This window comes from Clostridium sp. 1001283B150210_160208_E6, from assembly GCF_015669365.1.
GTDB lineage: Bacteria > Bacillota > Clostridia > Clostridiales > Clostridiaceae > Clostridium > Clostridium paraputrificum.
On record NZ_JADPAA010000003.1, the window covers coordinates 66,998 to 182,340 of the forward strand.

Annotated in this window: 110 protein-coding genes, 1 riboswitch and 1 other annotated feature (2 of these 112 running past the window's edge); of the genes, 76 read left to right on the forward strand and 34 right to left on the reverse strand. The window is 29.7% G+C overall.

Annotated features, from left to right (window positions below; genetic code table 11):
- From I4V16_RS05090 to I4V16_RS05105, 4 genes are all read left to right on the forward strand, one after another.
- Window positions 1-135 carry the end of an HAD family hydrolase gene (locus I4V16_RS05090; RefSeq protein WP_049177730.1) on the forward strand. The gene continues 516 nt to the left of window position 1, outside the view, so 135 of the gene's 651 nt are visible here — the last part of the coding sequence; its start codon lies off the left edge, out of view; the stop codon is at window positions 133-135.
- Window positions 136-153: 18 nt separating this feature from the next.
- Entirely contained in the window at window positions 154-681 is a 528-nt protein-coding gene (locus tag I4V16_RS05095) for a putative immunity protein (protein ID WP_049177729.1), read from the forward strand.
- Window positions 682-990: 309 nt separating this feature from the next.
- Window positions 991-2,916, forward strand: coding sequence for an oligopeptide transporter, OPT family (locus tag I4V16_RS05100; RefSeq protein ID WP_049177728.1), 1,926 nt, complete (start codon window positions 991-993; stop codon window positions 2,914-2,916).
- Window positions 2,917-3,057: 141 nt separating this feature from the next.
- On the forward strand, window positions 3,058-3,612 hold the full coding sequence (locus tag I4V16_RS05105; protein WP_049177727.1) for a GNAT family N-acetyltransferase: 555 nt from the start codon (window positions 3,058-3,060) through the stop codon (window positions 3,610-3,612).
- Between the two features lie 86 nt (window positions 3,613-3,698).
- Here the strand turns inward: I4V16_RS05105 and I4V16_RS05110 are convergent, their stop codons facing one another.
- A complete protein-coding gene (locus tag I4V16_RS05110) occupies window positions 3,699-4,124 on the reverse strand; it encodes a hypothetical protein (protein ID WP_053089713.1) in 426 nt (141 codons plus the stop codon).
- Window positions 4,125-4,301: 177 nt separating this feature from the next.
- On the opposite strand from I4V16_RS05110, the gene I4V16_RS05115 reads away from it, so the two are divergent.
- The 15 genes from I4V16_RS05115 to I4V16_RS05185 all read left to right on the forward strand — a co-directional run bounded on the left by I4V16_RS05115 (window position 4,302) and on the right by I4V16_RS05185 (window position 17,683).
- On the forward strand, window positions 4,302-5,069 hold the full coding sequence (locus I4V16_RS05115; RefSeq protein WP_027098410.1) for a GNAT family N-acetyltransferase: 768 nt from the start codon (window positions 4,302-4,304) through the stop codon (window positions 5,067-5,069).
- A gap of 19 nt (window positions 5,070-5,088) precedes the next feature.
- Window positions 5,089-5,484 carry a DUF2809 domain-containing protein gene (locus I4V16_RS05120; protein WP_049177725.1) on the forward strand — a complete coding sequence of 132 codons (396 nt, stop codon included), beginning with the start codon at window positions 5,089-5,091 and terminating at the stop codon, window positions 5,482-5,484.
- A gap of 69 nt (window positions 5,485-5,553) precedes the next feature.
- Window positions 5,554-5,724 carry a hypothetical protein gene (locus I4V16_RS05125; protein ID WP_153246611.1) on the forward strand — a complete coding sequence of 57 codons (171 nt, stop codon included), beginning with the start codon at window positions 5,554-5,556 and terminating at the stop codon, window positions 5,722-5,724.
- 269 nt (window positions 5,725-5,993) lie between these two features.
- Window positions 5,994-7,187, forward strand: coding sequence for a M20 family metallopeptidase (locus tag I4V16_RS05130; protein WP_027098412.1), 1,194 nt, complete (start codon window positions 5,994-5,996; stop codon window positions 7,185-7,187).
- A gap of 368 nt (window positions 7,188-7,555) precedes the next feature.
- Entirely contained in the window at window positions 7,556-8,617 is a 1,062-nt protein-coding gene (locus tag I4V16_RS05135) for a histidine kinase (protein WP_027098413.1), read from the forward strand.
- Window positions 8,617-9,252, forward strand: a complete 636-nt coding sequence (locus I4V16_RS05140) for a response regulator transcription factor (RefSeq protein ID WP_027098414.1) — start codon at window positions 8,617-8,619, stop codon at window positions 9,250-9,252. Before I4V16_RS05135 ends, I4V16_RS05140 begins: the two co-directional genes overlap by 1 nt.
- 91 nt (window positions 9,253-9,343) lie before the next feature.
- Complete coding sequence (locus I4V16_RS05145) at window positions 9,344-10,279, forward strand: ABC transporter ATP-binding protein (protein ID WP_027098415.1); 936 nt, start codon at window positions 9,344-9,346, stop codon at window positions 10,277-10,279.
- Window positions 10,280-10,289: 10 nt separating this feature from the next.
- A complete protein-coding gene (locus I4V16_RS05150) occupies window positions 10,290-11,411 on the forward strand; it encodes an ABC transporter permease (RefSeq protein WP_027098416.1) in 1,122 nt (373 codons plus the stop codon).
- Complete coding sequence (locus I4V16_RS05155) at window positions 11,408-12,556, forward strand: ABC transporter permease (RefSeq protein WP_027098417.1); 1,149 nt, start codon at window positions 11,408-11,410, stop codon at window positions 12,554-12,556. The genes I4V16_RS05150 and I4V16_RS05155 overlap by 4 nt, the downstream gene beginning before the upstream one ends.
- A gap of 165 nt (window positions 12,557-12,721) precedes the next feature.
- On the forward strand, window positions 12,722-14,188 hold the full coding sequence (locus tag I4V16_RS05160) for a protein adenylyltransferase SelO (protein ID WP_027098418.1): 1,467 nt from the start codon (window positions 12,722-12,724) through the stop codon (window positions 14,186-14,188).
- Between the two features lie 213 nt (window positions 14,189-14,401).
- The gene (locus tag I4V16_RS05165) at window positions 14,402-14,614 is read left to right on the forward strand and encodes a FeoA family protein (RefSeq protein WP_027098419.1); all 213 of its coding nucleotides are present in this window, start codon (window positions 14,402-14,404) and stop codon (window positions 14,612-14,614) included.
- 22 nt (window positions 14,615-14,636) lie between these two features.
- Window positions 14,637-14,858, forward strand: coding sequence for a FeoA family protein (locus tag I4V16_RS05170; protein WP_099330229.1), 222 nt, complete (start codon window positions 14,637-14,639; stop codon window positions 14,856-14,858).
- 12 nt (window positions 14,859-14,870) lie between these two features.
- The gene (feoB, locus tag I4V16_RS05175) at window positions 14,871-17,066 is read left to right on the forward strand and encodes a ferrous iron transport protein B (RefSeq protein ID WP_111938248.1); all 2,196 of its coding nucleotides are present in this window, start codon (window positions 14,871-14,873) and stop codon (window positions 17,064-17,066) included.
- A 3-nt stretch (window positions 17,067-17,069) separates the two neighbouring features.
- Window positions 17,070-17,537, forward strand: a complete 468-nt coding sequence (locus tag I4V16_RS05180; RefSeq protein WP_099330227.1) for a transcriptional repressor — start codon at window positions 17,070-17,072, stop codon at window positions 17,535-17,537.
- A complete protein-coding gene (locus tag I4V16_RS05185) occupies window positions 17,534-17,683 on the forward strand; it encodes a FeoB-associated Cys-rich membrane protein (RefSeq protein WP_242974288.1) in 150 nt (49 codons plus the stop codon). Before I4V16_RS05180 ends, I4V16_RS05185 begins: the two co-directional genes overlap by 4 nt.
- Before the next feature lie 121 nt (window positions 17,684-17,804).
- Here I4V16_RS05185 and I4V16_RS05190 read toward each other — a convergent pair whose 3' ends face one another.
- Entirely contained in the window at window positions 17,805-18,257 is a 453-nt protein-coding gene (locus I4V16_RS05190; protein WP_195966551.1) for a hypothetical protein, read from the reverse strand.
- A gap of 251 nt (window positions 18,258-18,508) precedes the next feature.
- Between I4V16_RS05190 and I4V16_RS05195 the strand changes: the two genes are divergently transcribed.
- The 3 genes from I4V16_RS05195 (at window position 18,509) to I4V16_RS05205 (ending at window position 21,837) form a co-directional block, all read left to right on the forward strand.
- Window positions 18,509-19,315, forward strand: a complete 807-nt coding sequence (locus tag I4V16_RS05195; RefSeq protein ID WP_099330226.1) for a hypothetical protein — start codon at window positions 18,509-18,511, stop codon at window positions 19,313-19,315.
- Between the two features lie 52 nt (window positions 19,316-19,367).
- Window positions 19,368-19,597, forward strand: a binding site (T-box leader).
- A gap of 48 nt (window positions 19,598-19,645) precedes the next feature.
- The gene (gene thrS / locus I4V16_RS05200) at window positions 19,646-21,556 is read left to right on the forward strand and encodes a threonine--tRNA ligase (protein WP_099330225.1); all 1,911 of its coding nucleotides are present in this window, start codon (window positions 19,646-19,648) and stop codon (window positions 21,554-21,556) included.
- Window positions 21,557-21,615: 59 nt separating this feature from the next.
- On the forward strand, window positions 21,616-21,837 hold the full coding sequence (locus I4V16_RS05205) for a DUF3892 domain-containing protein (protein WP_049177715.1): 222 nt from the start codon (window positions 21,616-21,618) through the stop codon (window positions 21,835-21,837).
- A 33-nt stretch (window positions 21,838-21,870) separates the two neighbouring features.
- Here the strand turns inward: I4V16_RS05205 and I4V16_RS05210 are convergent, their stop codons facing one another.
- Window positions 21,871-22,065, reverse strand: a complete 195-nt coding sequence (locus I4V16_RS05210; RefSeq protein ID WP_049177714.1) for a hypothetical protein — start codon at window positions 22,063-22,065, stop codon at window positions 21,871-21,873.
- 122 nt (window positions 22,066-22,187) lie between these two features.
- Here I4V16_RS05210 and I4V16_RS05215 point away from each other — a divergent pair, with 122 nt between their 5' ends.
- The 4 genes from I4V16_RS05215 (at window position 22,188) to I4V16_RS05230 (ending at window position 25,210) form a co-directional block, all read left to right on the forward strand.
- Complete coding sequence (locus tag I4V16_RS05215) at window positions 22,188-22,598, forward strand: hypothetical protein (protein ID WP_049177713.1); 411 nt, start codon at window positions 22,188-22,190, stop codon at window positions 22,596-22,598.
- A gap of 31 nt (window positions 22,599-22,629) precedes the next feature.
- On the forward strand, window positions 22,630-23,634 hold the full coding sequence (locus tag I4V16_RS05220; protein WP_049177712.1) for a phosphotransferase: 1,005 nt from the start codon (window positions 22,630-22,632) through the stop codon (window positions 23,632-23,634).
- 39 nt (window positions 23,635-23,673) lie between these two features.
- On the forward strand, window positions 23,674-24,231 hold the full coding sequence (locus I4V16_RS05225; protein ID WP_207738447.1) for a sugar O-acetyltransferase: 558 nt from the start codon (window positions 23,674-23,676) through the stop codon (window positions 24,229-24,231).
- 214 nt (window positions 24,232-24,445) lie between these two features.
- Entirely contained in the window at window positions 24,446-25,210 is a 765-nt protein-coding gene (locus I4V16_RS05230) for an EFR1 family ferrodoxin (RefSeq protein ID WP_195616982.1), read from the forward strand.
- A gap of 118 nt (window positions 25,211-25,328) precedes the next feature.
- On the opposite strand, the gene I4V16_RS05235 is transcribed toward I4V16_RS05230, so the two are convergent.
- From I4V16_RS05235 to I4V16_RS05250, 4 genes are all read right to left on the reverse strand, one after another.
- Window positions 25,329-25,610 carry a hypothetical protein gene (locus I4V16_RS05235; RefSeq protein ID WP_049177709.1) on the reverse strand — a complete coding sequence of 94 codons (282 nt, stop codon included), beginning with the start codon at window positions 25,608-25,610 and terminating at the stop codon, window positions 25,329-25,331.
- A 105-nt stretch (window positions 25,611-25,715) separates the two neighbouring features.
- Window positions 25,716-27,599: an ABC transporter ATP-binding protein gene (locus tag I4V16_RS05240; protein WP_049177708.1), complete on the reverse strand. Its 1,884-nt coding sequence runs from the start codon at window positions 27,597-27,599 to the stop codon at window positions 25,716-25,718.
- Window positions 27,592-29,343: an ABC transporter ATP-binding protein gene (locus tag I4V16_RS05245; protein WP_049177707.1), complete on the reverse strand. Its 1,752-nt coding sequence runs from the start codon at window positions 29,341-29,343 to the stop codon at window positions 27,592-27,594. The genes I4V16_RS05240 and I4V16_RS05245 overlap by 8 nt, the downstream gene beginning before the upstream one ends.
- A 104-nt stretch (window positions 29,344-29,447) precedes the next feature.
- Window positions 29,448-29,879, reverse strand: a complete 432-nt coding sequence (locus tag I4V16_RS05250; RefSeq protein WP_053089712.1) for a MarR family transcriptional regulator — start codon at window positions 29,877-29,879, stop codon at window positions 29,448-29,450.
- 284 nt (window positions 29,880-30,163) lie between these two features.
- Here I4V16_RS05250 and I4V16_RS05255 point away from each other — a divergent pair, with 284 nt between their 5' ends.
- Window positions 30,164-31,468 (forward strand): DUF3488 domain-containing protein, encoded by a 1,305-nt coding sequence (locus I4V16_RS05255; protein WP_180269569.1) that lies wholly within the window; start codon window positions 30,164-30,166, stop codon window positions 31,466-31,468.
- 93 nt (window positions 31,469-31,561) lie between these two features.
- Window positions 31,562-32,380, forward strand: coding sequence for a GNAT family N-acetyltransferase (locus I4V16_RS05260; RefSeq protein WP_049177703.1), 819 nt, complete (start codon window positions 31,562-31,564; stop codon window positions 32,378-32,380).
- Between the two features lie 123 nt (window positions 32,381-32,503).
- Here the strand turns inward: I4V16_RS05260 and I4V16_RS05265 are convergent, their stop codons facing one another.
- Entirely contained in the window at window positions 32,504-33,466 is a 963-nt protein-coding gene (locus tag I4V16_RS05265; protein ID WP_099330095.1) for an alpha/beta hydrolase, read from the reverse strand.
- 801 nt (window positions 33,467-34,267) lie between these two features.
- Between I4V16_RS05265 and I4V16_RS05270 the strand changes: the two genes are divergently transcribed.
- The 4 genes from I4V16_RS05270 to I4V16_RS05285 all read left to right on the forward strand — a co-directional run bounded on the left by I4V16_RS05270 (window position 34,268) and on the right by I4V16_RS05285 (window position 37,864).
- Window positions 34,268-34,783, forward strand: a complete 516-nt coding sequence (locus I4V16_RS05270; protein ID WP_049177700.1) for a GNAT family protein — start codon at window positions 34,268-34,270, stop codon at window positions 34,781-34,783.
- Between the two features lie 84 nt (window positions 34,784-34,867).
- On the forward strand, window positions 34,868-36,217 hold the full coding sequence (locus I4V16_RS17645; protein ID WP_049177698.1) for a radical SAM protein: 1,350 nt from the start codon (window positions 34,868-34,870) through the stop codon (window positions 36,215-36,217).
- Between the two features lie 24 nt (window positions 36,218-36,241).
- Window positions 36,242-36,871, forward strand: coding sequence for an HAD-IA family hydrolase (locus tag I4V16_RS05280; protein WP_049177697.1), 630 nt, complete (start codon window positions 36,242-36,244; stop codon window positions 36,869-36,871).
- Window positions 36,872-36,940: 69 nt separating this feature from the next.
- A complete protein-coding gene (locus I4V16_RS05285; RefSeq protein WP_049177694.1) occupies window positions 36,941-37,864 on the forward strand; it encodes a MerR family transcriptional regulator in 924 nt (307 codons plus the stop codon).
- Between the two features lie 73 nt (window positions 37,865-37,937).
- On the opposite strand, the gene I4V16_RS05290 is transcribed toward I4V16_RS05285, so the two are convergent.
- Window positions 37,938-39,287 carry a [Fe-Fe] hydrogenase large subunit C-terminal domain-containing protein gene (locus I4V16_RS05290; RefSeq protein WP_195616981.1) on the reverse strand — a complete coding sequence of 450 codons (1,350 nt, stop codon included), beginning with the start codon at window positions 39,285-39,287 and terminating at the stop codon, window positions 37,938-37,940.
- Window positions 39,288-39,389: 102 nt separating this feature from the next.
- Complete coding sequence (locus I4V16_RS05295; protein WP_065254440.1) at window positions 39,390-39,554, reverse strand: rubredoxin; 165 nt, start codon at window positions 39,552-39,554, stop codon at window positions 39,390-39,392.
- Window positions 39,555-39,702: 148 nt separating this feature from the next.
- Window positions 39,703-39,815: riboswitch (TPP riboswitch) on the forward strand.
- A gap of 57 nt (window positions 39,816-39,872) precedes the next feature.
- Here I4V16_RS05295 and thiD point away from each other — a divergent pair.
- From thiD to I4V16_RS05335, 8 genes are all read left to right on the forward strand, one after another.
- Entirely contained in the window at window positions 39,873-40,694 is an 822-nt protein-coding gene (thiD, locus tag I4V16_RS05300; RefSeq protein WP_049177691.1) for a bifunctional hydroxymethylpyrimidine kinase/phosphomethylpyrimidine kinase, read from the forward strand.
- Window positions 40,694-41,527: a hydroxyethylthiazole kinase gene (gene thiM / locus I4V16_RS05305; protein ID WP_195966552.1), complete on the forward strand. Its 834-nt coding sequence runs from the start codon at window positions 40,694-40,696 to the stop codon at window positions 41,525-41,527. Before thiD ends, thiM begins: the two co-directional genes overlap by 1 nt.
- Complete coding sequence (gene thiE / locus I4V16_RS05310; protein ID WP_049177688.1) at window positions 41,514-42,137, forward strand: thiamine phosphate synthase; 624 nt, start codon at window positions 41,514-41,516, stop codon at window positions 42,135-42,137. The genes thiM and thiE overlap by 14 nt, the downstream gene beginning before the upstream one ends.
- A gap of 330 nt (window positions 42,138-42,467) precedes the next feature.
- Window positions 42,468-42,791: a PTS sugar transporter subunit IIB gene (locus tag I4V16_RS05315; RefSeq protein WP_049177687.1), complete on the forward strand. Its 324-nt coding sequence runs from the start codon at window positions 42,468-42,470 to the stop codon at window positions 42,789-42,791.
- A gap of 36 nt (window positions 42,792-42,827) precedes the next feature.
- Window positions 42,828-44,177 carry a PTS cellobiose transporter subunit IIC gene (gene celB, locus I4V16_RS05320; protein ID WP_049177686.1) on the forward strand — a complete coding sequence of 450 codons (1,350 nt, stop codon included), beginning with the start codon at window positions 42,828-42,830 and terminating at the stop codon, window positions 44,175-44,177.
- 18 nt (window positions 44,178-44,195) lie between these two features.
- Complete coding sequence (locus I4V16_RS05325; RefSeq protein WP_049177685.1) at window positions 44,196-44,717, forward strand: GrdB-related putative oxidoreductase; 522 nt, start codon at window positions 44,196-44,198, stop codon at window positions 44,715-44,717.
- 25 nt (window positions 44,718-44,742) lie between these two features.
- Entirely contained in the window at window positions 44,743-46,035 is a 1,293-nt protein-coding gene (locus I4V16_RS05330) for a Sapep family Mn(2+)-dependent dipeptidase (RefSeq protein WP_049177684.1), read from the forward strand.
- A 285-nt stretch (window positions 46,036-46,320) separates the two neighbouring features.
- Complete coding sequence (locus I4V16_RS05335) at window positions 46,321-47,715, forward strand: aspartate ammonia-lyase (protein ID WP_049179365.1); 1,395 nt, start codon at window positions 46,321-46,323, stop codon at window positions 47,713-47,715.
- Window positions 47,716-47,777: 62 nt separating this feature from the next.
- On the opposite strand, the gene I4V16_RS05340 is transcribed toward I4V16_RS05335, so the two are convergent.
- Window positions 47,778-49,361 (reverse strand): sigma 54-interacting transcriptional regulator, encoded by a 1,584-nt coding sequence (locus tag I4V16_RS05340; RefSeq protein WP_049179364.1) that lies wholly within the window; start codon window positions 49,359-49,361, stop codon window positions 47,778-47,780.
- Window positions 49,362-49,610: 249 nt separating this feature from the next.
- On the opposite strand from I4V16_RS05340, the gene I4V16_RS05345 reads away from it, so the two are divergent.
- From I4V16_RS05345 to I4V16_RS05370, 6 genes are all read left to right on the forward strand, one after another.
- Window positions 49,611-50,570, forward strand: a complete 960-nt coding sequence (locus I4V16_RS05345; protein ID WP_099330097.1) for a N(4)-(beta-N-acetylglucosaminyl)-L-asparaginase — start codon at window positions 49,611-49,613, stop codon at window positions 50,568-50,570.
- A 15-nt stretch (window positions 50,571-50,585) separates the two neighbouring features.
- Window positions 50,586-51,188 carry a copper homeostasis protein CutC gene (locus tag I4V16_RS05350; RefSeq protein ID WP_099330098.1) on the forward strand — a complete coding sequence of 201 codons (603 nt, stop codon included), beginning with the start codon at window positions 50,586-50,588 and terminating at the stop codon, window positions 51,186-51,188.
- 16 nt (window positions 51,189-51,204) lie between these two features.
- On the forward strand, window positions 51,205-52,356 hold the full coding sequence (locus I4V16_RS05355; protein ID WP_099330099.1) for a malic enzyme-like NAD(P)-binding protein: 1,152 nt from the start codon (window positions 51,205-51,207) through the stop codon (window positions 52,354-52,356).
- Between the two features lie 220 nt (window positions 52,357-52,576).
- Window positions 52,577-53,779, forward strand: coding sequence for an alkaline phosphatase family protein (locus I4V16_RS05360; protein ID WP_099330100.1), 1,203 nt, complete (start codon window positions 52,577-52,579; stop codon window positions 53,777-53,779).
- Complete coding sequence (locus tag I4V16_RS05365; protein ID WP_049179359.1) at window positions 53,779-54,222, forward strand: NUDIX hydrolase; 444 nt, start codon at window positions 53,779-53,781, stop codon at window positions 54,220-54,222. Before I4V16_RS05360 ends, I4V16_RS05365 begins: the two co-directional genes overlap by 1 nt.
- Window positions 54,223-54,262: 40 nt before the next feature.
- The gene (locus tag I4V16_RS05370; RefSeq protein WP_099330101.1) at window positions 54,263-54,784 is read left to right on the forward strand and encodes a hypothetical protein; all 522 of its coding nucleotides are present in this window, start codon (window positions 54,263-54,265) and stop codon (window positions 54,782-54,784) included.
- A 42-nt stretch (window positions 54,785-54,826) separates the two neighbouring features.
- On the opposite strand, the gene I4V16_RS05375 is transcribed toward I4V16_RS05370, so the two are convergent.
- A complete protein-coding gene (locus tag I4V16_RS05375) occupies window positions 54,827-55,006 on the reverse strand; it encodes a hypothetical protein (RefSeq protein WP_049179357.1) in 180 nt (59 codons plus the stop codon).
- Window positions 55,007-55,155: 149 nt separating this feature from the next.
- On the opposite strand from I4V16_RS05375, the gene I4V16_RS05380 reads away from it, so the two are divergent.
- Both I4V16_RS05380 and I4V16_RS05385 read left to right on the forward strand, forming a co-directional pair.
- On the forward strand, window positions 55,156-55,770 hold the full coding sequence (locus tag I4V16_RS05380) for a hypothetical protein (RefSeq protein ID WP_099330102.1): 615 nt from the start codon (window positions 55,156-55,158) through the stop codon (window positions 55,768-55,770).
- A gap of 1 nt (window position 55,771) precedes the next feature.
- A complete protein-coding gene (locus tag I4V16_RS05385) occupies window positions 55,772-56,317 on the forward strand; it encodes a hemerythrin domain-containing protein (RefSeq protein WP_027098463.1) in 546 nt (181 codons plus the stop codon).
- A 13-nt stretch (window positions 56,318-56,330) separates the two neighbouring features.
- Here I4V16_RS05385 and I4V16_RS05390 read toward each other — a convergent pair whose 3' ends face one another.
- Window positions 56,331-56,756 carry a ferritin family protein gene (locus I4V16_RS05390; RefSeq protein WP_099330103.1) on the reverse strand — a complete coding sequence of 142 codons (426 nt, stop codon included), beginning with the start codon at window positions 56,754-56,756 and terminating at the stop codon, window positions 56,331-56,333.
- Between the two features lie 72 nt (window positions 56,757-56,828).
- Complete coding sequence (locus I4V16_RS05395) at window positions 56,829-57,008, reverse strand: hypothetical protein (RefSeq protein WP_049179353.1); 180 nt, start codon at window positions 57,006-57,008, stop codon at window positions 56,829-56,831.
- A gap of 181 nt (window positions 57,009-57,189) precedes the next feature.
- On the opposite strand from I4V16_RS05395, the gene I4V16_RS05400 reads away from it, so the two are divergent.
- Window positions 57,190-57,750: an ATP-binding protein gene (locus tag I4V16_RS05400; protein WP_049179352.1), complete on the forward strand. Its 561-nt coding sequence runs from the start codon at window positions 57,190-57,192 to the stop codon at window positions 57,748-57,750.
- Window positions 57,751-57,799: 49 nt separating this feature from the next.
- Here I4V16_RS05400 and I4V16_RS05405 read toward each other — a convergent pair whose 3' ends face one another.
- Window positions 57,800-58,117 (reverse strand): DUF5661 family protein, encoded by a 318-nt coding sequence (locus tag I4V16_RS05405; protein ID WP_049179351.1) that lies wholly within the window; start codon window positions 58,115-58,117, stop codon window positions 57,800-57,802.
- Window positions 58,118-58,239: 122 nt separating this feature from the next.
- Between I4V16_RS05405 and I4V16_RS05410 the strand changes: the two genes are divergently transcribed.
- The 5 genes from I4V16_RS05410 to I4V16_RS05430 all read left to right on the forward strand — a co-directional run bounded on the left by I4V16_RS05410 (window position 58,240) and on the right by I4V16_RS05430 (window position 64,900).
- The gene (locus I4V16_RS05410; protein ID WP_049179350.1) at window positions 58,240-59,958 is read left to right on the forward strand and encodes an oleate hydratase; all 1,719 of its coding nucleotides are present in this window, start codon (window positions 58,240-58,242) and stop codon (window positions 59,956-59,958) included.
- Between the two features lie 196 nt (window positions 59,959-60,154).
- On the forward strand, window positions 60,155-60,430 hold the full coding sequence (locus tag I4V16_RS05415; RefSeq protein WP_049177035.1) for a metalloregulator ArsR/SmtB family transcription factor: 276 nt from the start codon (window positions 60,155-60,157) through the stop codon (window positions 60,428-60,430).
- A 12-nt stretch (window positions 60,431-60,442) separates the two neighbouring features.
- Window positions 60,443-61,762 (forward strand): MATE family efflux transporter, encoded by a 1,320-nt coding sequence (locus I4V16_RS05420; RefSeq protein ID WP_099330136.1) that lies wholly within the window; start codon window positions 60,443-60,445, stop codon window positions 61,760-61,762.
- On the forward strand, window positions 61,755-64,073 hold the full coding sequence (gene gshAB / locus I4V16_RS05425) for a bifunctional glutamate--cysteine ligase GshA/glutathione synthetase GshB (RefSeq protein WP_195542362.1): 2,319 nt from the start codon (window positions 61,755-61,757) through the stop codon (window positions 64,071-64,073). The genes I4V16_RS05420 and gshAB overlap by 8 nt, the downstream gene beginning before the upstream one ends.
- Window positions 64,074-64,435: 362 nt before the next feature.
- Complete coding sequence (locus tag I4V16_RS05430; protein ID WP_099330134.1) at window positions 64,436-64,900, forward strand: YbaK/EbsC family protein; 465 nt, start codon at window positions 64,436-64,438, stop codon at window positions 64,898-64,900.
- Between the two features lie 58 nt (window positions 64,901-64,958).
- Here the strand turns inward: I4V16_RS05430 and I4V16_RS05435 are convergent, their stop codons facing one another.
- Window positions 64,959-65,411, reverse strand: a complete 453-nt coding sequence (locus tag I4V16_RS05435) for a GNAT family N-acetyltransferase (RefSeq protein ID WP_049177031.1) — start codon at window positions 65,409-65,411, stop codon at window positions 64,959-64,961.
- Between the two features lie 140 nt (window positions 65,412-65,551).
- Between I4V16_RS05435 and I4V16_RS05440 the strand changes: the two genes are divergently transcribed.
- From I4V16_RS05440 to I4V16_RS05470, 8 genes are all read left to right on the forward strand, one after another.
- Complete coding sequence (locus I4V16_RS05440) at window positions 65,552-65,866, forward strand: DUF1648 domain-containing protein (protein WP_049177030.1); 315 nt, start codon at window positions 65,552-65,554, stop codon at window positions 65,864-65,866.
- Between the two features lie 96 nt (window positions 65,867-65,962).
- Entirely contained in the window at window positions 65,963-66,097 is a 135-nt protein-coding gene (locus I4V16_RS17580) for a hypothetical protein (protein WP_271805723.1), read from the forward strand.
- A 79-nt stretch (window positions 66,098-66,176) separates the two neighbouring features.
- Window positions 66,177-66,845: a DNA-3-methyladenine glycosylase gene (locus I4V16_RS05445; RefSeq protein ID WP_099330133.1), complete on the forward strand. Its 669-nt coding sequence runs from the start codon at window positions 66,177-66,179 to the stop codon at window positions 66,843-66,845.
- 44 nt (window positions 66,846-66,889) lie between these two features.
- Window positions 66,890-67,834, forward strand: a complete 945-nt coding sequence (locus I4V16_RS05450; RefSeq protein WP_049177028.1) for a hypothetical protein — start codon at window positions 66,890-66,892, stop codon at window positions 67,832-67,834.
- Between the two features lie 161 nt (window positions 67,835-67,995).
- Window positions 67,996-68,976 (forward strand): diaminopimelate dehydrogenase, encoded by a 981-nt coding sequence (locus tag I4V16_RS05455; RefSeq protein WP_049177027.1) that lies wholly within the window; start codon window positions 67,996-67,998, stop codon window positions 68,974-68,976.
- 18 nt (window positions 68,977-68,994) lie between these two features.
- Window positions 68,995-69,264 carry an ACT domain-containing protein gene (locus I4V16_RS05460; protein ID WP_049177026.1) on the forward strand — a complete coding sequence of 90 codons (270 nt, stop codon included), beginning with the start codon at window positions 68,995-68,997 and terminating at the stop codon, window positions 69,262-69,264.
- A gap of 27 nt (window positions 69,265-69,291) precedes the next feature.
- The gene (locus tag I4V16_RS05465) at window positions 69,292-70,647 is read left to right on the forward strand and encodes a PFL family protein (protein WP_099330137.1); all 1,356 of its coding nucleotides are present in this window, start codon (window positions 69,292-69,294) and stop codon (window positions 70,645-70,647) included.
- Window positions 70,648-70,945: 298 nt separating this feature from the next.
- Window positions 70,946-71,701 (forward strand): exodeoxyribonuclease III, encoded by a 756-nt coding sequence (locus tag I4V16_RS05470; RefSeq protein WP_049177025.1) that lies wholly within the window; start codon window positions 70,946-70,948, stop codon window positions 71,699-71,701.
- 357 nt (window positions 71,702-72,058) lie between these two features.
- Here the strand turns inward: I4V16_RS05470 and I4V16_RS05475 are convergent, their stop codons facing one another.
- Window positions 72,059-73,480: a spore germination protein gene (locus tag I4V16_RS05475; RefSeq protein WP_099330131.1), complete on the reverse strand. Its 1,422-nt coding sequence runs from the start codon at window positions 73,478-73,480 to the stop codon at window positions 72,059-72,061.
- A 93-nt stretch (window positions 73,481-73,573) separates the two neighbouring features.
- Between I4V16_RS05475 and I4V16_RS05480 the strand changes: the two genes are divergently transcribed.
- The 4 genes from I4V16_RS05480 (at window position 73,574) to I4V16_RS05495 (ending at window position 78,329) form a co-directional block, all read left to right on the forward strand.
- Window positions 73,574-73,993, forward strand: coding sequence for a hypothetical protein (locus I4V16_RS05480; RefSeq protein WP_049177023.1), 420 nt, complete (start codon window positions 73,574-73,576; stop codon window positions 73,991-73,993).
- 56 nt (window positions 73,994-74,049) lie between these two features.
- On the forward strand, window positions 74,050-74,790 hold the full coding sequence (locus I4V16_RS05485) for a CDC27 family protein (RefSeq protein ID WP_049177022.1): 741 nt from the start codon (window positions 74,050-74,052) through the stop codon (window positions 74,788-74,790).
- 107 nt (window positions 74,791-74,897) lie between these two features.
- Window positions 74,898-76,823: an ABC-F family ATP-binding cassette domain-containing protein gene (locus I4V16_RS05490; protein ID WP_195966553.1), complete on the forward strand. Its 1,926-nt coding sequence runs from the start codon at window positions 74,898-74,900 to the stop codon at window positions 76,821-76,823.
- 78 nt (window positions 76,824-76,901) lie between these two features.
- On the forward strand, window positions 76,902-78,329 hold the full coding sequence (locus I4V16_RS05495; RefSeq protein WP_207745410.1) for a hypothetical protein: 1,428 nt from the start codon (window positions 76,902-76,904) through the stop codon (window positions 78,327-78,329).
- 111 nt (window positions 78,330-78,440) lie between these two features.
- Here I4V16_RS05495 and I4V16_RS05500 read toward each other — a convergent pair whose 3' ends face one another.
- Window positions 78,441-80,189, reverse strand: coding sequence for an ABC transporter ATP-binding protein (locus tag I4V16_RS05500; protein ID WP_195616977.1), 1,749 nt, complete (start codon window positions 80,187-80,189; stop codon window positions 78,441-78,443).
- A 5-nt stretch (window positions 80,190-80,194) separates the two neighbouring features.
- On the reverse strand, window positions 80,195-81,934 hold the full coding sequence (locus I4V16_RS05505) for an ABC transporter ATP-binding protein (RefSeq protein WP_195631401.1): 1,740 nt from the start codon (window positions 81,932-81,934) through the stop codon (window positions 80,195-80,197).
- A gap of 163 nt (window positions 81,935-82,097) precedes the next feature.
- Between I4V16_RS05505 and I4V16_RS05510 the strand changes: the two genes are divergently transcribed.
- The 6 genes from I4V16_RS05510 (at window position 82,098) to I4V16_RS05535 (ending at window position 90,456) form a co-directional block, all read left to right on the forward strand.
- On the forward strand, window positions 82,098-82,742 hold the full coding sequence (locus tag I4V16_RS05510; protein WP_049177017.1) for a restriction endonuclease: 645 nt from the start codon (window positions 82,098-82,100) through the stop codon (window positions 82,740-82,742).
- 12 nt (window positions 82,743-82,754) lie between these two features.
- Window positions 82,755-82,946, forward strand: a complete 192-nt coding sequence (locus I4V16_RS05515; RefSeq protein ID WP_099330127.1) for a hypothetical protein — start codon at window positions 82,755-82,757, stop codon at window positions 82,944-82,946.
- A 179-nt stretch (window positions 82,947-83,125) separates the two neighbouring features.
- Window positions 83,126-84,649, forward strand: a complete 1,524-nt coding sequence (locus tag I4V16_RS05520) for a DUF2828 family protein (protein ID WP_049177015.1) — start codon at window positions 83,126-83,128, stop codon at window positions 84,647-84,649.
- A 187-nt stretch (window positions 84,650-84,836) separates the two neighbouring features.
- Window positions 84,837-87,011, forward strand: a complete 2,175-nt coding sequence (locus tag I4V16_RS05525) for a DNA topoisomerase III (RefSeq protein ID WP_111937678.1) — start codon at window positions 84,837-84,839, stop codon at window positions 87,009-87,011.
- 131 nt (window positions 87,012-87,142) lie between these two features.
- A complete protein-coding gene (locus tag I4V16_RS05530; RefSeq protein WP_143759164.1) occupies window positions 87,143-88,348 on the forward strand; it encodes a S8/S53 family peptidase in 1,206 nt (401 codons plus the stop codon).
- A 1,112-nt stretch (window positions 88,349-89,460) separates the two neighbouring features.
- Window positions 89,461-90,456 (forward strand): tyrosine recombinase XerC, encoded by a 996-nt coding sequence (locus I4V16_RS05535; RefSeq protein ID WP_242974259.1) that lies wholly within the window; start codon window positions 89,461-89,463, stop codon window positions 90,454-90,456.
- Window positions 90,457-90,489: 33 nt separating this feature from the next.
- Here I4V16_RS05535 and I4V16_RS05540 read toward each other — a convergent pair whose 3' ends face one another.
- From I4V16_RS05540 to I4V16_RS05550, 3 genes are all read right to left on the reverse strand, one after another.
- Window positions 90,490-90,753: a hypothetical protein gene (locus tag I4V16_RS05540; protein ID WP_099329740.1), complete on the reverse strand. Its 264-nt coding sequence runs from the start codon at window positions 90,751-90,753 to the stop codon at window positions 90,490-90,492.
- Window positions 90,754-90,929: 176 nt separating this feature from the next.
- Entirely contained in the window at window positions 90,930-91,499 is a 570-nt protein-coding gene (locus I4V16_RS05545) for a hypothetical protein (RefSeq protein WP_099329739.1), read from the reverse strand.
- A gap of 68 nt (window positions 91,500-91,567) precedes the next feature.
- Window positions 91,568-91,987 (reverse strand): hypothetical protein, encoded by a 420-nt coding sequence (locus I4V16_RS05550; RefSeq protein WP_099329738.1) that lies wholly within the window; start codon window positions 91,985-91,987, stop codon window positions 91,568-91,570.
- Window positions 91,988-92,139: 152 nt separating this feature from the next.
- On the opposite strand from I4V16_RS05550, the gene lexA reads away from it, so the two are divergent.
- Both lexA and I4V16_RS05560 read left to right on the forward strand, forming a co-directional pair.
- Entirely contained in the window at window positions 92,140-92,751 is a 612-nt protein-coding gene (gene lexA / locus I4V16_RS05555) for a transcriptional repressor LexA (protein WP_211134953.1), read from the forward strand.
- A gap of 61 nt (window positions 92,752-92,812) precedes the next feature.
- Window positions 92,813-93,394 carry a metalloprotease family protein gene (locus tag I4V16_RS05560; protein ID WP_099329737.1) on the forward strand — a complete coding sequence of 194 codons (582 nt, stop codon included), beginning with the start codon at window positions 92,813-92,815 and terminating at the stop codon, window positions 93,392-93,394.
- A gap of 84 nt (window positions 93,395-93,478) precedes the next feature.
- Here I4V16_RS05560 and I4V16_RS05565 read toward each other — a convergent pair whose 3' ends face one another.
- From I4V16_RS05565 to mutS, 5 genes are all read right to left on the reverse strand, one after another.
- Window positions 93,479-94,762, reverse strand: a complete 1,284-nt coding sequence (locus I4V16_RS05565) for a methionine gamma-lyase family protein (protein ID WP_099329736.1) — start codon at window positions 94,760-94,762, stop codon at window positions 93,479-93,481.
- A gap of 76 nt (window positions 94,763-94,838) precedes the next feature.
- Complete coding sequence (gene hfq / locus I4V16_RS05570) at window positions 94,839-95,084, reverse strand: RNA chaperone Hfq (protein ID WP_099329745.1); 246 nt, start codon at window positions 95,082-95,084, stop codon at window positions 94,839-94,841.
- A gap of 43 nt (window positions 95,085-95,127) precedes the next feature.
- Window positions 95,128-96,057 carry a tRNA (adenosine(37)-N6)-dimethylallyltransferase MiaA gene (gene miaA, locus I4V16_RS05575; RefSeq protein WP_099329735.1) on the reverse strand — a complete coding sequence of 310 codons (930 nt, stop codon included), beginning with the start codon at window positions 96,055-96,057 and terminating at the stop codon, window positions 95,128-95,130.
- A gap of 15 nt (window positions 96,058-96,072) precedes the next feature.
- On the reverse strand, window positions 96,073-97,926 hold the full coding sequence (mutL, locus tag I4V16_RS05580; RefSeq protein ID WP_099329734.1) for a DNA mismatch repair endonuclease MutL: 1,854 nt from the start codon (window positions 97,924-97,926) through the stop codon (window positions 96,073-96,075).
- A gap of 13 nt (window positions 97,927-97,939) precedes the next feature.
- Window positions 97,940-100,642 (reverse strand): DNA mismatch repair protein MutS, encoded by a 2,703-nt coding sequence (gene mutS, locus I4V16_RS05585; protein WP_099329733.1) that lies wholly within the window; start codon window positions 100,640-100,642, stop codon window positions 97,940-97,942.
- Between the two features lie 315 nt (window positions 100,643-100,957).
- Here mutS and I4V16_RS05590 point away from each other — a divergent pair, with 315 nt between their 5' ends.
- Window positions 100,958-101,302 (forward strand): phenylpyruvate tautomerase MIF-related protein, encoded by a 345-nt coding sequence (locus I4V16_RS05590; protein ID WP_049177006.1) that lies wholly within the window; start codon window positions 100,958-100,960, stop codon window positions 101,300-101,302.
- A gap of 74 nt (window positions 101,303-101,376) precedes the next feature.
- Here I4V16_RS05590 and I4V16_RS05595 read toward each other — a convergent pair whose 3' ends face one another.
- Together I4V16_RS05595 and I4V16_RS05600 are read right to left on the reverse strand one after the other, a co-directional pair.
- Window positions 101,377-104,583 (reverse strand): sensor histidine kinase, encoded by a 3,207-nt coding sequence (locus I4V16_RS05595; RefSeq protein ID WP_195631403.1) that lies wholly within the window; start codon window positions 104,581-104,583, stop codon window positions 101,377-101,379.
- 277 nt (window positions 104,584-104,860) lie between these two features.
- On the reverse strand, window positions 104,861-108,112 hold the full coding sequence (locus I4V16_RS05600; protein WP_195966554.1) for an SNF2 helicase associated domain-containing protein: 3,252 nt from the start codon (window positions 108,110-108,112) through the stop codon (window positions 104,861-104,863).
- A gap of 238 nt (window positions 108,113-108,350) precedes the next feature.
- Between I4V16_RS05600 and I4V16_RS05605 the strand changes: the two genes are divergently transcribed.
- Entirely contained in the window at window positions 108,351-108,719 is a 369-nt protein-coding gene (locus I4V16_RS05605) for a SatD family protein (RefSeq protein ID WP_049177003.1), read from the forward strand.
- 10 nt (window positions 108,720-108,729) lie between these two features.
- On the opposite strand, the gene I4V16_RS05610 is transcribed toward I4V16_RS05605, so the two are convergent.
- The 5 genes from I4V16_RS05610 to I4V16_RS05630 all read right to left on the reverse strand — a co-directional run.
- Window positions 108,730-109,530, reverse strand: a complete 801-nt coding sequence (locus I4V16_RS05610) for a DUF3307 domain-containing protein (RefSeq protein ID WP_195260569.1) — start codon at window positions 109,528-109,530, stop codon at window positions 108,730-108,732.
- A 2-nt stretch (window positions 109,531-109,532) separates the two neighbouring features.
- A complete protein-coding gene (locus I4V16_RS05615) occupies window positions 109,533-110,246 on the reverse strand; it encodes a SatD family protein (RefSeq protein ID WP_049177001.1) in 714 nt (237 codons plus the stop codon).
- A 65-nt stretch (window positions 110,247-110,311) separates the two neighbouring features.
- Window positions 110,312-111,379, reverse strand: coding sequence for a hypothetical protein (locus tag I4V16_RS05620; RefSeq protein ID WP_195616967.1), 1,068 nt, complete (start codon window positions 111,377-111,379; stop codon window positions 110,312-110,314).
- A gap of 99 nt (window positions 111,380-111,478) precedes the next feature.
- The gene (miaB, locus tag I4V16_RS05625; protein ID WP_195966555.1) at window positions 111,479-112,813 is read right to left on the reverse strand and encodes a tRNA (N6-isopentenyl adenosine(37)-C2)-methylthiotransferase MiaB; all 1,335 of its coding nucleotides are present in this window, start codon (window positions 112,811-112,813) and stop codon (window positions 111,479-111,481) included.
- A 242-nt stretch (window positions 112,814-113,055) separates the two neighbouring features.
- Window positions 113,056-115,343 carry the 3' end of a discoidin domain-containing protein gene (locus tag I4V16_RS05630; protein ID WP_195966556.1) on the reverse strand. 2,776 nt of this gene lie beyond the right edge of the window, so 2,288 of the gene's 5,064 nt are visible here — the last part of the coding sequence; its start codon lies beyond the right edge, outside the window; it ends in the stop codon at window positions 113,056-113,058.

Genomic DNA, 115,343 nt, shown 5'->3' on the forward strand with positions numbered 1-115,343 from the left:
AGAACTGCAAGAAATGCTGGAGTTAAATCTATAGGTGTTTCATGGGGATTTAGAGGAGGAGAAGAGTTACTTAAAGAAGGTGCAGACTATCTAGTAAATAATGTAGAGGAACTAAAAGAAATAATAATTAGTTAAAAGAAAGTAGGAATAAATATGGCAAAACTAAGGAAGATGTTAGGAAGCTTGGAAGATCCCAATATAGTATCATTAATGAGTTTAATAGAAACACAAAGCAAAACAACATTAGCCAATTGGGCAATTACATATGCAGAGGACAATTTTCTTAAAATATACGAAAAAAACTATAGTGATGATTTAAGACTTCGTAATATATTGTCAGCTTCAAAGGAATATTTAAATGGAACTAAAAAGTTAAATGAGGTTAAACCACTTATAAAGGAAGGAAATGTAGTTGCAAAAAGTCTAGAAGAAAACCCTGTTGCTCAGGCAGCTTGTCGTGCTATAGTAACAGCTTGTGGAACAATTAATACACCAACAAATGCTCTTGGTTTTACTTTTTATGGAGCAGCAGCAATTGTCTATGATAAGTGTGGTTTATCAGAGAGTTCAAAAATATATGATGAATTAGCTAGTAAAGAATTAGAAAAAATGTTAGAGTCACTTGAAAAGGTTGCTATACCTAACGAAGAAAACCCTGCGAAAATTAAGTGGAATTGCTAAATTTAATAGTAATATATAAAAATATTAAAATAGTATTTATATATAGGTGATTTCATAATTCTTTTTAAAAATCATTATAATAAAATTTATACTTTTTCAAATCATAAGTTAAATTATTAATACTTTATAATTAGAAGTTAAAGGTAATACAAATTATGGTTTGTATTGTTAAAAAAAACATGATAATATTTATCATGTTTTTTTGTTTTATCAGACTAAAGTGATAAAACAGGAGGTAATTATTATATTAGGAAAAATGGATATACTAAATATAAATTTATAAATAAACAAAAGAAAAGGGGACAAAAGATGAAAAAGAAATTACCTAAAGAGGCCTATGGTGGTGTTCATGGTAAGGATTATGTTCCATACATAACTGACAAGTCTAAAAGTGGAACAAATCTTGCAGTAATCATAATAGGTTCAATTTTAGCTGCTGTGTTTGCAGCATCTACAGCTTATTCTGGAATGAAATCTGGATTAACTGTTGCAGCAGGGATTCCTGGTGCTATTATAGGTTCAATGCTTATTGGAGCTTTTGCCAAAAGTAAAGGTATCCTTGGGAAAAATATAACTCAAGGTATGTCAAGTGGTGGAGAATCTATAGCAAGTGGAATGATTTATGTTTTACCTGCAATTATTCTTATAGGAAGTGATATTACTCTTATAGAAGGAATTACTGTTGGAGTAGGAGGCACACTATTTGGTATTGGATGTCTTTCATTAGTTTATAAATTCTTAATAGTAGAGGAACATGGAACTCTTATGTATCCAGAATCAATGGCTATCTCTGAAACTTTAGTTGCATCTGAAGCAGGTGGAGATGCTATAAAATACATGGGTATTGGATTTGGAATAAGTGGTATTATTAATGTGTTGACAGGATCATTTTTGAATCTAATTAACAATACTATTACTTTTGTAGGCAGTAAGTTTTATAAATGGAAGTTCTCAACTGAAGTAAATCCACTTTTATTAGGTATTGGATTTATAGTTGGTCTTGAAGTATCTTTAATGATGTTTGCAGGTTCAGTTTTAGCTAACTTTGGTATTACTCCATTAATAGGTTACTTTACTGATTTTGCAGAACATGGTGCTCAATCATGGAATGATGCTTCTGTGTTACTTCATCAAATGGATGTAAATACAATAGCAGGAAGCTATGTTAAGTATATTGGTGCTGGAATGATGCTTTGTGGTGGTATTATTGGTGCAATTAAGCTTATACCAACAATTGTTGTTTCTCTTAAGGAAACATTTAAAGCAAAATCAAGCAAAGATGAAAGCAATGAAAAGAATTCAGGTGGAATTCTTATGCTATTTGGTGGAATTATAGTAGCCTTTGTTGCAGCCTTTATAATTTCTCAAAATATAAAGATGGCAATAATAGGTGCAATAGTTTCTATGATATTATCATTATTATTTGTTATAGTAGCAGGACGTTTAACTGGTACAATAGGTACATCAAACCTACCAGTATCAGGTATGACAATTGCATCTTTAGTAATATTAACTTTAGTTTTCGTTATAATGGGATGGACTTCTCCAGCTGATAATAAATCATTACTTTTATTTGCAGCCTTTATGGTAGTTGCAATAGCAGTAGCTGGTGGATACAGCCAATCTCAAAAGGTAAGTTACATAATAGGTGGTAGCAGAAGTGAAATGAGAAATTCATTTGCTATATCAAGTGTTATTGGTGTTATAGTAGTAACAGGAACAATCCTTGTTCTATCAAGCCAGTTAAGAATTACTGGAGCAGAAGCACCATTTGCACTTCCACAAGCTAATTTAATGTCAACCTTAACATCAGGTATAATGTCTGGCGATTTACCATGGCCAATGATTATAGTTGGTATTGTAATGGCACTTTTCTTATTCTTATTAGATTTACCTATAATGACTATTGCTATAGGGTTCTATTTACCTATATCAACAACTTCTATAATATTAGTAGGTGCTTTAATAAGAGTATTTGTAGAAAAAATGAGTAAAGATGAGCAGGAAAAAGAAGTAAAAGTTTCAAATGGAATAAGCCTTTCTTCAGGGCTTGTTGCTGGTGGCTCTATAATTGGACTATTAGGAATAATACTTCAGGTTACAGGAGTAATAACTCCAAAAACTCCTACTGGATTTGCAGCAAGTAATGGTATGGGAATAATACTATTAATAGCCTTAGTAGTAGCAACAACCATTCCTATAATGATGTCTAAAATAAAACTAAAAAATGAGTAGCTTAGGAAGAGGAATCGCAAATTATGGTTCCTCTTCTTTTATTTGTAAGTATTTTGCTTTACAATATATGTATGTAGAAAAGTGTGATTATAGATTTCTTGAAAATTATAATAGTTTACGGGGATATAAAAGGAGGGGGCAATGAAAGAAATAATTACAGATAGACTAATAATAAGACCTTGGAAATTAAGCGATAGCAGTGATTTGTATGAATATGCTCAAAGTGAATTAGTTGGGCCCAATGCAGGGTGGAGGCCACATAAATCAGAAGAAGAAAGCAAAGAAATAATAAATATGTTTATAAAGAGTAATGACTCCTATGCAATTGTTTTAAAGGAAGAAGATAAGGTTATTGGGGGAATAGGATTACATATAAGCAGACCAGATAGTTCATTAAAAGATTTAAAACAAAGGGAGATTGGATATGTGCTAAATCCAAAATATTGGGGAAGAGAATATATTCCTGAAGCTGTAAAAAGTTTAATAAATTATGGATTTAATGAAATGGATTTAGACTTAATCTGGTGTGGACATTTCCATTTTAATAATAGATCTAAAAGGGTAAATGAAAAGTGCGGTTTTAACTATAAGTTTAAAAGAGATGTAAAGTTAAAGTTCTTAGATGATAAAGAGGTTACAATTTTATACTATAATATTTCAAAAAAAGAATATGATGTGCAAGCATTATTAGATTAGGGGGAAGCTTGGGTAATAGCTATGATTATGAATTTGATTCATAGATCAAATATTTAATAGAAAGTTGAGAGCACAAGCTCTCAACTTTATTTCATAGCACTATTATAGTAAGAACATATAGCATCATCAATTATAGTGCTAATATAAATATTAAAGTCAGGATTATTAGCTTTAAGTTTATTAAGTTTTATTAAAGTAGACTTTCTAAAGCAATAGGTTCTAACAAATTCAAATTTTTCTCCGTCTACAGGAGGAGTTATACCATTAGGGTGTCCTTTACCTTTTTTATTTTGATGAGATTGGGGAGTAAACTTTGTTTCAGTGAAAGGTTTAGCTTCTTCTTTTCTATTATCAAAACTTAATTTTTCTTCTGTAGCTTCATCGCTAAAACAAAAACTAGCAACAGCATCTTTTGATGGTGGTACATAATCTGTAAAACATATTTCATCCATTGGTTCTTCGTAACATAAATCATCCTTAGATATTACAAATTCTTTTTTTCTTCTTGCCATAACAAACCTCCAATTTTATTTCTAAAAGTTATATATGCAAAAATAAAAAAATAAATATTGTTTTAAACATATAAATACATAAATATATAAATATGCATAATTATGAGCACCTGTAAATATGTTAAAATAAATTTAAGATTATAATTAAGAATATCAGAGAACAGAATGGAGCGTTATATGATTTATAAGCTAAAGGATACAGAAAAGGCTAAAGATTTATTTGGTAATTGGGAAGAAACAATTATATGGTCATGTCTTCAAAACATAATGGGAAGTATTTATGTAGATGATGAAGAGAATCCCAAATCTGCAATGGCTGTACTTGGAGACTTTTGTTTCTTCGGGGGAGTAGCTAATAAAGAGCTAGTAGAATATAAACCAGATTACTATAAAGAGAATTTTATAATAATGGTACCTCAAAGTAATGAGTGGTCAGTATTAATTAAAGAGTGTTACGGAAATAATGCAAAAAAAATTACTAGATATGCCATAAAAAAAGAAGAGCATATTTTTGGTAAGGATAAATTGATGGCTATTGTAAACTCTTTACCGAAAGAGTATGCACTAAGAATGATAGATGAAGAGATTTTTAATTTCTGTAGGTTAAATGATTGGAGTAAAAGTTTTGTAGCTCAATATTCTGATTATGAAATGTTTAAGAATCTAGGATTAGGCGTTGTTGTTATGAAAGATAATGAACCTATTTCAGGTGCAGCTGCTTATTCAAGGTATAGAGATGGAATTGAAGTAGAAATTGATACTAAAGAGCAATACAGAAGAAAAGGTCTTGCATATTGTTGTGGTGCAAAATTAATTTTAGAATGCCTTAAGAGAGGTTTATATCCAAGTTGGGATGCTCATAATAAAGCCTCTGTTGCATTAGCTGAAAAATTAGGTTATAACTATCATCATGGTTATTTAGCTTTTGAAGTGTGGGATTACTAATATTATAGGGAGTAGAAAGATGAAAAGAAAAAGAATTATATATATGGGGCTTGTGATCATAGTTATGATTTTAGGCATTGCTTCAAGAAGGTATGGAAGCTACTTACCCAATATAATAAGCAAATATGCAGGAGATACCTTGTGGGCTTTAATGGTGTATTTGGGATTTGGTTTTCTATTTAATAAAGCTAAAATAAGAAATGTGGCTTTGGCTTCAATGACATTTTCTTATTTAATAGAAATATCACAACTTTACCAAGGGGAATGGATAAATTCAATAAGAGATACAACCCTAGGAGCATTAATTTTAGGTCATGGATTTTTATTTAGTGACTTAATATGTTATACAATTGGTATTTTAATTGGAGTAGTTATTGAATATTTATATTTTTATAAAAAAGATTGTAGTTTATAGAAAAAAGCAATCTATTTTACTCTATATAGGGCTTAGGTAACTAATAAGCTAATTACATAATAAGGTATAATGAACTCATCAAATGTATTTGCTGCATGGAATGAAAGGGAGCTATTAGGTTTAGCTAGAATATTAGATGATAGTGAAATGGTTGCCTTTATTTATTATGTTTTAGTTAACCTAAAGAGATTCCAAAGCAAATTTGTAATGAAAGAAATAAAAATTATTATGGATGGTTAAAAATTTAATTCTCAATTTTCGTAAAATGAATGAAGCAATAACAATGTTTAAGAGGCTTAAAGAAATTTATTGCTCTAAGCATAATTATGATTTTGAGTTTATATGGATAATTATTTAATATGAAAAAGTTAGAAAATATAAGCATAATAGGTTATATTATATAAAAATGAGTGAGAAAGATAACAGCTTATTTGATTTAATAGTTTAATGAATATATTATAAAAAAGTAATTAAAATAAATATGAGATAAAGGAAAGTGAGGTATACATATGAATAAAATTATGAGTCAAGCAAAGTTAATATATGATGATTTAATTACTATTAGGAGGACTATTCATAGTAACCCTGAAGTTGGTGCAAAGTTACCTAAAACAAAAGCTTATGTAATTGATAAGTTAAAGGAATTTGGGTATGAACCACAAGAAATATGTGAAAGTGGTGTAGTTGCTACAATTAGTGGTAAAAATCCAGGCAAAACGTTTTTGTTAAGAGCTGATATGGATGCATTACCAGTAGTTGAGGCAACTGAATGTGATTTTAAGTCAACTAATGGGAGTATGCATGCATGTGGACATGATATGCACACTGCAATGCTATTAGGTGCAGCAAAACTACTTAGGGAAAATCAAGATGATATAGAAGGAACTGTTAAGTTAGTGTTTCAACCAGACGAAGAAGGCTTTACTGGAGCTAAAAAAATGTTAGCAGCAGGTGTATTAGAAAATCCGCATGTAGATGCTGCAATGGCTATGCATGTTCATTCAGGAACTCCTTCTAATATGGTATTATGCGGCTTAGGTACTAGTATAGCAGGATGTAATAGATTTAGAATAGTCGTAAAAGGAACTGGATGTCATGGAGCTATGCCAGAGCTTGGAGTAGATCCTATTAATATAGCAGCACATATATATATATCTTTACAAGAACTAATTGCTAGAGAAATACCAGCTACTAAAGCTGCAGTTGTAACTATTGGTAAGTTTGTAGGGGGAGAAGCTCCAAATATAATTCCTAGAGAAGTAATTATGGAGGGAACAATAAGAAGTTTAGATAAAGAAATAGGAGAATTCATATTTAATAGAATAAATGATATAACAGTAAATACTGCTAAAATGTTTAGAGGTGAAGCAGAATTAATAGAATTATCATCTGTACCACCATTAACTAATAATACTGATTTAGCTAAAGAAATTACATCATATGTAAAAGATTTGATCGGAGAGAATTTAGTTAATTTATTTGAAGGAGGAGGAATGGGATCGGAAGATTTTGCTTCCTATTCATATGAAGTTCCAAGTGTCTATATGATGTTAGGTGCTGGAACAAAGCAAGAAAATTTACTATATGGTGAACCAATGCATAACGAAAAAGTAGTATTTAATGAAGAAATATTAGCTACAGGTTCTGCTATACATGCATATAGTGCTATAATGTGGTTGAAAAATAACAAGGATAAAAATTAAGAATACTAAATAAAGTATATTAAGAAAGTTTGATTTAAAAATCCCTATATTTATAATTAAATATAGGGATTTTTGTTACTAATATGAATTACAAGTTAATCATATTTAATGTTATTGGTAAAGTATAGTTTGTTACATAGTGAATTTATCTATAAGGTTTCTATATAGAATAAAGTGGTATAATTGACTTGTAATATTGTTTGTACTTAATAATATAAAATCATGATATTTAAGTTATACATATAAACTAGGATAGTCACTTTTAATGGAACAGTTAATATTAGAAGTGGTAATGAAAAATTGGGGGGATTTTTATAGTAAAAGATTTTAATATTGTAATTAAAGCTATTTTAGTTGGCTATGTTGCAATGAATTCATTAAATAATATGGATAAGCCATGGCTAAATGTTTCTATCATTTTATCTATAATTATATTATCAATGTTAAGCTATTTACTTCCAAAAAGATTAAGAAAGAAGATATACTTTATAAATATAATCTTTTCAGCAGTAGTAACAATATATATAAATAAAATTATTATAATTCTATTTGCTTTTACATTAGCAGAGTATTTATCTATAGAAAAAAAGGTTTATTATAATTGCCTATTTATTATTCCAACAAGTATTCTGTTTACATATAAAAATAATCTATGTGTAGAATTAACCTCAATCATTGCACTTTCAGTATATGCATTAATTTACGGAAAAAAACAAGAAGAAAGATTAGAATTCTTAGAAAAAGAGTGGGATCAAAATAGAAGAATTAATTCAGAATTAAGTTTAAAAATGAAATCTAGGGAGAAGTTTATAGAGCAAGAAAAAATATCTGCAAAGTTACAAGAAAGAAATGAAATTTCTGGTGCTATGCATGATAAGATAGGACATACTTTAGCAGGAGCGTTACTTCAACTTGAAGCTTTAGGAATTATTTTGAAAAATGATGGAAATGAAAAAGCAGTAGGTATTATAAAAAATGTAACCAATTTGCTTAGAAATGGAATGGATGATATAAGAGCAACATTAAGAAGTATAAAACCTCCAATAGAAGAACTTGGAGTTAATAAAATTAAGCTGTTACTTCAAAATAAGTTAAAGGACACTTCATTTAAATACATACTAACAAGTGAAGGAAATCTAGATTTAATATCCAGGAGACAGTGGGAAATAATTATTGAAGGAATAAGAGAATTATCAACTAATTCTCTAAAATATTCTAAAGGTAATAAAATTAAGGTTAATATAGAGGTGTTAAATAAATATATAAAAGTGGAAGTTAGTGATGATGGTATTGGTTCTAACAAAATTATAAAAGGAATGGGATTACAATCATTAGAAGAAAGAATGCTAAATTTACAAGGAAATTTAATTCTAGATGGAAGTAGAGGGTTTACGGCAATTATGATATTTAAAGAAGAGGGGGAATTATAATGTGCATTAAAGTTGCTATTGTAGATGATGATGATTTAATTAGGGAGAGTTTAAAAATAATTGTTGGGTCTAATGAGGACATTGATGTTAAGGGAACATTTAAAAATGGACAAGAACTATTAAAATATTTAGAAGGAAACTACTTGGATGTAGTTCTTATGGATATAAGAATGCCAATTTTAAATGGTGTAGAGACATTGGCAGAAATAAGAAGAAGGGATTTGAAGACAAAGGTCATTGTGTTAACAACCTTTGATGAGGATGAATATATAGAAAAATCATTAAACCAAGGAGCAATTGGATATTTGTTAAAGAATACTACGCCAGATAAAATTATAGATACTATAAAAATGGTTTACAATGGTATATCAGTAATTCAGGAAGATATATTAAAGAGATATAAGGAGATTGGACAAAATACTCCTAAGGGGAAAATAGATAAATCACTTTTTACGGATAGAGAATATGAGGTGGTTGTAGGGATTTCCCAAGGGTTAAGTAATAAGGAAATAAGCAAAAAACTATTTATCTCAGAAGGAACAGTTAAAAACTATATTACCTCTATACTAAATAAAACAGGTTTAAAGCATAGAACTCAAATAGCTGTTTATTATTATACAGGAGAGAGGATATGACTTTTGTCATATAGAGAATATGACCTTTTCTACAGTTTGTAGAAGGTCTTTTTTTATATACTAAAATTAGAAAGTAAAGGGGGAAATAATAATGAAAGTAATAGAAATAGATAAGTTAGTTAAAAAATTTGATGATTTTGTTGCCATTGATAATATTTCATTATCCATAGATGAAGGAGAGATATATGGACTTCTTGGCCCAAATGGAGCTGGTAAAAGTACAACTATTAGCACTATATGCGGCTTAGTAAGACCTTATTCAGGTGATATAAAAATAATGGGAACTAGTATTAAGAAAAATGATGTAAATATCAAACGACAAATTGGACTAGTTCCGCAAAAAATAGCTATATATGAGGATTTTACTGCTAAAGAAAATATTAGTTTCTTTGGTGAACTATATGGACTAAGGGGAAAAGAATTGAAAGAGGCAGTAGAGAAGTCATTAGAATTTGTAGGGCTTAAAGAAGTTAAGAATAAAAAGGCCAAAGAGTATTCTGGTGGAATGCTTAGAAGGTTAAATATAGCTTGTGCTATTGTTCATAATCCCAAGATAATTATTATGGATGAACCCACTGTAGGAATAGATGCTCAATCTAGAAATCATATTTTAGATTCCATTAAGAAATTAAATGAAGGGGGTACTACAATAATTTATACTTCACATTATATGGAGGAGGTAGAGTCAATATGCACCAAAATAGCTATTATAGACCATGGTAAAGTTATAGTAGAGGGAACAAAGGATGAACTAAAAAGTATAGTAGATGATAAGAAAACCCTATCTCTTACCCTTAATTCCTATGAAGAAATTAATATTGAAGAAATTAAATCTATCAAAGGAGTTTTATCAGTATATCAAAATGATAATTTAGTAACTATAAACACTTCTAAGAATGTAAATAACCTAGATAAAATAATTAATTATTTTACAAGAAATGAAATTAGTATTGGTGATATTGGATATAGAGAAGTTACCTTAGAAACAGTTTTTCTGACATTAACCGGCAGAAGCTTGAGGGAGTAGGTGAGATTTTATGTTTCATGTTATTGTTGAAGGACTTAAGTTTAATCTTAGGCAAAGAAAATGGGTGATATTTAATGCATTATTTCCAATTTTTCTTATGGTACTCCTTGGAGTAATGTTATCTAATACTAACTCTATAAATAGTGAAAATGAAGTTATTAATATATGTTACTACAATGAATCAGGAAAAGAAGAAATTATAAATGAAATAAAAGATAATGTATTCAATTATGAGGATTTTAGTATAAAAGAAGTATCATCTGTTGAAGAAGGAAAGGCTAAGGTTGAAAATGAAAGAGAAATATTTCTTTTGCTTAAGGATGAATCTATAGAAACTTATTATTCGGAGAAAAAAGTCTCAGAAGGTGCAACTGTCCTATCTTATTTAAAATCATTTAGTGATACCTATGCAAGTATAAATGAATTATATATGGTGGATGTAGATAAGGCATCTGAAATTATTAGTAGTGAAGAATTTATGAATGATAGTATAGATGTAAAGTTTATTAAAGAAGAGGATGCTCCTAATTCTTATCAGTATTATGGAATAGTTGAAGTAACTATGATGATGCTTTATGTAACATTATTTCCAATAGGATTACTTGGATTAGAAAAATCATCTGGAATAAAGGATAGAATAATTTTAACAGGATTATCTGATTTCAAATATTTTGTTGGAAGAATTATTTCAAGTTTAATTCTAAGCATAATTATAATTACACCAGGATTTCTATTTTCACTCTTTAAATTAAAGTCAAATTGGGGAGACAATCCACTCATAACTTTTATGTATTTAATAGCTGCTGCTTTAATGATGGTTACCTTAGGAACTTTTGTTGGTTACGCAGTAAAGCAAAGAGATAGAGCAGCATTGTTCTTACAAGGACTTATTATTCCAGTCTTTTCTTTCCTAGGGGGATCTTATATATCACTGCCTCTTGAAATGGACGGAATATTCAATTTAGTAACAAATATTTCTCCTTTAAGATGGTTAAATAAGGGAATATTTAAAGCTGCCTATGAAGGAAGCTTTTATTGTCTAAATGTAAGCTTAGTAATAAGTATTACAGCAACTATAATTTTATTTTGTTGTCTTTATATATGTATTAGAAGGGAGAAGAGAGAAGTATGAGAAGTGTATATGCCTTAGTAAAGAATAATTTAAAGATAATGATATTAAAGAAACCTGCGTATACAATACTAACAGTAGTTTTTCCTTTGATTATATTTCTATTTGCCCCAAAGATTATAGATCAATCTATTACTGAAATAAATGTGGGAATATGTGATGAAAGTAAATCTTTTTCTTCTAATAAATTAGATGAGTATTTGTCTGATATTGATATGATTAATCTAGTTGAAGTTAATAGCGAAGATGATTTAAAACAAAAATTTAATACTAGAGATATTTATTTAGGTATAATGATTGAGAAAAATATTGAGGAAAAAATATTAAAGGGTGATAATTCAGGTGTGATTTTATATGGGATAGAAGGGGAAAGTCTTCATGAAATCTTAGATAAAGGACTATCTATTGAATTATCCAATATGATAAATTTAGCAAAAGTAAATGATGGTGACCTTGAAAAATATAAGTTGTCAGTTGAAAGAAAAGAAAAGGAAAAGATTGAAGTTTCATATAAAGATTTAAATGATGTAAAAAAGGACCATAGTGTAAGTCAAAGCTTAATAGGATTTATAATCATGTTTGCTTTTTATAGAGCTATGAGTGGATCGGGATTAATTAGCGAAGATAAGGAACAAAATATGTATACACGAATTCTTACGACTAGTGTAAGGCCATGGCAATATTATTTAAGCAATATTATTAGTACAACCATTTTGCTATCTATTTTATTTACAATAAGTGTTATAGAAATAAATTTTGTTTCAACCATAGAAATTGGAGTTAGTAACCTTATGCTTATAGTAATATTACTAATATTAGGAATAGTTTCAGTATCTGTAGGAACATTTTGTATGACCATAACTAATGATAGAGATTTATCAAGCATAATAAGTAACTTTGTTACAATATCATTTCTAGCACTGGGTGGGTGCTTTGTGCCTTTATCCTACTTAAGTGGTACAATAAATAAAATATCATATTTTACGCCTATAAGATGGGCAATGGAAGCTATTAATAATGCACAGCAAGGAGCAGATATAGGTGTAATTGTAATGAATTTATTAGTGTTGAGTTTATTTGGAGTTGTATTCTTTATTATTTCAGTTTATTGTATAAATAAGCGTGATAAGGTGGACAATGTAAGATAGATATTTAGCTGTAATTTTTAGGATTCAAGAATATAAAATAACAGAATTCAATTAGAGCTGTTGAGAAATATTTTTCAACAGCTTTTATTTTATAAACATATAAAATATAAATGTGTAAAAACTAACAATGAATTGTAATAAAACTATAAAAACAAAGGAGAAAAGATGGATAGAATTTTAAAAGATAAGACAATAAAGCTAGAAAATACATATATTAAATTACCAAGTAAATTTTTCACAACTCAATATCCTGAAAAGGTAAGAGAACCAAAGGTTGTTGCGCTAAATAAAACATTAGCCAAAAGCATAGGAATAGATGTAAGCTTCCTGGAAAGTGAAGAGGGAGCAAATTTTTTAAGTGGTAATAAAATTTTAGATGGGTCAACACCAATTGCGCAAGCCTATGCAGGACATCAGTTTGGATACTTTACTATTTTAGGTGATGGAAGAGCAGTACTTCTTGGGGAATACTTAACAAAAGATGGAGAAAGAGTAGATATACAGCTTAAAGGATCAGGTAGAACTCTTTATTCTAGAGGTGGAGATGGAAAGGCATCCTTAGGGCCAATGCTTAGAGAATACATCATAAGTGAAGGAATGTATGCTTTAGGGATACCAACTACCAGAAGTTTGGCTGTATTAACAACAGGAGAAGATATTTTTAGAGAGGATTTCTTACCTGGAGCAATACTGACAAGAATTGCAAAAAGTCATATACGTGTAGGAACATTTGAGTATGCTGCAAGACTTGGAGATAAAAAATATTTGAAGGAATTAGCAGATTATACTTTAAAGAGACATTTTGATGGCAATTATAATGGGAACCCTTATGAATATCTTTTAAATCAAGTTGTAAAAAAGCAAGCTGAATTAATTTCAAAGTGGCAACTTGTGGGGTTTATTCATGGAGTGATGAATACAGACAATATGTCTATAGCAGGAGAAACTATTGATTATGGTCCTTGTGCTTTTATGGATATATATGATCCAAGTACTGTATTTAGTTCAATAGATTTAAATGGTAGATATGCCTATGAAAATCAGCCTAGAATTGGTGGGTGGAATCTAGCAAGGTTTGCAGAAGCTATGTTACCATTATTAGATGATGATAAGGATAAAGCAATTGAGGTAGCAAATGGATCTTTAGATAAATATAACCAATTATATTTAAATAATTGGTATTTAGGCATGAGAAAAAAGCTTGGGCTATTTAATGAAGAGGAAGTAGATAAGGATTTAATAGAAGGGCTTCTAAGTATAATGCTAAAATATAAAGCAGACTATACAAATACTTTCTATAACTTAACTATTGGAAAGTTTACTAGCATGGATATTTTCTATATGGATGAGTTTAAAAGGTGGTATACTTTATGGAGTGAAAGATTAAGTAGACAAGAACAATCCAAAGATGAAGTCAAAAAACTTATGGAAGAAAATAATCCAACTGTAATACCAAGAAATCATAGGGTAGAGGAAGCACTAGAAGCAGCAGTAAATAGAAATGACTATAGTGTAATGGAAAATCTTATAGCAGTTTTAAAAAATCCATATGATTACTTAAGTGTTAATGAAGAATATACAAAGTTGCCTAAAAATATAGATAAAGGATATAAAACCTACTGTGGTACATAAAATAGTATAGAAGATTGATAAATTAAGGATGGAAATAGTTAAGAGACACCTGTTAAATTACAGGTGTCTTATTATTTTGAGCAAAAAATACTTATCTTTTATGTTATTGATAAATTTTATCAATAACATTATTGATTAGAAATTTTTTCTAGTATATACTAATTAATGAAAAGACAATGAGAATCATATTCAACTGAAAGAGGGGGATTAGTTATGTCATTATCAATGATGTCTGTTGGTGAAAGTGGAAGAATTATTGAGTTTAGAGGAAAAGATAGTATGAAGCGTCATCTTCAAGATCTTGGTTTTATAAAAGGAGAAAAAATTGAAGTTGTTGGAGAGAATCAAAGTGGTTTAATTCTTTTAGTTAAAGGCGTAAAAATTGCTTTGAATCGTGGACTTGCTTCACTTATAGTGGTTAATTAAGTTTTGAAAGGAGTTTTTGATTATGACTTTAAAAGAATTAAAACCAGGTGAATCTGGTACAGTCAAGTCAATTGGGGAAAAGGGAGTTATGAGAAGAAGACTTATGGATATGGGAGTAACTCAAGGTGTTAGTATAAAAGTAATTAAGATTGCACCATTAGGTGATCCTATAGAAGTTAATATAAGGGGATATGCACTTAGTTTAAGAAAAAGTGATGCTGAACAAATTATAGTAATCAAATAAGGGGGAGATTAAATGTCATTAAGAATTGCACTGGCAGGTAATCCTAACTGTGGTAAGACTACTCTTTTTAATGAGTTAACAGGTTCAAAACAACATGTAGGAAACTGGCCAGGAGTTACAGTTGATAAAAAAGAAGGTAAGTATAAAAAGGATAATTCTATAGAAATTGTAGATTTACCTGGAACATATTCCTTATCGCCATATTCTGCTGAAGAGATAATAGCAAGAGATTATATTGTTGTTAATAAACCAGATGTGGTAATAGATATAGTAGATGGTACTAACATAGAGAGAAATCTTTATCTTTCACTTCAAATTTTAGAAACTAGAGTTCCAACTGTTATAGCTATAAATATGATGGATGAAGTTGAATCAAATGGGGACAAGATAGATACTAATAAGCTATCAAAATATCTAGGTGTGCCTGTAGTTCCAATAATAGCTAGAAGCGGAAAAGGTATTAGTGAATTAATGAATATAGCTACTAAAGTAGGAAAAGAAAAGAGTGTATTAGAATGTTTAGATATTTTCGATAATAATATACTTGAAGCTAGAGATAAAATTAAAGATATAATATCTTGTGAAGATGAATTAGAAAAGGAATGGAGAGCTTTAAAATTAGTTGAGGGAGATGAAATTGTAACAGATCTTCTAAGTGAAGAAGAAAAATCTAAAGTACTTAAATTTGTAGAAGTAGCAGAAAATAATGCTGATGGTGATACTGAGGCTAGAATAGCAGATCTAAGGTATCAATTTATAGGTAAGATAGTTAGAGCATCTGTTAAGAAGGGAGAAAGAAAAGTTAAAGAAACTAAATCAGATAAAATAGATAGGGTTCTTACTAATAGATTTTTGGCTCTACCCATATTTGCAGTAGTTATGTACTTGCTATTTGCTTGTACTTTCAGTGAGAATTTTTTGTTTATTAAAGGATTTCCAAGCCCAGGTGTATGGTTAGCAGGCTTGGTAGAAAAAGGGTGGGAAATCTTTAGTAATTTAATTGAAGGACTTATAGTAAATTCATCTCCATGGGTTTATTCGCTAGTTATGGATGGGATTTTAAACGGTATTGGTGCTGTAATTGGATTTATACCATTAGTATTGATATTATATATACTTATTTCATTTCTTGAAGATAGTGGTTATATGGCTCGAGTAGCCTTTGTTATGGATAGAATTTTCCGTAGATTTGGTTTGTCAGGGCGTTCCTTTATTCCTTTACTTATGGGATTTGGTTGTGGGGTGCCAGCGATAATGGCAACTAGAACTTTAGATTCAGAGAAAGACAGAAAAATTACCACTATTATAACAGGTTTTATGCCATGTGGGGCTAAATTACCTATCTTTGCAATGTTTGTTTCAATATTCTTTAAAGATGGAAATAAGACTTTAGTAACCTATTCTATATATATGTTAAGTATTGCTATAGCAATTATTGTTTCTTTATTATTAAATAAGTTTGTTTATAAATCAGAAGTATCTAATTTTGTAATGGAATTACCTCAATATAGAATTCCTACTGCTAAATCTATAGGTATTCACGGATGGGAAAAAGTAAAGGATTTTGCAGTAAAGGCAGGTACAGTAATTTTTATTTCTACTATCTTAATTTGGGGACTTTCAAACTTTAATGTAAATTCATTTAATGGAGTGAATAAAGAGAATAATGAAGATGGAAGTATAATGTGTGATATGGAAGAGAGTTTTCTTGCATCTGCTGGTAACATAATTTCGCCAGTATTTAAACCTTTAGGATTTGGAGAGTGGAAACCAGCAGTAGGTGTAGTTACTGGGTGGGTTGCTAAAGAAAATGTTGTTGTTACATTTGCACAATTATATGATGATGTAACTGATGAATACTTAGAAGAGTTTTTTAGTAAGTACACACAGGGAGAACTTGAGGAGCTTGGATTTGAATGTGGTATATATGACTATGAAGCAGCAAGAGATGTATACTCTGAAGGAATTTTGTTTGAAGGAGAGGATGAAAATGCACTTTCATCTATGAAAGAAGACATTTCATCTAAAGCAGCAGCTTATGCATATATGGCATTTAATCTATTATGTATGCCATGCTTTGCAGCAGTTGGTGCTATGAAGAGAGAGTTAAAGTCTTGGAAGTTAACAGGTATGGCGATTAGTGTTCAAATGGTGACAGCCTATATTGTAGCATTATTAATAAATATATTTGGAAGTTTAATAGGTTAGAAAATGAATAGAAAAGAGAGTGACTACTTACTAGTTAAAAAGGTCAACATAGAGAAGGAAGCTATCTTTTTAAAATTAAGAGAAAATGGTTTTAGAATTACTAATCAGAGAAAACTTATAATTGATATTATTTTCAACAAAGAATGTACAAGCTGTAAGGAAATATATTGGGAGGCATCTAAGAAGGATTCATCCATAGGAATAGCAACTGTATATAGAATAATAAAAAGTCTTGAAGAAATAGGAGCTATAAATAGAAAGAATCTTTATAAAATATCAAGTGAAGAAATTGATATTTTAAATGGTGAAGGTATTGTAGTTCTTAAGAATAAAAAAACATTTAAACTTTCTGAGGAAGATTGGAAGAGAATAATTAGAATAGGGCTTTATGAGGCAGAGGGGTTAAATATTAATGACATTGACTCCATAGTTATAAAGAAGGTTAATGATGGAGAGGAGGAGATAATGTGATTGATTTTATTGTTGTTGGCATTGTCTTAATTTTAGTTGTGTCAGCTATGGCTTATAGGCATAAATCAAAAAAGTCTGGTAAATCTTCCTGTGGTTGTAGTTGTGAAAACTGTAAGTCATCTTGTAGTAATTTAAAATATAAATAACTCTAAAAAACCTAGTCTTACTTTGACTAGGTTTTTATTACAAGGTATGTAAAAAGATATTATCATCACTGTTCCACTAATTACAGTAGATAATTAGTGGAACAAAAATAATATTGTTAGATTATAAACTTTGACGTAAGCAGTTTGTGTCGTCAGCTATATCTCTAACATCGTCTTGTAAGTCACAAATATCGCTTTGAATAGATCTTAGGATATTCTTTATTCTATTACTTACGCAGCAACGATTTTCAAATAAAACATCATCTAAGTTATTAAAGCATTTATTTAAGCAGTTAATAGCATTATTAGTGTTTCTTAATTGATTTTCAAAAGCTCTTAATGCTCTTTCTGTTCTTTCATCCATTGGATTATTATTAAATCTTCTTCCGCAACAAAGACGTTCATCATCTCTATCCCTATCACGATCTCTATCTCTATCCCTGTCACGATCCCTATCACAATCTCTATTGCATTCACATTCGCTACTTAAGAAAGAGGTATTGTTATAAAAATTATCTCTATAGTTACGGTAAGCTTCTGCTATTTCAGAATAATTATTATTATTTTCACACATAGTAAATCCACCTTTTCATCTTTTTGTTATTTATTTTTTATCCATTCGTATAATTTATCTTATGTAGATAATAGGTAAATGGTGATAAAAAAATAAAAAGTGTACAATATTATTTTTTTGTAGATATCCTTTTATTTTAAAGACAGTCTTTATTATCTATTTAAAGTTATATAAAGTATATTTATAGACAAATATTATAAAAATTAGGTATACTAAGGAAGAAGCAATAAAGATGAATAGGGGGAGCACTAATGAGTATAGGAAAGGTGCAAGAAAAAATAAGAAGTTTAAATAATGTAAGAAATAATCCGAAGGAATATCTTGATAAATGTGATGAAATAATTAGAATATTATTAGATTCTAATGAAATATACACTTTAGTTAGTAAGGATTCAAGTGAAGAATTTATAAAAAGTGGTAGGGGGGATATAAGATATGGTATCCATGAAAATATTCCTACAATGTGGCTTTTTTCTGAAGAAAAGATAGCAAAGGAGTATGCTGATTATTATAATTTAAAGCTTGACGGGGAATATTTAATTAAAAAAATACCATTTGAAGAGCTATCATTAGAATCTTATAGAGCTATGTTTTCAGGTGTTGGGAAGCTTATTGTAGACGAAGGAAGAGAATATTTAGCCTGTAGCTTATATGATTTGGTAAATCAATGTTTAATAAAAAATGGACAAGATCCTATACTAGAAAGAAAAGAGTATCTTGTTATGAATATACTAAATAGCATTAAGTATGGTAATGCAAAGTTATGGGTAGTTCCAAAGGTAGGGACAACAGTTAATGATATAATATTTAATAATTTTGCTCCTGCAATAGAAGGGGGATCTGTAAGATTTTTTATAAACAAGAATGAAAGTAGTACTTATTCAAAGAAATTAGGACATACTAATGGTATTTCTATAGATTTAGATATGACGAGTTTTAATACTACCATAGAGAACTTATTAAAAGGTGAAGCTAAGGGAGTAAAATTTATTATAAATAATATAGAATTAGATATAACTATAGAAAAGCTAAATTCTTTGTTAAGCAAGATGAATTAGTAGGTATTGACAAAGTATTATCAATGGAATATAATTCAAGTTAAACAAAATATTATAGGCTACGATAGGGAAAAGTATTATAGAATACAGTTTTAAGAGAGAAAATGTCACCGGCTGCAAGCATTTTTAAATATGACTATAAGAAAAACTACCCAGGAGCTATGATTTAGTAACTTATTTAAAGCGAAATGTCATCGGTGAAAATCGATAAAATGTAAGAGAAGAATTGAATTATTAATTCAATTTGGGTGGAACCACGGATAATTAGCATTCGTCCCAAGCAGGGATGAGTGCTTTTTTTTTTATATAATATTAAGAGGAGGTAGAAAAATGAGTATTAAAGTAAAGTTAAATGATGGGTCAATAAGAGAAGTAGAAGAAAGCTTAACTCTTTTAGACTTAGCAGAAAGCATTAACAGAAATCTTGCTAAAAAGGCAATTGTAGGTGAAGTAAATAACACCCTAGTAGATTTAAATTATATACTAAAAGATAATGATGAGGTAAACATTCTAACAGCAGATAATGATAAAGCAATTGAGGTTATTAGACATTCTACCTCCCATATAATGGCACAAGCAGTAAAAAGGTTGTATAATGATGTAAAACTAGCAATAGGGCCATCAATAGAAAATGGTTTTTACTATGATTTCGATATAGAGGAGCCTTTAACTAATGAAGATTTACAAAAGATAGAAAATGAAATGAATAATATAATTAATGAAAATTTACAATTTGAAAGGTTTGAGGTTTCAAGAGAAGAAGCTCTTAAGATTATGGAGGAAAACAATGAATCCTACAAAATAGAGCTTATTAATGACTTGCCTCAAGGAGAAAAAATATCTCTTTATAGACAAGGAGAATATGTAGACCTTTGTAGAGGACCACACATACCTTCAACTAAATATGTAAAAGCTTATAAATTAACAAGTGTTAATGGTGCATATTGGAGAGGGAATGAAAAGAATAAAATGCTTCAAAGAATTTATGGGGTAGCATTCAAAAATAAGGAATTATTAGAGAAGCATTTATCCAATATTGAAGAAGCTAAGAAAAGAGATCATAGAAAACTAGGTAAGGAATTGAAGTTGTTTACTTTTGTTCCAGAAGGACCAGGTTTCCCATTTTTCCTTCCAAAGGGTGTAGTTTTAAAAAATACTCTTATAGAGTTTTGGAGAGAGCTTCACAGAAAAGCAGGATATGTGGAAGTTGAAACACCTATTATGTTAAATAAGCAGTTATGGGAAACTTCAGGACATTGGTATCATTACAAAGAAAATATGTACACTTCAATGATAGATGAAGAAGAGTTTGCACTTAAGCCAATGAATTGTCCAGGTGGAATGTTAATTTACAAATCTGAAGCGCATTCTTATAGAGATTTTCCAATTAGGGTTGGTGAGCTTGGAAGAGTTCACAGACATGAACTTTCAGGAGCATTACATGGTCTTATGAGAGTAAGAGCCTTTACACAGGATGATGCTCATATATTTATGTTACCTAATCAAATAAAGTCTGAAATCAAGGGCGTAGTAAAGCTTATAGATGAAGTATACTCTAAATTTGGCTTTAGTTATAAGGTTGAGCTATCTACAAGGCCAGAGGATTCTATGGGTAGTGATGAGGATTGGAATTTAGCAGAAGATTCATTAAAGGGAGCATTAGAAGAGTTAAACCTAGACTATGTAATAAACGAAGGTGATGGGGCCTTTTATGGTCCTAAAATTGACTTCCATTTAGAAGATAGCCTAGGAAGAACATGGCAATGTGGAACAATACAATTAGATTTCCAACTTCCTCAAAGATTTAGTCTAGATTATATAGGTCAAGATGGAGAAAAGCATAGACCTATTGTAATTCATAGAGTTATTTTTGGAAGTATTGAAAGATTTATAGGAATTTTAATTGAGCATTTTGCAGGAAAATTCCCAACTTGGCTTGCTCCAGTTCAAGTTAAGGTATTACCTATATCAAATAAGTTTGAGGACTATTCAAAGAAAGTAAGGGATACATTAAATGAAGCTGGAATAAGAGTTGAGTTGGATGGTAGAGATGAAAAGATAGGTTATAAAATAAGGGAAGCAAGAAATGAAAGAGTACCATACATGATTGTAATAGGTGAAAAGGAAGAAAACTTAAATAAGATATCCCTTCGTAGTAGAAAAAATGGTGATGAGGGAATAGTCAATTTAGATGAATTAATTTTAAGGATAAATGAGGAAGTAGAAAATAAATCTTTATAGGTTCAAAATTAAGAAATATTTTTTGTGAAATTGCAAATGCTATTCTTGAGGTGATATATATGGCAAATAGAATAGTTGAAACAGTAAAAAAAAGCGGCGAAATTTCAGATTATGTTTTAAGCAATGGTGAAACTATTTCAAAAGAGGTAGGAGTAGAAAGAGCTAAAAATGGAGAAATTGAAGGAGTTATTATAGCTCATTCAAGAAACGGTGAAGAATATTTAAGAACTAAGCCTGATGGAGAAGAAGGCAACAATCTTTCTTCAATGAATAAAGAATAAAAGAAATACTCTGCAAATAATTGCAGAGTATTTTTAATTATCTTTTTTGTTATTATTGTCCTCTTTTAAGTTGTTTATTGCATTTACTATTGCACCTGTGCAAGCAGCCATAGTAGTACAAATACATATTACAGCTATTATGAAAAAATCTTCATAAAATGAAGGAAAAGAAATTAAGAAGAAAAGAGACAAAAAGAAACCAATTAAACCATAAACTAAAGCACGCATAAATTTACCCCCTTATGTATAGTTATATTTTACCATGTAGGAATTAAAGGAGTAAATATTAAATTGTTATAATATGGATTGTGGTGTAAAATTAAACTATAATTTGATTTTGAGGGGAGAGTATGATTAATAGAAAGTATTTTTCAATAAATAACAAGAAGGATATAGAAAAATTAATGGAGGAATACAGTTATTTTCATGATAGTTGTATAATTAAAATTAGTTATGAAAGTGGAGCATATGTTAATGAAGATTTAAGTATGAATCTCATTAATGATAAGAGAATTTTAAAGGTGGTTTTTCAAAGGCAAGAAAATCCAAGAAATTTAGAGATTAAGTTTAATAAATTAATTAAATTAAATCTTGCACCTGAATCAGAAGATTATGATTGTATAATTTTGGGGGCAACCATGGAAATTAAAGATGGAAATATATATTGGATAAATGAAGAAAATGTTCCTATTGATAGAATAGATAGCTATAGGCATTATACCTGGGTTATAGCTAAAGAGGGAGAGTATAGCTTTTATTAATATAAAAGAAAAAGTTTAGAGGTGGGGGGAAATGGTTAAGAAACCATGGAGTATAAATGAGGTAAAACGTATTTTACACATATTTTATAATATTAAATCATTTGATATTGAAGAGATTATTCCTTTAAAATCAGGTGCTTCTTCTGAGTGCTTTCACATTATAGCAAAAAATAATGAATATATACTAAAAGATATAGAAATGGATTTTATGAATCATCCAGATATAGAACCTCTTATTAATAATGAATTGTCCTTAATAGGGATACCTGTATCAAACTTTTATGTAACCTGTGATGGGTTTTATGTAGGGGAATATAATGGACATACCTTTCATCTTCAAAGCTTTATTGAAGGAGAAATATTACAAGTAAATACTGCTCCTAACTGGTTTATGAAGGAGAGTGCTAAAATCCTTGGTGAAATTCATAATGGATTAAGTGATTTACATTCCTTAGATAAAGGGATTTCTAAGGGATTTTTTATGCTGGTAAATCCTAAATCTGCTTTAGAATCCTATAAAAAGTCTTTGAAAATTACAAAGGAAAGAAATGAAGTAGTTGCAGTGGATGATTTAACATATAGAATTAAGCTTTTAAATAAGTTGAAAAATATTGATTTGGATATGGAGAAATTCACCTATAAAAATACTCATGGTGATTATTTTATAAGTCAAATTATATGTAAAGGCAATAGGATTAATGGAGTAATAGATTTTACCTCTGCCTGTATTCATCCAGCTTGCTATGAGATAATAAGGTCATATTCCTATGCAGATCCTAAATGCATAAATGGAAATATAGATGTAAAGAATCTTAAAGAATACGTTAATGAATACTTAAAGGTAAGCAATTTAAATGATTATGACATAAAAATGATGCCTTATCTTTATTATTACCAACTTGGTGTAAGTGATTATTATAAGAATTATTTCAATTCTAATGATAAAAATAAAGATACGCTTTTTCACTATGCACATTGGTCCACAGAAGTATGTAGGTGGTTTGAAAATAATATAGATGATATCTTTTTAAGTTGAGGTAAATTGAAAATATTAAACTTTAGATAAAAGGAGATAATGATTATGACAGAAAGAGAAAAAATGATTGCAGGAGAAATTTATAATCCTGCTGATAAGGAACTAAAAGACTTAAGATTTAATGCAAGAATACTAACAGAAGAATATAACAAAACCTCTATTAGAGATAAGGAAAAGAGAAGTGAACTATTAAAGAAATTATTTGGGTCAACAGGTGAAAAAATTTATATTGAACCTACATTTAATTGTGATTATGGATGTAATATACATGTAGGAGAGAATTTTTATGCAAATTATAATTGTGTATTCTTAGATGTTTGCGAAATAAGAATTGGAGATAATTGTTTTATAGCTCCACAGGTTGGAATATATACAGCAACTCATCCTCTAGATGCTCAGGAAAGAATTAGTGGAACAGAATTGGGAAAACCTATAACAATAGGAGACAACTGTTGGATAGGAGGTAGCGCTACAATAGTGCCTGGAGTTACTTTAGGAAATAATGTTGTAGTTGCTGCTGGAGCTGTAGTTACCAAGAGCTTTGGAGACAATGTTGTAATTGGTGGAAATCCAGCTAAAATCATAAAGGAATTGTAGAAGCTATGGAAAGTATAATCTTTCCATAGCTTTTTAATATTTCAAAGATAATTTTAAAAGATAGAATCTATTAAGAATTATAAAAGTAAAATATTTAGAATATAAATCAATAAAATTACTTTTAATCATTTATATGGAAAAATATATGGTATAATTATACATGTGCATATTTATATATTTATATGTTTATTTCTTTATTGGTAGGTGAATAATTATGGTTGGAGTATATTTTAGTGGAACAGGAAATACAAGATACTGTCTTGAGAAATTTTTAAGTGAGTACCAGGGGGAAGGAAAGAGTTTTTCTATTGAAGATTCAAATATAGTAAATGTCATTAGAGAAAATAAAGATATTGTATTTGCATATCCAATATATTTTAGTAATTTACCGAAAATAGTTAGAGATTTTATAGAAATAAACGATAAAGAGTTTAATGGAAAAAATATTTTTATTATATCAACCATGGGATTATTTAGTGGTGATGGATCAGGATGTTCAGCTCGTTTATTTAAAAAATATGGAGCCAATATACTAGGTGGGGTACATTTAAAGATGCCTGATTGTATTGGTGATGAAAAGGTATTGAAAAAATCCTTAGAAGAAAATAAAGCTATAGTAAAAAAAGCTGAAGAAAAGATAAAAGAATGTGCTAATAAATTTAAAACTGGAGTGCCTTTAAAGGAAGGTCTAGGTCTTAAACATCATATAATTGGTTTGTTTGGACAGAGATTATGGTTTTATAATAAAACTAGGAGTTATACAGATAAGTTTAAAATTAAAAGTGAAAGATGTGTTGGATGTGGTAAATGTGCTGCAGTATGTCCAATGAGCAATATTGAATTAGATAATGATAAAGCTAAGTGGAAAGGCAAGTGTACAATGTGTTACCGTTGCTTTAGTAATTGTCCAAAGCAAGCAATTACAATCCTAGGAAAAGAAGTTCAAGAGCAATGTAAGATTGAAAAGTATATAAAATAAGAAATCATGTTATTATATACAATAATCATTACTGGTGGTATAACATATGTAGTTCTGATTTTTTCGCTAATAAAAGAAGGGATTTAGCTTACTTTTTGTGCTAAATCCCTTTTTAATTTTAGTAAAGCCCCATTAGAATTATAAAGCATAGAACACTAAGAATTACTGTTATAGTAATAAAACAATTCTTTATTATATTTATATTATAGGAATTCTTAGCTTTTAAATATAAATTAATATCTTCTATATCTAGATTATTATCATCTATTTTAATATATGAATTAAATAATTCATCATATAAAGTATCATCAGCCTTTAAAGTTTCAGAGTCGGCATCCTTTGGTAGCTTTTCCCCCTTAAGATACTCTAATTTCCATAGATAAAAAGTAGCTTTTCTCATAAATATCCCCCATATGTTTTTATTTAATTATAAAGTTAATAATATAACTTGTAAATAGCTTGGATCAAGCTACTTCTAAGCAAAAAAACTGGCATAAGCCAGTTTTTATTCTAATTCAAAAGCTCCAGTATAAAGTTGATAATACTTTCCTTTTTCCTTAATTAAAGATTCATGACTACCTCGTTCAATAATTCTTCCTTTTTCAAGAACCATAATAACATCTGAATTCTTAACAGTTGAAAGTCTGTGGGCAATAACAAAAACAGTTCTTCCTTCCATAAGTGAATCCATTCCCCTTTGAACTATAGACTCTGTGTGAGTATCAATAGAAGAAGTAGCTTCATCTAGAATCATAACAGGTGGATCAGCAACAGCAGCACGTGCAATTGAAATAAGTTGTCTTTGACCTTGGGATAAATCACTTCCATCTCCAGATATTATAGTGTTATATCCATCAGGTAACATTCTTATAAATCCATCTGCATTAGCTAATTTAGCAGCTTCTATACATTCTTTATCAGTAGCATCAAGTCTACCATAACGAATATTTTCCATAACTGTTCCTGTAAATAGGTTAACATCTTGAAGAACAATACCTAAGGATCTTCTTAAGTCATCCTTTTTAATCTTATTTATATTAATGCCATCATATCTAATTTTACCATCAGCAATATCATAAAATCTATTAATTAAATTAGTTATTGTTGTCTTACCAGCACCTGTTGCACCAACAAAGGCTATTTTTTGCCCAGGTTCTGCATATAGGGAAATATTGTGAAGAACTATCTTTTCTTCATTATATCCAAAGTCTACATCAAAGAATCTAACTTCACCTTTAAGCTCTGTATAAGTAACAGTTCCATCACTATGAGGATGTTTCCAAGCCCAATGATGACTATGATCCTTAGTTTCTATAAGCTCACCATTCACCTTGTTTACATTTACTAAAGTAACGTATCCTTCATCTTCTTCCCATTTTTCATCTATTAGTTCAAATATTCTTCCAGCACCTGCAATTGCCATTACAATTGAACTTAATTGCTGAGAAACTTGGCTAAGAGGCATAATAAAGCTTCTTGAAAGTTGTAAGAATGAAGCAATCATACCTAAAGTTAAAGTTCCAACTCCACTTAGACTTACATTAGTAACACCTAGAATAGCAAGTCCACCTCCAACAATAGCCATAGAAACATAAAGAATATAGCCCATATTATTCATTAAAGGTCCAAGCATATTTGCAAATCTGTTAGCTTCAGTAGCATTTTTACATAGCTCTTCATTCTTTTGGTTAAAGAGTTCTTTTGCATTATCTTCATGGCAAAATACTTTAACAACCTTTTGACCATTTATCATTTCTTCAATATAACCATTAACATCCCCAAGAGATTTTTGTTGGCTTACAAAGTATTTACTAGATTTACTAGTAATATTTCCAACGACCTTAAGAATAATAAAGGTAAATAGAACAACAAAGATAGTTAACCAAAGGCTTAATGTAAGCATTGAAACAAATACAGCTACAATAGTTACAACAGAGGAGAATAGCTGAGGAATAGATTGTGTAAGCATTTGTCTTAAGGTGTCAGTATCATTTGTGTAGTGACTCATAATATCACCATGAGAGTGAGTGTCAAAATACTTTATAGGAAGCTTTTGCATTTTTTCAAACATTTCATCCCTTATTTCTTTAAGTACTCCCTGTGCAATAACAACCATAACTCTGTTATAAAATAGGGTGGCAATAACACCTATTAAATAAATTCCAGCCATTATAAGAATTAACCTAGCTAGTCCAGAAAAGTCAGGCACAGCCTCAAGTAAAAGGGGAGTGATATAGTCATCTATAAGTGTCTTTAGGAATAAAGTAGACATAACACTTGCTACAGCACTTAGTAATATACTAACTAAAACAAAAATAAATTGTATTCTATATTGACTTATATAGGAAAGAAGTCTTTTCAGTGTTTTTGAGTCTGCTTTTTTACTCATTGTCACTTCCTCCCTTCATTTGTGATTCATAAACTTCTTTGTAAATTTCACTTGTTTTTAATAGTTCTTCATGGGTACCAATTGCAGTAACATTACCATCATCCATTACAATAATCTTATCTGCATCTTGTATAGAAGAAATTCTTTGAGCAATTATAACCTTAGTTGTATTTGGTATTTCTTCTTTGAAGGCTTTTCTAATTAAAGCATCTGTCTTAGTATCAACAGCAGAAGTAGAGTCATCTAAAATTAATATTTTAGGTTTCTTTAACAAAGCACGTGCAATACATAGACGTTGCTTTTGACCACCTGACACATTAGTACCACCTTGTTCAATATAAGTATCATATCCATTAGGGAATGTTTCAATAAAGGAATGAGCTTCTGCTAATTTACAAGCACGAATAAGCTCTTCATCTGCAGCATTTTCATTACCCCAACGTAAGTTCTCCTTAATGGTTCCAGAAAACAACACATTTTTTTGGAGTACAACTGCAACTTCATTTCTAAGTGTTTCAATGTCATAATCTCTAACATCAATTCCACCAACCTTAACTGAGCCACTAGTTACATCATAAAGTCTCGGTATAAGTTGAATTAGAGAAGATTTAGAGGAACCTGTTCCACCTAAAATACCAACTGTATCACCGGAATTTATCTTAATGTTTATATTATTTAAACAAAGCTTGTCTGCATTTTTTGAGTAAGAGAAATTAACGTTTTTAAATTCTATATCCCCATTATTTACTGTCATAACAGGTGAAGTTGGGTTCTTTAAATCTACTTCTTCATCTAATACTTCTACAATTCTTTCTGCAGATGCCCTTGATATTGTAATCATAACTATAATCATTGAAAGCATCATAAGGCTTGAAAGAATTTGAGTAGCATAGCTTAATAAGCTCATAAGTTCACCAGTACTTAAACCTAGATTAGCATTACCACCAGAAGCTACAATAGCCCTTGCTCCAAACCATGAAATAAATATGGTAGTAGCATACATGCAAAGTTGCATAAGTGGGGCATTATAAGCCACTGTTTTTTCGGCTTTAGAGAAATCTTTATATATTTCATTAGATACATCTTCAAACTTATCTATTTCAAAATCTTCACGTACAAAGGATTTAACAACTCTTATTCCATGTAGATTTTCTTGTACAATGCTGTTTAACTTATCATAAGTTTTAAAAACTCTTTTAAAAATAGGATGAACCCTTGTCATAACAAACCATAATCCCACACTTAAAACTGGTACAGTTACTAAGAATATTAGTGATAACTTTACATCTATAGTAAATGCAGCAAAAAGTGAAAGTATAAGCATTATTGGTGCTCTAACTGCCGTACGTATTATCATTTGATATGAATTTTGAACATTAGTTACATCTGTTGTAAGTCTTGTTACAATACTTGCAGTAGAGAATTTATCAATATTTGAGAAGGAATAATCCTGTACTTTATAGTACATATCCTTTCTAAGGTTCTTTGCAAATCCAGCTGAAGCAATGGCAGCCTTTTGACCAGACATTATCCCGAAAAATAATGAAATAGCCGCAGAAATAAGTAATGCTATACCCATCTTTAGAATAAATGGCATATTTCCTTTATCTATTCCATAATCAATTAGATTAGCCATAAGGATAGGGATAACAACTTCCATAGTTACTTCAAAGCACATAAAAATTGCAGATAAAATAGAATCTTTTTTAAATTCTCTAATGCTTTGTGCTAACTTTTTTATCATATGATTACCTCCTGTATTAATTAGTTGTTGCATATAGTTTCTAATGGAAACAATGTTTGATATCCAACAATATCTACAAATAAAAAAGTCGATAATTACGACTTTTATTGAAGGTTGTTTTTCATTCTTTCAATATAAGATTGTAGAGTTTCTAGTTCTTCATCTGAAAATCCCTTAGTTAAAAGTTTTTCTATTGTTTCCTTATCTTCATTAATAAGCTCTGATATTTTACTAGCCTTAGGAGTTAATACCAACTTTTTTAATCTAGCATCATAAGGAACAGAATGTCTTTCTACAAGTCCTTTTTGAACCATTAAGTTTACAACTTTAGAAGCAGTAGAACGAGTAACACCAAATTCTTCTTCTAGGTCTTTTTGAAATACATCTCTATCTAAATTGTGTGATAAATAAGTTATAATCCAACCATTAGTACCTGTTATTTGATCCACAACTTTTTTATTTAGATGCTTATCTATATACCTTTTAATCATGTTATTTAAGCCCCTAAGTTCAATTCCAATCTTGCGATCTTTCACTAAAAAAACCTTCTTTCTAAATTGTAGCATATGCAACTGTTTGATATACAACAATTATAATGAAAAAACTTTAAATAATCAATAGAAATTATATATTATTCTATAGAATATTGTTAATACCTTTATGTTATAATTTACCTAAATAGTTAATTGAAGTATGATACAATGAATGTTTTAATTTTAATGACAGCACAATTTTTAGTGAATTAAATTTGAAATGGGACAACTGTAATTTTTATAGAAATTAAATTATTAGTACTTTAATAAAATAAGGGGTAGGGATAATGAATAATGATAATAATTGGCGTATACCTATAAACTGTATAGCCATAGGCTTTGCGTTTACAGTGATTACATTTAATTTCTTTTGGCTCCAGTATATTTTACCTGTTATTGGTGTGGCTCTTTTATATCTTGGTTTTAGAGCTTTGCACAAGGAGAATAAATGGCTTAATGCTGGATGGATTTTTTCTATAATAAATGCATTACTTTATATAGCAAAACTAATATATACATGTACACCACTGAATACAAAATTTGATAATGCTTATATTATTCTATTTGTTTTAACTGGTTTTGAATTATGTTTTATTTTTATATTTAGGCATGGTTTGAAGCTTTTAGCGAAAAAAGGGAATATAAAACTTAAAAGAGATCCTATTTTAGGGTTATTAGTGTGGAAAATTCTAATGATTATCAGCGTAATAACAGGGGCTGGAGGTCTTTGGTGGGTTCTTATTCCTTTAATGATATTTTATTTTTACACAATCTATTCATCAGGAAAATTAGCAGAAGAATTTGGAGAACTTCCATTTGAACCTATGGATGAAACAGGAAAAACCATAAGTAAAAAGATAATCATTGGATATGGACTAGTTTGTGTATTAATAGTTTCTATTTGCTGTGTACCCTTTTATCACATTGAACTTGAGGAAACTGAATTAAAAACTTCAAATACTCAAGAACTGAGGGAAGTACTTGTTGAAAAAGGATTTCCAAAGGATATTATTAAGGACATATCAGATAATGAAATTATGCTATTAAAGAATCCGATATATGTCGATTCTTCAAGTGAAATATTGAATTATGGTTATAATTTAGAAGCTACTAGTATCTATATTGAATTAGAGGATAATAGCATGTATTCAGTTCAATATTTTAATTGGAAAGATGGTAAAGCTTATTGGAGAGATAATTTTTCTGTAAGCTGTAGTGAAGTATTAAAATTAATAAGTGGAAGGTTGTTATATGAAGAAAAAGGGATAGAAAAAATAGCTTTAATACCTAAACTAAAAAATGAATTAATTACATCAAATGATTGGTTTGGTAACCTACTTGAAAGTTGGACAATTACTGGAAGTGTAAATTATCCTTTTGGTTCAACTAAACAACGTGGATATGTTTTTTATAAATTAGATTTAAAAGAAGATGTTTGTTTTGGTGGAAATATATTTAATTATGCACATTATATTCTACCATTTAGAGTTCCCTATTCTGAGACAGAGGGAACTAACAATTTATTTAATGAAAACTTAAGACAACACTATACAAATTTTAAAACTAAAGACTATAGAGAAACTAATGAGTAAGGGTGAAGTGATTATATATGAAAATATGCTATTAGCCTATGAAGATAAATTAATTTGGATTAAAAATGTTAAGGAGTTGAAGGTGATATTATAATGACAGAGGAAATCTTTAATAGAATACAATCAAAACTTAATAAGTTTAAATTTTCTTCCATGAATTATATAGATTATAAGGATATATGTAATTATGAAGTTAAGGTGGAAAATGATAATATAATGTTAATATATGGATTTAATTATGAAGGTAAAATAAATGAATATCACTGGGCAACAAATTCAGTGCAGTATCTAATAGATTGTTTAAAAGATAAAAAGGAGTTTTTAGTAACCTTTATACCTCATGAATGGGTTCAAAATCTAGAGGAGGTAGGGCTAATAGTTAGAAATGCTTGGCGTGACTACTTTAAGTATAACCTTAATGAAATAGAGCCTTTAGATAACTTTGAATTTTTAACTATAGAAGAATGTGAACAAGCCTCAAAAGTAACTATGATGTGCAAAAATCAAAGTAGGGGTTTTACTGGACAAACATCTAAATGGATGAAGGAATGGATTAGTAATACGGAGATATCTGGGAGTAACACAGGAACAAGAAACAATGGAGTAATCATTGAGAGAGGTATTAATAATGAAATAATAGGTGTTATATGTGTGGCCACATATGGACATGAAGTTGAAAAAGATCCAATACTTTGGATTAGAGAGATTGCAGTTATTCCTAAGTTTCAAAATAATGGAATAGGTAGAAAGCTGATACTTAGGGCTCTTGCCTATGGTAAGAAGCATAATGCTGCTAGAGCCTTCCTTGCTGCTGATGAATGTAATTATCCTGGAATTCATTTGTATACAGACATTGGTTTTGTACCTAGTGAAGAAAAAAGTCAAATAGATATGATTAAGAGGGAAAATTAATAAAGAAGATTGGAAAGAGCATAAATAGGATTTATATAGCAAAAAAATAAAATTTATGAGATAGTACAATTATAAAAGGAGGATCCAATTATTATATTGAATCCTCTTTTATAATACTATTTATTAAATATATTTACTTAGGAATTTAGATATACCATTCCAATACATATCAGGGTTCACTTTGATGGATTTAGCATGTCCAGCTCCTTCTATTACAAGTTTTTCTTTTGGTGCAGAACAAGCATCATACACTTGGTCAAGCATTGAAAAAGGTACAAAATCATCCTTATCTCCATGAATAAATAGTGTAGGAGTTTTAGAGTTTTTAACTTGTTCTAATGGGGAAGCATCCTTAAGCCAATAACCAGCTCTAAACTTTCCAATTAAACTAGCTGTATGCATCATTGGAAAAGGTGGTAATCCAAAAAGTTCATCTAATTGGTAAGAGAATTGGTCCCAAGCTGATGTATATCCACAATCTTCAATTATAGCTTTAACATTAGAAGGTAAATCCTCACCAGAAACATTCATTACAGTTGCAGCACCCATAGATACCCCATATAAAACTATTTCTGAATTCTTGTCCACATCTATTATATAATTAATTAGGTCAATTATATCTAACCTTTCATCCCAACCCATTCCAATGTAGTCACCTTCGCTCATTCCATGTCCTCTTAAATCTGGTATAAGAACATTATATCCCATGTCATAAAACTTTTTTCCATAGTTAGACATAAGCTTTCCTTCCGAAGTATAACCATGCACTGTGATAACCCATTTGTTTGAGTTATTCTTTATTAAATAATTATGTAGTTTTAGTCCATCCTTAGATGTCCTATAAAGAGATTCATAACCACTGTCATTAAGTAACCAAGCTTCAGCGTCAATGTTAACTTCACCGCTTGTTTCAGTTTGAGATATAGCTTCGGTACTTTCTTCATCAGATCCAAAAACTATTGATTTATCTGTTGTAGGATCTAAGGCCAAGTTATATAAGTAGTTTCCTCCAAAACCCAGAGCTAACCCAATTATTACTGTAATTATTATTGCAATACAAATTATTATCTTTTTTACTTTACTCATTACTTTTCTCCTTATTAAAATTTATTAAATTATAGCATATTTATTTTGATAGTCAAAGTAAATATTTGCATAGAATAGGATGTGAATCTCAGAATAATAAAAATAATAATTAAGAATAAATTAAGTTATGTCCTGTAATTTTAATGGTAAAATATATATGTAATATGTATAATTTGCGGGGTGTTAAAATTGAAAGATGCTTTAACGATTATAGCAATATTAATAGCTATAGTTGTAATAGTGGAATTTATAAAATTATATTTAATTCATAGGAAAATTAATAAGACTACAATGGGGGAAAGTGGACTTTATAGAAGGTTTATTAAAAATTTTAAACTATTAGTTTTATTTACCATAGTAGGAGTGGTAGTAGTTGTCATTAATTTAATCTCAGAGGGAATCCTCTGAGATTTTAATCTTTTATAGGAAAATTTTATGATAGGTGTTGACATATATCCAAATTTATTATATATTATACTCACAGAATGAAAATCATTCTCAATGAAGTATGAATTATTTATTAGCTTCAAAGTTAAATTAATTACACACATGAATCAACAATATTTATGGTTACACCAATAGCATAAATAGAAGCTATAATAAATTTATACATACAAACAAAATTTTTCATCGCGAATCTTTTCTCTACAAAAATTGAGTACCTTTATAATAAAGGTGCTCTTTTTTTACGTCTAGGAAATTATAAAGATTTTTGAGTGGCGAGGCGTTTTTTTTATTATAGCCAATGATGTTCTATCTATGATAGCATATAGTTATCATAGATAGAACATGGAGAGGGTTATGAATATAAAACTGAGACTTATAGAAAAGAATGATAAAGAAGCGTACTGGAAGGCAGGTTTTGAAAAGCCAGATGAAGAAATGCTTTATTATACAGCTACTACTGAAAAAGTTAACTTTGAAATAATTGATAAGTTTGTAGATAAGCTTGTTGATGATGAGGCAAGGAGACATTTCTTAATTATAGGAGATGATAAGATTATTGGAGAAACTTCATTAATGGACATAGATTTTGAAAGTAGAATATGTGGCTTTAGAATAGCTTTATTTAATAAAGAGTATTTTGGTATGGGGATAGGGTATAGGTCAGTATATGAAACTATAAAATATGCCTTTGAAGAATTAAAGCTTCATAGAATTGAATTAGAAGTATTTGATTATAACAAAAGAGCTAAGAGGACTTACGAGAAGGTTGGTTTTAAAGAGGAAGGGCGTCAAAGGGATGGATTATTCTTTAAAAAGGAATACCATGATGTTATTTTAATGTCTATTTTAGAGGGAGAATTCATAGCTTAAGAAATAAGTAAGAATTAGAATATTAAAAAGTAATTTTTGCATCCTAAAATAGTAATAAATAAATTGGTATAAGGGGTAATAAGTGTGAAAATTAAGTTTATTTTACCTGCACTTGAAGAAGCTAAGAGTCCATACTGGAGGCCAATAAAGTATTCTTTATTTCCTCCACTTGGATTAGCTACGCTTGCTTCTTTTTGCGGTGAAGAAGATGAAATAGAAATAGTTGATGAACATGTTGAAACTCTAAAGTTAGATGATTTTCCAGACCTAGTTTGCATCGAAACATATATTACTAACTCATATAGGGCTTATGAAATAGCAGATCATTATAGAAAGAAAGGGGTAACTGTGGCATTAGGAGGATTACATGCAACTTCCTTGCCAGATGAAGCTAAAAAACATTGTGATGTGATTTTACTAGGACTTGGAGAAAGTAGCTTTCCAAAGTTTTTAAAGGAATTAAAAGAAGGACGTAATAAAAAGATATATAATCAAGGTGATGTATGCTTTGATAGTATTCCTTTACCTAGAAGGGACTTGTTTAAAAATGATAAGTATCTAGTTCCTAATTCTATGGTGTTTTCAAGAGGGTGCCCTAATAAATGTTCTTTTTGTTATGTAAGTTCATTTTATAAAGCTGGTAAATCATATTATTCTTATAAAATAGATAGAATCTTAGAAGAGATAGATAGTATGAAAGGTCGTCATCTTTATTTTTTAGATGATAATATTTTTGCAAATAAGAATTTAGTTAGGCAGTTATTTAAAGAAATGAAGGGCATGAATAGGGTGTTCCAAGGTGCAATAACCGTGGATTCAGTTTTAAATGATGATACTATAGAACTAGCATATGAAGCAGGTTTTAGAAGTGCATTTATTGGTTTTGAAAGCATTAATCAAATAAACTTAAAAAGTGCTAACAAGCTTAGCAATTTGGGACAAGACTATCAAAAAGCTATAAAAAGACTTGATGAAATAGGAATAATGATAAACGGAAGCTTTATATTTGGACTTGATGATGATAGAAATGATGTTTTTAGTAGAACAACAGAATGGGCAATAGATAATGGAATAACAACAGTAACAAATCATATCTTAACTCCATATCCAGGAACTCCAATTTTTGAAGAAATGAAAAAATCTAATAGGATAATTACAGAAGATTGGAGAAAGTATGATACAAGACATTTAACTTTTAATCATCCAAATATAACAAAAGAGGAAATGGAAAAAGGATATAAGGAAGCTTATGAAGAATTCTATAAATGGAGTAACATATTTAAGGATTCAAAAAATCATGAAGAATTAAAAATGAAACTAAAGCATTTTACATATGCAGGAGCATGGAAGAAGTTTGAACCGGTATGGAACTTTTTAATAAAAACAGAGATGTTACCAAAGGCTAGAAGAGTACTTGTTAACACCTTAAAATAATTTTAAATATGAAGGATGAAGTTTATGAAGAGATACAAATGTGTAATATTTGATTTAGATGGTACAGTGTTAAATACAGAACGAATGAATATGATACCTTTGCAAAGGTTAGTAAAAGAAGAGTTAAATATTCTTATTCCTTATAATGAGCTACTTAAATACATGGCTTATCCAGGAAAAAAGACAATTGAAGAATTAGGATTTAAGGATATTGAAAAATCCTATGCTAAATGGGTAGAATATGTAAATAGCTTTGAAGAAGGAGCAACTCTTTATGAAGGTTTTAATGAACTTATTCCTAGATTAAATGAATTAGGAATTAAATGTGCAATTGCAAGTTCAAAAATGAAAAAGCAGTATGAAATAGATTTTTATCCAACAGGTCTTCAAGAATACATTTCTTGTACAGTACTTGCAGAAGATACAGAAAGACATAAACCTTATCCAGATCCAATGCTTAAGGTTTGTGATACATTAGATATTAATGGGGAAGAATGCATATATATGGGGGATACATTATCAGATTATAAAGCAACAAAAGCAGCAAATATGGATTTTGCCCTAGCTAAATGGGGAGCAACATCAATTGAAGAAATTCAAGGGGATTACCTTTTAGATAATCCATTGGATTTATTAAATTATATATTATTATAAAAAGATTAAATAATATGGTTGACTATGCCCTTAGGGAGTACTCTATTATGTATCTTAAGAGGTGAGTATATGTTAATTAATGAGGTATGTAAAAGTACTGGTTTAACTAAAAAAGCTATTTTATATTATGAAAAGGAAAAGTTTATAACCCCAAGTAAGCTTGGTAATGGATATAGGGACTATAGCAATGAAGATGTAAAGATATTACAAGAGATATCATTATACAGAAAGCTAGATATTTCCGTAAAGGATATTATGACTATATTAAAGTCTAATGACAAAAAAGAGATACTAAATAAAATAGTAATAGAGAAAGAACAAAAAGAGATTAGGCTAAAAATAGATAAGATTTATCTGGAAAGATTAATAGAGGGGGATTTGTCAATTAATGAAATATCCAAGTTAAATGATGAAATAATTCAAGAGGAAAAGAAGAGTGGGGAATTTATAAAGCGTGAGCTAAAAAGAGCTTTTCCAAAAGAATTTGGAGAATATATGGCATATCACTTTTCACCATACTTAAATGAACCATTAGATACTATGGAAAAAATTAAAGCATGGCATAATATAGTTGAGTTTCTAGATAATATACCACAATTTAAAATACCAAAGTTCATACAAATAGGGTTAGAAAACTCCAGTGATGAAATTAGAAAGAAAACATACGAAGCTACAAAAAGCAAGATGGAGGCATTATTAGAAGCCCAAGGAGAAGAACTGGAAGAATATAAAAAAGAGCTGTTAGGGTACGTAGATAAACAAAAAGAATGGTCACTTTTACCATATTTGAATCCATTTTTTAATTTCAAGAAAAAACTTATGAACTTCTACAAAGAAAGTGGGTATTATGAAGTATTTATTCCTAATATTAAGGTTTTAAGTAAGGAATATAGAGAATACAGCGAAAAGCTTAACCTTGTAAATGATAAGTTATCTAAAGAACTAGGAATAAAATATGATGAAAACTATAAAATAATTAGAGTTGATGAATAGAAGAAGTAAACACTGATAATTACAGTGTTTACTCCTATTTTATATTATCTTGATTGACTATAAAGTAAACCTACTAAAATTCCCTTTCAAAGAGCTGAATTTTATCTATATCTTCAAAGTCCCTTAAAGACTCTATTCCTAGTTTTCCTAATACATTATCTAAGGTTTCAGAGTGAACAGGAACTTGAATTGCAGATTCTTTAGCAAAATTATCTACAGCTTCCTTTCCTTTAGCAGTAGGAATATTAGCTTTAGGACCACCAACACAGCCACCAACACAGCCCATTCCTTCAAGGAAGCTAGCATTTATTTCTCCATTTAAGGCAGAATTTAAAATCTTCTTACATTCAACAACGCCATTTGCTTGAACAGCTTTAAAATTCTTTATTTGGTCAGGATATAGTTCCTTTAGTACATCATGTACAGCTACTGATACACCACCAGTTCTTGCATATAATCTACCACCCTTAGAGGCATATTCCTTGGTTGGTACTCCTTCTAAATCTCCTGGTCTTATGTCCATAGCGTTAAAAATTTCATCAACCTCTTGGAAAGTAAGTACAAAATCTATGGCACCAGCCACATCCTTTTCTTTAGCTTCAGCTTTTTTAGCAATACAAGGACCAACAAAAATAACCTTTGCATCAGGATTTAATTTCTTAATAACTCTACCTGCTGCAACCATTGGAGAAACAGAAGGAGAAAGGTCATCAATTAATTCATTATATACCTTCTTAAGCATTCCAACCCACATAGGACAACAACAGGATGTAATCATTAAATCATTAGGACTCTTCACATGTTTATTAAATTCAACAGCTTCTTTTATACTTAGAATATCTGCTGCAAAAGCCACCTCAACCATATCGGTAAATCCCATTTGAATAAAGGCGGCTCTTAATTGATCCATTGTTACATCATCACCAAACTGACCACTTATAGCAGGGGCAACAGCCGCAATAACAGTTTTATTATTTTTTATTAAGTCAATTATCGGGATATATTGAACCTTATCTAATATCCTTCCAGATTTACATGAATCTACACAAATGCCACAACCTAAACACTTATCCTCATCTATTTCTGTACTTCCTTTTTCTTCATCAAAATATATTGCATCAAAAGGACAGGCTCTTTGACAGTTATATTTGTTATCATCACCTTTGCAAGAATCGTCACTACAACATTGAAGTTTTTCTACAACTTTTTTTTGAACTGTATAATGGGTAATAGCTTTCTTTAAGTTATATAAATAGTTGTTATCAAATTCTATTTTTACTCCACATAGAGATGTTATAATTTCAAATGTTTCCTGTGGAGATGATTCATGACAAGTAATAATTCTGTTTAAAGTTGTGTCAAAGTCACCTTCATAATAAGATTTAACTAATGTATCAAATAAATCATTATATTTATTATGCATAATATCCTCCTACTGAAAATTTATAAATTAGTATATGTAAAAATACAAAATTTATTCAAAAAAAGAAACCCCTATTGGAGTTTCTTTTATGGAAGGATTTAATTATTCAATTACTTCTTCAAAACTTTCTTTTGTAGCATTACAAATTGGACATGTCCATTCATAAGGTAAATCTTCAAATGGTGTTCCAGATTCAATTCCATTATCTTCATCACCTATTTCGGGGTCATAAATATAGCCACAAATGGAACAAACATATTGTTTCATTTCATTTTCTCCTTTTCCGTTATAAACTTAATAAAAGTATATGCATTTACATTGATTATGTACTATTACTTTAATAAATATATATAAATTATTAAAATATGACTACACTTGAGAAAAATGGTATATTATGATAAAGTTATTTTAGATAATAGAAACACAGGGGTGCTTAAATTGGTAAGCTGAGATTGAAAGCCTTATACTTTCTAACCCTAGGAACCTGTTTGGTTAATACCAGCGTAGGAAGTTGTTAATGTAATTTGATTTTAAGGTACAAGCATCTTTCTGCTTGTACTTTTTTACTTTAAGGAGGAATTTATGATGAAACATTGTTTAACAATTGCAGGGTCTGATAGCTGTGGAGGAGCAGGGATTCAAGCAGATTTAAAAGCTTTTAGTGCAAATTATGTTTATGGAATGAGTGTAATTACTGCAGTAACTGCCCAAAATACTCAAGGAGTATTTAGTGTACAAGATATTGATGATGAAATAATAAAGAATCAAATTGATGCAATATTCACTGATATTCGGGTAGATGGAGTAAAGATTGGTATGGTTTCCAAGATAGAAACTATAAATGCTATTGCAGAAAAACTTAGGCAATATAAACCAACTAATTTAGTAATAGATCCAGTTATGATTTCTAAAAGTGGGTTTTCCCTACTAAAACCTGAGTCTAAGAAGACTTTAATTCAAAACCTATTGCCACTAGCAGATTTAATAACACCAAATATTCCTGAAGCTGAAGAAATTCTTAAAGAAATAGGATCATCAATTATAAATATAAAAACAAAAGAAGATATGTGTGGGGCTTGTAAGGAACTAATTAAATTAGGATGTAAGAATGTTCTACTAAAGGGTGGCCACCTAGATGGTGAAGCTATAGATGTGCTTTTTAATGGAGAAGAATTTAACTATTTTACTTCTGAAAGAATTCATACAAAGAATACTCATGGAACAGGTTGTACTTTATCCTCAACAATAACTGCAAATCTTGCAAGAGGATTATCTATGGAAGAAGCAATAAATGAAGCAAAGAGATATATTACAGTTGCAATTAAACATTCTTTAGATATAGGTAAGGGGGTTGGACCTACAAATCATTTTTATGAACTATATAAGAAAAGTGGTGTGATAGAATAATGGATATAAAAGTTTATATAGGTGATTTATTGGAAAAGGTGAGAGAGGGGTCGCCTTTAGTACATCATATTACTAACTATGTAACTGTGAATGACTGTGCTAATATAACTTTAAGCATTGGTGCATCACCTGTTATGGCAGATGATATACATGAGGTTGACGCTATGACTTCTATAGCATCTTCTCTTGTAATAAATATAGGCACCTTAAATTCTAGAACGGTAGAATGTATGCTTAAGGCTGGAAAGAAGGCTAATGAGCTTGGAATTCCTGTTATTTTAGACCCAGTTGGTGCAGGTGCAACACCATACAGGACAAAAGTAGCAAAAACTATAATGGATAATATTGAATTAGCTGTAATAAGGGGAAATCTATCTGAGATAAAGACTCTATATGGAATTAATACAAAAACTAGGGTTGTAGATTCCTTAGATGATACTTCCATAAAGGATGAACTAGAGAAAGGTAAACTTTTAGCAAAGGAGTTCTCTAAAAGGGTAGGTTCAATAATAGCTATAACAGGAGCAGTTGATATTGTTACAGATGGAAATATAATTTATACAGTAGAAAATGGACATAAGATAATGTCTAAGATCACAGGTACAGGGTGTATGTGCTCCTCTCTTATTGGCTCATATTTAGGGACTCATGAGGACAACCTTCTAGCAGCTTTAAGTGGAGTTGTTTCTATGGGGATTTCTGGAGAATTAGCTTATGAAAGTCTAAAAGAAGGTGAAGGAACAGGTACTTTTAAGGTTAGGCTTATGGATAATATTTATAATTTATCAAAGGAAGTAATTGAGAAAAGAGGTAAAATAAATGAAGAATGTTGATTATACACTTTATCTTGTAACAGATAGAGATGTTTTAAGAGGAAGAGATTTAATAAAATGCATAGAGGATAGCATTTTAGGTGGTGTAACTTTAGTTCAATTAAGAGAAAAGAATGTTACTTCTAGAGAATTCTATGAAATAGCTATTAAGGTTAAAGAAGTAACTTCAAAGTATAATGTACCCCTAATAATTAATGATAGATTAGATATTGCACTAGCCATTGATGCTGATGGTCTTCATATAGGTCAAAAGGATTTACCTGCTTCGGTAGCTAGAAAGATCTTAGGCAAAGATAAAATACTAGGAGTATCTGCTGCTACTTTACAAGAAGCTCTAAAAGCTGAGAAGGATGGTGCAGATTACCTAGGTGTTGGTGCTGTTTTTAGCACATCAACTAAAAAAGATACAAGAGATGTATCTTATGAAACTTTATCTAACATTACTGCATCGGTGAATATCCCTGTTGTAGCTATAGGAGGTATTAATGAAAGCAATGTTACTAAACTTAAGGGAAGTAATATTGATGGAATTGCAGTTGTGTCTTGTATACTAGGAAAAGAAAATGTTAAAGTAGCTGCGGAAAAAATGTTAGATAGGTTCAAAGAATAAATACGCTTTTAGTTACATATTTTAAGCACTGCTTAGCAGTGTTTTTTTCTTTATATATTTAAGAAAGCATTATATAATATTTTTGTAAAGGTTATCGCTAAAAAAGAGTGTTTTATAGAACAAAAAGTGTGTCATTAAATTCCGAAAACGATACACTATGCTTGTTTAACTAATGAAAGAACTATTAAATGTATTGAAAATTTGATACAGATTGTTTTGTGAGTTGAAAAAATACCTTAAAAATTGAATATTGGACGTTGGCATCATTCTTGCTTTATTAAAGGGTATAAGAATTACATTTAAATGTAAAAAGAAAGAGAGGTTATACAAATGAAAAAAATATTTTTATTCTGCGAAGCAGGAATGTCAACTAGTTTAATGGTTTCAAAAATGCAAGAAGTTGCAAATAAGCACAATCTTGATATTCATATTGAGGCTTTTCCAGCTGGAAAATCACATGTGTTAATCACTGAAAAGAGACCAGATTGTGTTTTACTTGGGCCACAAGTTAGATTCTTATTCAAAAAAATTGAAGAGGATTGCATACCATTAAATATTCCAATAGCTCCAATTGAACCAGCATCTTATGGTGCAATGGACGGAGAAAAGGTGCTAAAACAAGCAATAAGATTAATCAAAGGTAATTCAAAGTAAAAATTAATAGTATCTAAAGAACTGGAGGGTAAATCAATGAATTCTATAATGAAAAAGATGGAAAAGGTATTAATGCCACTTGCAGAAGTTATCGGTAAGAATAAGTACCTAATAGCAATTAGAGATGGTTTCTTAATTTCTACACCTTTATTAATAGTAGGGTCACTATTCCTACTTATTGCTAACTTCCCAATACCAGGATGGGATGAAATGATTGCAAGATTTTTAGGTGAAGGTTGGGCAGCAAAGCTTTCAGTTCCCGTTTCAGCAACTTTCGATTTGATGACTATACTAGCAGTTGTTGGTATTGGTTATAGTTTAGGTAGAGAGTTAGATATTGATGCTATACAAGCTTCAGTAACAGGTCTTGTAGCATTCTTTATAGTTACTCCATTCTCAAGAAGCTTTACGCCAAAGGGAAGCGATATAACATATGATGTTTCTTGCGTACCACTAGATTGGGTAGGTTCAAAAGGATTATTCCTTGGTATGATAGTAGCACTTGTTGCTGTTACTATATTTGCTAAGATACTTAAAAAAGGTTGGGTTATAAAACTTCCAGCAGGAGTTCCACCAACAGTTGCTAAGTCTTTTGAGGCTTTAATTCCAGCTGGTATTGTTATTACAGTGTTCTTCTTAATTAACTGGATATTTACATTAACAAGCTATGAAAACTTACACAATTTCATATTTAATATTTTACAAGTTCCATTATTAAAGTTAGGTAATACTTTACCTGCAATGGTAATAGCATATCTATTCTTGCATGGATTCTGGTTCTTTGGTATAAATGGTTCAAGTGTTGTTGGTGCAGTATTTAATCCAATTTTAAAGGCATTATCTGTAGAAAATCTTGATGCATACAAAGCAGGCCAAGAAATACCAAACATAATTACAGGACAATTCCAAGATATGTTTGCAACATTTGGTGGCGCAGGTTCAACTTTATCCTTAATAATAGCTATTTTTATAGTTTGTAGAAGCCAAAGAATTAAACAAATGGGTAAATTATCATTTTTACCAGGTGTATTTGGTATAAATGAACCTATCATATTTGGTCTTCCAATTATGTTAAATCCATTAATGTTAATTCCATTTGCTTTAATACCAACAATTAATATAATTATTACGTATTTCTTAATGACGGCTGGTTTAGTACCTCTTACAAATGGTGTACAAATTCCATGGACAACTCCACCAATAATTTCAGGTTTCTTAGTATCAGGATGGCAAGGTTCAGTATTACAATTACTATTAATAATTTTAGGTGTTATACTTTATATTCCATTTATTAGGATGCTTGATAAGCAATACTTAAAAGAAGAAGCAGTAAATGCAGCAAATGACGAAGATGATGATATAGATTTTGATGATCTAACTTTATAAACTTAGGAGATGTTATAGATGAAGAAAGTATTATTAATTTTAAATCATGTACAAGCAGGTATGGGAAGCGATGAAAACGCTCATATACCACCAGCAGGAAAGAAGACAGCTATTGGCCCTGGTAAAATGATGGAACCATTCCTAACTGATTTAGGTGGGGAAATAATTGCAACATTGTACTGTGGTGATTTATACTATAGAGATAATGAAGAAGAAGTTAAAAAGAAATTTGTAGCAATGGTTAAGAAGCTTAGTCCTGATGTAGTTGTATGTGGACCAGCTCTACATTATCCAAACTTTGGAGAAATGGCAGGAGGATTAGCTGAGGAAATTAATAATAATAGTGGTATTCCTGCATTTGCAGCTATGTCTGTAGAAAATCCAGGAACTGAAAAGTATAAAGATAGAGTAATAGTTGTTAAAACTCCTAAAAAGGGTGGAATCGGCTTAAATGAATCTATTGAAAATATATGTAAAATGGCTATTAAGTTAGCTAACAATGAAAATGTAGATGAATTAAAAAATAAGGTTTGCTTCTAGTAGACCTAGTATAGAGGGGATATTTATGAACAAGATTGATGAAAAAGTCCTTGAGTATAAGGATGAAATGATAAAATCCATTGAGAGACTTGTAAATATTCCTAGCATTGAAGGAGCATCTTGTATAGATGCTCCTTTTGGAGAATTTAGCAAAAAAGCTTTACTTGAAGCCTTAGATATATCTAAGGAGATGGGCTTTAAGACTAAAAATGTCCAAAATGCTATAGGGTATGCAGAGTATGGAGATGGAGAAGATTACGTAGGTATAATTGGACATGTAGATGTTGTACCTGCTAATGAAGAAGGTTGGATAACACCACCTTTTAAAATGGATATAAGAGATGGAAAGCTTTATGGTAGAGGCGTATTAGATAATAAAGGTCCTATAATATCTTGTCTATATGCATTAAAAATAGTAAAAGATCTTAATATTCCACTTTCTAAAAGAGTAAGAATTATATTTGGTTCAAATGAAGAGACAGGTTTTAAAGATATTCCATATTATCTTAGTAATGAAGAACCACCAATTTCAGGTTTTACTCCTGATTGTAAGTTCCCTGCTGTTTATGGCGAAAGGGGAATTTTAGATGTGACTATATGCAGTAAAAAACTAAGTGATTCTGGTATTAAATCAATTAATGGTGAATTTAGAAGTAATGTGGTTCCAGATTTTATTCAAGTTGATTTTAAAGATGGTAAATCTATTACTAATAGGGGTAAAACAGCTCCAGGAAATGCGCCTGAAAGTGGTGTTAATGCTATTACAAGTTTATGTGAAAACTTAAGAGAGGAAACCTCTTTATGCAAAGAAGAAAGAGAGTTTTTAAATTTCATATATAATGTATTTCACAAGAATTATGATTTAAGCAAGATAGGTATAGAATGTAGGGATGAAATATCAGGCAGTCTAGTAACTAACCCTTATTCTTTAAAGCTTGAGGATGGCATGCTTAAGTTATCAGTTGTGTTTAGATATCCAATGTCATATAGCTACAAAAATATAATGGAAATAATAAGTTTATTATCAGAGTATTCTATTATAGAAAATAGAAGAATGGATTCAGTATTTTTTGATAAGACTGCGCCAATGCTAAAGGTTATGAAGGATGCTTATGAAGAGGTAACAGGAGAAGATGGTACCCCTGTTACTACTACAGGTGGAACCTATGCTAAGGTAATGCCTAATATAGTAGCTTTTGGTCCTTCTTTCCCTGGTCAAAAAGGAATTGCTCATAATTCTAATGAATATATGATAATTGAAGATCTTATAAATATTACAAAGATATATGTTAGAGCTATAATAGGACTAGCAAATTAAGAAAACTCCCTATGGGGAGTTTTTTTATGTCTAGACTAGGTATAAAAATTTTTAAGTAGAAAAATCTTATGGGTACAGAGCTTTAGTGGTGAAAAAAAGTGTATTATTTTAATGACTAGTGTGTTTTTATAAAGTCTAAAGTAGAAGTTTTTAATACACTCCTTTATATTACTACAAAAAAATACTTAGAAAATAGGATAAATAGGTATATATAGTGTTTTGGCACAGGTTTTGCTATTTAAATCTTCAGAAAGAAAAATCTTTATTTTCTTAGGAGGAATAGTTATGGAATTTAGAAGAGAGAGAGATTCTATTGGAGAAAAACAAGTACCTAATGAGGCTTATTATGGAGTACAAAGCTTAAGAGGGCATGAAAACTTTAGAATTAGTGGTCAAACAATTAATAAGCAACTTATAAAAAATCTTTCTGTTGTTAAGAAAGCTTGTGCTATTACAAATTGTAGTGTAGGAGAGCTTAAAGAAGAATATAAAGAGGCTATAGTTAAAGCTTGTGAAGAAGTATATAGTGGTAAGTTTGATAATGAATTTATTATAGATCCAATTCAAGGTGGGGCTGGAACATCATTAAATATGAATATAAATGAGGTTATTGCAAATAGGGCAAACGAGATTCTTGGATTTAACAAAGGGGAGTATTATCCAATACACCCAAATGATCATGTAAATATGGGGCAGTCTACAAATGACGTAATTCCTACTGCTGCAAGCCTTACAGCTTATGAACTTTTAAATGGCTGTATTGAAAAACTAATAAAGCTATCCTATGAATTTAATATAAAGGCAGAAGAATTTACAGATGTTATAAAAATGGGTAGAACTGAAATGCAAGATGCAGTACCTATAAGTTTAGGGTCAGAATTTAAGGCTTTTTCAATGGCAATAGGAAGGGATGTTAAAAGATTAGAAAGAGTTAAGGATTCATTACTAGAAGTGAATTTAGGGGGAACAGCTGTTGGTACTGGAATTACAGCAAATGATAAGTATATAGCTTCTGTAGTTTTAGAATTAAGCAATATATTTGATGAACATATAATACAATCATCAAACCTTGTTGATGGAACACAAAATTTAGATAAATATGCTGAGGTATCATCACAATTAAAGGTTTGTGCAGTTAATATAAGCAAGATTGCTGGAGATTTAATTTTAATGTCATCAGGACCAAGGGCAGGCTTTGGAGAAATAAGATTACCTGCAAGGCAAAATGGTTCTTCAATAATGCCAGGTAAGGTTAATCCAGTAATGCCAGAAGTAATGAAAGAAATATCATTCCAGATCATGGGTAATGATTTAACAATTACTATGGCTACACAAAGTGGTCAATTAGAATTAAATGCTTTCTATCCAATAGTAATTCATAATCTTTATGAATCTCTTGTTATTTTAACTAATGGTGTAGAAACATTTATAGAGAACTGTGTTAAAGGCATCGAAGCTAATGAAAAGAGATGCAACAACTTAGTTGATGGAAGTATAGGAATAGTTACAGCCTTAGCACCAATATTAGGTTATGAAAAGTCAGCTGCTATAGCAAAGAAAGCTTTGAAAACAGGAAAGTATGTTAAGGAAGTTGTTCTTGAAGAGTGTGATATAAATGAAACTGAGGTTTCTAAAATACTGAATACAAGAGAAATGGCTAAAATATCTATAAATCATTAATTAAAAAAAAGGAGTTATCGCTAGCGGATTTTTATCTGCTAATGCGACAGCTCCTTTTGTATTTAGCAACACATTATAAATATGATTAAGAAAAGTAGTTCTGTTTCTGATAAATTAACATTATAGTATTTTTCAATTAGTCCCTTTATATTATTGGCTATTGAATAATATTCAGGATAATTCATCTTTAGCTTACTTATAGAGCTGGTAGGAGAGTATTGAATGAAATCAATTCTGTCGTAAATCATATCTACGTGAATACTAAAGAAATTCTTTATGATATCATCTGTAAAGGAAAACTTTAGTTCTGGATTTTCTTTAAAAATACCATTAGTTAAATCTTCATATGCAGATGGATGAAAGTAGAAGTTATAGCTTGTACCATTATCTATAACTGCTTTAAAGTATTTAGTGAAATCTTCACGTATTTGATGAATATCAAGCTCCTTATTATTAGCTATCTTTATGGATATAGCTGTCATAAATTCTTTGTAGCTAAGTAAAATGGTTTGTTTTTGTTTTAAGAATGAATGACTTGTAATTTGCGAGTTCTTATCATATATAAAATAACCATCTGTATCTGCCATTAAATCCACAAGTCTTAGAGCATCTTCTTTTGGTGAAAGAAGAGAGGATTTAATATCCTTTTGCAAGTCAGGACTATTTATTTTAATTTGCTTTTTGTGATGTATAAAATAGTCTGAATAAGCATTAGCTACAGCAAGTTTAATATCGCTTTTTAATTGTCCAACATTATAGGGACAATTATATGATAATAAGGCTATCATGGAGTTTTTTGATACTAATACGGGCTTGTCTAATCTCAAACTTTCATCTTTAATAAACCTTTCAATTAAGGTTAGTCTTTCCTCAATAAATCTATCTTCTAGACTTGGCAGATAAATTTTAACTGGAATTCTTCTGATAAAAGTATCTAAAAGTGAGGCGTTTATATCCTTATTGGTAGCACATATAATTCTTGCAGAAGACTTTATTTTCTTAGAAACCTCTCCAAATCTTCTGAAATACCCTGTATCCATGTATACAAAAAGCATTTCTTGTCCTTCTTTTGGTAAGTTATGTATTTCATCTAGAAATAGTATCCCTCCATCAGCTTCTTCAATTACTCCTTTTCTATCCTCAGTTGCTCCAGTGTATGTCCCTTTTTTAACACCAAATAATTGTGAACTTAAAAGTTGAGGGTTATTAGAATAATCTGAACAGTTAAAATGCACAAATGGAATATCCTTTGTATTATCTAAGGAGTTAAAATACTCATGCATAAGTTTAGCTAACATTGACTTACCTACACCAGTATCACCAATTATAAGGGAATCCATTCCGTTAGGTGGATAAAGGATAGCTGTTTTAGCTAACTTTACAGCATCTGAAAGTGAAGGGGATAAATAGCATAAATTGTCCAAAGAGGATTTGTGAGTAAGGTCATTAGTGTTTGGGTTATTAAAAAAGTATCTTACAGGTCTTGAATTATTTTTAAAGACCATTCCATTTTTAACTAGGTTATTTAAATCTTTAGATACATTAGAACGTTCTAAATTAAGGTATTCACTTAGTTCTATAGTAGAAACACCTTCACCTTTATCTAAATCTTTTAAAGAATTGTAGACTAAATCTATTCTCTTCATAAATTCTTCCCCCTATAATTCTTGTGTTTGTATAATTTATATATAGATATGTATTATAAAATATATGAAAACCAATACAAACTGTATTAAAAAATAACACACTATAATTTATAACATAATTATACAATACACTAATTCATCTTATCAATGAAAATATGAATTTAACTAGTATTTATATGCTTTATAATAGTTGGCATGTTAATTGCTATAAAAATAGACATCAAAATAATATTTTGGAGGATGAGGTTTATGAAATATGCAATGATAGCTACATGGAGAATGGCAGTAGAAGGAATAACAAGCTCTAAGGAAATACTAGAAAAGGGCGGTACAGCAGGTGATGCTATTGAAAATGCAATAAAGATGGTTGAAGATTATCCTTTTTATAAATCAGTAGGTTATGGTGGATTACCTAACGAAGATTGTGAAGTTGAATTAGATGCAGCATATATGGATGGAGATACTTTAGATATTGGGGCAGTTGCTGGTATAAAGGATTATAAAAATCCTATTTCAATTGCAAGAAAGTTAAGCAAGGAGAGATTTAATTGCTTCTTAGTTGGTGCAGGAGCAGAAGCTTATGCTCATAAAGAAGGTTTTGAAAGAGTTAACATGTTAACAGATAGAGCTAAGATGCACTATCAAAAAAGAAGAAAAGAAACAATAGAAAAAGGTTTAAGCCCTTATGATGGACATGACACTGTAGGTATGATAGCCTTAGATAGTGAAAAGAAAATGGTGGCTGGAACATCTACAAGTGGTTTATTTATGAAGAAAAGAGGAAGAGTTGGAGATTCTCCACTTTCAGGTTCTGGTTTCTATGTTGACAGTGAAGTTGGAGGAGCATCAGCTACAGGTCTTGGAGAGGATTTAATGAAGGGATGTATATCTTATGAAATAGTAAGATTAATGAAGGAAGGATATCATCCACAAGAAGCAGCAGATAAGGCAGTGGAAGACTTAAATGCAGAATTAAAGAGAAGAAGAGGTAAAGCTGGAGATTTATCTGTTGTGTGCTTAAATAACAAGGGTGAATTTGGTGTTGCAACTAACATTGATGGCTTCTCATTCTCAGTAGTGACAGAGGATATGGAACCAACAGTATATGTATGTAAAAATGTTGATGGAAAAACTACTTATGAGATTGCAAGTGAGGAATGGTTAGATGCATATCTAAAGAGAATAAAGTCACCTATAACATTTGATTAAAAGAGGTAGAAAAGTATGTATGAAGCTTGTGTAGGAAATTATAATGAGGCAATTAGTGCTTTTAAAAGAGGTGCTAATAGAATTGAACTTTGTGACAATTTAATGGAGGATGGAACAACTCCAAGTGTTGGAACAATTAAAAAGACAATAAAGGATGTAAACATACCTGTTATGGTAATTATAAGACCCAGAGGAGGAAACTTTGAGTATTCAGAAGATGAAGTAGAAATAATGCTTGAAGATATTGAGGTATGTAAAGAAAATGGTGCTTACGGAGTTGTAATAGGCGCGTTAAATGGAAAAGAAATTAATATGGATGTTACTAAAAAGTTAGTGGAAAGAGCTAAGCCTTTAAGCATAACCTTTCATATGGCTTTTGATGAAATAGAAGATAAGTTTAAGGCAATAGATCAATTAGTAGAATTAGGTGTAGATAGAATTCTAACTAAAGGTGGATGTGAAAATGCATTAGCAGGTAGGGAGTCACTTAAAAAGCTAGTAGAATATGCAAATGATAGAATTATTATAATGCCAGGTAAAGGTGTTAACAAAGAAAATAGAGACTATATCTTAGAATATACAGGTGCAAAAGAAATACATGGTACAAAAGTAGTATAGATTTAGAGGTGGTATTTTGAATATATATGAAGAAGCTTTAAAGTTTCATGAAGAAAAGAGAGGTAAGGTAGAAGTAACTTCAAGGGTTAAGATCCAAAATGAAAGGGATTTAAGTTTAGCATACACACCAGGTGTAGCTGAGCCTTGTAGAGAAATACATAAGGATGCAACTAAAGCCAATATCTATACAAGAAAATGGAATACAGTTGCAGTTATATCAGATGGTACAGCAGTATTAGGACTAGGGGATATTGGTCCTTTAGCAAGCTTACCAGTTATGGAAGGTAAGTGCGTACTATTTAAAGAGTTTGGAGATGTAGATGCGGTACCAATAGTGCTAGATACTAAGGATCCTAATGAAATAGTAGAAACAGTTAAAAGAATAGCACCTTCCTTTGGTGGAATTAATCTAGAAGATATATCTGCACCAAGATGTTTTGAAATTGAAAAAAGATTAATTGAGGAATTAGATATTCCAGTATTTCATGATGATCAACATGGTACAGCTATAGTTGTTTTAGCAGGACTTATAAATGCTCTAAAAATAGTTAACAAGAAGCTAGAGGATTTAAAGGTTGTAATTAATGGTTCTGGTTCAGCTGGAATTGCTATAGGGAAGCTTTTATTACATTCAGGTGTGAAAAATCTTGTTATGTGTAATATAAATGGAGCAATTTATAGAGGAATGGATTATGAAAACTCTTCTATAGAAGAAATAGCTAACATAACTAACCCTAACAATGAAAAGGGAAGTCTTTCTAATGTTATTAAAGAAGCAGATGTATTTATTGGAGTTTCTGTAGGAAATATTGTTTCGAAGGATATGATAGAATCTATGAACAAGGATGCTATAGTTTTTGCTATGGCAAATCCTGAACCAGAAATAAATCCAAACCACGCTAAGGAAGCTGGAGCAAGAATTGTAGGTACAGGAAGAAGTGATTATCCTAATCAAATTAATAACGTCCTTGCTTTCCCTGGAATTTTTAGAGGAGCTTTGGACGCAGGAGCTAAGAAGATTACTACTGAAATGAAGCTTGCAGCAGCTTATGCAATAGCAAATGAGATTTCTGATGATGAGTTAAATGAAGAAAATATTATTCCAAAGCCATTTAAAGAAGGCGTAGCTATGAAGGTAGCTGAAGCTGTGTTAAAAGAAGTAAAATAGAATAAAAAAGATAAGAAAGATAAAAAAGATAAGAGAGATAAAGAGATAAAAAAGATAACAAAGATAAGAGATATATAGGGATTATGAGGAGAAATTGCTTGCAATTTCTCTTTTTTAATTATAAAAATACTGATTTAACATCAAAAAAATTATATACTTAATACATTAGTAATATGTAAATTTTGGAGGAGTTATAAATAGTTAAAGGTAGGTATTGAATATGACTAAGGATTTTGTTTTTCCAGATTATAATGGGAAAAATTTTATAAATATAATTAATTCAATTAAACATAATTATGGCATAAATGATGGGATGACTTTAGAAAATAAGAAGATAAAAAAAGTACTTTTAAACAAGGAAAAGGTTGTTTTCATTTTAGTTGATGCTTTTGGATGGAAGTTTTATAAGGGTGTAAGAGAGGACTCCAAGTTCTTTAAGGAAATAAGAAAACATGGAATAGAAGAAAAGATAACATCTCAGTTTCCCTCAACTACTACAGCTCATGTAACATCAGTAGTTACAGGGAAGGATGTTTCTACTCATGGATTTTTTGAGTGGTTTACATATGACTCTAAGATAGATGAGGTTTTTACACCATTTTTGTTTGACTATGAGGGTAAAGAAGAAATTTTGCCAAAGGATAACCTTTTTAAAGAGCTTAAAGAAAATGGGGTATCTAGCACAATTATTACACCAAGTTATATCAATAATAGCTATTATTCTAGAGAGCTTTTTAAAGATGGAAAGGTAAAAGGTTATGAATCAGTAGAAGAGATGTTTAATATACTTCTTCAAGGGATTAAAAAGGATAAGGGTAAAAACTTTTATTATATTTATTATCCCCAAATAGATTCAATTGGTCATGAATATGGAATGAGTTCTTATAAGGCTTATTTTGAAATAAATAATTTTATTAAAGCTTTAGATAATTTTTATAATAATGTTCTAGATGAAGGTGTAAATGAAGGGACTTTTATTTTATCAGCTGATCATGGACAAATGGAGATTAAAGATAAGATTTATTTAAATGAATTAATCCCTAACATAGAAGAATATATGATTAAGGATTCTAAAGGAAAAAGTATTGTTCCTGTTGGGTATAATAGAGATATGTTCCTTTATATAAAGGAGGAATTTGAAACATATGTGTACCAATTCTTAAAAGAAAAGTTAAAAGATAAAGGGGAAATATATTTAGTTAAGGACTTAATAGATAAAGGCATATTTATAAATCCATCAGAAACCTTCTTAAGTAGGGTAGGTAATATTGTTATTATCCCTTATGATGGATATGGAGTATGGTGGTATGAGAAGGGTAAGTATGAGATATCCTTAAAGGGATCCCATGGTGGTCTTACAAAAGATGAGATGGAAATACCATTATTAATTTATAATTTCGAAAACTTAGGATGTGATAAGTAATGAATTATGTTAAATATTTAAGAGAATATATTGGGCATAAGCCTGTAATATTAAACGGTACTTCTGTAATAGTTCTTGATAAAGAAAATAGGGTTTTACTACAAAAAAGAACATATCCTCAAAAGAACTGGGGACTTCCAGGTGGAATAATGGATATGGGAGAAACTATTGAGGAAACAGGTATAAGAGAAGTTTTCGAAGAAACAGGATTAAGGGTTTCTAATTTAAAATTAGTAAATGTATATTCTGGAGAAGATTTTTATATGAAACTTCCAAATGAGGATGAGTTTTATCTTGTTAATGCAGTTTATGTCACAAGAGATTATGAAGGAGAGCTACAAGTAGACAATGAAGAAGGAACTGAATTGAAATTCTTTCCTATTGATGCTTTACCAGAATATATGGTTAAAAGTCATAGAAGATTCATTGAAGAATTAAGCTAAGATAAGAAAAATAACATATAACAAATTGGGGTGAGGGGCAATGAAAAAGAGTATTACGCCACTAGAGTACAAATATTCATTTGGAGGTATGATAACAGGAGGAATTTTGCTATCAATAATGTCTATTTTTATGACTATAGTTAGCATATTTTCTAAATCTGATTTAGATGGTGATTCACCTGCTACATTCATACTTATTACTTTTGTTTCAGCAATTATTTGTTTAATAATAGGAATTAAGAACAACCTTCATATAAGAAGGATGAGGTCTTGGAGAAAGCATATGCTTACTATGCCTTCTGTAGAGGGAAAAATTATAGAGAGCAGAATAGTAAAAAAGGATATCTTAGGTAAGTATAAGAGTCAGCTTAATGTGGTAGATGCTACTGTTAGTTATATACTATTAGTTAAATATTCTAATCCATATACTGGTGAAACATATACAATTGAAAGTGATAGATATGATAAGAATCCTAAGTATTTTTTATCTAATGATAAGTGTAAGGTACATATAGACAAACATACATCAAGAGTTATAGTGGATGTATCAAATCTTAGTTAAGTTATTAAAAAACAAAAAACTTTGCAAGCTTAGCAAAGTTTTTTATTTTTCATCAACTAGTTTTTTAATTCCATAGAATACGAAAGCACCAACGCCTAAGTATAAAACTATTTTTATTATAGTAGCCACTGTTCCTATAAGTGCGCCTAAAACAATACCTATAATTTTAAGTGCTATAAGACCTAGTAAAATCAATCCCGCAATTTTTAAAATATTTGACACCTTAGTTACCTCACCTTCTAGTTTATAATTTTATTATAATAGCTTGTACATTCAATCTCAATAAAAAAGAATGTATTATTGTAACTTTTGTTACAGACACTTATAGTAGTATTATTTATAATAAAAACAAAAACGGAGGAGAAAAGGATATGAGTTTATTTTTAGGAAAAATACATTATTGGTTATTTAATAAAATCAAATGGTTTGAGGGAATAGAAGATGAGCTTTTAAAGCTTGATTCTACATTTAATATAGAAGAATTAGACAAAATTTATGGAGAAAGAACTCCTAATAAACCTTTAGAAGATATAATAGATACAAGTAATATTCATGGATGGTTACAAGAAAGAATTATAATAGCTGAAGGAAGAAATGCCTATATTACAAAGTATTTAGTAGATAAAGGATATTTAAGTTCCATTGAAAAAATATATGAAACCCAAGGAGAGAAGGCTGGAAAGGCAGTAAAATCTAATACTTCTATAAATGATGCGAGAGAAATCTTCACTGAAATGAATAACTATATTCTTGATGGAATGCCTTGTGATAGAGTAAATGAAATTGTAGAAAACTCTGAAAATAAGGTAGTATGGAAAAGAAGAATATGTGTTCATAAGGATATTTTTGATAAAGTTGGATTGGATGTAGGAGTGTTTTATTCATTAAGAGAGAAGTGGATTAAAAGTTTTGTAAGTGAAATAAATTCTGATTTTGAATATATCCACAATGAAGATGATACTATGGAAATCAAAAGGAGAGGATAAAATGACAGCAATAGAAATTATGATGGAAGAGCATGAAAACATATGTAGAATGCTAAAGGTAATAAGAAAAGAGTGCATGGGTATTTTAAAGGGTGATGATATAAATTATGAGCATTTTAATATGATTATAGGATTTATAAGAAATTATGCAGATGGACATCATCACAATAAGGAAGAAATAATACTCTTTAATAGAATGGTTGAACATTTAGGAGCTTTAGGAGAAAAGACTATTAAGAATGGAATGCTTGTGGAGCATGACTTAGGAAGGTTATATGTTAATTCTCTTGAAGAGGCTTTAGTAAAGGTAAAGTCAGGTGATGAAGAGGCTAAGTTAGATGTTATTGCAAATGCTATAGGATATTCAGATTTATTAGAAAGACATAAGACAAAAGAAGATAATGTGATTTATAAATTTGCCGAAAGACAATTATCTAAAGAAATAATGGAGCAAATTGATAAAGAAGCATTAGAATATGAAGAGAAGAACGAAAAAGTAAAAGAAGAGAATTTATTAATATTAAAAAAGTTAGAATGCCTAAATTAGGCATTCTAACTTTTTATAATCTTTTTAATAATCCATTTAACATAGATGCATGTCTTGCTTCATCTCTCGCAGCATGGTCAATAAATGTATATAACTCTTCAAGTCCTGCATCCTTTGCTTTTTCTGCTAAATCTGCCTTATATTTATTTGATCCAACTTCACCATTTATCATTTGAGATATGTTCTTTTCAGTGGAGTCAGAAACCTTCCCCATAAGTTCAGCATATTGAGCTGCATGTTCTGCTTCTTCCCATGCAATAACTTTTAATACTTCAGCAGCTTCAGCATATCCTTCTCTTTGTGCCACTCTTGCCATTGCTAGATATAGCCCAACCTCTGCAGTCTCACCAGTAAATTGACCATTTAAACTAGCTTTAAATTCTTCATTATCTTTAACAAGACCTAATTCATTTACTTTAGCAAATTCAAGTTTATTCATTAAAAAAACCTCCTTTAATAACTACTTACCCTATTAGTATTCTCTATTGAAATAAAATTATATTAGGTAAATTTATATATCATCAACATCAGTTTCTTCACCATATCTTACAGTTCCTTCTGAAGAAAAAGTATCTCTTGGATCCTTTTCAATAAAATATCCATCATTGGGTTCCCTTGATGGTTTTGCATACTTGGTAGAAGACTCCATCTGAACATTAGTTAAATCTTTTATTTTTTTCATTTTAGACATAATAATACCTCCTTTTAATATAAGGTAACCATTTGTAAAAACATATATTAAATAGAATTTAATAATATTTAACAAGTTATTTTGTAAGCTATTATTGTAGGATTCTACAAAAAATGCTATAATTCAATACGTGAGCGCAAAAATTAATGCAATTTAAAATATACTAGAGGTGAAAATTCAAATGAAAAAATTAATCTTAGTAACATCTCCACCAGCATGTGGAAAAACTTTTGTATCAAGAGAAATAGCAAAGGCACTACATAACATTGTTTATTTAGATAAGGATACAGTAATACCTTTATCTAAGCAAATATTTAGAGTAGCTAATGAAGAAATTAATAGAAGTTCAGACTTTTTTGAAGAACATATCAGAAATTATGAATATGAAGTTACTATAGACTTTGCATTAGAAGCATTAGAATATAATGATACAGTTCTAATTAATGCACCTTTTACAAGAGAAGTAAGAGATGCTGAATATATTCAAAATTTAAGAGACATGCTTGCAAAAAAAGATGCTAAACTAGTAATAGTTTGGGTTGAAACTGATAAGGAAGTTTGTCACCAAAGAATGATTGAAAGAAATTCAAGCAGAGATACTTGGAAGCTTGCAAACTGGGATGAATACATTGCAGGATGTAACTTTACAAGACCTGATATTGATGATTTAGTAATATTCAAGAACTCTTCTACAGAAGAATTTAACGAATCAATAAAAACTATAGTTGAAACTTTAGGTTAATATTAAAAAGGTTGTACCAATATGAAATAATGGTACAACCTTTTTATGCTTATTTTTTACTCCAATAAGCTTTTGCTTCATCCTCTAACTTTTGCAGTCTTACATAATAATCAGGAAACTCATATAAATGAGCTAATGCAATTTTACCTGTTAAAATTGGATCATTATTAGTTACATTTGTATTAGGAAATCTTGTTCCATGTTCTAACTCGACATTTATCCCTTGAAAAAAGTCATTTAAAGTAAACTTTTCCTTTGAAAAATCAATATTTAGTTTTTGTGCAATTTTTTTTGCCTCTTCTAAAGTAAATGATGTTTTTTCTTTTTCACCTCTAAAAGACATAAGAACCCATTCTCTATGTTTCATATGAAAAACTCCTCTATTATTTTAAATTATTATATGATTCATTTAAGTTTTAGTGATGTATTTAATAGAAAAAACTGGGCAACATATTATGGAAATACTTATGAAAGGGTGAGAAAATATCCATGAAAAAGAAAAAGAATGAAGTAAATCCTTTAGTTGTTTTTGGTAGTTTAGCTGGTGCTACAGTTTTTGCATATTATATCGCTAAGAAATTTGGAGAGAAATCTTCAATGTGTAGTGTACAAGATTACAAGAATCATTATGGAAAAGAAGTTTATTTTGTAGGTGGAGGGCTAGCATCATTAGCTGGTGCTACTTATTTAATAAGAGACTGCAACATGCCAGGTGAAAATATTCATATACTAGAGGGTATGCATATTTTAGGTGGAAGCAATGATGGAGCTGGAGATGTAAGAAATGGCTTTATAGCACGTGGTGGTAGAATGTTGAATGAAGAAACTTATGAAAATTTCTGGGAACTATTTTCTAATATTCCATCCTTAGATTTGCCAGGTAAAAGTGTAACTGAGGAAATACTTAACTTTGATCATCTTCATCCAACCAATGCGCAAGCTAGACTTGTTGATAAAGATGGCAATATATTAGATGTTACTTCAATGGGATTTAGCACAAAGGATAGACTATTGCTAGGTAAGCTTATGATTACACCAGAAAATACCCTAGATGATTTAACTATAGAGGATTGGTTTAATGACTCTCCTCATTTCTTTACAACAAACTTCTGGTATATGTGGCAGACTACCTTTGCATTCCAAAAGTGGTCTAGTCTATTTGAATTTAAGAGATATATGGAGAGGATGATATTCGAGTTCTCAAGAATAGAAACTCTAGAAGGGGTAACTCGTACACCATATAATCAATACGAATCACTAATTATGCCTATAAAAGATTACTTATCTAAAAATGGAGTAGATTTTTCAATTAATGCAAGAGTTTATGATTTAGATTTTAAAGAAGGTAAGGGTATTACTGTTACTGCTATGTATGTAGAAAATGAAAAAGGTAAGGGTAAAATTCAGTTAAACCCTGGAGATGTATGCATTGTAACAAATGGTTCTATGACAGATAATGCTACCTTAGGTGACCTTAATACTCCGGCTTTATATAAACCTAATAATCCAATGTCAGGTGAACTATGGAAAAACATAGCTAAAAAGAAAAAAGGCCTTGGAAATCCATCGCCATTTTTTGATTATCCAGAGGAAACTAACTGGGAAAGCTTTACTGTAACTATGAGAGGCAATAAGCTTTTAAAAATGATAGAACAATTCTCTGGTAATGTACCTGGTAGTGGTGCATTAATGACTTTTAAAGATTCAAACTGGTTAATGAGCATAGTTGTTGCAGCTCAACCTCACTTTAAAAATCAGCCACTAGATACCACAATTTTCTGGGGATATGGCTTGTTTACTGATGTAGAAGGTGACTATGTAAAGAAAAAGATGAGAGATTGCACTGGAAAAGAAATATTAACAGAACTTCTTCATCATTTACATTTTGAGGATAAAATAGATGAAATAATGGAAACAGTAGTTAATGTAATTCCTTGTATGATGCCATATATAGATTCACAATTTCAACCAAGAAAGATGAGCGATAGACCAAAGGTTGTACCTAAAGGCTCAACAAACTTTGCTATGATTAGTCAATTTGTTGAAATTCCTGAAGATATGGTTTTTACAGAAGAGTATTCTGTAAGAGCTGCAAGAATTGCTGTTTATAAATTATTTGGTGTTAAGAATAAAAAGATAATTCCAGTTACTCCATATAAGAGAAATCTTAAGGTACTAAGGAAAGCTCTTGTGAAAGCATATAGGTAGGTAAGAAGGTACGAGGTACTAGGTAAAAAGATAATAAGTATAATAAAGATAATAAGGATAAGAGAAATAAGGCAGAATTTTAAAATATAATGAATAATATTATAAACATATAGACATTTATCTATATGTAGAATAAAATATAAAACATATAGATGATTTTCTATATGTTTTTCTTTTTAAGTATAGGAGGGATATAGTGAATAATATTTATGGGGAATATGCTTTAATTTTTAAGGCCTTAAGTGATTCAACTCGTCTTGAAATATTAGAAATGATTAAAGATAAGGAGTTGTGTGCATGTCATATATTAAAAAAGTTTAACATAACTCAACCAACTCTTTCTTACCATATGAAAATATTAAAAGATGTTGGCCTTATTAATTGCACAAAGAATGGCTCTTGGATGCATTATTCATTAAACGAGGAAACAATCATTGAATTAGAAAGTTTTTTTAGGTCTTTAAAGAAATAAAAAGGAGTGTATATGCAAAAAATAGATTTAACTAAGGGGAAGGTAACAAAAGTCCTATTAGCTACAGCAATACCTATTATGGGAAGTTCTCTTCTACAGTTTACTTATAATCTTGTAGATATGCTTTTTGTTGGAAGGCTAGGAAGTGATGCAGTGGCAAGTGTTGGATCTTCAAGCTTTTTTATAGGGCTTGGATATTCTATAAATGCTATTGTTGTCATCGGTACAGGGATTAAGGTTGCTCATTCAATAGGAAATAGTGATGAAATTAAAACAAAAGGATATATTAATTCTGGACTTATACTAAATTTTATAATTGGATTAATATATTCCTTGTTTTTAATCTTTCTTGGTAAGGAGTTAATATCCTTTTTAGATTTAGGAAATCTAAGGGTTGAAAGAGATGGATATATATATTTAGCTCTTAGTGCACCAATGCTTTTCTTTGCATTTTTTAATTTGCTGTATACTAGAATATTATCTAGTTATGGTAATAATAAAATTGCACTTAAGATTAATGCTGTTGGGGTTCTAACAAACATTATTTTAGATCCAATCCTAATATATACTTTGGGTTTAGGAGTAAAGGGAGCAGCCATTGCAACCTTAATATCAAATGTATTAATGTTTGCACTTTATAATATAAAATCAAATAAAATTTTATATTATGATTTTAAAATAAAATATAGTTTACGAAAGATAATAGAGATAATAAAGCTTGGTTTTCCTATGTCCTTTCAAAGAGTGCTTTTCACTCTTGTAAATATTTCTCTTGCAAAGATAATAAGTAACTTTGGGTCAGAGGCTATAGCGGCACAGAAGATTGGACTTCAAATAGAATCCATTACCTTCATGGTTATAGGTGGACTAAATGGTGCTATTTCAAGCTTTGCAGGTCAGAATTTTGGTGCAAAAAAATATAAAAGAATCTTAGAAGGATATAATAGTGCATTAAGAATAGGATTAATATATTCCTTGTTTATGGCATTAATTTTTATATTTATCCCAGGTTCTCTAGTTAGTTTATTTATTAAGGAGGATAATACTGCAAGTATTGCATGTGGATATCTACAGATAGTTGGATTATCTCAGTTATTTAGCACTATTGAAATGGTATCAAATGGTTTGTTTACAGGAGTTGGTAGGCCTAAGATACCAGCTACAATAAGCATAATATTTACGGTTTTAAGGATACCAATGGCATTAGTATTTATAAGAAGTATTGGTGTTAATGGGATATGGTTAAGTATTGCACTATCAAGTGTTTTAAAAGGATTAACAGCTTATTTATTATATACAGTTACAGTTAGGAAGGAGTATACAAATGCTTAATACATTTAAAGCTCTTTTCACTTCAGATGAAATCTTAAGAGGAAACTTTGGAGTTGAAAGAGAAGGTCTTAGAGTTGGCGTAAAAGGAGAATTATCAAGAAATAAGCACCCAAAGGTGTTTGGAAATAAAATTATGAACCCATACATTACAACTGATTTTTCAGAAAGTCAATTAGAGCTTATAACCCCAGTGTTTAACACTTCAAAAGAGGTATATGACTTTTTAAATGCTCTTTATGATATAGTTGCCCTTGAAATAGGAGATGAATATATTTGGCCAGAATCTATGCCTTGTGTAATTCCAGATGATAGGGAGATTCCTATAGCAACTTTTTGCAAATGTAAGCAAGGTGAAGAGGCTAGAGCATACAGGGAAGAACTTTTAAGAAAGTATGGTGGAAAAATTCAATTAATATCTGGAATTCACTATAATTTCTCATTAAATGATGATGTTTTAAATAAACTTTATGAAAACTCATCTAAAAAGGAAGATTTTAAAACTTTTAAGGATAATCTTTATCTAAAAATAGTAAGAAATTACTTAAGATATAGATGGCTTCTTATTTATCTTTTAGGTAGCACAGGGGTAGTTCACTCTAGCTATAAGGGTGAGTGCCTAAAGAAATTAGACAATATTTCACAGGGGGCATATTCCTGTGAAGGTATAGTTTCTTATAGAAATAGTGATTGTGGATATGGTAATAGAATAACTTTATTTGCAGATTATACTTCAACAAGAGAGTATGTAAATAGTGTAAAGAGATTTATTAAGGATGGTTTAATTCAAAGCCCTAAAGAATTCTACAATTCAGTTAGACCTAAGGGTAAGAACCCAAATAAAATATTGGATTCTTTATTAGAGGAAGGTATCCAATATCTTGAATACAGAAGTATTGATATTAATCCTTTTAGTAAGGGTGGTATTTCCTTAGAGGATTTAGAGTTTTTAGAATTATTTAATCTTTATCTTTTATTTAAAGAAGAAAGTGATTATAAGGATTGGCAAATAGATGGCCTTGAAAATCAAAAGAATATAGCTAGAAATGGTGGCTTAGATATAGAACTTATACGTGATGGTGAAAAAGTTTCTAAGGTTCAATGGGGATTAGAGATATTAAATGAAATTAGAGATATTAATCATATTCTAAATTTAGGTAAAGGTGAGTTAATAGATGCTCAAATTGAGAAAATAAAGGATTATAAAAAGACAAACACCTATAGATTTATTGAATTAGTTAAAGAAAAAGGATATATTGATTCTCACTTAGATTTATCTAAAAAGTATAAGAAAGAAGCTTATGCTAAAAGATTTAATTTAAAGGGCTTCGAAGATATGGAGCTTTCTACTCAAATATTAATGAAGGAAGCAATTAAAAGAGGTATTAAATTTGAAGTTTTAGATAGAGAAGATAATTTCATATCCTTAGAAAAGAATGGGAAGCTTGAATACATAAAACAAGCTACTAAAACCTCCGTAGATAATTATGCAACAGTACTAGCTATGAATAATAAGGTAGTAACAAAGAAAATTCTAGATAAAAAAGATGTAAGAGTTCCAAAGGGAGAAGAATTTACAAGCATTGATGAAGGTATTAGAAGAATAGAGAAGTATGTAAACCTTCCAGTTGTAATTAAACCTAAATCAACAAACTTTGGTCTTGGAATATCAATATTTCCTGATGGAGGAGGCAAGGAAGACTTAACTAAAGCCTTAGATTTTGCCTTTTCAAAGGACAATACAGTTCTTATAGAGGAATTTATTAAGGGAAAGGAATTTAGATTCTTAGTAATTGGAGATAAGGTTTCAGGTATTCTTCATAGAGTCCCAGCCAATGTTAAGGGTGATGGAAAACATACAATTGAGGAACTTATAGAAATAAAAAATAAGGACTCTTTAAGAGGAAAGGGGTATAAAACTCCACTTGAGAAAATAGAAATTGATACCTCTGCACTTTTATATCTTAAAAACCACAATAGAGATATATACACTGTTTTAAAGGAAGATGAAGTGGTATTTTTAAGAGAAAATTCTAATATAAGTACTGGCGGAGATAGCATAGATTTCACAGATATAATTCCAAATAGGTTTAAAGAAATAGCAATAAAGTCCGCAAAGGCTATAGGGGCAAAAATTTGTGGTGTAGATATGGTAATAGAGGATTATACTGATGAAAGATCTAACTATGGAATTATAGAACTAAACTTTAACCCTGCTATTCATATTCATTCTTATCCATATGAAGGGAAGGAAAGAAATGTAGCAAAGGATATACTTAATCTTTTAGGATTTAAGGAAAGTAAATGTGATTAAAATTATTTAATAGTATTAAATGGTGAAATATAAGTTAAAGGGGAATTTTTTAATAGAACTCCTCTTTAGCTTATTTTGTTATACTTTAATAATAATTACTGGTATTGCATATATAATTGGTAAAGCATACTTAGATGAGGCAGAGTATAGATTTCATCAGCCCTAAGGAAGAACTTTATAATATTTATAAAAGTAACACAACAAATATTATGTAAAGTAAATTGTGAAATTATAAAGAAAACACTGTAGAATGTGTTTTCTTTTTGTTTTATAGAACTTAACTTTATTTGAATTTATTGACATTTATTGGACTTAGAGTTATTATTCCTTATTATTAAGTAACAAGGAAGGAGTTATTTTATATGGCTATAGAAGAGGTAAGAGATTTTTTAAAAAGTTATGGAAAAGATAAATATATAAGGGAGTTTGATACCTCAAGTGCTACTGTAGAACTTGCTGCTGAAGCATTGGATGTTGAACCTGCTAGAATTGCAAAGTCTTTAACTTTTAAAAATAATGAAATGTGTATTATGGTAGTAACTGCTGGTGATAGAAAAGTAGATAATAGAAAATTTAAAGATGAATTTGGAATTAAGGCAAAGATGCTAAGTCCTGATGAGGTATATGAATTTACTGGACATAAAATTGGTGGCGTATGTCCCTTTGGTATAGATTTAGATAAGGTTCAAGTATATTGTGATAAATCAATGGAGAGATTCCAAACAGTTTTTCCTGCCTGTGGAAGTAGTAATTCTGCTATAGAACTTACTTTAGAAGAGTTATTTAAACTATCTAATGCCTTAAAATGGGTAGATGTTTGTAAATAATGCAAAAATAAAGTAGAAAGAAATACTTATATTAATAGTATTTCTTTCTTATATAAGATTAAATATATTCCATTTCAATAAGCTCTAAATCTTCATCCATATATGTCTTTATAGAAGTAAAGCCAACATTTCTATAGCAATTTATAGCTCTTTGATTCCAAGTAGCTACTTGGAGTTTAATAGGTTTATCTCCATATTTAATTTTACACATATCTATTGCCATATTAAGTATTTCTTCTCCTATGCCTTTACCGCATTTATTTGGTTTAACTCCAATTCCTACTACGATATCTGTAGGAAAATTATCTATCCTTGTAAATCCAATTAATTCATCATTAGAATTTAGATATGCATTGTAAAGCTCTTTTCTTAAAGCATCATCGCATAATGCATAGTTATTATTTTTCATCTGTTCCCAACTAGGAAGATTATAAATACTACATTCATCTTCATATTTCCAAGAAGCGATCTCCTTAGCTAAATCTTTACTCATTTGTTCTCTTTTAATCATAATTATATCACCCAACCATAAATGTATTATTATGATTATAACTCCATCTAAAATATAAAACAAATCTTAAAACTACTTTCATATTGATAAACTGTTATAGTAGTAGTAGAATAAAGGTAACAGATTTAGGAGGGGTTATGATGTCTTTTTTGTTAAATGAGAAATTACAAAGTAAAATAAATTATGGAATAATAGGCCTTACTATAATCATTAATGTAATAGCCTTATTTTTTCTACCTAAGGAGATGGGAATACATATAAATACTCAAGGAGAAATAGATTCTTCTATTAGTAAATATATAGGTATATTAATAGTACCAATAGGAATGGCTTTACTATCTTTTTTGCAAAAAAATAAAGCTATAGAATCATCTAGAAAACTTGTGTATTTAATAACAAATATTATATTATTTTTTGTAAATGGATATATGCTGTTTTTTAATCTGACTTTATAATTTAAATCCATTAATATCATAGGTTATATATAGACTTTTGGTACAAACTATTATTGTAAAGAAATTTGCAAAAATAATTTGTAGGAGGTCTTAGTTATGAAAGCTAAAAGAAATATGAAAACTATGATGAAAAAGGCTGCCAGAAAAGCAAATCTTCTTATGGAAATGGGAGAAGATATGATGGATTTAATGATGAAAGCAAGAAGATATAAAAGAATGACAAAAAAATAGATTATGTAAAGAAACTCAAGTTTTAATTTGGGTTTCTTTTTATGTTTAGGTTATACTATAACTTAACGGAGGTGACACTATGATTATTTTAAATGAAAAATTTTATGGGAGAAGAACCTTAGATGTCGCTGTAGATTTACTAGGAAAATATTTAATCCATAATATAAATGGCCAATTAGTTGGAGGTAAAATAGTTGAAACAGAAGCTTATACTGGGGTTACTGATAAAGCTGCTCATGTATATGGTGGAAGAAAGACTGAAAGGGTACTACCTATGTATGGAAGGGCAGGTACTTCCTATGTCTATAGAATATATGGAATGTATAACTGTTTAAATGCAATAACTGAGAGGGAAGGTGAACCTCAAGGAGTGTTAATACGTGCCGTTGAGCCTTTAATAGGATTGGATTACATAGCTAATATGAGATATAAAAAGAATTTTAATGAATTGGATAAAAAGCAAAAATTAAATTTAACCTCAGGACCTTCAAAGCTATGCATGGCTCTTGATATAGATAAAAGGTTAAATAATATATTATTATTTGAAGGTGATTTATTTATTTGTGAACTTGATAATGAATTGAAAGCTTTATTTCAAATAGAAGAAGCAAAAACAGGAGATATAATAAAAAGTAAGAGAATAGGAATAGATTATGCAGAAGAAGCAAAAGATTTTTTATATAGATTTTATTATAATGATAATCCATATGTTTCTAAAAAGGATAAAAATGGCATAAAATTATATTAGTATTAATAGACTAATATGAAACAATCCTTTGAGGACGTGAATTAATGGATGATTTATTAGATTTAGCACTTTTAATGTATTTAGATGAGGACCTTGTTCGTAACATGTCCTCATTTGTACTTAATGGATATATAGAAATTAGAACATCAAGAATTATTCAGGATTTAACCCTATCAGGAAAAGCAGGAATTGATTTAAGAGACCATTGTTTTGATGAAGATAGAAAAAGTAATGATGAAAGAGAAGGATTTAAAGGAAGTAATATAACTTCTGCAGAACATTGTGAAAACACTCGTACTAATAACGCGGGAATTGAGAATAGAGAGTTTGTTAGAAGAGAAGAAGAGTTAAAACGTGTATTTACCACATTTAATCTTCATGGAGAGCTTATAACTCAATTAAAATCTTCAAATAGATTAAAATCATTTTATGATACAACAATAAATGAAGGGGATGTATTTCCCGGAGATTATATACAAATTCATGGTAATTTAACCTCGGAATCAATTAATTCTTATCTTGATTCTGTGTTAACTATTTTCGATTGTTTTGGAAGTGATAATCTTGATAACATGATGCCTAAAAGCTTTAATGGAAACTTGAATTTTAAAAATATGAATCATCTACTTAGCCATTTAAGTGAAATTCTAAATAAAAATTCAACTCAAGATTTAATATTACAGTGTGGAGATACTCCAGTTGTTCTTAATGTTAATAATAATTTCTTTATGAACAATAGTTCCTATATTTATGATAAGGTTGATTGTCCTTGCACAGTATACGGTAAAGTTATAAATGTTGCACCTAATGGTAAATGCATAAGTCTTTTAAGAAAAACTGCACAACATGATTATTATGAGAATTTTTTAAAAAACTGTTGCCCTTTTTGTGATCAATTAACCAGTAATGGTATATTAATGCCTAAAATGCCAAGACTAAAATGTGAAGGCGTTTCTATAATAGTAGTTCCAATAAGTATATGTCTATAAAGGAGAAGTTGAAAAGCATTCAATTTCTCCTTTTTTGATTTGTAAAACTTTACATTTATATATTTATTAAATTCAACATTTTATTTACCAAATGATTTATAATAACCTTAAATTATGGTAAAATAAGCACAAATAAACATTATTTTAAAGGGGCTGTTAAAATGGAAAACAAAATAAGAGTAGGAATAGTTGGATATGGAAACTTAGGAAAGGGTGTTAGGAAGGCTATAAATCAAAATCCAGATATGGAACTTGAAGCGATTTTTACAAGAAGAGAAGTAAGCAAAGTATCAGAAAATGATAATTTAATGGTTCATATCTCTAAAATTGGTGACTTTAAAGATGAGATTGATGTAATGATTCTTTGTGGTGGTTCTGCAACAGATTTAGTAGAACAAGGGCCAATGGTTGCTGAGATGTTCAATACTGTAGATAGCTTTGATACACATGCTAAAATACCAGCTTATTTTGAAAAGATGAATGAAGTTAGTTCTGCTTCTGGAAATTTAAGCATAATATCTGTAGGTTGGGACCCAGGATTATTCTCATTAAATAGACTTTTAGGTAATGCTGTTTTACCTAATGGCAAGGATTATACCTTCTGGGGAAAAGGTGTAAGTCAAGGTCATTCAGATGCAATTAGAAGAATCCAAGGGGTTAAAAATGGAATACAATATACAATTCCGATAGAAGCTGCCCTAGAAAGGGTAAGAAGTGGCGAAAATCCAGACCTTACAACTAGAGAAAAGCATTTAAGAGAATGTTTTGTTGTAGCAGAAGAAGGAGCAGATAAAACAAAAATTGAGGAAGAAATAAAGAATATGCCAAATTACTTCTCTGATTATGATACAACTGTTCACTTTATAACTGAAGAAGAGCTTAAAAGAGACCATTCAGGTATGCCACATGGTGGATTTGTTATAAGAACAGGGGAAACTGGAGAAGGAACTAAGCAAAGAATTGAATTTTCACTAGAGCTAGGAAGTAATCCAGAATTTACTTCAAGTGTTTTAGTTGCATATGCTAGAGCTATATCTAAGATGGCTAAAGAAGGTAAGAAGGGTGCTTTAACTGTATTTGATGTACCATTTGGATATCTTTCATCAAAGACACCTGCAGAACTTAGAAAAGAATTATTATAGAATTTAGGAGCTGATTATATGAAATCAATATTAACAGTAATAGGTAAAGATCAGGTAGGAATTATAGCAGGAATAAGCTGTGAATTACAAAAGTGTAATATGAATATTTTAAATGTTACTCAAACAATAATGGATGGGTATTTTACAATGATAATGATTTTAGATGGATCTAATGCAAATGCTTCCTTTGATGAAGTAAGAAAAAGTCTTCTAAAAAAGGGTGAAGAACTAAAGGTTGATGTAAAGATACAAAGAGAAGAGATCTTTAATTCAATGCATACACTATAATTAGGGGGCTACATAATGAATACAAATATTAATTCTCAAAATATTTTAGAAACAATAAAGATGATAGAAGAGGAAAAACTAGATATTAGAACAATAACTATGGGTATATCTTTATTGGACTGTATTGATCCAGATGGGAATAAAGCTAGGGAAAAGATATATAACAAAATAGTCTCTTCTGCCAAGGATTTAGTAAAGGTAGCAAACCAAATAGAAGAAGAGTTTGGCATTCCAATAGTTAATAAAAGAGTTTCAGTTACTCCTATTTCAATCATTGCAGGAGCTACTGATGAGGAAAACTATGTTGAGTTTGCAAAAACTTTAGATAAAGCAGCAGAAACTCTAGGTATAGATTTTATAGGTGGATTCTCTGCACTTGTTCAAAAGGGATATACTAAAGGTGATAGAATTTTAATTAAGTCGATTCCAGAAGCTTTAGCTGTTACAAAGAAGGTATGTTCATCTGTTAATGTTGGTTCATCAAAGTGTGGTATCAATATGGATGCAGTAAGGGACATGGGAGATGTAATAAAGGAAGCAGCAGAGCTTACTAAGGAAACTAAGGGATTTGGATGTGCTAAATTAGTTGTATTTGCTAATGCAGTTGAAGATAACCCATTTATGGCTGGTGCTTTCCATGGTGTTGGAGAAGCAGATAAGGTTATAAATGTTGGTGTAAGTGGTCCTGGAGTTGTTCAAAGAGCAATTGAAAAGGTTAGAGGAGAATCCTTTGATGTACTTGCAGAAACAATTAAGAAAACAGCATTTAAAATAACAAGAATGGGAGAGTTGGTAGCACAGGAAGCTTCTAAGAGATTAAATGTTCCTTTTGGAATAGTTGACCTTTCTTTAGCACCTACTCCAGCTATCGGTGACTCTGTTGCTCATATATTGGAAGAGATGGGACTTGAAACTGTAGGTACTCATGGTACTACAGCTGCCCTTGCAATGCTTAATGATGCAGTTAAAAAGGGAGGAGTTATGGCATGTAGTCACGTTGGTGGATTAAGTGGTGCTTTCATACCAGTATCGGAAGATGCAGGTATGATAGATGCAGTTGTTAATGGTTCACTAAACTTAGAAAAGCTTGAAGCTATGACATGTGTATGTTCAGTTGGATTAGATATGATTGCAGTTCCAGGTGATACTCCCTCATCTACAATAGCTGCAATGATAGCTGATGAAGCAGCCATTGGTGTTATTAATAATAAAACAACAGCTGTTAGAATAATTCCTGCTCCGGGATGTGAAGTTGGAGATATGGTTGAGTTTGGAGGACTTTTAGGTACTGCTCCAGTAATGAAGGTAAACTCAAATTCTTCAGAAGACTTCATTAAAAGAGGTGGAAGAATACCTGCGCCAATACATTCATTTAAAAACTAAAAGAGATAATAAAGATGAGAAGGAAACGCCACTTTTTGCTGGTGTTTCTTTTTTATTTTGCTTTAGAAAATGGGACAATGGATTAACTTAATGGATATGAGAAAATAAAAATAGCATAAAGATATATTTGTATATTTATATAAATATACAAATATATCTTTAAACCTTTATATATTTATATCTTTATTTAAATATTTATAAAAATTATTTACGAGTTGGCTGTTGGAGATTTCTATTAACCATTAACAATCTTTGTGTTATACTCTTTTTATAATATAAAACCAATGGAGGTAGACGAATGAAAAAAATGATTTCATGGAACGTTAACGGTTTAAGAGCTATTGTCGGCAAAGGGTTCCTAGATATATTTAATGAATTAGATGCAGATATATTCTGTCTTCAAGAAACTAAGTTACAAGCAGGTCAAATAGATTTAGATTTACCTGGATATCATCAATATTGGAACTATGCAGAAAAGAAAGGTTATTCAGGTACTGCAATTTTCACAAAGGAAGAACCTTTAAGTGTAGCCTATGGAATTGGTATAGAAGAGCATGACAAAGAAGGAAGAGTTATAACTCTTGAATTCCCTGATTATTACGTAATTACAGTTTATACTCCAAATTCTCAAACTGAATTAGCAAGACTTGATTACAGAATGACATGGGAAGATGCTTTTAGAGAATACCTAAAAGCATTAGAAAACAATAAACCAGTAATAGTTTGTGGTGATTTAAATGTTGCTCATAAAGAAATCGACTTAAAAAATCCTAAAACTAATAGAAAAAATGCTGGATTTACTGATGAAGAAAGAAATAAGTTTACTGAGTTGTTAAGTTCAGGATTTATAGATACTTTTAGATTCTTCTATCCAGATCAAGAAGGAATATATTCTTGGTGGTCATACAGATTTAAGGCAAGAGAAAAAAATGCAGGATGGAGAATTGACTACTTTGTAACATCAGAATCCTTAAAGGATAGATTAGTTAGTGCTAAGATTCATACAGATATCTTTGGATCAGATCACTGTCCTGTTGAATTAGAAATTAATTAATACAAAATAGTTAAGAGAGATTTTGTAATAACTCAGCTCAGGGAGCTGAGTTATTTTTAATTTTTCCAAGCAACTAAGATTAAAGCTAGAAATTCTGGAAAGGATTTTCTGTATAGATGTTGAATATTATTATCCACTATGGCATATAAACCAATAAAGAAGAGAAATTGCAAAAGCAACTACTCTTCCTCGTTCATATTATCATTCTTATTTATTTTATCTTTTTTCTCTCTCTTATCCTAATTATCTCTTTTACCCCTACTACTCTTACCTAGTACCTTGTACCTTCTTACCACTATTATCTCTCTTATCCCAATTATCCTTCTTATCCTTCTTCTCTCTCTTATCTTTTTTATCCTAAACCTTTCTTTTCGCACTTTTAATGCTAGTTCTAAATAATAAATGCATTAAAGCTCTTCCGTTAAAAGGTATCAAAGGATATAAATATGGTTCTCCTGTAAAAGTTCTTGTAGAAGCTAACATGATAAAGCCTATAATTAAACCTCCACCAAAACCTTTAAGTCCCCAAAAGGAAGTTAATATTAATAGAAGCATTCTAAAAAACTTGATTGCAAACCCCAATTCAACAGATTGCTGGGTAAATGTAGCTAAAGAAACAATAGCCATATAAAGAATAGTTTGTGGTAAAAACCATCCTGTTTTAATTGAAAAATCACCTAGAATTAATGCACCTACAACAGATAAGGACATTCCTAAGGAGTTAGGAGTATTTAATGACGCTAACCTTAATCCATCAATGGCAAATTCCAATAATAAAAACTGCCAAAAGATTGGTATATAATATGGATCGGTAGGTATTAAAAACTTAAGATGCTCTGGCAAGGTTTCAGGATATTCAGTTATCAATAAGTAAAATGGTGTAATAAATAAGGTCATAAGTAAAATAGCATTTCTAAGAAGTCTTAAATAATTACCTGTTAATATTGGAGAATAATAATCATCAACATCCTCTAAGAAATCAAACACACTAGTAGGAAGAAGCATAGCAGAAGGATTATTATCAACTAAAAGTGCTATTTTTCCTTCTAAAATATGGGCGGCAGTTACATCAGGTCTCTCAGTATATCTAACCTTTGGAAAAGGATTATACCAAGACCTTTTGTTAATACATTCAACTAAACTTTGATCACCTAAAGTTAAGGCGTCAACTTCTATTTCAGCTAATTGTTTTTTTACAGTTTCTAATGCCTCCTTTGTTACTCTATCTTCTATAAAGGCAATAGCTACATCTGTTTTAGATTCTCTTCCTACAGAAACCATCTCAAATCTTAATTTAGGATCTCTTATCCTTCTTCTTATTAAGGCACTATTAAATACTATAGTTTCAACAAAACCATCTCTAGCTCCACGTAAAACCTTTTCCTTATCTGGTTCCTCTGGTCCTCTTGCAGGATAAGTTCTAAGATCAATCATTATACACTTATCTAAATTTTCTACAAACATTGCAGTTTGACCAGAAAGGAGAGCTTTAATTACATTTCCAAAATCCTCTTCCTCTGAAACTTCAATGGCACTAATACATGTTGTAATAATTTCTTCTGCAGTCTTTGCTTTTGCTATATTATCTTCTTTATATACACAGAAGCTTTGTATTAAGGCTTGAAGTGATTCATCCTTAACGAATCCATCTAAAAAGAACAAGCTAATATGCCTTCCCTTAAGATTTAATTCCCTATATAAAACATCAAAAGACTTACCAAAGCCTATTTCATCTTTTAAATAATTTACATTTTTATTATAATCAGTACTAATATTCATATTCCCACCTCATAATCTTAGGATACTCATCTTGTAAAATAATATACTTTCTTGTAAAATGCATAGTATGACTTTAAATAGAAGGTGGCACAAATGATAGCAATAAAATTAGAAAAGAATAAAAGAAATGAACCAATTTTAAAACTAAGGGTTACAGAAGAAGATTTAAAGGATAAGTCATTTCTTAAGAGGGCTTTAATGGAAGGTAGATCTCTAAAGGGAGAGTATAACTATAAGGTTCCAATAAGATTTTTTCTACCAATTATAAATAAGTTAGATACTAAGGAGTATGAAATACATAAGGATTCATTAGACTTTTTCTTGGAGTTTTCTGATGATTATGACGAAAAGTATTATTACAGAACTGAAGCTGATGCAAGATATATGAAGCGCTGGAGAGAGGAAGGATGTCCAAATATTTATAAAACTATTATAGATATTAATAATAAGAAAACCTATAAAGAAATTGCATTTAAAAGACTAGGAAATACTTTTTCTTCGGCATTTGAGTAATAGTTCATAGTACTGTATAATTATAGTAAGTTTAAAAGGGATTGGGGGATATAATTTTGGAAAGTAACACATATAAGCTAAAATTACAAAAGGTAAAGGGGACATGGACTACTTATCTTTTCGTATTAGGTATAGGTGCGTTCTTCTTAGATTGGAGGCTTGGAATAGCAATAATCTTAGTTGGAATTGCCTTTACAATTAAATTTAAAAATGACCCTGACAATAATTCAGCATTATTTTATAACTATGCTTTAACTCTTTACTCAAAAGGGGATGCAAAGAAGGCAAAGGATGCCTTAAACAATGCTGTATATTATAGAAAAGATAACAAAGAGGCATACTTTTTCTTAGGGTGCTTATATTTTGATGAAAAGGACTATACTAACGCTTTAACATATTTAAAAAGAGGTGGAGTAGATAAGGTAAAAGATCCAAGCTTAACCTATGTTTTAGGAAGATGCTATTATCATACTGAAAACTATAAAGAAGCTATTAAGTATTTAACTATGATTACATATGAAGGTAATGAGTATCTTGAAAATGAAAGATTAACTACTTTAGGCTATGCAGCCTGTGAAGCTGAGGAATATGAACTTGCATATGATTCACTAAGTAAAGTGAAAATTGACCTAGATGAAATTAAGGGGGATGCCTTAGAGTATTGTTACTACTATGGAGAAGCATGCTATTATACAGATAGGGATGATGAAGCAAAGGAATATTTAGGTAAGGTATATGAAAAGGACCCTTATTATAAATATATAGATGTATTTTCAAAGGAAATAGAATTTAATTAAGTAGAAAGCACTGCTATTACAGTAGTGCTTCTTTTTAATTCTTCATTATTTTTGAAACTTATGCTAGTATATGAATATATAAAGGTTACATAAAGAGGAGAATATATATGAATTTAATTACACTAGAAAATATAAGTAAAAGTTATAGTGAAAAAACATTATTAAACAATGTTTCACTTGGTATAAATGATGGGGATAAGATAGGTATTATAGGTATTAATGGTGCTGGTAAGTCAACACTTTTAAAAATAGTAACAGGAAAAGATGAATTCTTTGATGGAAGTGTTACTAAGGGGAAAAATGTTAGAATAGAGTTTCTTTCTCAAAGCCAAGATTTTCAAGAGGATGCAACTGTATTAGAGCAAATCTTTAAGGGGGAAAGTAAAGAAATGAAGCTTTTAAGAGATTATGAAGAAACCCTTGAAAGCCTAAATTCTTCTCCTTCTAATTTTGATGAACTTAATGAAAGGCTAATAAAGCTTCAAGGTGAAATTGATGGATTAAATCTATGGGAACTTGAAAGCGAAGCTAAAAGCATATTAAATAAACTTGGAATAACTAAATATGAGGAAAAGATAAAAAATCTATCTGGAGGACAAAAGAAGAGGGTTGCCCTTGCTTCTGCTCTTATTACTCCTTGCGATTTGCTGGTATTAGATGAGCCTACAAACCATTTAGATTCAGATTCTATAGAGTGGCTAGAAGAATATTTAAATTCTAGAAAGGGTGCATTAATTATGATTACCCATGATAGGTACTTCCTTGATAGAGTGAGTAATAGGATAGTAGAGCTTGATAGAGGAAATTTATATACATATGAAGGTAACTACACTGCTTTCCTAGAGAAAAAGATGGAAAGAATTGAAATAGAAGAGGCTCAAGAGGAAAAGAGACAATCTCTAATTAAAAAAGAGTTAAAATGGGTAAAAAGAGGTGCTAAGGCTAGAACTACAAAACAAAAAGCAAGATTACAAAGGTTTGATGACTTAGTTAATCAGGAATATGTAAAAAGAGAAACAGATGTAGAAATGTCTTTTGTAGGAACTAGATTAGGTAAGAAGATAATTGAAATTAACCATATAAATAAAGGCTTTGATAATAAAGAACTAATACATGATTTTAGCTATATCTTCACTAAGGAGGATAGAATAGGTATTATAGGTAATAATGGAGCTGGAAAAACTACACTAATTAATATGCTTAAGGGATCTATAAAGCCTGATAGTGGAGAAATAGAAGTTGGAGAAACAGTAAAGATAGGATGCTTTTCTCAGGATGACTCCCATATGGACCCTAATTTAAGAGTAATAGATTATGTTAAAGAAGGGGGAGAGTATATCCCTGTTGCAGATGGAACAAAAATAACTGCATCTACAATGTGTGAAAGATTCCTGTTTGATGGAACTATGCAGTATACAAAAATAGAAAAGTTATCTGGTGGAGAAAGAAGAAGACTTCATCTTTTAAGAGTTTTAATGGAAGCTCCAAATGTTCTTCTACTAGATGAGCCTACAAATGATTTAGATATTAATACACTTAATATATTAGAAGACTTTTTAGATAGCTATATTGGTGTAGTTGTTGTTGTTTCCCATGATAGATACTTCTTAGATAGAGTGTGTAATAAGATATTTGCATATGAAGGAAAAGGGAAGATTGAACCTTATAATGGTAACTACAGCGATTATAGTATTAAAGTCGAATTAAAGAAGGCTAATAAGGGAACAGAAGTTAAAAAAGAAAGAAAAGAAAATGCTCAAAGAGTAAGAGAAAGAGATTCAAGACCAAAATTTAGTTTTAAGGAACAAAAAGAATATGAAGAAATTTCTTCTGTAATAGAAAACCTAGAAAATGAAATAGCAAATGTAGATAAATTAATGCAAGAAAATTCAGCAAGTTACTCAAAGCTACAAGAGCTTATGACAGAAAAGGAGAAATTAGAAGAAGAACTCCTATATAAATATGAAAGATACGAGTATTTGGAGGATCTAGCTCAAAGAATTGAGGAATATAAGAATAATAATAAGTTATAATTATTTCGAAAAAACAATTGGAAATTAATTCTAGATAGGTTATAATTGTAGTAGGAGTTTGGGAATAATTGTTTATTTATGGGGTGTGTAGCGACTATGAAAGAGAATAATGGTATAAATGGGAATATAGAGAGTAGTTCTGAACTTGTTGCAGTAACTACTAATAATAATGTAACGAAGGAATACCTGGATAAAAGCAAGAAGTTATTAGAAGACTTTAAAAAAATGCAAAATGTAATAATGGAAGCTCAAGGACCTGATATTTCTGTACTTATTAAGGTTGCTCAAAATAATCTTACTAAAACTGCCATGGAGCAAGCTAGTGAGATGATTAAAGAGTTTCAAGGAAATTTTAATGAAGATTCTGTTGAAGACTTTATAGAGCATTCAATATCTTTAATTACTTCTATAGAAACGGCAAATTATTTATATGGAAATATTATAGATGTTCAAGATATTAGAAAATATATATCGGTTAAAGTTACCAAGCAAATAGTTATAAGAAGTCGTAAATTATTAGAACTACTTAAAGTTACTAACTTTGAAGATAAGGTAAAGCTATCTATAATAGTAGAACAGCTTAATCTTTGTATTAAAGTATTTGACTATTGCTGGGATATCGATCCTAAGAATATAAAATCCTTAAAAGAAACTAATAATATAATCGAGGTTATGATAACTAATAGAATAAAACTTGGTTTAGATAACTATAATATTGAAGTTTTAAGAATGATGATAGATAGAAATACATCAAAAATTGAGGCCTCAAAGATAAAGAAAGTTAATAAAGATACCATAGTTGGACAAGCGATGAATAATAATTCAACCGTTACTTCAAAAGATATAGAAGGTGATAATATCATTGTTACCAATGATAATTCTTTCTTTGCAAACTTTGACATAGAGGAAGATAATTCTACTACAGCTTTAGTACAAACCAATAATACTATAACTGATAGATTTGTAGATATCACCAATAAGGTTATTAAAGAGGTAACAGAAAGTTCATCAAATGACTTTATGAATATAGCGTTACAGAAGTTTTATTCTATCATAGGTGCTATAGAAACAATGAATTATCTTAAAGGTAATGTAGTTGACAAACATGCTGTTTCGTTAAATATATCTAACCTTTTAACAGAGATGATATTCTCTAACTATACAGCTATTAAGCATAGTTGGGATGAAATGGTTGATAAGAGTCCAGAAGACTATACTGCATATGCTAAAGAAGTTAAGAAGTATTGTGAGATATTAGTTGAAGCTTATGAAATGAGTAAAGATAACATAAATGCATTGAAAAAATGCGTTACTATAGAGAATGATCTATATAACATAAAGAGTGAATTCAACTTTAAGAAATTTGAGGTTGAAAAACTTAATAAATCAATAGAAAAGCATTTAGAAATAATTAAGAAAAAAGATACTTCATTTACAGTTGAAAGAAAGAAGCCAGAGAAGGAAACAAAGAAGAAAAAAGGAATATGGGCTAAGATATTTAGTTAGTTATAAAAACTCTAGCAAAAAAATTGCTAGAGTTTTATTTTAATATTTAGGAAAATATAAAATTTTAATTTGCTATAAATCAGATGTATTATTACAATCTACTTTAGCTTTTTATTCATTTACAATTCCCTTTAATGAGGAGAATTGATTTTGATATAGTTCATTATAGAAACCCTTTAAAGATAGTAAATCTTTATGTGTTCCTTCTTCAACTACCTTACCATCCTTTATTACAACAATCTTGTCAGAATTAATTATAGTTTTTAATCTATGTGCTATGACAAAGGATGTTCTTCCTTCCATCATGGTATTCATGGCCTGTTGAAGCTTTTGTTCTGTAATCATATCTACATTGCTTGTAGCCTCATCTAGTATTAATATATCGGGGTTAGCTAAGATAGTTCTAGCAATGGAAAGAAGTTGCTTTTGTCCTTTGCTAAATACGTTACTATCACTTGTTATTTCTGTATCATATCCTTTAGGTAAACTAATTATGTAATCATGTATATTGGCTTTAATACAAGCAGTTTCAATTTCATTATCAGTAGCATCTTCTTTTCCAAATAGAAGATTTTCTTTAATTGTTCCACTAAAAAGAATAGTATTTTGAAGAACAATACCTATTCTTTTTCTTAAGGAGTAGAAGTTTATATCTTTTATCTTTAAATCATCAAAATATATCTCGCCCTCTTTGGTATCATAAAACCTATTTAAAAGATTAATAATAGTTGTTTTACCTGATCCTGTAGGTCCTACAATTGCAATCTTTTCACCTTTAAAGGCTTCAATATTTATTTTTTTAAGAATAGTTTTATCATCATTATAAGAGAAGGATACATCTTTCATATTTACATATCCATTTAAAACATCTATTTCCTTTGCATCAGGAGTATTTTTTATATCAGGTTCCTCATTAAGAATATCCATAACTCTTTCAGCTCCAGTGAAGGCTAATCCTAATTGATTATAAAGATTAGACATTTGGTTTATTGGTTGAAAGAATAATCTAGCAAAGTTTATAAATGTAACTATAAGTCCAATACTTGCATCACCCTTTAAGGTAAGCATAGAACCAGCTACTATAATTAAAACTAATGTTACATTAGATAATCCATTCATAAGAGGAATCATTAAATAAGAAGTAAACTGCGCTTTTATTGCAGTATCTTTAAAGCTTTTATTCTTTTCATGAAATCTTTTAACAACCTCATTTTCTAGCCCATAAGCTTTAACTACCTTAAGGCCTGAAATCTCTTCTTCTATATAGGCATTAAGATCTCCAAGCTTTCCTTGCTGCTCTCCATATAACCTTCTAGTTCTTTTAATTAACAAGGTTACTATTATAGCTAGAAATGGTGTAGCAACTAAAGTTATTACTGCTAATCTAATATTTAATACAAGCATAAATATTAGTACTCCAACTAATTGAATCAAGTTAGAAGTTAGCTCGATTATACTGTTAGATAGGGTTATACCAATATTGTCTATATCATTAGTAAATCTACTTAATAACTCACCGTGTGGAGTGGAATCAAAAAATCTTAGTGATAAGGTTTCTATTTTGTTAAATAGGTCAGTTCTAATTTTATTTACAGTTTGTGCTGCTACATCAGCATTTATATAGTTTTGGAACCATCCTGCTAGTGATGATAGCGCATATACACAAAATAAAATAACTACCCACTTAAGTAAACCGTCAACATTAGGTATAGTTATATAATTATCTATTATATATCCCATTAGGAAAGGACCTATAAGCTTAGTTAGGGTATAAACAATTATAGAAAAGCCTATAATTATAAGCTTAGTTTTATGTTCTTTTAAATATGATAATATGAACTTTAATCCTCTGTTATTCATATATACTAAGCCTCCTCTCCAAGTTGTGTATTATATATGTTTTTATAATGAACGCTAGTATTCATTAATTCTTCATGGCTTCCTACTGCAAGTATTTGTCCTTGGTCAATAAGAACTATCTTATCAGCATCAATTATAGAAGATATCTTTTGTGCAACCATTATGGTAGTAGTATTCTTCAATTCTCTGTTTAAAGCTCTCTTAACTAAGCTTTCAGACTTGGCATCAAGGGCAGATGTTGAATCATCTAGAATTAGTACCTTAGGGTTACCAACTAACCCTCTAGCAATTGAGATTCTTTGCTTTTGACCACCAGATAAATTATTACCTCTTTGATATACAATAGATTCATAATTTTCAGGTAATCTATCAATGAACTCTTTTGCTTGTGCAATTTTTGCTGCTCTTGTTATATCATCTTCCACAGCATCTAAGTCTCCTTGAACTATATTTGATTTTACAGTTCCAGAGAATAGAGTAGCACTTTGAAGTACAATAGATATATTCTTTCTAAGGGTAGCCTCATTGTAATTTCTTATATCCACACCATCTAAAAGCACTTTCCCTGATGTAGGATCATAGAATCTTGGTATTAAATTTACTAAAGTGGATTTACCAGAGCCAGTGGCACCTATAATGCCTACAAATTCTCCTTCTTTAATATGAAGATTAACATCTTTTAAGGCATATTCCTCAAATCCATCTGTTTCATCATAATCAAAGGAGACATTTTCAAAGATAATATCTCCTCTAATATCATCAGCATTCTTAGATGTATTCATAAACACCACATCACTAGTAGCATTCATTATGTTTTCAACTCTTTTTGCTGAAACCATAGCTCTTGTGAAATTCATAAACAATAAACTTGCTATTATAAGAGCAACTAATAATTGTGATAAGTAATTTATAAATGCAACTAAAGAGCCTATTGGTAAAGCATTATTTATAGCTGATTTACCACCAAACCATAAAATTGCAACTATACCTAGGTTAATACTTGCTAAAAATATAGGTAAAACAGTGCCTACAATTCTAGAGGTACTTGTATTTAATTTTGCTAAATTTGAGCTTTTACCTTTAAACTTTTCCTTTTCATTATTTTCTTGAACAAATGACTTTACTGCCATAATTCCATCAAAGTTTTCTTTTAATGTAGTATTCATATCATCTAATCCTTGTTGAGCACCATAAAACAAAGGATAAGATTTCTTGATAATAAGAAATAATACAATAGAAATAGCTAAAATAATAACTAAATAAATAGGAGATAATTTTGGTGCTGTTATAATACCTAAAATTATACTTCCAATAAACAGTAGTGGGGATCTAATTAATATTCTAGTACCTGACATAACAAAGTTTTGAAGTTGATTAATATCATTAGTTAATACAACAATAAGATTAGAAATACTTAATTCATCAATATTTCTAAAAGAAAGTCTTTGAATCTTATCAAAGGTACCTTCTCTAAGATTCATTGCAAAAACAGTTGATATTTTACTAGAGTTATAGGTATTTAAAATTCCAAGTAAAACTCCAACTATAGCTATGAATATCATTAATCCACCTAACTCTACTATAAGAGCTTTATCATTATTTTTTATTCCTCTATCTATTACTATTTGGAGTAAATAAGGTTGAATAAGTTCACATAAAACCTCTAAAATCATAAAAATAGGAGCAATAAACACTAAAATCCCTAATGAAGAGAAATAGGGTTTAAACTTTTTAAGCGTTGCCAAATATATCATCCTCCCTAAAAAAAGTCTCTAAAAGTAGTATTCCTAAATAATTAAGTTTTATCCTTGTCTATAAACAATAGAAAAGGGTGAAAATTTAATATATAATAAGTATTACAATATGATATTTATTTGTAGTAGACGTGGCAGAAAAGAGGAGATTTAATTGAAGAAAAGACTTAACAGAACGCAGCAAACAAGATTTTTATTGTATTTAATTTATTTCTTAATTTTAGGTATATTATTACTAGTAGGTAAGCTAAAATTAAATTTTGCAATTATATTGTTTTTAGTTGTAGAAATTATTTTTCATAAGTATAAAAGTTGGAGAAATAAAAGATTTTATCATGCAAGTATAAATATTGTAGATAAGATGACAGGTGAAGAATTTGAAGAATTCTTAGAGTTACACTTTAAGAAGGAAGGATATAAAACTCACTTAACACCAAAAACAGGTGACTATGGTGCAGACCTTGTTGTTAAAAAAGGAAGAGAAAAGATTGTAGTTCAAGCTAAGAGATGGAATCAAAATGTTGGGGTAGAGGCAGTACAGCAAGCGGTGGCTTCTATAAAGTACTATAAAGCTCACAGAGCAATGGTAATTACGAATAGTAGCTTTACTGAAAATGCAAGAAACTTAGCAAAGGCTAATAATGTTACATTAATAGATAGAAAAGATATATTAAAATTAACAGAGAAGAATCAAAGCTGTCCATTATGTAATAGTAGATTACAAAAGAAAGAAGGAAAATATGGATTTTTCTATGGATGTACAAATTATCCAAAGTGTAAATATACAAAATCATTATAGGAGACAATTTATATGGAATTAAGGATACAAGTAAAGGGTAAAAATGAACCAATAGTTTTTAAGGGAGATAGAATAGATATATTAGACTTCCAAATGAATGGAGTAAAATACAAGCAAATAAGATATTTTAGAAAAGGCTTTTCAAAGTCAGAGTATATAGATGAAAGTCTTATAAAGAGGATTACAGAAGTTAAAAATTCTTAAGTTTACTTAATCATTAAAATGTACTATTAAAGAAAAAACTGCATATACATGATAGTGTAAAGATACTAACAGCTTAATAAAATATGTATCTTGTTTAATAAAGACACTTACAGCTTATTTATGCTCAGTTAATTTATTAGCTGGGCATAATGTGTCTTGTGGTGTTCAAGGGGGATTATATGAGCTTTGAATTATTTAATAAATTAAAAGAGGATATAATTAATATTGATGAAAATTTATATGAGGATCTTGAAGAAGATTACAATGAAATAGTAGATATAGATAATACATCTATACATAACTTGAACTTCTTTTCAAAGGGAATGTTTCTTAGAGATATAAATGAAGAGGATATAATAGAGTTGTTTTATAAGGCTTACGAGGAAGATGAGAAAAAGGCTCTTAAAATTCTCTTTTTTATTAGGGATAAGGAAAAGGGACTTGGAGAGAGAAAAGTTTTTAGGATATGTTTAAACTTTCTAGGTAATATTGGCTCTTATATACTTAAAGAAAACCTTTCCTTAATACCTCACTATGGTAGATGGGATGATTTGTATTCCTTATTTGATACTAAGCTTGAAAATGAAACAATAAAACTTATAAAAGATACCTTAAACAAGGACTTAAATTCTTTAACCCCAAGCACCTTAGCAAAATGGTTAAAATCTGAAAATACTTCTTCCCCTGAATCAAGAAGGTTAGGAAAGAAAACAAGATTATTACTTAATATGTCTTCAAAGGAATATAGAACAACACTATCTAAGCTTAGAAAAAAATTAAATATAGTAGAAAGTTCAATGAGTAAAGGAAATTGGGAAAGTATACAGTATGGTAATATAACCTTTAAATCTATAAATAAATATAAAAATGCATTTTTAAAACATGATTATAGTAGATATAAGGAATATAGAGAGCTCTATAAGCAATTCTTAGAATGTAGAGGGGGAGGATTAAAAGAGAGCCTTATAGACGAAAATTTCCCTTATATGTTTGTAGAGGACTTCATAAGAAATGGACATGCCTCACCCTTGTATGATTATAAAAGTTATATAAAAGAATATAAAGGAGATACAATAGTATCATTAGGGCTATCTTCAAAGAATTTTATAAATAATAAGAATATAAATACTCTATATGGTGGAGTAGGTACTATATTATATTTTCTAAGAGAAAATAGAGGTAGGTATAAGAAGCACATAATTACTATGAAGCCTAAACCTAACTTTAAAAAAATTGATATGGATAACATAAAAGATAAGATAGAGGAAATAGTGAAGTCTTCAGTTTGTAATGAAATAAATGTAGAGGCAGCTTTAGATTTAATACTTTTTGCGGCTATCAAACACGGAATAAATGAAGAACACATTCCTAAGAGACTCTTGTTTGTAATAGATCCAGGTTGTAAAATTTCAATGCTTTCTAGGGGTAATAATAAGGAAACTCCTTACTTTATAAATGCAGAGGAATTTGAAAGAATTAAAGAAAAGTGGAACTGTGCAAATTTAAATATACCTCATCTTATATTTTGGAATATAGATAAGAGAAGGGAAAGCTCAACTATTATTAAATATAGTGATAACTTTACCTATGCATTTGGATATTCTAATGAGGTATTTATATCTCTACTTAATGATGAAAGTAATTCAACTCAAGATTTATTAAATAAAGTTCTAGAGGACGACCGTTATAAAGCAGTCATATAATTATGGCTGCTTGTTTTTACTATTTGGTTACCTTTAGTAGGAGTGGGGGGGATATTTATTTTTATATGACTTGGAGCGCAGCGACGGAACAAGCAAAATAAATATCTCCCCCGCCTTTTATATATATTTTTTCCTTTCTTTAGTTTATAATGAAGGTTAAAGACTTCAATGAATTAGGAGGAAGCATATGAGTTTAAAGATAGTACTAGCAGAAAAACCTTCTGTAGGAAGAGAAATTGCTAGAGTTTTAAAATGTAAAAATAATAAAGGCAGTTACATAGAAGGGAATGGATACATAGTAACATGGGCATTAGGTCACTTAGTAGGACTAATGGATCCAGAAGGCTATGGAGATAAATATAAAAAGTGGAGCATGGAGACATTACCAATGCTACCTAAGCCAATGAAGCTTACAGTATTGAAGAAAACAAGTAAGCAATACAATGAAGTAAAAAAGCAACTACTTAGAAATGATGTAGATGAAATTATAATTGCTACTGATGCAGGAAGAGAAGGGGAGCTAGTAGCAAGATGGATAATAGATAAGTCTGGTGTTAGAAAGAAGATAAAAAGACTTTGGATATCTTCTCAAACAGATAAGGCAATAATGGATGGTTTTAAGAATCTTAAAGATGGTAGAGCGTATGACAATTTATATAAGGCAGCAGTTTGTAGAGCAGAGGCAGACTGGCTAGTAGGCTTAAATGTAACTAGAGCCTTAACATGCAAATACAATGCTCAATTATCAGCAGGAAGAGTACAATCACCTACCTTAGCTATGATAGTAAATAGAGAAGAGGAGATTAAAAACTTTAAACCAGAGGATTACTACAATTTAAAAGCCTTAACTGATAGGTTTACGCTTTCATGGTTTAGTCCTAAAGGAAATACTAATATCTTCAAGGAAGAGGTTGCTAAGTCTATTTTAGATAAGACTAAGAACTCTACAGGAGAAGTAGTAGATATTACAAAGAGTAGAAAGAAAAAATACTCTCCAGCATTATATGACTTAACAGAACTACAAAGGGATGCTAATAGAATTTGGGGATATTCAGCAAAGCAAACTCTTAACATAATGCAAAGATTATACGAAAACTACAAATTATTAACTTATCCTAGAACTGACTCTAGATATATTTCATCTGATATTTTACCTACAATACCAGATAGATTAAAGGGAATATCGGTGGGAGAGTATAGAGCATATGCGGATAGGTTATTAAAACAAGGTGTTAAGGGAAATAAAAGCTTCGTAGATAACTCAAAGGTAAGTGATCACCATGCTATTATACCTACAGAGGAAAAGCTTAACCTTGGAATTTTAAGTTCAGAAGAGAAGAACATATATAATTTAGTTGTAAAAAGATTCTTAAGTGTAATGTTACCACCATATGAATATGAACAAACTACAATAAAGGTAAACATAAATGGAGAGATTTTCTTAGCTAAAGGAAATACAACTTTAGAAAAGGGATGGAAAGCTCTATATCAAAGAGAAGATTTAGATGATGAAGAGGGAACACAAGAATTACCTACATTAAATGTTAATGATAAAGTAAATATAAGAAAGATAGAGCTTATAAAGAAACAAACAACTCCTCCAGGAAGATTTAATGAAGGTACTTTATTATCTGCTATGGAAAATCCACATAAGTATATAAATGTAGGGAAGGATGCGGCAAAGACATTAGGGGAGACTGGTGGCCTTGGAACAGTTGCAACTAGAGCAGACATAATAGAAAAGCTATTTAATTCCTTTGTAATAGAGAAGAGGGGTAAGGATATTTATCCTACATCTAAGGGAATACAATTAATAGAACTTGTTCCTGAAGAATTAAAATCACCTTTGCTTACTGCTAAGTGGGAAAAGGACCTAGAGGATATATCAAAAGGAAAAGCAAATGATAAAGCATTTATAGAAAACATGAAGGGATATGCTACCTCATTAGTAGAAGATGTAAAGAAGGGAACAACTAAGTTCCATCATGATAATCAAACAGGAAAGAAATGTCCTAACTGTGGAAAGTATATGCTTGAAGTTAACGGTAAAAACGGAAGAATGCTAGTGTGTCAAGATAGGGAATGCGGTTATAGAGAAAACTTAGCTAGACTTACTAATGCAAGATGTCCAGAATGTAAAAAGAGGTTAGAGCTTAGAGGGCATGGAGATGGAAAGATCTATGTATGCCCAGGACAAAACTGTAATTTTAGAGAAAAGGCTAGCCAATTTGAGAAGAGATTTGACAAAAATGCTAAGGTAGATAAGAAAGCAGTTAATAATATAATGAAGAAGATGAAAAAAGAAGCAGAGGAGTTTAATAATAATCCTTTTGCAGATTTATTAAAAAATATGAATAAGTAAGATGGAAAAAGCTATAATGCATTTTTATATGTGTTATAGCTTTTTTAATCAAGGTTTATTAAAGTTGTTACCAGATAAGGTGTATAATGGTAAAATAGAGTAAAGTGTAATATGTAGGTAGGAGGTTATGTATGAAAAAAGTATTGTCAATGGCACTAATTTTAACTTTTATAATATCATCATCTTTATTAATATCTTGTTCTAATAATGATACTTGGCAAAAGGGGGATATTCAAAATCATCCAAAGAATAATCTTATATCAATGCGAAAAGTTCAAAATGAAAGAGCTGATAATATTAAATACGGAAAAGATATCTATGGAATTGTAGATTTAAAGGCTACTAAAGTGGACAGTCAATATCTAAATAGATTATCATTATCTGATTTGAATGATTTTATGAATTTTGATGATTCAACAGAGTGGCCAAAATATTTACCTAAAGGTTTTGACCCTCAAAAACTTATGGAAGAAGGAAAAGAAAAGAAGCTAAACTTACAGAAAGTACATGATAAAGGCTATAATGGTTCTGGCGTAGGTATGGCTATGATAGATCAAACATTACTAGTAGACCACGTGGAGATAAAGGATAACCTAAAATTTTATAAAGCTTTTTCTAAAGAAAAAGAAGTTGCTAGTATGCATGGAGTAGAAATGGCTTCAATTGCAGTAGGAAAAAATGTAGGTGTTGCCCCTAATGCTGACCTTTATTTCGTAGCTGAGGATTGTTATGATTATAAAACAAAAGAACAAGATTTTACTCATGCAGCTGAAGATATTTTAAATATTATTGAATTGAATAAAACATTAGATAATAAAATTAGAGTTATTTCATTTTCTAGTGGTTATTCAAGTAAGTATACTGAAGATGGTAAAATAATAAAAGGTTCTGTAGAATTAGAGGAGGCTATAAGAAAAGCTGAAGAAAATAACATTGAGGTGTTATGCCTAATACCAGGAAATAATATTAATAAGTTTCAAAGCTTAACAAGAACATCTTATGGAGATGTTAATGATTTTAATATTTATAAGCCATATTTTTATACTAATGCTCCTGATGACACTTTATATGTTCCAACAGATAAAAAAACCTATGCTTCTTTTTTGGGGGAAGATAAATATGCTTACGACTCCTGGGGTGGCATGAGTTCTATAGTTCCTTATGTTGCAGGATTATATGCCTTGGCATGTCAAGCTGATAATAGTATAACTTTTGAAAAGTTTCTTGAAGTAGCTGATAAAACTGCTTATGAATCAGAATGTGTTTCAGAAGAGTATGGTAAACAAAGATTTAGGATTATTAATCCTAATGCTATTATTGAAGAATTAATAAATTAATGTAATAGGAATAAATAAGTGGCTTGCAACAAGTGTGGAGGAGAGTAGTGAATGCTAAAATTATGAAGCGTAAAAGAAGGTGTGATTAAGCAAAGTAATTCTTAAGAATCTTTACTATTTAATAGCTAAAAATCAGGGCATTTATTACTGATTATTATATATGCATTTTACCTACAATAATAAGTAATTTAAAAACATAGGTTTTTATATCTATGTTTTTATTTTTTATTAAATTTGCTTCATTTTTTTATTTTACCTTATCTGACCTTATACAATACATATAATTTACTTTTAGTATATATTTTGTTATTTATGTATTTTATAATATTAATATATAATTTTATTCTATATTAAGATAATAAATACTTATTATACTTTTTATTATATTAATTGATAAAATTATAATATTTTTTACCTTTTCAATTCTGATAGATTTTACGATAAAAGTTTTATAAAAACATATAAATCCTAATTTGATTAAAAACTTTGAATTGATTTTTTATATAATTCTGTTTGTATAAAAAACAAATTTCTAATGCAAATCAAAAGTCGAAAGAAATAAAATTAAAGAGAAGTGCCTATATACATATAATATTAAAATATTAATCTTTTCCCTAAAAATCACTATATTTTCACTTAAAAATAATTTCGCTAAATATACATTTATTACATTTCGCGTACTTGAAAGAGAAAAAACCCTGTGATATAATAAAATCAAGGCTTAAGACTATATTATAAAGGTGAAAAAAATGAAAAAAATACGAAATAAAACTCTAAAATATAAAAATTACGAATATCCTGAAGAAATTCTTCCGCTTTTCGAAGTGAACTTAACAAATGCAGATAGAAAAAGAATTCATAAAGTTTACTCTAACTATTATGATTTGAATTCTGAACGTGGATATGAATTTATAATTGAGGATTTATATATACTTGCTTATAAAAATAAACTTACTACTACAGAATTATCTAAAATATATAATGTTACTCCAAGAGCTGTTCAAATCTGGTTAAAAGAACTTGGATTAAACAGAGATTTAAAAACTGCTTCTAAATTAAAAAATAGAAACTCTGATTTAAGTTTATCAAATTCTTTAAATGAAGGTCAGGAAATGTCAAATAAATTTGGTATAGATATTTCTCAAGATTCAAAATATCCAAGTTATATGGTAGATTTCTTAAATTACTTAGAAACAATCAAAGGTAAATCAGAAAACACAATTAATGGCTATTCTATAGATCTAACATTATTTTTTAGATTTATGAAGGTTTATAAAGGATTAGTTAATGATACTGATTTAGAATTTGAGGAAATTCAGATAAATGACTTAGATAATGATTTTGTAAGGAGAATTAAGTTAACAGATTTATATGCTTTTCTCTCATTTGTAGAAAAACAAAGGGATAACGGAACATATGCCAGAGCTAGAAAAGTAGCTTGCTTAAAATCCTTCTTTAAATTCCTTAATGGAAAAGCGAAAATAATTGATGAAAACCCAACCTTAGAGTTGGAATCTCCTAAAATAAACAAAAGACATCCTGTTTATCTAACCCTAGAACAAAGCATAGATCTACTCTCCTCCTTAGATCAAGAAGATAAAAACTATAAAAGAGATTATTGTATTTTAACCTTATTTTTAAATTGCGGAATGAGACTTTCAGAACTTTGCTCAATACAAATTGATAAAATAAAAGGTGATACATTAACTATCATTGGTAAAGGAAATAAAGAGCGTACAGTTTATCTTAATGAAGCTTGCTTAAAGGCTATAAATAGCTATCTTTCTTCTAGAGATATTTCTAAGGTATCTGATGAAAGCAAGAAATTTCTATTTCTTTCAAACAGAAACTTACCTATAAACAAACGAACTGTTGAACTTTTAGTAAAAAAACATATAGGTAATGCTGGTATAGTTGATGGAAAGTACACACCTCATAAGCTTAGACACACTGCTGCTACTCTGATGTACAAGCATGGTAATGTAGATATAAGAAGTTTACAGAGCATTCTAGGACACGAAAATATATCAACAACTCAAATATACACTCATATTGATGATGAGGCTCTTAGAGACGCTGTTAAGTCAAATCCTTTATCTAAATTATAGACAAGCAAGGAGAGTTTTATACTCTCCCCTTACTTACATTTTTATAATCCCCATATATTTATTACATAGAACACTTATTAATAGCATTCCATAAAAACTCATAGACATAAGAATTATCTTAGTTTTAGTGATACTTATTCCCTTATTTAAAACCCAATTATTTATATACAAATTAATAATAATAACAGAAAGAAAATAGTATTTATCATTATTTAATGAAAAAAGAATTATAAATGCTGTGATTATATTAGATAATATTACAGAAATCAAAGGATATTTATAAAGATATTTTTTCATATCTAACCTTCCTTAGTATTATTTCCTTATATTGTATTATAATTATTCTAAAAATATTACAAATAATATTCATAATATATATTATGTAAAGTGATTCTACAAAATAGTATAAAAAAAGCACAGAACTTTTATCAGTTCCATGCTTCTATTTATGTTGAAGTACTTATATAAAAATTTTATAATAATGGTTCTCCTAAAACTTCTTTTAAAGTAGTTAAAATTGATTCATTATTTCCATCATAGATAACTACTAATCTACCCTTTTTATAAATATGAGCTGCTTTGGTCCAGCTTGTTTTATTACCATTAATCATCATTCCATTATCAGTTATGCTCTTTAAGTCACCTTCTAAGGTACTCTTTGCACTTTCATCATACTCATAAATAGATAATCTGTCTCCGTTTATAGTATAATCATCATTTTCTACTGATAATAAGGATTTAGAGTCTTCTATTTCTGTTAATTTATAACCCTTCTTCTCTATTTCTTTTTTAAAGTCATCTTCGTTATATGTCATTGAATTATCTGTAACCTTATCCCAAAGACCAACTCCGGCTTCTCCTACATCTTTGATACCTTCACCAACGTCTTCTATCCCTCTCTTAGCCGCGTCACCTACATCTTCTACACCATTTTTAACTTTATCCCCTGCATTTTCAGCTGTATCTTTACTACATCCAATAAAAGCTGTAGATGTTGCCAAGCCTAATGCTAATACTAATGTTAATAATTTTTTCTTTTTCATAAAAAATCACCTCAATCTACTTTTCTTTACTTAGTTTCTGTAGATTGAGGTGATTTTATTCCTATTAATTATTTACTTTTTCCTTTAAGCTTTCTTACTCCTGGGAATACTTCTTCTGTCATTTCTTCTAAGTTTCCTTCTTCAAAGAAACTTTCATCTAAGTATTCAATATGATCAAAGGCATCTTCATAATCTTCATCTAAGGAAGTGAAATCTATACCCGATTCTTTAGATAGCTTTTCATAAGCATCCTTTAATAAATCAACGTCAGATTCTATTTCTTCTATATCTTCTTCATTTTTTTCTGATTTAAGTAGTTCTTTTTTGTATTCTTCTTCTAAAAATTTATTTTCTTCTACTGTTTTAGCTATATCTTCAATCTTAATGGCTCTTATATCTACACCTTGTTCTTCAAGGCATTTACCACAATTATCGCATATCTTCTTTTCATATAAATCGCAAAAATCATCCTCAGTATATTTTCCCATAGAAATACACCACCTTCCCAAATAATCAAAGTTCATTATATCAAATAGTATAATAATAAGCAAATTTCTAATAAGATTATACAAGAACATTAGTTTTGAGAACATAAGTTTGATATATTTATTAGAATATGATATAATTTTTTAAAAGAGGTGTGGTTATGTTAGAAAGTAAAGATAAACAAAAGGAAATATACGAATTTTTAAAAACATATACAGAAAATAAAGGATATCCTCCTTCAGTAAGGGAAATTTGTGAAGCAGTTTCATTGAAATCTACGTCTACTGTTCATGGACATTTAAAAAGATTAGAGAAAAAAGGATTAATTAAAAGAGATCCTACAAAACCAAGAGCTTTAGAAATAGTTGAATTAAATTCTACTAAAAGAGAAATGTTAAATATCCCTATTGTAGGTAAAGTAACTGCAGGATTACCTATTTTAGCGACTGAAAACATTGAAGACACATTCTCATTACCTTTAGATTTCATTAAGCATGACAGAGAATTATTTATGCTTAAAGTAACAGGAGATTCTATGATAAATGCAGGTATTCGTGAAGGTGACCTAGCAATTATAGAACAAACAAATGCTGCTTTAAACGGAGAAATTGTTGTAGCTTTAATAGAAAATGAAGCTACTATTAAAAGATTCTTTAAAGAAAAAGATTCTATTAGATTACAACCAGAAAATGATGCAATGGCACCAATTATAGTTGATGATTGTAGTATATTAGGAAAGCTTGTAGGATTATTTAGACAATATTAAGTAATATGGATATGTAAAGAGCTATATATTTTATATATAGCTCTTTTTTATTGGAGGAAGTATGAATTATTTAAAAAATAGTTATCCTATTGTTAAGTCTAAATATAAATTCACTAACATTCACCCTAAATCTGAAGATGAATATTTAATATATATTTTTAAAATCTTCCTAGTACTATTTTATCCTTTATGCTTTGGACTAGGAATTATGATGTATACTTACCACAGTAAATTTATACATTATGCATTTTACTTTTTAGCTTTTTTAGCTTTATCCTTATTAATAATAACTCCACTTCATATTCTTATACACGTTTTAGCTTACCCTGGAAGTTATAATGATGAGAACCTTTATGTAGGCTTTAATAAGAAGCACCTAGATTTTTTTGCTATTTATAATTTACCACTTACAAGAAAAAGGTTGCTATTTTCTTTACTATTACCTGTATTAAGCTTATCTGTTATAACTCTAATAACACTGATTTTCTTCTATACTAATATGTTTGTGTATGCTCTCTTTTGTGTTAGCGTCTTATTATCAGTACATGATATATATGATGCTTATGTACTCATAAAATATAAAGACCAAAAAGAGAATGTAAAGTATATAAAGATAGAAAATTCAATATACAAAACAAATTAAAAAAGGTGGGGGAATTTATTTTGTTTGTTCCGTGGCTATGCTCCAAGTCACATCAAAACAAATATCCCCCCACTCCATTTTTATCTAGTTATTAAGTACATTATTTAAAGCTATTAAAACACCAATCTTGCCATGGTCAAAAGTTAGTCCACCTTGAAGATATGCTATATATGGCTCTCTAATAGGAGCATCAGCAGATAATTCTATAGAAGATCCTTGAATAAATGCACCAGCTGCCATTATAACTTCGTCCTTATAACCAGGCATTGCCCATGGTTCACATTCAACAAAAGAATCAATTGGTGAACCATATTGAATTCCCTTACAGAATCTTATAAGTTTATTTTGTTCTCCAAACTTTATAGCTTGAATTATATCACTTCTCTTTTCGTCAAATCTTGGCTTAACCTCAAACCCTGCAAGCTCCATAATTCTAGCACAGAAAACTGCACCTTTAACAGCTTCCATTGCTATATGAGGTGCTAAAAATAATCCTTGGAATAAAGTTCTCATAAGACCAAATGTAGCTCCACACTCTCCTCCTATTCCTGGGACAGTTAATCTATATGCTGCTTGTTCAACTAACTCTTTCTTACCAACAATGTATCCACCAGCTGGTGCTATACCACCACCAATGTTCTTAATTAGTGAACCTGCAATAATATCAGCTCCAACTTCTGTTGGCTCTATTACATCTATAAATTCACCGTAGCAGTTATCTACAAATACGTTGATATCATTTCTTATACCTTTTATGTATGAAATTACTTCTCCTATTTCTTTTACACTGAAGGAATTTCTCCACCCATAACCTGTACTTCTTTGGATATGTACTATTCTAACAGAAGAATCTTCTAAAGCTTTCTTTATTCCTTCTAAATCAAATTTACCTTCATCAGTTAAGTCAACTTGACCATAATTTACTCCGTATTCCTTTAATGAACCTATATTTTCATCACCTGAAATACCTATAATGTTATGTAATGTATCATATGGCTTTCCAGAAACGCATAGAAGCGTATTTCCTGGCCTTAGGTTACCAAATAGAGCTGAACCTATAGCATGAGTACCATTAACAAAATGTGGTCTTACAATAGCGCTTTCAGCCTTAAATATTCTTGCATATACTTTATCTAAAGAATCTCTTCCCATATCATCATATCCGTATCCTGATGAATTAGTGAAATGAGAATCGCTAATTCTTTCATCTTGGAAAGCCTTTAACACTTTCATTTGGTTAAATTCTCTTATCTCATCATACATTTTAAATTGCTCTTCGCAATCCTTTAATGCTCTTTCATAAAGTTCAAATGTATTTTCTTTAAACCCATAGGTTTCTTTTAATAAATCTTTAGTATTATCTAACATCTTTCTCCTCCATGTTTTTATATTCTCTATTGATTATAGCAAATTAAAAGAGTGAAAGCCACGCTTTCACTCTTTTTTAAAAATCATTTTCCTCTTCCATACCTGTAAATAAAATTGGTTTTGCTGGAGTTACTGTTGTAATTGCATGTTTATATATAAGCATTTGCTTATCTTCTTGGTCTAGTACTACAGTGAAAGGATCAAAACCTTTAACAATACCTTTTAATTGAAATCCATTAGTTAAGTATATTACAACTGATATCTTATTTTTTCTTGCACTATTTAAGAAAATATCTTGTAGGTTATTTTGTTGCTTATTCATAAAAGCACCTCCATTATCTCTCATATTACATAATATTATAAACCTATTTATTTCCAATGTCACCTATAACTTTCTCTAATATTTCTACATAGGAAAGCTTATCTTTGTCTAAAAAAGTAACCCTTGGATCTCTTCTAAACCATGTCAATTGCCTTTTAGCATAATTCCTTGAACCTTGCTTTATCATGTTAATTGCTTCTTGAAGCTTTACATCACCTTCTAAATAATAGAGTATTTCTTTATATCCTATTCCCTGCATTGATTGCATAGAAGAAGTATAACCCATTTCCTTTAGTTTTATACATTCCTCAAGAAGACCTTTCTCCATCATAATATCAACACGCAGGTTTATACGCTCATATAGCTTCTCTCTATCCATTGTAAGTACATAGTAATGAACGTCATACTCACTTTTATAAAAATCTTCTCCAGCGTTATATGAGCTAAAGGGCTTACCTGTAAGCTTATATACCTCTAAAGCTCTTATAACCCTCTTTCTATTGTTTGCATGTATTTCTTTGTAGCTTATAGGATCAATATCTTTTAACATTTCGTGTATATAGTTATTTCCATGTTCATTTGCTAATTTATCTAAATCTTTTCTATATTCTTCATCCTTCTCTGCTTCAGTAAAGTTCATGTTACAGGTTAAAGAATTTATATATAGCCCCGTACCACCAACGATAATAGGAAGCTTTCCTCTTGATATTATTTCCTTTATTGCTTTTTCTCCTTGTTCTTTATAATCTGCAACAGAAAAGTTTTCTGATGGATCTACCACATCTATTAAGTGATGAACTACCCCATTCATCTCTTCCTTAGAAACCTTAGCTGAACCTATGTCCATATATTTATATATTTGCATTGAATCAGCAGAGATTATTTCTCCATTTAATCTCTTTGCTAATTCTATTGATAATTCTGTCTTACCTACTGCAGTAGGCCCTCCAATAACAAGTATCTTTTTCTTCATTAATTTCACCGTTTCTTATACTATTCTTCTAAACTTTTTCTCTAAATCATAATTTGTAAACTTAATTATAGTTGGTCTACCATGTGGGCAGTGGAAAGGATCATCTATATATCTAAGCTCATCTATAAGTTTTACCATTTCTATATCAGATAAATTATCATTTCCTTTAACTGCAGACTTACAAGCCATAGTAGCTATTCTATTATATTTTACCTCTGTAGTTTTACCTGTTCCTAAATCTTTAATATTATCTAGTATTCCTAAGAAAAGCTCCTTTGGATCTAACTTTCCTAAAAAGTATGGAACCTCTTTAAGAGAAAGGGTATTTCCACCAAAGTCTTCTAATGTAAATCCTGCCCTAGAAAATACTTCTTTATTCTCTTCATAGTAGGCATAATCATCAATTGATAGATGGATTAATGTAGGTAACAATAAAGGTTGAACTATTAAAGTATCCTCTTCTATACTCTTAAGATATCTTTCAAAAAGAATCTTTTCATGGGCAGCATGTTGGTCTATCATGTATAGAACCTCATCATACTCTCCTAAAATATAAGTCTTATTAAACTGACCTATAAGCTTAAGAGGTGGAAACTTAGGTGTTTCTCTATCCTTTATTACCTCCTTCACAGGCTCTTCTTTTGTTTTAACTTCAACATTAAGTTCTACCGTATCTTCCTTTACAAGCTCATTTAAAGGCTCATATTTAACCTCAGGCTTTAAATCTATAGGAAACTTAACCTCTGTTACTTCTTGAGGGGCATACTTCTTAAATGTAACCCCTTCATCCATCCTCTGAGGTATATTTAGCTTAATCTCTTCTATCTCTTCTGGTTTGTATAGATCCTTTTCTTCTTCTGGCATAGAGAAGGTCTTAAAGACATCTTCTTTTAATGCAGAATGTACAGCATCAAAAACCTTTTTAAATAGAACCCTATCATCCTTAAACTTAATTTCAGCCTTAGTAGGATGAATATTAACATCTACAAATTCTGGGTATACTTCTATAAATAAAATAAAGAATGGGAACTTATTTACTGTACTAAAAGACTTAAAAGCATTTTCTACAGCTGCCACCAATGTCTTATGCTTTATATATCTACCATTTACAAATATACTTTGATTATTTCTAGATCCTCTAGATATCTCTTCCTTACCTATGTAGCCATATAAAGTTATCTCATCTTCTACATGTTCAAAATAAAGAGTGTTTTCACTTATGGTTTTTCCATATATAGTTCTAATTACATCATTTAGCTTACCATTACCATAAGTATGTAAAACCTTCTTACCGTTGTTATATAGCTTAAAACTTACTTTAGGATTTGATAAGGCAATTCTGTTTATTATATCTGTTATTATAGAAGCCTCCCTTGAAATACTCTTTAAAAACTTCTTTCTAGCAGGTACATTATAAAAGATATCTCTTACTTCTATGGTGGTTCCTTTATTAACACCACATTCCTCAAATGATAAAAACTCTCCACCATCTATTACAAGCTCTCTTCCAAAGTCATTTCCTTCTGTTTTTGTTTTTATATTTACCTTTGATACAGAAGCAATTGATGGAAGGGCTTCTCCTCTAAACCCTAAGGTACTTATGGAGAATATATCTTCTGATGTTTTTATCTTACTTGTAGCATGAGGAAGAAAAGCTTTCTTTACATCTTCAGGATGAATACCATCTCCATCATCTATTATCTTAATAAGGGTTGTGCCCCCTTCCTCAATTTCTATTGTTATGTTCTTTGAATTTGCATCTATACTATTTTCAACTAATTCTTTTACAACAGAGGAAGGTCTTTCAACAACTTCCCCTGCTGCTATCTTATTTGATGTATTTTGGTCTAAAAGATTTATTCTTTTCAAATACAACCATCTCCTAATTTAAACTCTTTGCATCCTTAATCAATTTATATAATGTATTCATAGCATCCATAGGAGTCATATTTAAAACATCTAAATTAACAATTTCATTAATTAAGGCATCCTTTTCTACTTGTGTAAAGTCCATTTGTATTGGAGCAGAAGTTTCTCTCTTCTTCTTTTCTTTAAGTTTTTCTTCTAATTCCTTGTTTGTAGACTTTAATTCATTTATCTTGCATTCTAATTCTTCTACCTTAGAGTTATCTATAGTAACAGCAGTTTCTCTTACATACTCTTTATGAGATACCTCTACACTACCTTCCCCTTCTAATCCTCCTAGGATCTCCTTAGCTCTTCCTATAACCTCCTTAGGAAGTCCTGCAAGCTTAGCAACCTCTATACCATAAGATTGGTCTGCGCCGCCCTCTATAATCTTTCTAAGGAATATTACGTTATCTTCTATCTCTTTGACTGCTACAGAGTAGTTTTTAACTCCTTTAATCATTCCTTCAAGCTTAGTTAGTTCATGATAGTGAGTAGCAAATAGGGTTTTACATCTTAAATCGTTATTTTTAGCTATATGCTCTATTACTGCCCAAGCTATACTTAGACCATCATAAGTAGATGTTCCTCTTCCTACTTCATCAAGTAAAACTAAGCTCTTAGAAGTAGCATTTTTTAATATATTTGACACTTCCCACATTTCAACCATAAATGTAGACTTACCACCTGCTAAGTCATCAGAAGCCCCTATTCTTGTAAATATCTTATCACATACAGATATATTAGCTTCTTTAGCTGGTACAAATGATCCCATCTGTGCCATTAAGGTAATTAAGGCTACCTGTCTCATGTATGTAGACTTACCAGCCATGTTAGGTCCTGTTATAAGTAATAATTGATTATCTTCTCTGTTTAAGGTAGTATCATTAGCTATAAACTCACCTTTATTAATTACCTTTTCAACTACAGGGTGCCTTCCTTCTACTATATGAATATCTCCAGTTTCATTTATCTTAGGCTTAATATAATCATTCTCTAAAGCTACTAAGGCTAAAGTAGATAATGAATCTAAATTACCTATAATTCTTGCTGTTTTTTTAAGTCTTGCTATTTGACTTTCTACCTTATTTCTTATATCTACAAATAGTTCATACTCTAAGTTTACAAGCTTTTCTTCTGCACCTAAAATTTTATCTTCCATTTCCTTAAGCTCAGATGTAATATATCTTTCTGCATTTGCTAAGGTTTGCTTTCTTATATATCTTCCCTCTGGTATAGAAGAATAGTTTGCCTTAGATATTTCTATATAGTATCCAAATACTTTGTTATATCCTACCTTTAAGGATTTAATTCCAGTAAATTCTCTTTCACTATTTTCTAATGAAGCAATCCACTCCTTACCATGAAGCTTTGCTCCTCTTAGCTCATCTACCATTTCATTATAACCATCTCTTATAATATTACCTTCCTTTAAGGCAATTGATGGGTCATCTAAAATTCCTTCATGTAATATTTTTCTTATATCATCTAACTCGTCTAAATTGTTATAGTATTCTTTAAGAAGTAGTGAGCTTGAGTTCTTAAGTTGTTCCTTAATGCCTGGTATCTTATCTAAAGAAGTTCTAAGTGATACCATATCACGTCCATTTACATTACATGAAGAAATCTTACCTAAGATTCTTTCTATATCATATATTTCCTTAAGAGAAGCTCTTAAGTCCTCATTAAAAGAAATATCATTAAATAGTTCTTCTACTGAGTCTAATCTCTTTTCTATCTCTTCCTTAACTATAAGAGGTTCATCTATCCATCTTCTTAGTGATCTTCCTCCCATAGATGTAGCTGTCTTGTCTAATACCCATAAAAGAGATCCCTTTTTAGATTTTTCTCTTATACTCTCTGTAAGCTCTAAGTTTCTTCTTGAATTTCCATCTATAGTCATAAAGTTTATAATATCGTATTTCTCTAAAAAGTTTATGTTAGTTAAGCTCATCTTTTGAGTTTCATATATATACTTTAATAAAACCTTAGATGCATTTTTTGAAGCTTCTTCAAGGCCTGAAACCTCAGCTTCTGAGAATTGATCTATAAGTTCACTATCCATTACTTTAAAGCTATCTAGTGGCTTTCTAGTTATTAGTGCATTAGTATATGTATATATTTCATGTGCTAATTCTTCAGGTATATTAACATCTACAATTACCTCTTTAGGATTAATCTTTGTAAGCTCATCTAAAAGAGTTGTTCTTAAATTAGTAAAGGAAGTGGTTTTAAATTCACCTGTACTAATATCAGTAGAAGCTAAACCTATGTTATTGCCATCTTCATATATGGCTACTAGGTATGTATTTAAATTTTCTAAAGTAGCGTTAGTATCTACATATGTACCAGGAGTGATTATTTTAATTACATCTCTTTTAACTAATCCCTTAGCTAATGCTGGATCTTCTACCTGTTCACATATAGCAACCTTATATCCCTTTGAAATTAATCTAGGAATGTATGTAGCTGCTGCATGGAATGGTATACCACACATAGGGGCTCTCTCCTCTAGGCCACAATCCTTTCCTGTTAATACTAACTCTAAAGCTCTTGATGCTTCCTTTGCATCATCAAAGAACATTTCATAGAAGTCACCAACTCTATAAAAAAGTATACAATCTTGGTATTTATCTTTAATTTCTACATATTGTCTCATCATAGGAGTCAACGCCATTATTCCATCCTCCAAATTTCTAAATAATTATCTATTTTAATAGATATATTTTATCATAATGGTCTATAAATTGCTAAAGAGATTTTATTTATGAACTTTAAGGAAAAATATTATTAATACATGTAATTTTTTATTATAAAAGTGAATATATTATATCATAGTAACTTATTGAAAAATAAAAGTTGTCAGATGGTTTACATTAGAAATTCTGAATGTTAAAATATAATTACCATAATTTTACTAATACGTTTTCGCACAATTTACTGAAGTACAATATATTATTAAAATATCAATAAAAAAGAGAGGGAGATGTACATGCCGTTTATTGATTCGAAAGTTACAGTATCTCTTTCTGAAAATCAGAAGGAGTCTTTAAAAGATGAACTAGGAAAAATTATAGATGAGATTCCTGGTAAATCACAAAAATTCTTAATGTTAGGTTTTCAAGATAATTTTCCACTTTATTTTAAGGGTGAAAAATTAGATTATGGCGCTTTTATAGAGGTTAAGATGTTTGGCCGTGCCACTGAAGATTCTTTGAATAGAGCTACTAAAGAAATTTGTGATTTGTATAAACAAGCTCTTAACATTCCTCCAAAGTCTATTTATGTTAAATTTGAAGAGGTAGATAATTGGGGATGGAATGGAGCTAACTTTTAATTATCTAAAAATATCCTAGTATGAAATTAAAAAACTTTGCTAAGATACAAATTCTTAGCAAAGTTTTTTAATTGTTATTTTGTTTTTATAGGCAATTTTATTATAAAAGTGCTTCCTTTTCCTAGCTCACTTGAAAGGGTAATGCTACCTCCATGCAATTCTACAATATTCCTTGTTATTGTAAGGCCTAATCCGCTTCCACCCTTTGCTTCTGAGTTTTTATCTACAACTTGGTTAAATCTATTAAATATTGATTCATGATATTTTTCATCTATACCTTCACCATTATCCTTAACACTTATAATTACGAAATCTTTCAAATCATTTATAGAAACAACTATTTTTCCACCATCTTTAGTATGATTTATAGCATTACTTACTAGATTTACTATACATCTTTCAATTTCATAAGCATCACAAAGCATAATCTTCTCTTCAATATCTGGGTCTATTATTAGCTCTACACCATTTGACTTACTATATTCCTTTAATGATAAAGCAGCCTCTTCTACTACATATACAATATCATTTTCCTTTAGATTCAGTGTATAGTTTCCGTTCTCTATTTTTGATGTGTCTATCAAGTCATTAATTATCTTTAATAATCTATTTATATTTCTCTTTATCACATCCATATAGTAGCTTAATCTTTCCGATTCAATTCCTTCATCCCCCTCATTTAAACTCATTATAAGTTGTTGAGTTGAAGATAATACATTTAATGGCGTTCTAAGCTCATGGGATAGGTTGACAAAATAATTATTCTTTCTCTTTTCAGATTTTATCAATCTACTATATAGCTTTTTATTCTTTTCCATTTCATCAAAAAGATCTTTAGTTCTCTTATTTACTAATAAATCAAGTTTCTTAAGCTTTAAATGTTCTGTCAAGAATATAAATATAATTATTAAAACACAAATTAAAAAAGCAAAATTACTTCGCCAAAATGGAGGTTTAATAGTAAACGAAAGAGTCTTTTCATCACTAAATGAACCATTAGTACTTCTTGCTTTAAAAGCAATATTATATTCACCTGGTGCAAGATTACTTAAGGTTATTTCGTTACTATTCATAAGAATCCATTCATTGTGACCTGATGTAGTATTTCTATAATAATATTGTACATTCCTACTATTTTTGTAGTTAGGTAAAAATACCTTAATACTTATGGTGTTTTCTACATGTGTAAATCTTTGTTTATCAACCTCTTTAATACTTTTTCCATTAAGCTTAAATGTATCAAATCTTAGTTCAGGTAAATAATCACTGTTTACCACTTCATTAGGATAAAAAGCATTAAGACCACCTATTCCTCCGAAGTAGAATTTACCACTTTTTGATTTATAATAAGCATTTCCATTAAATTCATTACTTTGAAGACCATCTGTAATATCTAAAGTGACAAAGGTATTATTTTTTTTATCATATTTTGATATGCCTGAATTAGTACTCATCCATGGATTACCTTCATCATCTATTAATACACCATATATATAGTTATTTGGTAAGCCATCTTCTGTAGTAAAACTTTTAAACTTCTCTGTTTCCTTATTAAATTTATTAAGACCTAATCTTGTTCCAATCCACAAGTTACCTTCGTCATCTTCTGCTATACTTCTTATAACATCATCACTTAATGATTCTTCATTATTTTCATCACTATAATAAATCTTTACATCTTCTTGTTTTGGGTCCAACTTAATTAGCCCTCCATTATAGAAGGTTCCAAACCAGTACACTCCATCCTTGTCTTCATATATTGCACAGCAATATGTATCCCTTACACCTTTGCTTTTTAACCAATCATCAATGTTTTTAACACTGCCATCTTTTGGATTATATATATTATATCCATTGGTTGTACCTACCCAAACATATCCTTTAGAGTCTATTAATAAGCTTTTAATAAACTTATCAGATAATCCATCATCTACATCTATTACCTTTACTTTATTTTTATCTATATCAATTATATTTAATCCATTATTAGTACCAACATAAACATAGTTATCATACCCAGTTATTACGTTTATAGAATTATTAGAGAATCCATTTAAAGTAGATGTATTTACATGATGAATTTCATTAGTTTTCTGATTAATAACATTAACTCCTTTTGAATTAGTACCAACCCATAAATATCCGTATTTATCTTCATAAATACCATGAATTACATTTTCACTTAAGGTGTTGCTCCCTAATCTATCATCCTTCTTATATGTATCCATTTTAATATTTGGATCAAATACACTTATACCAGCATATGTTCCTACCCATATTAGACCACCTCTATCTTGATACACTGTAAAGGTATCATCATTTATAATACTTCTTTCATTGGAATTAGTATTATTGTAAGTAGTAAAATCATTACTTTCTTCCGAATATTTAGCTAGTCCTTCTCCTGTGCATATCCATAGATTATCATCTTTGTCTCTTAGAAAGTTTCTAACATAATTATTGGGAATAGAACGTATATCCTCTGGATTATGTCTGTATTCTTTTATTTCTTTTTTAACTGTATCTATTACTTTTAATCCATCATTATATGTACCAATCCATACAAGACCATCATCATCACAATGTATTCTTCTTACGCTTTTTGAAGTAGCTTCCTTGTATTTATCATCATATATAAAATCATTCACTCTTTTACCAGTAGAAGTAAGCTTGTCTAATCCTTTTTCTGTTCCTGCCCATATATAGCCTTCTCTATCTTCCATAATGGATAGAACAACCTTATTCTTTAAATTCTCCTCAACATCTGTAAAAGGCTCAAATTTATCTTCTTCCTCATTGTATATATCTATCCCATTGTATGTTGAAATTAATAACCTACCATCCTTTGTAATCACCATATCGTTAACACTGTTACTAGATAAGTTACCAATATCCTCACCATGTAGATATTGAGTTATAGTATCATTTTCTACATCAATTTTATTAAGTCCCCCATAGGTTGCTACCCATATGTATCCATATTTATCTTCTAATAACTTAGCTACATAGTTATTACTTAACCCTTTCGATGACTTTTTCTCTTTTCTATATACTTTATAGTTATATCCATTATATCTATTAAGACCATCATTTGTGGCAAACCACATATATCCTCTACTATCTTGGAGAATGGATTCTACTGTTGCTTGTGATAACCCGTCTTCTATTGATATATTTCTAAATATAATATCTCTATTTTCACTTCCTATTACAGGTATACCACATACAAAAATTGAAATTAATAATGTAGATATAAATTTTTTTATATTTTTCTTATTCATTTTATTAAGGCCTCCATAAGTTGCTACCAAGTATATCTATATTTATCTTATAATAAATTAATCAAACTACATATATTCTCTTGGAGAATAGATTAACTTTTACTCTATGTGATCCCCCTAGTAGTTATAGCTTTATTATTTAATTATACACAAAAATATTATATTTTTGTCAATTTGTGTAGTATTTATTGTAATTTTTTATATAATTTTATTGTTTTATGTATTTTAAATAAAAAAAGTAGCTGGTTATCTATTTTTATAGCCAGCTACAAAATATTTATCTCTTAAAAAGTGATAGTATGTCTTCTTCATCTAAATTGCTAATATTATCACCAAGTTTTATATCCTTTCCTACAACTTTATCTATTAAACTTTTCTTTTCCTCTTGAAGAGATATGATCTTTTCTTCTATTGTTCCTTCTGAAATCATTTTTATTACTTCAACCACATGTTTTTGACCTATTCTGTGTGCTCTATCAGTAGCTTGATCCTCTACAGCTGGGTTCCACCATGGATCAAAATGAATAACTATATCTGCACTAGTTAAGTTTAATCCTGTACCTCCAGCTTTAAGTGAAATTAAAAATACTGATGTATCATCATTATTAAAGTCCTCTACAAGCTTATTTCTTTTCTTTATTGGAGTTGACCCGTCTAAATAACAATAGGTTATTTCATTTTCTCTAAATGCTTTAGAAATATTGTTAAGCACCGATGTAAATTGGGAGAATACTAGAATTTTATGTCCTTCATCTATACTTTGACTAACAGTTTCTAAAAGTGCATCTATTTTACCACTTCCCCCTTTGTAATCATCCATTACAACTGAAGGGTCTAAACATATCTGTCTAAGCTTAGTAATGTATGATAATATCTCAATCTTACTTTTAGCAAATTCATCATTTTCAACCTTCTTTTCAATTATATCTTGGATATACTTAACATAGGTTGAATAAACCTTAAGCTGCTCATCATCAAGAGGTACTATTAATTTATTTTCAATTTTATCAGGAAGCTCTTTAATAACATCTCTCTTGTATCTTCTAAGTATAAAAGGCTTAATTAATCTATTTAAATCTTTAATTAAGCATTCATCTTCCTCAAGCCTTCTATGGTACCTTGTAGCAAACTTCTTTTCATCATAAAGATATCCAGGCATAATAAAATCAAAAATACTCCATAACTCCATAAGTGAGTTTTCAATTGGGGTACCTGTTAAAGCAAACCTGTTCTTTGATTTAATACTTTTTACTGATTTAGCATTTTGAGAAGATGGGTTCTTTATGTTTTGAGCCTCATCTAAAATACAATAGTCAAACTCTATTTCTTTATAAAGATCAACATCTCTTTTTATTAGATTATAGGTTGTAATTAAAACATCATATTTTTCTCTGTTTTTTAATATATCCTCCCTCTCTTCTCTATTACTATGTAGTATTCCAACCTTCATAGTAGGAGCAAACTTTTTAAACTCTTTATACCAGTTATAAACTAATGATGTTGGGGCTACTATTAAACTTAAAGCCTTTTCATTTGAAGAAAGGAAGGTTATGGTTTGAAGAGTTTTTCCAAGTCCCATCTCATCTCCAAGTATTCCACCGAATCCTAAGTAATCAAGAGTCTTAAGCCATGAATAACCAATCTTTTGGTACTCTCTTAAATTAGCATTTATACATTCTGGAATAGGAAACTCTTTTCCCTTTAACTTCCCTAGGGTAGTTTTTAAGGATTTTAATCCCCTTCTTCCTTTTACATATGTTATTTCATTGTCTTGTAGATAATCCTCAACATACATACCCTTATTCTTATTAAACTCTATGGTATTTTCACTAATTTCTTTATCTTCATTTAAAGAATCTAGGAGTTTAAGAAGCTTGTTAAGTTCTATTTCTTCTAAGTCTAAAAATTCTCCACTTGAAAGCTTATAAAACTTTTTGCTATCTCTAAAGGCCCTTAAAATATTTGTAGTTTCGTCTTCCTTTATGTCACCTAATTTAAATTTAAATTCAAAATAATCATACTTTCCTTTTCTAACTTCACCTTTAAAAGAATTGGAAGAAAGGTTCTTTATACCAGTAAACCTATCTGAATAAAATATTTCGCCATACTCATGAAGCTCTAGTATATCCTCTTTGAAAAATTTAAATATGTACTCATCATCCTTAAAGAATCTAAAAGTTTCATTAACCTCTTCAAAACCTAATTCTCTAAGTTTTCTTATTACCTTTTCCTCTTTATTACTATCCCTATATATAACCTTATCCTTTAAATTATGAAAATAGTTAAATTCATACTTATCATAACAAACATTCAACGTAAGGAATATATCATCACTTTTATCAAAATAGAACTTAAAGGATACTGGTGCTATAACCACCTTATTACTTAAGGATTTAGATAATTCTATATCATCACTAACCTTTTGCATAGAAGGTATTAAGTCTCTTAGCACCCTTTCTTCCTCATCCCTTGTAAAGAATATTGAGTTTCCATGATTAAAAGCTTCTAAATAAGGAGTTATTGACTCAATTTGATCATAGGATGGAAGATATATTGTAGTATTAAACATAAATACATCATTTGAATCATTTAAAGCCTCTGGAATACCACGAGGAGCCTCAAGCTTAATCAAATTTCCTAAATCCTTTAGATTCATAGGAAGAGGAATATTTTCCTCTAAAACTTCTGTTTCTATAAGTCTAGAATAGAATCCGTTTCCTAAATACACTCTAAAGTCCTTTATTATAGTCATAAACTCTCTTAAAAGAGCTTTAGGTATAGTAATTTGCTTTCCAGACACAAGCTTTTCATTAACCTTTCTAAAAGAATTAGATGATAAATCAATTTCCTTTAATAACTCAATAAAGCTTATTAATCTTTTAGTAGATGAAGTAAGTCTTTGTTCCTTTATGTTAAATATATAATCCTTGCCATAAGGGATAGATATTCTATTATAAAGAGCTACTAAAAAGGCATCTATATCCTTTAAGGTATATAGCTTGTTAGACTTCATTCCTTCAAGACCTATTTTAAATTCTGCTCCTAGTTTTCCTGTCCACTGTATTTTATTAAGTATAACCTCTATCTTTATCTTATCCTTCTTTTTTTCTTCACCAAGAAGTAAATCTAATATAGAACTTTCTGTTTTCTTTACAATATTCTCTTTAGCATCTGTTAATCCAAGCTCATCCTTTATGCTTGGATCTTCATCTAAAGAGTTAATAAACTTATAGAAGGTAGCTACTAGATGTTTGCAACAATATCCCCTCTTACTATTCTTCTTCTCAAAGGTATTACAGCTACAATGTGAAAATATTACTTCACTATTTCTCTTATCTATATCTAACTTACAAGAATACTGACTATATAAATCTTCAGAAATAACTGAACTAGTAAGAACTATTTTATCCTTATCACCTTCATAATTTAAATCTGAAATCAAATCATTTTTAAATACTCTTTCCCCATCTTTTTCATTTTTACCACAGGCACTTCTATTAAATCCTTCTATTAAATCTTGTTTTAACATTTAATCACCACATTCTCTTTAGATTAATCTAATTATATAATAACAGAACTTAAGTTCCTATGTCTAACTTCTATAGATTTTAATTCTAATAGCAAAATACTACCAACTTCATAAAATGTTATAAAGCAAACAGTTAATAAAATATTATTAACTCTCTAAAGGTTAATAAAATATCATTAACCCTAAAGTAGTTTATAAAAGTATATTAACTCTTGTTATTATTTTCTATGGAGGATTTATGTATAAGGCACTTATATTTGATATAAAAGATTCAAGAAAAATTCAAAATAGAGAAGAACTACAAAAAAAATTATTACAGTTAATAGAGGATTGTAATACTATTTTCAAGGAGTATATAGTAAGTCCTTTTTGTATTACCTGTGGTGATGAATGGGAAGGGTTATTAGTAAAGGATGCACCAGATTTAGATATTAAAAACTTTTTTCAAAAGAGGTTGCCCCCCAATATATTTTTTTATTTTGGAGTTGGCATTGGTGATATATCTATAAAGGATTTCTCTTTACCAACAAACTGTTTAGATGGTGAAGCTTTTATAAGAGCTAGAGATGAATTAAATAAAGCTAAGAATAACAATATCTATTCTTAGCTTTATATATCTAAATTAAATTATAAATGAGAATGCCTCCAATAAATGCAGTAACTAAACTTACTAAAGTTCCTACAATAAAGCACTCTACAAAGTAATCCTCTGAAAACTTCTTAAACCTTGCAATAGATTTTAGGGTTAAAATAACTGCAATTAAACCATACTGAGAGCAAACAACTGATATTATAATAAATAACCTTTCACAAATTCCTATTATAAAACCACCATTTTTAGCTCCTTCATCCTCTTGAGAACTATTTCTACCAATACTTTTTAATAAAAATTTAGAAAAATATCCTACTCCATAGCTGCAAAAAAGTATTATAAATACTATTGATAGAAAATTATTATAGGGGATAGCTTGGCTATATAGCGAATAAATATACTGAAGAAAATCCTCAAAACTAATATTATTAAATACAATGAATATTATATATAAGGATAAAAAATGAAGAAACTGATCTAAAATAAATAATACTAAATTTTCAATTTTAAAAGGCAGCTTCTCCATAACAACCTTATAGCAAGACTTTCCATAATCTATAATAAAATGAATAAAAAATATGGCTATTGCATATAAAAAGTAATTATTCAATGTTATTGAAGAGGTATAAACAACTATCCATGTTAAAAGTATGAATATAATACCATGAATAAATGCATGTATAAGATTATATTTTCCTGAGCTTATATACCATTTATATTTAACATTGTTTGCCCCTTCTCTTCCCTGAACTATTTTGTCACTTTGAAATACAAAATCACCAAGTATATGAGATATTAATGATATTAAAAACAATGTAAAATACATAACTATACTCCCTTAAAATTGCCAAATAGCTCTTCTATAAGCTTTATATTCTTTTCTATCACAAAGAACTCAGCTGAATTTAACTTTTGAGATATATCAGATTTTGAGTTAGACACCCCATCTTCAACCATCTTTTTATAAGATCCAGCCTTCCTGTAACTTTTAATAATCACCCATTGTTTAGGAGTTACCTTATTAATTAATATCTCTGTATTCTCAATTAAAGCATTAATAATATAGCTTATATTTACTGTAGGATAACCCCCATCGCTTACTAATGATATAGCGACTTCATCCTTTTCCATTATAGAATACTCATTTAAATAAACTCTATTTACCTTAGACTTAATTGTATCTCCAGATTTTTTAGCTATGTTTATGGCATTTCTTGCATTTATAAAGGCTTCTCCGTCCATGTTGGAGCTATTACTATAGACCTCTGTACTAATACTACCAATACCTATGCCTGAGTAGGTTTTAATGTCATAATCACTTAAAAACTCATTAATTTCAGTGATTATAGTATAGCTTTTAGAAATATCCTTAAGAACTATTTGCCACTCATCTCCTAAGGTAATTGTAATAGGAGTTAAAAGTTTATCTTCATACTTTTTGCTAAGAGACTTTAAGTAATTTTTAATTATATTTTGAACTTCTATTCTATTTTTGATTTTACGCGAATGAACAATATCCATGTTTATAACGCTGTATATCATTTTATTATCTCCACTTCGTTTTTTTATTAAATTATACCATATAGTTACATAATTTAACCATAAAATTAACTCTCCAATGGGAATATTTGACCATCTACATAATATCTATACATCTGTAGTGTAATCTTATTTACAAGAACTATAGAATCTGCTTGATATCCTCCATCTGGACTATTATAAATAATATAGAATCTATAATAATCTTTATCTATATTCTCAGGAAGGTTTAGATTGTCTTCAGTATACTTATAATCTACTTCATCTTGAGTTTTTCCAGTATAGTCATAAATCCTATGCCTTATATCATCTATAGAAAGTCCGCTGTAGTCATAGTGAGGAATATTCCTTTCATCGCCTTTAACCTCTAACAGCTTAAATATACCATTGTCATACTTCATTATCTCTACAACGTCTATAATCTTATCATTAGTTGATGCATCCCTTAAGGAAAACCTATTTAAAAGCTCATATACATTGTCACCATCTACATCCTTTAAAATACTACCATTGGACTCTTGGGTATAATTATCCTCCTTGTTTGTAGTTCCATACTTATCATAAAATCCATTTTCTATATAAAAGTTCTTTTTATCATCAGGAATCTTATATTTATAATACTTATAACTTTTTGTATCCATAACATAAAAAGAATAATCACTTAAAAAGCCCTTATTATACTTTGGAACATCCTCCTCTGCTACTAAATATTCACCATCTTTATAATAGAAAAGAAGAGAATAGTGACTTGCCCCGGCACCTTGTACATTTATTAAAATATCCTTTATCTTATCTCCAGTGGCATCTTGTGCATCAGCTACTTCTATGCTCATAGGGTCTACTTCCTTAACATAAAGTGTTCTATTATTGCTTCCATCTATTATTTGAATATAAGCCTTTTTAGAATTAAGATTATCATTTTCAAGTAGTTTTATAATATCTCCAACCCCATCACCATCAATGTCTGTTGTAATACTATTTATCTCTTTGTATCCTTCAACACTTAAATTCTCATCCAAGTTAAATTTAATATTATTTTTGTTTACTTTAGTACCCTCATTAGTTTTATTTGTCCCACAAGCTACAAGAGATAATGCAAATACACAAAGCAAAGCATAAACTACTTTTTTCCTCATACTCATTCTCCTAAATAATAATTATACTGTATTAATATTTAAGGAACCTTAAAATAATGATTCATAAAAAAAGAAACTGCAAAAGCAGTTTCTAATAAATTATTCTACTATTTCTCCAAGTAATGAGAATGGTTGAGCTCTATTTATGTGAACATTAACTAGCTTACCAACCATAGAAACATCTCCTGGGAAGTTTACAAGTCTACCATTTCTTGTTCTACCCATTAACTTAGTTTCATCATTTTTAGATGGTCCTTCAACTAGAACCTCAACAGTTCTACCTTCATAAACCTTATTTCTATTGATTACGCCTTTATTAATAACGTCAACTAATCTGTTAAATCTTTCGTGCTTAACATCATCTGGAACTTGATCTTCCATTCTGTCAGCTGGTGTATGGTTTCTTCTTGAGTAAATGAAAGTAAATGCTGAATCATATCCAACTTCTTCACAAAGATTTAAAGTATCTAAGAAGTTTTCTTCTGTTTCTCCAGGGAATCCAACAATAATATCCGTTGTTATTGAGCACTCTGGGATTTCTTCTTTTATCTTCTTAATTAAGCTCATGTACTTTTCTCTATCATAGTGTCTGTTCATCTTCTTTAAGATTTCATCAGAACCACTTTGAACTGGAAGGTGAATTTGCTCACATAACTTGTCACATTCTTTAATAGCCATAATAACATCTTCTGTTAAGTCCTTAGGGTGAGATGTCATAAATCTAACTCTTTCAAGACCTTCAATTTCATTAATTCTTCTAAGAAGTTTAGCAAAATCTATTTCTTCTTCTAGTCCTTTTCCATATGAGTTAACATTTTGCCCAAGAAGAGTGATTTCTTTATATCCTTGAGCTACAAGTTCCTTAATTTCCTTTTCAATTTCTTCTGGTCTTCTGCTTCTTTCTCTTCCTCTAACATAAGGAACTACACAGTAAGTACAGAAGTTATTGCATCCATACATAATAGTAACAAATGCTTTTATTGAGCTTTCTCTATCTACAGGAATACCTTCAATAATTTCAGTTTCTTTGTCAAATATTTCTTTAACTTGAACCCCTTCAGTCTTTACCCTATTTAAGTATTCAGGGAACTTATAAGAGTTATGTGTACCGAAGATAATATCAACATATGGGAACTCTTTTAAGATTTTATCAGCCATCCCCTTTTGTTGCATCATGCAACCACAGATACCTATAACTAAATCAGGATTATTTTTCTTTAGTTTCTTAAGTAGTCCTAAATTTCCATAAACTTTATTTTCAGCGTTTTCTCTTACGCAACATGTATTAAATAAAATAATTGAAGCTTCTTCTTTAGCTTCAGTCTTTGTATATCCAATTCTCTTAAGCATTCCTGAAAGCTTTTCAGAGTCTTCTTCATTCATTTGACAGCCCCATGTTTCAATATAATACTTTAGATTTTTTACTTCTGACATAGTATTCTCCTTTACATGCAAATTTCTAATGTATTATAACAAATTTATTGCATAAAATAAAGGGTTGTTATTTATTAATAAAAATCTATCAAATCTTTAAAGGCTTGATATATTTTCTATATCCCAATATGTAATATAAAAATCATTTACAATTCACTTATTTAACATTATTTTAATTGTATTATTAATGTTTATAAAAAAATCACTGTATATCAGAGTATAGATATACAGCGATTTAAATTTTAACCTATTTTATTTTCTTTTTTTAATACTACAAAACAAGCTCCTGCTACAGATATAACGAAAAGTGCAAACCATAAACCTATATTTGCATTATCTCCAGTAGCTACACTTTGTCCTTCTGTTTGTTTTAAATTGTTAAATGCATTTTCCAATTCTGCTATTGCCTTTTCAACTTCTTCTGCTGTGGCATCTTTATTTTCAATAACAGTTTTTGCAGAATCTAAAGCATTTTTTAGGTTATTCCAGCTTCCATCTGTATAGTTTCCCTTTTCTAATTTAATAAGTTTATTATATAACTTTATTAGTCTAGTTTTATCCACTTTTACTTCAAGCTTAGATAATGCATCTGCAAGATTATTATATGCTGCTTCAATTTCTTCTTTTGAGGCATTAGTATTATCTAATACCAATTGAGCAATTTTAACAGCATTCTCAAATACTTTAAGGGAAGCTTGTGTATATTTAGAGGTATCCAAGCCTTCTATTTTATTTAACAAAGCTTGTAAGTCATCTTTTGAGATTCCTTCTTCTGGTGTTGTTTCAACAAGCTTATCGTAAGCATCAGTTAACTCATTGAATGCATTATTAATTGCTTCTTGCGTAGCTAAATCATCATTTAACACGCTTTTTGCCTTTTCTAATGCTTTGATAAATAAACTCCAGCTCTCCTCAGTATAATCATCCTTTTCTAGGGACTTAACCTTATTATATAGATCCTCTAATTGAGATTTATCCACTTCAACTGTGTTGTCTTCTAATATTAAACTAACCATTGCAACTGATAATTCTGTTTTCATAATTTCAACATCATTTGCATTTGGTTCTTCTGAATCTACTAAAGCTTTTGCCTCTGCAATCTTATCTTGAAGAGTTTTCCAAGAATCTACTGTAAATCCTTGATCTTCAATAGCTGAAGCTTGATCAATAAGTTTATTTAATCCTTCAAGATCTGCTTTTACATCCACTGCATGTAATTTAATTTCAGAAGCTGTTCCATTATTATTTACTGCTTCTAGTGCAACTAATCTTACATGTTTAGTTGTAACTGCATCAAACTCAATAATTTTTGCTTCAGAATTTCTTGCTAGGGTTCCTTCCTTAACCTTTGTATAGTTAACACCATCATCACTTACTTGAATCTCGTATTTAGTAATAGTTCCATTAAGTCCACTTTGACGAGGAACATATGTCAATCCATTTACCTTAGTTGGCTCGTCCATTTCAAGGTCAATCCAATGAGGCATTGTAGTTACATTCCAGTCTGTATGCCACATAGTTCCAGTGTTATCATCTAATACATTTTTAGGATCAGATCCATCTTTTTGGTAACTAGAAGCTGTAGCTTTAATTATTGAATTATCAATATAATTAACATTTTTTATAGGTTTTGCTACCAATCCATTTAATGCAGATGCTAATGATTTTTCGTATCCATCTACTGTAGATTGTAATGAAGCTGGTAAGTCTCCTCTAATGCTATTCTTTACAAATAACAATACATTTACACTTTCTTCTGTATATGGAGATAAGTCTTCTGGAATTAAAGATAAATATGCATTTACTCTAGAATAATCAGCTTTTTCAAAATCTAAATCCTTTAATATTGCATTAATTTCATTAGTTTTTTCGCTAATTTCTTGTGATGTTGGATTATATTTAGTAAATATCTTCTTAGAATCCTTTATTAATGCACTTAGTTTATGGTTTTTATTTTCTTTTAAATATTCACTAGCATTCCATACTGCATAATCTAATTCCATAGTGGAAGCATATTCTGCATTTTTAGCTAATCTTATATCATCTACATATCCTATAAATGATTTAGTTTTGCTTCCAATATATTGCATAGGGAACATATTAGTTGCAAGCAATGGTCTTCCTTCTACCTTTTCTCCATCACCTAAGGTATCCACTAAGTTTCCATTTACATATAAAGAAATTTGATTTAACTCATTCTTAAATTCTAATTCTACCCATTCATTTACAGGTAGTTCATAATTAAATGAATAATCATATTTTTCTCTTGAGAAACCAACTTTTCCAGTTTCCTTTTGAACTGCTTTTATAGAACCGTATTCTGATTCAAATAAAATTTGTTCTTCTTTACTACTTGAAGTACGCTTAACCTTTACACGTAAATCATTATTCAATCCTACTGTGTTTAACTTAGATTGAACGTAGCTTTCATTACCCTTTAACTCTAAAACATTTTTACCATCTTCTTCTTTAATTTCTGCATTACTTCCTGAAGTTAAATTATATCCATTAGATGATGAATCCTTTAAAT

Excerpts from the sequence above, each read along its gene's own strand:
- I4V16_RS05600 (WP_195966554.1), bottom strand. The coding sequence starts at position 108,112 with ATGTTAAAACAAGATTTAATAGAAGGATTTAATAGAAGTGCCTGTGGT.
- celB (WP_049177686.1), top strand. The coding sequence starts at position 42,828 with ATGAATTCTATAATGAAAAAGATGGAAAAGGTATTAATGCCACTTGCA.
- thiD (WP_049177691.1), top strand. The coding sequence starts at position 39,873 with ATGAAACATTGTTTAACAATTGCAGGGTCTGATAGCTGTGGAGGAGCA.
- I4V16_RS05240 (WP_049177708.1), bottom strand. The coding sequence starts at position 27,599 with ATGAGTAAAAAAGCAGACTCAAAAACACTGAAAAGACTTCTTTCCTAT.
- I4V16_RS05335 (WP_049179365.1), top strand. The coding sequence starts at position 46,321 with ATGGAATTTAGAAGAGAGAGAGATTCTATTGGAGAAAAACAAGTACCT.
- I4V16_RS05390 (WP_099330103.1), bottom strand. The coding sequence starts at position 56,756 with ATGAATAAACTTGAATTTGCTAAAGTAAATGAATTAGGTCTTGTTAAA.
- I4V16_RS05380 (WP_099330102.1), top strand. The coding sequence starts at position 55,156 with ATGAGTTTATTTTTAGGAAAAATACATTATTGGTTATTTAATAAAATC.
- I4V16_RS05590 (WP_049177006.1), top strand. The coding sequence starts at position 100,958 with ATGCCGTTTATTGATTCGAAAGTTACAGTATCTCTTTCTGAAAATCAG.
- I4V16_RS05105 (WP_049177727.1), top strand. The coding sequence starts at position 3,058 with ATGAAAGAAATAATTACAGATAGACTAATAATAAGACCTTGGAAATTA.
- I4V16_RS05540 (WP_099329740.1), bottom strand. The coding sequence starts at position 90,753 with ATGAAAAAATATCTTTATAAATATCCTTTGATTTCTGTAATATTATCT.
- I4V16_RS05470 (WP_049177025.1), top strand. The coding sequence starts at position 70,946 with ATGAAAAAAATGATTTCATGGAACGTTAACGGTTTAAGAGCTATTGTC.
- I4V16_RS05255 (WP_180269569.1), top strand. The coding sequence starts at position 30,164 with ATGAATAATGATAATAATTGGCGTATACCTATAAACTGTATAGCCATA.
- thiM (WP_195966552.1), top strand. The coding sequence starts at position 40,694 with ATGGATATAAAAGTTTATATAGGTGATTTATTGGAAAAGGTGAGAGAG.
- I4V16_RS05345 (WP_099330097.1), top strand. The coding sequence starts at position 49,611 with ATGAAATATGCAATGATAGCTACATGGAGAATGGCAGTAGAAGGAATA.
- I4V16_RS05260 (WP_049177703.1), top strand. The coding sequence starts at position 31,562 with ATGACAGAGGAAATCTTTAATAGAATACAATCAAAACTTAATAAGTTT.
- miaB (WP_195966555.1), bottom strand. The coding sequence starts at position 112,813 with ATGTCAGAAGTAAAAAATCTAAAGTATTATATTGAAACATGGGGCTGT.
- hfq (WP_099329745.1), bottom strand. The coding sequence starts at position 95,084 with ATGAATAAGCAACAAAATAACCTACAAGATATTTTCTTAAATAGTGCA.
- I4V16_RS05165 (WP_027098419.1), top strand. The coding sequence starts at position 14,402 with ATGTCATTATCAATGATGTCTGTTGGTGAAAGTGGAAGAATTATTGAG.
- I4V16_RS05145 (WP_027098415.1), top strand. The coding sequence starts at position 9,344 with ATGAAAGTAATAGAAATAGATAAGTTAGTTAAAAAATTTGATGATTTT.
- I4V16_RS05440 (WP_049177030.1), top strand. The coding sequence starts at position 65,552 with ATGTCTTTTTTGTTAAATGAGAAATTACAAAGTAAAATAAATTATGGA.
- I4V16_RS05180 (WP_099330227.1), top strand. The coding sequence starts at position 17,070 with ATGAATAGAAAAGAGAGTGACTACTTACTAGTTAAAAAGGTCAACATA.
- I4V16_RS05410 (WP_049179350.1), top strand. The coding sequence starts at position 58,240 with ATGAAAAAGAAAAAGAATGAAGTAAATCCTTTAGTTGTTTTTGGTAGT.
- I4V16_RS05405 (WP_049179351.1), bottom strand. The coding sequence starts at position 58,117 with ATGAAACATAGAGAATGGGTTCTTATGTCTTTTAGAGGTGAAAAAGAA.
- I4V16_RS05445 (WP_099330133.1), top strand. The coding sequence starts at position 66,177 with ATGATTATTTTAAATGAAAAATTTTATGGGAGAAGAACCTTAGATGTC.
- I4V16_RS05245 (WP_049177707.1), bottom strand. The coding sequence starts at position 29,343 with ATGATAAAAAAGTTAGCACAAAGCATTAGAGAATTTAAAAAAGATTCT.
- I4V16_RS05225 (WP_207738447.1), top strand. The coding sequence starts at position 23,674 with ATGATTATGACAGAAAGAGAAAAAATGATTGCAGGAGAAATTTATAAT.
- I4V16_RS05450 (WP_049177028.1), top strand. The coding sequence starts at position 66,890 with ATGGATGATTTATTAGATTTAGCACTTTTAATGTATTTAGATGAGGAC.
- I4V16_RS05150 (WP_027098416.1), top strand. The coding sequence starts at position 10,290 with ATGTTTCATGTTATTGTTGAAGGACTTAAGTTTAATCTTAGGCAAAGA.
- I4V16_RS05215 (WP_049177713.1), top strand. The coding sequence starts at position 22,188 with ATGATTAATAGAAAGTATTTTTCAATAAATAACAAGAAGGATATAGAA.
- I4V16_RS05455 (WP_049177027.1), top strand. The coding sequence starts at position 67,996 with ATGGAAAACAAAATAAGAGTAGGAATAGTTGGATATGGAAACTTAGGA.
- I4V16_RS05395 (WP_049179353.1), bottom strand. The coding sequence starts at position 57,008 with ATGTCTAAAATGAAAAAAATAAAAGATTTAACTAATGTTCAGATGGAG.
- I4V16_RS05330 (WP_049177684.1), top strand. The coding sequence starts at position 44,743 with ATGAACAAGATTGATGAAAAAGTCCTTGAGTATAAGGATGAAATGATA.
- I4V16_RS05525 (WP_111937678.1), top strand. The coding sequence starts at position 84,837 with ATGAGTTTAAAGATAGTACTAGCAGAAAAACCTTCTGTAGGAAGAGAA.
- I4V16_RS05170 (WP_099330229.1), top strand. The coding sequence starts at position 14,637 with ATGACTTTAAAAGAATTAAAACCAGGTGAATCTGGTACAGTCAAGTCA.
- I4V16_RS05235 (WP_049177709.1), bottom strand. The coding sequence starts at position 25,610 with ATGAGAAAAGCTACTTTTTATCTATGGAAATTAGAGTATCTTAAGGGG.
- I4V16_RS05615 (WP_049177001.1), bottom strand. The coding sequence starts at position 110,246 with ATGATATACAGCGTTATAAACATGGATATTGTTCATTCGCGTAAAATC.
- I4V16_RS05135 (WP_027098413.1), top strand. The coding sequence starts at position 7,556 with ATGAATTCATTAAATAATATGGATAAGCCATGGCTAAATGTTTCTATC.
- I4V16_RS05420 (WP_099330136.1), top strand. The coding sequence starts at position 60,443 with ATGCAAAAAATAGATTTAACTAAGGGGAAGGTAACAAAAGTCCTATTA.
- I4V16_RS05230 (WP_195616982.1), top strand. The coding sequence starts at position 24,446 with ATGGTTGGAGTATATTTTAGTGGAACAGGAAATACAAGATACTGTCTT.
- I4V16_RS05530 (WP_143759164.1), top strand. The coding sequence starts at position 87,143 with ATGAAAAAAGTATTGTCAATGGCACTAATTTTAACTTTTATAATATCA.
- I4V16_RS05120 (WP_049177725.1), top strand. The coding sequence starts at position 5,089 with ATGAAAAGAAAAAGAATTATATATATGGGGCTTGTGATCATAGTTATG.
- I4V16_RS05210 (WP_049177714.1), bottom strand. The coding sequence starts at position 22,065 with ATGCGTGCTTTAGTTTATGGTTTAATTGGTTTCTTTTTGTCTCTTTTC.
- I4V16_RS05270 (WP_049177700.1), top strand. The coding sequence starts at position 34,268 with ATGAATATAAAACTGAGACTTATAGAAAAGAATGATAAAGAAGCGTAC.
- I4V16_RS05385 (WP_027098463.1), top strand. The coding sequence starts at position 55,772 with ATGACAGCAATAGAAATTATGATGGAAGAGCATGAAAACATATGTAGA.
- I4V16_RS05290 (WP_195616981.1), bottom strand. The coding sequence starts at position 39,287 with ATGCATAATAAATATAATGATTTATTTGATACATTAGTTAAATCTTAT.
- I4V16_RS05100 (WP_049177728.1), top strand. The coding sequence starts at position 991 with ATGAAAAAGAAATTACCTAAAGAGGCCTATGGTGGTGTTCATGGTAAG.
- I4V16_RS05620 (WP_195616967.1), bottom strand. The coding sequence starts at position 111,379 with ATGAGGAAAAAAGTAGTTTATGCTTTGCTTTGTGTATTTGCATTATCT.
- I4V16_RS05550 (WP_099329738.1), bottom strand. The coding sequence starts at position 91,987 with ATGGGAAAATATACTGAGGATGATTTTTGCGATTTATATGAAAAGAAG.
- I4V16_RS05365 (WP_049179359.1), top strand. The coding sequence starts at position 53,779 with ATGAATTATGTTAAATATTTAAGAGAATATATTGGGCATAAGCCTGTA.
- I4V16_RS05315 (WP_049177687.1), top strand. The coding sequence starts at position 42,468 with ATGAAAAAAATATTTTTATTCTGCGAAGCAGGAATGTCAACTAGTTTA.
- mutS (WP_099329733.1), bottom strand. The coding sequence starts at position 100,642 with ATGGCGTTGACTCCTATGATGAGACAATATGTAGAAATTAAAGATAAA.
- I4V16_RS05325 (WP_049177685.1), top strand. The coding sequence starts at position 44,196 with ATGAAGAAAGTATTATTAATTTTAAATCATGTACAAGCAGGTATGGGA.
- I4V16_RS05520 (WP_049177015.1), top strand. The coding sequence starts at position 83,126 with ATGAGCTTTGAATTATTTAATAAATTAAAAGAGGATATAATTAATATT.
- I4V16_RS17580 (WP_271805723.1), top strand. The coding sequence starts at position 65,963 with ATGAAAGCTAAAAGAAATATGAAAACTATGATGAAAAAGGCTGCCAGA.
- I4V16_RS05490 (WP_195966553.1), top strand. The coding sequence starts at position 74,898 with ATGAATTTAATTACACTAGAAAATATAAGTAAAAGTTATAGTGAAAAA.
- thrS (WP_099330225.1), top strand. The coding sequence starts at position 19,646 with ATGAGTATTAAAGTAAAGTTAAATGATGGGTCAATAAGAGAAGTAGAA.
- I4V16_RS05535 (WP_242974259.1), top strand. The coding sequence starts at position 89,461 with ATGTCAAATAAATTTGGTATAGATATTTCTCAAGATTCAAAATATCCA.
- I4V16_RS05515 (WP_099330127.1), top strand. The coding sequence starts at position 82,755 with ATGGAATTAAGGATACAAGTAAAGGGTAAAAATGAACCAATAGTTTTT.
- miaA (WP_099329735.1), bottom strand. The coding sequence starts at position 96,057 with ATGAAGAAAAAGATACTTGTTATTGGAGGGCCTACTGCAGTAGGTAAG.
- I4V16_RS05205 (WP_049177715.1), top strand. The coding sequence starts at position 21,616 with ATGGCAAATAGAATAGTTGAAACAGTAAAAAAAAGCGGCGAAATTTCA.
- I4V16_RS05160 (WP_027098418.1), top strand. The coding sequence starts at position 12,722 with ATGGATAGAATTTTAAAAGATAAGACAATAAAGCTAGAAAATACATAT.
- feoB (WP_111938248.1), top strand. The coding sequence starts at position 14,871 with ATGTCATTAAGAATTGCACTGGCAGGTAATCCTAACTGTGGTAAGACT.
- I4V16_RS05220 (WP_049177712.1), top strand. The coding sequence starts at position 22,630 with ATGGTTAAGAAACCATGGAGTATAAATGAGGTAAAACGTATTTTACAC.
- I4V16_RS05140 (WP_027098414.1), top strand. The coding sequence starts at position 8,617 with ATGTGCATTAAAGTTGCTATTGTAGATGATGATGATTTAATTAGGGAG.
- I4V16_RS05265 (WP_099330095.1), bottom strand. The coding sequence starts at position 33,466 with ATGAGTAAAGTAAAAAAGATAATAATTTGTATTGCAATAATAATTACA.
- I4V16_RS05370 (WP_099330101.1), top strand. The coding sequence starts at position 54,263 with ATGAAAAAGAGTATTACGCCACTAGAGTACAAATATTCATTTGGAGGT.
- I4V16_RS05545 (WP_099329739.1), bottom strand. The coding sequence starts at position 91,499 with ATGAAAAAGAAAAAATTATTAACATTAGTATTAGCATTAGGCTTGGCA.
- I4V16_RS05400 (WP_049179352.1), top strand. The coding sequence starts at position 57,190 with ATGAAAAAATTAATCTTAGTAACATCTCCACCAGCATGTGGAAAAACT.
- I4V16_RS05190 (WP_195966551.1), bottom strand. The coding sequence starts at position 18,257 with ATGTGTGAAAATAATAATAATTATTCTGAAATAGCAGAAGCTTACCGT.
- thiE (WP_049177688.1), top strand. The coding sequence starts at position 41,514 with ATGAAGAATGTTGATTATACACTTTATCTTGTAACAGATAGAGATGTT.
- I4V16_RS05610 (WP_195260569.1), bottom strand. The coding sequence starts at position 109,530 with ATGTATTTTACATTGTTTTTAATATCATTAATATCTCATATACTTGGT.
- I4V16_RS05155 (WP_027098417.1), top strand. The coding sequence starts at position 11,408 with ATGAGAAGTGTATATGCCTTAGTAAAGAATAATTTAAAGATAATGATA.
- I4V16_RS05495 (WP_207745410.1), top strand. The coding sequence starts at position 76,902 with ATGGGGTGTGTAGCGACTATGAAAGAGAATAATGGTATAAATGGGAAT.
- I4V16_RS05340 (WP_049179364.1), bottom strand. The coding sequence starts at position 49,361 with ATGAAGAGAATAGATTTAGTCTACAATTCTTTAAAAGATTTAGATAAA.
- I4V16_RS05095 (WP_049177729.1), top strand. The coding sequence starts at position 154 with ATGGCAAAACTAAGGAAGATGTTAGGAAGCTTGGAAGATCCCAATATA.
- I4V16_RS05475 (WP_099330131.1), bottom strand. The coding sequence starts at position 73,480 with ATGAATATTAGTACTGATTATAATAAAAATGTAAATTATTTAAAAGAT.
- I4V16_RS05195 (WP_099330226.1), top strand. The coding sequence starts at position 18,509 with ATGAGTATAGGAAAGGTGCAAGAAAAAATAAGAAGTTTAAATAATGTA.
- I4V16_RS05595 (WP_195631403.1), bottom strand. The coding sequence starts at position 104,583 with ATGAATAAGAAAAATATAAAAAAATTTATATCTACATTATTAATTTCA.
- I4V16_RS05350 (WP_099330098.1), top strand. The coding sequence starts at position 50,586 with ATGTATGAAGCTTGTGTAGGAAATTATAATGAGGCAATTAGTGCTTTT.
- I4V16_RS05560 (WP_099329737.1), top strand. The coding sequence starts at position 92,813 with ATGAATTATTTAAAAAATAGTTATCCTATTGTTAAGTCTAAATATAAA.
- I4V16_RS05565 (WP_099329736.1), bottom strand. The coding sequence starts at position 94,762 with ATGTTAGATAATACTAAAGATTTATTAAAAGAAACCTATGGGTTTAAA.
- I4V16_RS05130 (WP_027098412.1), top strand. The coding sequence starts at position 5,994 with ATGAATAAAATTATGAGTCAAGCAAAGTTAATATATGATGATTTAATT.
- I4V16_RS05360 (WP_099330100.1), top strand. The coding sequence starts at position 52,577 with ATGACTAAGGATTTTGTTTTTCCAGATTATAATGGGAAAAATTTTATA.
- I4V16_RS05500 (WP_195616977.1), bottom strand. The coding sequence starts at position 80,189 with ATGAATAACAGAGGATTAAAGTTCATATTATCATATTTAAAAGAACAT.
- I4V16_RS05110 (WP_053089713.1), bottom strand. The coding sequence starts at position 4,124 with ATGGCAAGAAGAAAAAAAGAATTTGTAATATCTAAGGATGATTTATGT.
- I4V16_RS05460 (WP_049177026.1), top strand. The coding sequence starts at position 68,995 with ATGAAATCAATATTAACAGTAATAGGTAAAGATCAGGTAGGAATTATA.
- I4V16_RS05280 (WP_049177697.1), top strand. The coding sequence starts at position 36,242 with ATGAAGAGATACAAATGTGTAATATTTGATTTAGATGGTACAGTGTTA.
- I4V16_RS05115 (WP_027098410.1), top strand. The coding sequence starts at position 4,302 with ATGATTTATAAGCTAAAGGATACAGAAAAGGCTAAAGATTTATTTGGT.
- I4V16_RS05285 (WP_049177694.1), top strand. The coding sequence starts at position 36,941 with ATGTTAATTAATGAGGTATGTAAAAGTACTGGTTTAACTAAAAAAGCT.
- I4V16_RS05125 (WP_153246611.1), top strand. The coding sequence starts at position 5,554 with ATGAACTCATCAAATGTATTTGCTGCATGGAATGAAAGGGAGCTATTA.
- I4V16_RS05480 (WP_049177023.1), top strand. The coding sequence starts at position 73,574 with ATGATAGCAATAAAATTAGAAAAGAATAAAAGAAATGAACCAATTTTA.
- I4V16_RS05295 (WP_065254440.1), bottom strand. The coding sequence starts at position 39,554 with ATGAAACAATATGTTTGTTCCATTTGTGGCTATATTTATGACCCCGAA.
- I4V16_RS05605 (WP_049177003.1), top strand. The coding sequence starts at position 108,351 with ATGTATAAGGCACTTATATTTGATATAAAAGATTCAAGAAAAATTCAA.
- gshAB (WP_195542362.1), top strand. The coding sequence starts at position 61,755 with ATGCTTAATACATTTAAAGCTCTTTTCACTTCAGATGAAATCTTAAGA.
- I4V16_RS05435 (WP_049177031.1), bottom strand. The coding sequence starts at position 65,411 with ATGATTAAAAGAGAACAAATGAGTAAAGATTTAGCTAAGGAGATCGCT.
- I4V16_RS05430 (WP_099330134.1), top strand. The coding sequence starts at position 64,436 with ATGGCTATAGAAGAGGTAAGAGATTTTTTAAAAAGTTATGGAAAAGAT.